Origin of the sequence: Flavobacterium sp. TAB 87 (genome assembly GCF_001529295.1) — a bacterium.
In the GTDB taxonomy this organism is placed as follows: Bacteria; Bacteroidota; Bacteroidia; order Flavobacteriales; family Flavobacteriaceae; genus Flavobacterium.
The window spans coordinates 865,071-980,413 of record NZ_LLWK01000038.1; the positions used below are offsets into that span (position 1 = coordinate 865,071).

Annotated in this window: 115 protein-coding genes and 1 tRNA gene (2 of these 116 cut by a window edge); 84 read left to right on the forward strand and 32 right to left on the reverse strand. The window is 34.8% G+C overall.

The window, feature by feature from the left end:
- Window positions 1–608: the end of a gliding motility-associated protein GldE gene (locus tag AP058_RS15805; protein ID WP_066313081.1), read on the forward strand. Its footprint begins 688 nt before the window's first position; only the last 608 of its 1,296 coding nucleotides appear in the window; the start codon falls outside the window, past its left edge; its stop codon occupies window positions 606–608.
- A complete protein-coding gene (gldD, locus tag AP058_RS15810; RefSeq protein ID WP_157492748.1) occupies window positions 608–1,177 on the forward strand; it encodes a gliding motility lipoprotein GldD in 570 nt (189 codons plus the stop codon). Before AP058_RS15805 ends, gldD begins: the two co-directional genes overlap by 1 nt.
- A gap of 51 nt (window positions 1,178–1,228) precedes the next feature.
- Here gldD and AP058_RS15815 read toward each other — a convergent pair whose 3' ends face one another.
- Window positions 1,229–1,606 (reverse strand): heavy-metal-associated domain-containing protein, encoded by a 378-nt coding sequence (locus tag AP058_RS15815; protein WP_066313084.1) that lies wholly within the window; start codon window positions 1,604–1,606, stop codon window positions 1,229–1,231.
- Window positions 1,607–1,708: 102 nt separating this feature from the next.
- Between AP058_RS15815 and AP058_RS15820 the strand changes: the two genes are divergently transcribed.
- Window positions 1,709–2,575 carry a DMT family transporter gene (locus AP058_RS15820; RefSeq protein ID WP_066313088.1) on the forward strand — a complete coding sequence of 289 codons (867 nt, stop codon included), beginning with the start codon at window positions 1,709–1,711 and terminating at the stop codon, window positions 2,573–2,575.
- 92 nt (window positions 2,576–2,667) lie between these two features.
- Here AP058_RS15820 and AP058_RS15825 read toward each other — a convergent pair whose 3' ends face one another.
- Window positions 2,668–4,716: a pitrilysin family protein gene (locus tag AP058_RS15825; protein ID WP_066313558.1), complete on the reverse strand. Its 2,049-nt coding sequence runs from the start codon at window positions 4,714–4,716 to the stop codon at window positions 2,668–2,670.
- 10 nt (window positions 4,717–4,726) lie between these two features.
- Entirely contained in the window at window positions 4,727–6,052 is a 1,326-nt protein-coding gene (locus AP058_RS15830) for a pitrilysin family protein (RefSeq protein ID WP_066313090.1), read from the reverse strand.
- 262 nt (window positions 6,053–6,314) lie between these two features.
- Between AP058_RS15830 and rplU the strand changes: the two genes are divergently transcribed.
- Together rplU and rpmA are read left to right on the forward strand one after the other, a co-directional pair.
- Window positions 6,315–6,749, forward strand: a complete 435-nt coding sequence (rplU, locus tag AP058_RS15835) for a 50S ribosomal protein L21 (protein ID WP_066313093.1) — start codon at window positions 6,315–6,317, stop codon at window positions 6,747–6,749.
- Window positions 6,750–6,773: 24 nt separating this feature from the next.
- Window positions 6,774–7,034 (forward strand): 50S ribosomal protein L27, encoded by a 261-nt coding sequence (gene rpmA / locus AP058_RS15840; RefSeq protein ID WP_066313094.1) that lies wholly within the window; start codon window positions 6,774–6,776, stop codon window positions 7,032–7,034.
- A 508-nt stretch (window positions 7,035–7,542) separates the two neighbouring features.
- Here the strand turns inward: rpmA and AP058_RS15845 are convergent.
- From AP058_RS15845 to AP058_RS15885, 9 genes are all read right to left on the reverse strand, one after another.
- On the reverse strand, window positions 7,543–9,678 hold the full coding sequence (locus AP058_RS15845; RefSeq protein ID WP_066313560.1) for a cation:proton antiporter: 2,136 nt from the start codon (window positions 9,676–9,678) through the stop codon (window positions 7,543–7,545).
- 586 nt (window positions 9,679–10,264) lie between these two features.
- A tRNA-Val gene (locus tag AP058_RS15850) sits at window positions 10,265–10,339 on the reverse strand.
- Between the two features lie 233 nt (window positions 10,340–10,572).
- Entirely contained in the window at window positions 10,573–11,799 is a 1,227-nt protein-coding gene (locus AP058_RS15855) for a folylpolyglutamate synthase/dihydrofolate synthase family protein (protein WP_066313096.1), read from the reverse strand.
- 58 nt (window positions 11,800–11,857) lie between these two features.
- Window positions 11,858–12,655 (reverse strand): energy transducer TonB, encoded by a 798-nt coding sequence (locus AP058_RS15860; protein WP_066313097.1) that lies wholly within the window; start codon window positions 12,653–12,655, stop codon window positions 11,858–11,860.
- A 30-nt stretch (window positions 12,656–12,685) separates the two neighbouring features.
- Complete coding sequence (locus AP058_RS15865; RefSeq protein WP_066313098.1) at window positions 12,686–13,078, reverse strand: biopolymer transporter ExbD; 393 nt, start codon at window positions 13,076–13,078, stop codon at window positions 12,686–12,688.
- Between the two features lie 2 nt (window positions 13,079–13,080).
- A complete protein-coding gene (locus tag AP058_RS15870) occupies window positions 13,081–13,785 on the reverse strand; it encodes a MotA/TolQ/ExbB proton channel family protein (RefSeq protein ID WP_066313104.1) in 705 nt (234 codons plus the stop codon).
- A 119-nt stretch (window positions 13,786–13,904) separates the two neighbouring features.
- On the reverse strand, window positions 13,905–15,131 hold the full coding sequence (locus AP058_RS15875; protein ID WP_066313111.1) for a Glu/Leu/Phe/Val dehydrogenase dimerization domain-containing protein: 1,227 nt from the start codon (window positions 15,129–15,131) through the stop codon (window positions 13,905–13,907).
- Window positions 15,132–15,274: 143 nt separating this feature from the next.
- On the reverse strand, window positions 15,275–15,862 hold the full coding sequence (locus AP058_RS15880) for a chalcone isomerase family protein (RefSeq protein WP_066313112.1): 588 nt from the start codon (window positions 15,860–15,862) through the stop codon (window positions 15,275–15,277).
- Window positions 15,863–16,014: 152 nt separating this feature from the next.
- Window positions 16,015–17,088: an anhydro-N-acetylmuramic acid kinase gene (locus AP058_RS15885; protein WP_066313113.1), complete on the reverse strand. Its 1,074-nt coding sequence runs from the start codon at window positions 17,086–17,088 to the stop codon at window positions 16,015–16,017.
- A gap of 177 nt (window positions 17,089–17,265) precedes the next feature.
- On the opposite strand from AP058_RS15885, the gene AP058_RS15890 reads away from it, so the two are divergent.
- The 4 genes from AP058_RS15890 (at window position 17,266) to AP058_RS15905 (ending at window position 21,008) form a co-directional block, all read left to right on the forward strand.
- Entirely contained in the window at window positions 17,266–18,408 is a 1,143-nt protein-coding gene (locus tag AP058_RS15890) for an acyl-CoA dehydrogenase family protein (RefSeq protein ID WP_066313114.1), read from the forward strand.
- A 193-nt stretch (window positions 18,409–18,601) separates the two neighbouring features.
- On the forward strand, window positions 18,602–19,600 hold the full coding sequence (locus AP058_RS15895; protein WP_066313118.1) for a M20/M25/M40 family metallo-hydrolase: 999 nt from the start codon (window positions 18,602–18,604) through the stop codon (window positions 19,598–19,600).
- A gap of 33 nt (window positions 19,601–19,633) precedes the next feature.
- Complete coding sequence (locus AP058_RS15900; protein WP_066313119.1) at window positions 19,634–20,311, forward strand: SDR family oxidoreductase; 678 nt, start codon at window positions 19,634–19,636, stop codon at window positions 20,309–20,311.
- 94 nt (window positions 20,312–20,405) lie between these two features.
- A complete protein-coding gene (locus tag AP058_RS15905) occupies window positions 20,406–21,008 on the forward strand; it encodes a SprT-like domain-containing protein (protein WP_066313123.1) in 603 nt (200 codons plus the stop codon).
- A gap of 288 nt (window positions 21,009–21,296) precedes the next feature.
- Here AP058_RS15905 and AP058_RS15910 read toward each other — a convergent pair whose 3' ends face one another.
- The 6 genes from AP058_RS15910 to gcvP form a co-directional block, all read right to left on the reverse strand.
- Window positions 21,297–22,058 (reverse strand): ABC transporter ATP-binding protein, encoded by a 762-nt coding sequence (locus AP058_RS15910; RefSeq protein ID WP_066313129.1) that lies wholly within the window; start codon window positions 22,056–22,058, stop codon window positions 21,297–21,299.
- The gene (locus AP058_RS15915) at window positions 22,055–22,804 is read right to left on the reverse strand and encodes an ABC transporter permease (RefSeq protein ID WP_066313133.1); all 750 of its coding nucleotides are present in this window, start codon (window positions 22,802–22,804) and stop codon (window positions 22,055–22,057) included. The genes AP058_RS15910 and AP058_RS15915 overlap by 4 nt, the downstream gene beginning before the upstream one ends.
- An 80-nt stretch (window positions 22,805–22,884) precedes the next feature.
- Window positions 22,885–23,733: a glycosyltransferase family 2 protein gene (locus AP058_RS15920; protein WP_066313135.1), complete on the reverse strand. Its 849-nt coding sequence runs from the start codon at window positions 23,731–23,733 to the stop codon at window positions 22,885–22,887.
- 74 nt (window positions 23,734–23,807) lie between these two features.
- Window positions 23,808–24,329 carry a methyltransferase gene (locus tag AP058_RS15925; RefSeq protein ID WP_066313136.1) on the reverse strand — a complete coding sequence of 174 codons (522 nt, stop codon included), beginning with the start codon at window positions 24,327–24,329 and terminating at the stop codon, window positions 23,808–23,810.
- Between the two features lie 213 nt (window positions 24,330–24,542).
- Window positions 24,543–25,601, reverse strand: coding sequence for a 3-oxoacyl-ACP synthase III family protein (locus AP058_RS15930; RefSeq protein ID WP_066313144.1), 1,059 nt, complete (start codon window positions 25,599–25,601; stop codon window positions 24,543–24,545).
- A 265-nt stretch (window positions 25,602–25,866) separates the two neighbouring features.
- A complete protein-coding gene (gcvP, locus tag AP058_RS15935) occupies window positions 25,867–28,716 on the reverse strand; it encodes an aminomethyl-transferring glycine dehydrogenase (RefSeq protein ID WP_066313146.1) in 2,850 nt (949 codons plus the stop codon).
- Window positions 28,717–28,851: 135 nt separating this feature from the next.
- Between gcvP and AP058_RS15940 the strand changes: the two genes are divergently transcribed.
- Window positions 28,852–29,685 (forward strand): hypothetical protein, encoded by an 834-nt coding sequence (locus AP058_RS15940; RefSeq protein ID WP_066313154.1) that lies wholly within the window; start codon window positions 28,852–28,854, stop codon window positions 29,683–29,685.
- A gap of 54 nt (window positions 29,686–29,739) precedes the next feature.
- On the opposite strand, the gene AP058_RS15945 is transcribed toward AP058_RS15940, so the two are convergent.
- Window positions 29,740–31,779: a M3 family metallopeptidase gene (locus tag AP058_RS15945; RefSeq protein WP_066313156.1), complete on the reverse strand. Its 2,040-nt coding sequence runs from the start codon at window positions 31,777–31,779 to the stop codon at window positions 29,740–29,742.
- A gap of 198 nt (window positions 31,780–31,977) precedes the next feature.
- Here AP058_RS15945 and AP058_RS15950 point away from each other — a divergent pair, with 198 nt between their 5' ends.
- Window positions 31,978–32,649, forward strand: a complete 672-nt coding sequence (locus AP058_RS15950) for a hypothetical protein (RefSeq protein WP_066313158.1) — start codon at window positions 31,978–31,980, stop codon at window positions 32,647–32,649.
- A gap of 139 nt (window positions 32,650–32,788) precedes the next feature.
- On the opposite strand, the gene purE is transcribed toward AP058_RS15950, so the two are convergent.
- The 5 genes from purE to AP058_RS15975 all read right to left on the reverse strand — a co-directional run bounded on the left by purE (window position 32,789) and on the right by AP058_RS15975 (window position 38,518).
- Window positions 32,789–33,274: a 5-(carboxyamino)imidazole ribonucleotide mutase gene (gene purE, locus AP058_RS15955; protein ID WP_066313162.1), complete on the reverse strand. Its 486-nt coding sequence runs from the start codon at window positions 33,272–33,274 to the stop codon at window positions 32,789–32,791.
- A gap of 83 nt (window positions 33,275–33,357) precedes the next feature.
- A complete protein-coding gene (locus tag AP058_RS15960; RefSeq protein WP_066313164.1) occupies window positions 33,358–34,518 on the reverse strand; it encodes a 5-(carboxyamino)imidazole ribonucleotide synthase in 1,161 nt (386 codons plus the stop codon).
- Window positions 34,519–34,572: 54 nt separating this feature from the next.
- The gene (locus tag AP058_RS15965) at window positions 34,573–35,124 is read right to left on the reverse strand and encodes a hypothetical protein (protein ID WP_066313166.1); all 552 of its coding nucleotides are present in this window, start codon (window positions 35,122–35,124) and stop codon (window positions 34,573–34,575) included.
- A 21-nt stretch (window positions 35,125–35,145) separates the two neighbouring features.
- Entirely contained in the window at window positions 35,146–37,236 is a 2,091-nt protein-coding gene (locus AP058_RS15970) for a TonB-dependent receptor (RefSeq protein ID WP_066313169.1), read from the reverse strand.
- A gap of 7 nt (window positions 37,237–37,243) precedes the next feature.
- Window positions 37,244–38,518: a sorbosone dehydrogenase family protein gene (locus AP058_RS15975; RefSeq protein ID WP_066313171.1), complete on the reverse strand. Its 1,275-nt coding sequence runs from the start codon at window positions 38,516–38,518 to the stop codon at window positions 37,244–37,246.
- Between the two features lie 182 nt (window positions 38,519–38,700).
- On the opposite strand from AP058_RS15975, the gene hpt reads away from it, so the two are divergent.
- The 10 genes from hpt to AP058_RS16025 all read left to right on the forward strand — a co-directional run bounded on the left by hpt (window position 38,701) and on the right by AP058_RS16025 (window position 49,364).
- Entirely contained in the window at window positions 38,701–39,231 is a 531-nt protein-coding gene (hpt, locus tag AP058_RS15980; RefSeq protein ID WP_066313172.1) for a hypoxanthine phosphoribosyltransferase, read from the forward strand.
- Window positions 39,232–39,336: 105 nt separating this feature from the next.
- A complete protein-coding gene (locus tag AP058_RS15985; protein WP_066313563.1) occupies window positions 39,337–39,909 on the forward strand; it encodes an adenylate kinase in 573 nt (190 codons plus the stop codon).
- 197 nt (window positions 39,910–40,106) lie between these two features.
- Complete coding sequence (locus AP058_RS15990; protein ID WP_082706677.1) at window positions 40,107–41,387, forward strand: hemolysin family protein; 1,281 nt, start codon at window positions 40,107–40,109, stop codon at window positions 41,385–41,387.
- 153 nt (window positions 41,388–41,540) lie between these two features.
- The gene (gene obgE, locus AP058_RS15995) at window positions 41,541–42,542 is read left to right on the forward strand and encodes a GTPase ObgE (protein WP_066313175.1); all 1,002 of its coding nucleotides are present in this window, start codon (window positions 41,541–41,543) and stop codon (window positions 42,540–42,542) included.
- 176 nt (window positions 42,543–42,718) lie between these two features.
- A complete protein-coding gene (locus AP058_RS16000) occupies window positions 42,719–44,863 on the forward strand; it encodes a S46 family peptidase (RefSeq protein WP_066313176.1) in 2,145 nt (714 codons plus the stop codon).
- A gap of 131 nt (window positions 44,864–44,994) precedes the next feature.
- Window positions 44,995–45,693 carry a lipopolysaccharide assembly protein LapB gene (locus tag AP058_RS16005; protein WP_066313179.1) on the forward strand — a complete coding sequence of 233 codons (699 nt, stop codon included), beginning with the start codon at window positions 44,995–44,997 and terminating at the stop codon, window positions 45,691–45,693.
- A gap of 23 nt (window positions 45,694–45,716) precedes the next feature.
- Window positions 45,717–47,072, forward strand: coding sequence for a UDP-N-acetylmuramate--L-alanine ligase (gene murC / locus AP058_RS16010; RefSeq protein WP_066313181.1), 1,356 nt, complete (start codon window positions 45,717–45,719; stop codon window positions 47,070–47,072).
- Window positions 47,073–47,200: 128 nt separating this feature from the next.
- Window positions 47,201–47,893 carry a DNA repair protein RadC gene (gene radC, locus AP058_RS16015; protein WP_066313182.1) on the forward strand — a complete coding sequence of 231 codons (693 nt, stop codon included), beginning with the start codon at window positions 47,201–47,203 and terminating at the stop codon, window positions 47,891–47,893.
- 2 nt (window positions 47,894–47,895) lie between these two features.
- Entirely contained in the window at window positions 47,896–48,582 is a 687-nt protein-coding gene (locus AP058_RS16020) for a YjjG family noncanonical pyrimidine nucleotidase (RefSeq protein ID WP_066313183.1), read from the forward strand.
- Window positions 48,583–48,584: 2 nt separating this feature from the next.
- The gene (locus tag AP058_RS16025; RefSeq protein WP_066313185.1) at window positions 48,585–49,364 is read left to right on the forward strand and encodes a hypothetical protein; all 780 of its coding nucleotides are present in this window, start codon (window positions 48,585–48,587) and stop codon (window positions 49,362–49,364) included.
- Window positions 49,365–49,372: 8 nt separating this feature from the next.
- On the opposite strand, the gene AP058_RS16030 is transcribed toward AP058_RS16025, so the two are convergent.
- Window positions 49,373–50,650 (reverse strand): replication-associated recombination protein A, encoded by a 1,278-nt coding sequence (locus tag AP058_RS16030; protein ID WP_066313191.1) that lies wholly within the window; start codon window positions 50,648–50,650, stop codon window positions 49,373–49,375.
- A 198-nt stretch (window positions 50,651–50,848) separates the two neighbouring features.
- Between AP058_RS16030 and AP058_RS16035 the strand changes: the two genes are divergently transcribed.
- On the forward strand, window positions 50,849–51,610 hold the full coding sequence (locus AP058_RS16035; RefSeq protein ID WP_066313194.1) for a rhomboid family intramembrane serine protease: 762 nt from the start codon (window positions 50,849–50,851) through the stop codon (window positions 51,608–51,610).
- Between the two features lie 152 nt (window positions 51,611–51,762).
- Here the strand turns inward: AP058_RS16035 and rlmB are convergent, their stop codons facing one another.
- The 6 genes from rlmB to AP058_RS16065 form a co-directional block, all read right to left on the reverse strand.
- A complete protein-coding gene (rlmB, locus tag AP058_RS16040) occupies window positions 51,763–52,497 on the reverse strand; it encodes a 23S rRNA (guanosine(2251)-2'-O)-methyltransferase RlmB (RefSeq protein ID WP_066313202.1) in 735 nt (244 codons plus the stop codon).
- Window positions 52,498–52,568: 71 nt separating this feature from the next.
- Window positions 52,569–54,005, reverse strand: a complete 1,437-nt coding sequence (locus AP058_RS16045) for a SusD/RagB family nutrient-binding outer membrane lipoprotein (RefSeq protein WP_066313204.1) — start codon at window positions 54,003–54,005, stop codon at window positions 52,569–52,571.
- A 14-nt stretch (window positions 54,006–54,019) separates the two neighbouring features.
- Window positions 54,020–57,208, reverse strand: coding sequence for a SusC/RagA family TonB-linked outer membrane protein (locus tag AP058_RS16050; protein ID WP_066313205.1), 3,189 nt, complete (start codon window positions 57,206–57,208; stop codon window positions 54,020–54,022).
- Between the two features lie 367 nt (window positions 57,209–57,575).
- Window positions 57,576–58,949, reverse strand: a complete 1,374-nt coding sequence (locus tag AP058_RS16055; RefSeq protein WP_066313206.1) for a SusD/RagB family nutrient-binding outer membrane lipoprotein — start codon at window positions 58,947–58,949, stop codon at window positions 57,576–57,578.
- A 16-nt stretch (window positions 58,950–58,965) separates the two neighbouring features.
- Window positions 58,966–62,016 carry a SusC/RagA family TonB-linked outer membrane protein gene (locus AP058_RS16060; RefSeq protein WP_066313208.1) on the reverse strand — a complete coding sequence of 1,017 codons (3,051 nt, stop codon included), beginning with the start codon at window positions 62,014–62,016 and terminating at the stop codon, window positions 58,966–58,968.
- A gap of 85 nt (window positions 62,017–62,101) precedes the next feature.
- The gene (locus AP058_RS16065; protein WP_066313570.1) at window positions 62,102–63,796 is read right to left on the reverse strand and encodes a hypothetical protein; all 1,695 of its coding nucleotides are present in this window, start codon (window positions 63,794–63,796) and stop codon (window positions 62,102–62,104) included.
- A 179-nt stretch (window positions 63,797–63,975) separates the two neighbouring features.
- Between AP058_RS16065 and rpsL the strand changes: the two genes are divergently transcribed.
- The 37 genes from rpsL (at window position 63,976) to ctlX (ending at window position 87,298) form a co-directional block, all read left to right on the forward strand.
- Complete coding sequence (rpsL, locus tag AP058_RS16070) at window positions 63,976–64,359, forward strand: 30S ribosomal protein S12 (RefSeq protein ID WP_066313210.1); 384 nt, start codon at window positions 63,976–63,978, stop codon at window positions 64,357–64,359.
- 71 nt (window positions 64,360–64,430) lie between these two features.
- The gene (rpsG, locus tag AP058_RS16075; RefSeq protein WP_007803600.1) at window positions 64,431–64,907 is read left to right on the forward strand and encodes a 30S ribosomal protein S7; all 477 of its coding nucleotides are present in this window, start codon (window positions 64,431–64,433) and stop codon (window positions 64,905–64,907) included.
- A 5-nt stretch (window positions 64,908–64,912) separates the two neighbouring features.
- Window positions 64,913–67,069 carry an elongation factor G gene (fusA, locus tag AP058_RS16080; RefSeq protein ID WP_066313217.1) on the forward strand — a complete coding sequence of 719 codons (2,157 nt, stop codon included), beginning with the start codon at window positions 64,913–64,915 and terminating at the stop codon, window positions 67,067–67,069.
- Between the two features lie 10 nt (window positions 67,070–67,079).
- On the forward strand, window positions 67,080–67,385 hold the full coding sequence (rpsJ, locus tag AP058_RS16085; RefSeq protein WP_007803605.1) for a 30S ribosomal protein S10: 306 nt from the start codon (window positions 67,080–67,082) through the stop codon (window positions 67,383–67,385).
- A 157-nt stretch (window positions 67,386–67,542) separates the two neighbouring features.
- Window positions 67,543–68,160, forward strand: a complete 618-nt coding sequence (rplC, locus tag AP058_RS16090; RefSeq protein ID WP_066313221.1) for a 50S ribosomal protein L3 — start codon at window positions 67,543–67,545, stop codon at window positions 68,158–68,160.
- Window positions 68,160–68,789 (forward strand): 50S ribosomal protein L4, encoded by a 630-nt coding sequence (gene rplD / locus AP058_RS16095; RefSeq protein ID WP_066313223.1) that lies wholly within the window; start codon window positions 68,160–68,162, stop codon window positions 68,787–68,789. Before rplC ends, rplD begins: the two co-directional genes overlap by 1 nt.
- A gap of 7 nt (window positions 68,790–68,796) precedes the next feature.
- Window positions 68,797–69,087, forward strand: a complete 291-nt coding sequence (gene rplW / locus AP058_RS16100) for a 50S ribosomal protein L23 (RefSeq protein ID WP_066313225.1) — start codon at window positions 68,797–68,799, stop codon at window positions 69,085–69,087.
- Window positions 69,088–69,096: 9 nt separating this feature from the next.
- Window positions 69,097–69,921, forward strand: a complete 825-nt coding sequence (gene rplB, locus AP058_RS16105; protein WP_066313226.1) for a 50S ribosomal protein L2 — start codon at window positions 69,097–69,099, stop codon at window positions 69,919–69,921.
- Window positions 69,922–69,927: 6 nt separating this feature from the next.
- Complete coding sequence (rpsS, locus tag AP058_RS16110; protein ID WP_007136562.1) at window positions 69,928–70,206, forward strand: 30S ribosomal protein S19; 279 nt, start codon at window positions 69,928–69,930, stop codon at window positions 70,204–70,206.
- Window positions 70,207–70,212: 6 nt separating this feature from the next.
- On the forward strand, window positions 70,213–70,626 hold the full coding sequence (rplV, locus tag AP058_RS16115; RefSeq protein WP_066313228.1) for a 50S ribosomal protein L22: 414 nt from the start codon (window positions 70,213–70,215) through the stop codon (window positions 70,624–70,626).
- Window positions 70,627–70,631: 5 nt separating this feature from the next.
- Window positions 70,632–71,381, forward strand: coding sequence for a 30S ribosomal protein S3 (rpsC, locus tag AP058_RS16120; protein ID WP_066313231.1), 750 nt, complete (start codon window positions 70,632–70,634; stop codon window positions 71,379–71,381).
- Between the two features lie 18 nt (window positions 71,382–71,399).
- A complete protein-coding gene (gene rplP, locus AP058_RS16125; RefSeq protein ID WP_066313233.1) occupies window positions 71,400–71,825 on the forward strand; it encodes a 50S ribosomal protein L16 in 426 nt (141 codons plus the stop codon).
- A gap of 13 nt (window positions 71,826–71,838) precedes the next feature.
- Entirely contained in the window at window positions 71,839–72,030 is a 192-nt protein-coding gene (rpmC, locus tag AP058_RS16130; RefSeq protein ID WP_007803639.1) for a 50S ribosomal protein L29, read from the forward strand.
- 17 nt (window positions 72,031–72,047) lie between these two features.
- A complete protein-coding gene (rpsQ, locus tag AP058_RS16135; RefSeq protein ID WP_026706247.1) occupies window positions 72,048–72,308 on the forward strand; it encodes a 30S ribosomal protein S17 in 261 nt (86 codons plus the stop codon).
- A gap of 2 nt (window positions 72,309–72,310) precedes the next feature.
- On the forward strand, window positions 72,311–72,679 hold the full coding sequence (rplN, locus tag AP058_RS16140; protein ID WP_066313234.1) for a 50S ribosomal protein L14: 369 nt from the start codon (window positions 72,311–72,313) through the stop codon (window positions 72,677–72,679).
- Between the two features lie 11 nt (window positions 72,680–72,690).
- Entirely contained in the window at window positions 72,691–73,005 is a 315-nt protein-coding gene (gene rplX, locus AP058_RS16145; protein WP_066313237.1) for a 50S ribosomal protein L24, read from the forward strand.
- 2 nt (window positions 73,006–73,007) lie between these two features.
- Window positions 73,008–73,559, forward strand: coding sequence for a 50S ribosomal protein L5 (rplE, locus tag AP058_RS16150; protein WP_066313239.1), 552 nt, complete (start codon window positions 73,008–73,010; stop codon window positions 73,557–73,559).
- A gap of 3 nt (window positions 73,560–73,562) precedes the next feature.
- The gene (gene rpsN, locus AP058_RS16155) at window positions 73,563–73,832 is read left to right on the forward strand and encodes a 30S ribosomal protein S14 (RefSeq protein ID WP_066313241.1); all 270 of its coding nucleotides are present in this window, start codon (window positions 73,563–73,565) and stop codon (window positions 73,830–73,832) included.
- 75 nt (window positions 73,833–73,907) lie between these two features.
- On the forward strand, window positions 73,908–74,306 hold the full coding sequence (rpsH, locus tag AP058_RS16160; RefSeq protein WP_066313243.1) for a 30S ribosomal protein S8: 399 nt from the start codon (window positions 73,908–73,910) through the stop codon (window positions 74,304–74,306).
- Window positions 74,307–74,324: 18 nt separating this feature from the next.
- Window positions 74,325–74,867: a 50S ribosomal protein L6 gene (rplF, locus tag AP058_RS16165; RefSeq protein ID WP_066313244.1), complete on the forward strand. Its 543-nt coding sequence runs from the start codon at window positions 74,325–74,327 to the stop codon at window positions 74,865–74,867.
- 11 nt (window positions 74,868–74,878) lie between these two features.
- Window positions 74,879–75,229, forward strand: coding sequence for a 50S ribosomal protein L18 (rplR, locus tag AP058_RS16170; RefSeq protein WP_066313247.1), 351 nt, complete (start codon window positions 74,879–74,881; stop codon window positions 75,227–75,229).
- A 3-nt stretch (window positions 75,230–75,232) separates the two neighbouring features.
- Window positions 75,233–75,757: a 30S ribosomal protein S5 gene (gene rpsE, locus AP058_RS16175; protein ID WP_157492750.1), complete on the forward strand. Its 525-nt coding sequence runs from the start codon at window positions 75,233–75,235 to the stop codon at window positions 75,755–75,757.
- Window positions 75,758–75,769: 12 nt separating this feature from the next.
- Window positions 75,770–75,952, forward strand: coding sequence for a 50S ribosomal protein L30 (gene rpmD, locus AP058_RS16180; RefSeq protein WP_026707002.1), 183 nt, complete (start codon window positions 75,770–75,772; stop codon window positions 75,950–75,952).
- Window positions 75,953–75,963: 11 nt separating this feature from the next.
- Complete coding sequence (gene rplO / locus AP058_RS16185; protein WP_066313251.1) at window positions 75,964–76,416, forward strand: 50S ribosomal protein L15; 453 nt, start codon at window positions 75,964–75,966, stop codon at window positions 76,414–76,416.
- Between the two features lie 13 nt (window positions 76,417–76,429).
- Complete coding sequence (gene secY / locus AP058_RS16190; protein WP_066313254.1) at window positions 76,430–77,776, forward strand: preprotein translocase subunit SecY; 1,347 nt, start codon at window positions 76,430–76,432, stop codon at window positions 77,774–77,776.
- 4 nt (window positions 77,777–77,780) lie between these two features.
- On the forward strand, window positions 77,781–77,996 hold the full coding sequence (gene infA, locus AP058_RS16195; protein WP_007136545.1) for a translation initiation factor IF-1: 216 nt from the start codon (window positions 77,781–77,783) through the stop codon (window positions 77,994–77,996).
- A gap of 12 nt (window positions 77,997–78,008) precedes the next feature.
- On the forward strand, window positions 78,009–78,125 hold the full coding sequence (gene rpmJ, locus AP058_RS16735) for a 50S ribosomal protein L36 (RefSeq protein WP_082706679.1): 117 nt from the start codon (window positions 78,009–78,011) through the stop codon (window positions 78,123–78,125).
- 2 nt (window positions 78,126–78,127) lie between these two features.
- Window positions 78,128–78,502, forward strand: coding sequence for a 30S ribosomal protein S13 (gene rpsM / locus AP058_RS16200; RefSeq protein WP_066313256.1), 375 nt, complete (start codon window positions 78,128–78,130; stop codon window positions 78,500–78,502).
- 8 nt (window positions 78,503–78,510) lie between these two features.
- Window positions 78,511–78,894 carry a 30S ribosomal protein S11 gene (rpsK, locus tag AP058_RS16205; RefSeq protein ID WP_024981527.1) on the forward strand — a complete coding sequence of 128 codons (384 nt, stop codon included), beginning with the start codon at window positions 78,511–78,513 and terminating at the stop codon, window positions 78,892–78,894.
- A gap of 91 nt (window positions 78,895–78,985) precedes the next feature.
- A complete protein-coding gene (gene rpsD, locus AP058_RS16210; protein WP_066313259.1) occupies window positions 78,986–79,591 on the forward strand; it encodes a 30S ribosomal protein S4 in 606 nt (201 codons plus the stop codon).
- A 21-nt stretch (window positions 79,592–79,612) separates the two neighbouring features.
- On the forward strand, window positions 79,613–80,605 hold the full coding sequence (locus AP058_RS16215) for a DNA-directed RNA polymerase subunit alpha (protein WP_026706997.1): 993 nt from the start codon (window positions 79,613–79,615) through the stop codon (window positions 80,603–80,605).
- Between the two features lie 63 nt (window positions 80,606–80,668).
- Window positions 80,669–81,163 carry a 50S ribosomal protein L17 gene (gene rplQ / locus AP058_RS16220; RefSeq protein ID WP_066313261.1) on the forward strand — a complete coding sequence of 165 codons (495 nt, stop codon included), beginning with the start codon at window positions 80,669–80,671 and terminating at the stop codon, window positions 81,161–81,163.
- 254 nt (window positions 81,164–81,417) lie between these two features.
- Entirely contained in the window at window positions 81,418–82,521 is a 1,104-nt protein-coding gene (gene carA / locus AP058_RS16225; protein ID WP_066313263.1) for a glutamine-hydrolyzing carbamoyl-phosphate synthase small subunit, read from the forward strand.
- A 116-nt stretch (window positions 82,522–82,637) separates the two neighbouring features.
- Window positions 82,638–83,930, forward strand: coding sequence for a phosphopyruvate hydratase (gene eno / locus AP058_RS16230; protein ID WP_066313266.1), 1,293 nt, complete (start codon window positions 82,638–82,640; stop codon window positions 83,928–83,930).
- A gap of 157 nt (window positions 83,931–84,087) precedes the next feature.
- Complete coding sequence (locus tag AP058_RS16235; protein WP_066313269.1) at window positions 84,088–85,365, forward strand: citrate synthase; 1,278 nt, start codon at window positions 84,088–84,090, stop codon at window positions 85,363–85,365.
- 70 nt (window positions 85,366–85,435) lie between these two features.
- Window positions 85,436–86,350, forward strand: coding sequence for a dimethylarginine dimethylaminohydrolase family protein (locus AP058_RS16240; protein WP_066313277.1), 915 nt, complete (start codon window positions 85,436–85,438; stop codon window positions 86,348–86,350).
- 12 nt (window positions 86,351–86,362) lie between these two features.
- Window positions 86,363–87,298: a citrulline utilization hydrolase CtlX gene (gene ctlX, locus AP058_RS16245; protein WP_066313283.1), complete on the forward strand. Its 936-nt coding sequence runs from the start codon at window positions 86,363–86,365 to the stop codon at window positions 87,296–87,298.
- Window positions 87,299–87,357: 59 nt separating this feature from the next.
- Here ctlX and AP058_RS16250 read toward each other — a convergent pair whose 3' ends face one another.
- A complete protein-coding gene (locus AP058_RS16250; RefSeq protein WP_066313286.1) occupies window positions 87,358–87,987 on the reverse strand; it encodes a MarC family NAAT transporter in 630 nt (209 codons plus the stop codon).
- A gap of 154 nt (window positions 87,988–88,141) precedes the next feature.
- Here AP058_RS16250 and AP058_RS16255 point away from each other — a divergent pair, with 154 nt between their 5' ends.
- The 25 genes from AP058_RS16255 to AP058_RS16375 form a co-directional block, all read left to right on the forward strand.
- On the forward strand, window positions 88,142–88,507 hold the full coding sequence (locus tag AP058_RS16255) for a CoA-binding protein (RefSeq protein WP_066313572.1): 366 nt from the start codon (window positions 88,142–88,144) through the stop codon (window positions 88,505–88,507).
- A gap of 175 nt (window positions 88,508–88,682) precedes the next feature.
- Window positions 88,683–89,303, forward strand: coding sequence for a recombination mediator RecR (gene recR, locus AP058_RS16260; protein WP_066313287.1), 621 nt, complete (start codon window positions 88,683–88,685; stop codon window positions 89,301–89,303).
- A gap of 72 nt (window positions 89,304–89,375) precedes the next feature.
- Entirely contained in the window at window positions 89,376–90,173 is a 798-nt protein-coding gene (locus AP058_RS16265; RefSeq protein ID WP_066313290.1) for a polysaccharide biosynthesis/export family protein, read from the forward strand.
- A 10-nt stretch (window positions 90,174–90,183) separates the two neighbouring features.
- The gene (locus AP058_RS16270; protein ID WP_066313292.1) at window positions 90,184–92,637 is read left to right on the forward strand and encodes a tyrosine-protein kinase; all 2,454 of its coding nucleotides are present in this window, start codon (window positions 90,184–90,186) and stop codon (window positions 92,635–92,637) included.
- 4 nt (window positions 92,638–92,641) lie between these two features.
- Window positions 92,642–93,625 (forward strand): SDR family oxidoreductase, encoded by a 984-nt coding sequence (locus AP058_RS16275; RefSeq protein ID WP_066313295.1) that lies wholly within the window; start codon window positions 92,642–92,644, stop codon window positions 93,623–93,625.
- Window positions 93,626–93,673: 48 nt separating this feature from the next.
- A complete protein-coding gene (locus AP058_RS16280; RefSeq protein ID WP_066313297.1) occupies window positions 93,674–95,068 on the forward strand; it encodes a UDP-glucose 6-dehydrogenase in 1,395 nt (464 codons plus the stop codon).
- Window positions 95,069–95,252: 184 nt separating this feature from the next.
- Window positions 95,253–95,717 (forward strand): UpxY family transcription antiterminator, encoded by a 465-nt coding sequence (locus AP058_RS16285; protein ID WP_066313300.1) that lies wholly within the window; start codon window positions 95,253–95,255, stop codon window positions 95,715–95,717.
- 272 nt (window positions 95,718–95,989) lie between these two features.
- Window positions 95,990–97,273 carry a nucleotide sugar dehydrogenase gene (locus tag AP058_RS16290; protein WP_066313302.1) on the forward strand — a complete coding sequence of 428 codons (1,284 nt, stop codon included), beginning with the start codon at window positions 95,990–95,992 and terminating at the stop codon, window positions 97,271–97,273.
- Between the two features lie 11 nt (window positions 97,274–97,284).
- The gene (locus AP058_RS16295; RefSeq protein ID WP_066313304.1) at window positions 97,285–97,710 is read left to right on the forward strand and encodes an adenylyltransferase/cytidyltransferase family protein; all 426 of its coding nucleotides are present in this window, start codon (window positions 97,285–97,287) and stop codon (window positions 97,708–97,710) included.
- On the forward strand, window positions 97,711–98,712 hold the full coding sequence (locus AP058_RS16300; RefSeq protein WP_066313306.1) for a mannose-1-phosphate guanylyltransferase: 1,002 nt from the start codon (window positions 97,711–97,713) through the stop codon (window positions 98,710–98,712).
- Window positions 98,713–99,762: a dTDP-glucose 4,6-dehydratase gene (rfbB, locus tag AP058_RS16305; RefSeq protein ID WP_066313313.1), complete on the forward strand. Its 1,050-nt coding sequence runs from the start codon at window positions 98,713–98,715 to the stop codon at window positions 99,760–99,762.
- Window positions 99,763–99,831: 69 nt separating this feature from the next.
- A complete protein-coding gene (locus tag AP058_RS16310) occupies window positions 99,832–102,249 on the forward strand; it encodes an SLBB domain-containing protein (RefSeq protein WP_066313315.1) in 2,418 nt (805 codons plus the stop codon).
- A gap of 168 nt (window positions 102,250–102,417) precedes the next feature.
- Entirely contained in the window at window positions 102,418–103,479 is a 1,062-nt protein-coding gene (locus AP058_RS16315) for a Wzz/FepE/Etk N-terminal domain-containing protein (RefSeq protein WP_066313317.1), read from the forward strand.
- Window positions 103,480–104,330: 851 nt separating this feature from the next.
- Window positions 104,331–105,281, forward strand: coding sequence for a GDP-L-fucose synthase (locus AP058_RS16320; protein WP_066313574.1), 951 nt, complete (start codon window positions 104,331–104,333; stop codon window positions 105,279–105,281).
- 66 nt (window positions 105,282–105,347) lie between these two features.
- Window positions 105,348–106,430 carry a GDP-mannose 4,6-dehydratase gene (gmd, locus tag AP058_RS16325; protein WP_066313319.1) on the forward strand — a complete coding sequence of 361 codons (1,083 nt, stop codon included), beginning with the start codon at window positions 105,348–105,350 and terminating at the stop codon, window positions 106,428–106,430.
- A 254-nt stretch (window positions 106,431–106,684) separates the two neighbouring features.
- Window positions 106,685–107,695: a UDP-N-acetylglucosamine 4,6-dehydratase (inverting) gene (pseB, locus tag AP058_RS16330; protein ID WP_066313320.1), complete on the forward strand. Its 1,011-nt coding sequence runs from the start codon at window positions 106,685–106,687 to the stop codon at window positions 107,693–107,695.
- Window positions 107,695–108,852, forward strand: a complete 1,158-nt coding sequence (gene pseC / locus AP058_RS16335) for a UDP-4-amino-4,6-dideoxy-N-acetyl-beta-L-altrosamine transaminase (protein WP_066313322.1) — start codon at window positions 107,695–107,697, stop codon at window positions 108,850–108,852. The genes pseB and pseC overlap by 1 nt, the downstream gene beginning before the upstream one ends.
- Complete coding sequence (locus AP058_RS16340) at window positions 108,836–109,678, forward strand: aldo/keto reductase (protein WP_066313323.1); 843 nt, start codon at window positions 108,836–108,838, stop codon at window positions 109,676–109,678. The genes pseC and AP058_RS16340 overlap by 17 nt, the downstream gene beginning before the upstream one ends.
- A gap of 2 nt (window positions 109,679–109,680) precedes the next feature.
- The gene (locus AP058_RS16345) at window positions 109,681–110,463 is read left to right on the forward strand and encodes an SDR family oxidoreductase (RefSeq protein WP_066313576.1); all 783 of its coding nucleotides are present in this window, start codon (window positions 109,681–109,683) and stop codon (window positions 110,461–110,463) included.
- Complete coding sequence (locus tag AP058_RS16350) at window positions 110,441–111,295, forward strand: cytidylyltransferase domain-containing protein (RefSeq protein WP_066313324.1); 855 nt, start codon at window positions 110,441–110,443, stop codon at window positions 111,293–111,295. Before AP058_RS16345 ends, AP058_RS16350 begins: the two co-directional genes overlap by 23 nt.
- The gene (locus AP058_RS17025; RefSeq protein WP_197413416.1) at window positions 111,282–112,274 is read left to right on the forward strand and encodes a GNAT family N-acetyltransferase; all 993 of its coding nucleotides are present in this window, start codon (window positions 111,282–111,284) and stop codon (window positions 112,272–112,274) included. The genes AP058_RS16350 and AP058_RS17025 overlap by 14 nt, the downstream gene beginning before the upstream one ends.
- Window positions 112,275–112,958 (forward strand): methionyl-tRNA formyltransferase, encoded by a 684-nt coding sequence (locus tag AP058_RS16360; RefSeq protein WP_066313327.1) that lies wholly within the window; start codon window positions 112,275–112,277, stop codon window positions 112,956–112,958.
- Entirely contained in the window at window positions 112,936–113,646 is a 711-nt protein-coding gene (locus AP058_RS16365; RefSeq protein WP_066313330.1) for a PIG-L deacetylase family protein, read from the forward strand. Before AP058_RS16360 ends, AP058_RS16365 begins: the two co-directional genes overlap by 23 nt.
- A 5-nt stretch (window positions 113,647–113,651) precedes the next feature.
- Entirely contained in the window at window positions 113,652–114,689 is a 1,038-nt protein-coding gene (gene pseI, locus AP058_RS16370) for a pseudaminic acid synthase (RefSeq protein WP_066313332.1), read from the forward strand.
- 288 nt (window positions 114,690–114,977) lie between these two features.
- Window positions 114,978–115,343, forward strand: partial view of a hypothetical protein gene (locus AP058_RS16375; protein ID WP_066313334.1) — the beginning only. Its footprint extends 624 nt past the window's final position; only the first 366 of its 990 coding nucleotides appear in the window; its start codon is at window positions 114,978–114,980; the stop codon falls past the right edge of the window.

Consider the following 115,343-nt stretch of genomic DNA (forward strand, 5'->3'; position numbering starts at 1 on the left):
ATATCGAAGAAACTTTTGGGGAGATTTATCATAAAATTATTGATAAAAGCTATTCGCGTATTCCAGTTTATAAAGATAATATCGATCAAATTGAAGGCGTATTGTTTGTCAAAGATTTATTGCCACATATTGATAAAAAAGATTTTGAATGGCAAACTTTAATTCGACCTCCCTTTTTTGTTCCTGAAAATAAAAAATTGGACAATTTGCTTAAAGATTTTCAGAGCATGAAAAGTCACTTGGCAATTGTAGTTGATGAATACGGAGGAACCTCAGGCTTAGTTTCTTTAGAAGATGTTATAGAAGAAATTGTTGGTGATATTAGCGATGAATTTGACGATGAAAGCATTAACTTTTCACAGATTGATGAGAAAAACTTTTTATTTGAAGGAAAAATAAACCTAAAAGATTTTTATCGAATTATAGATGTAAACGAAGATATTTTTGAGGATAAAAAAGGCGAAGCCGAAACTTTGGCTGGTTTTATTTTAGAAATTATTGGAAATTTTCCGAAGAAAGGTCAAAAAATCGCCTACGAGAACTGTCTCTTTACGATAGAAACAGTAGATAAAAAAAGAGTAAAACAAATTAAAGTAACGATTGACTAATGAAATTGATTAAAAACAGCTTTTTGATTCTTGCTTTTTTGGGATTAGTAACCACTGTTTCTAGTTGCAAAGATGATGTTTTGCCAAAACCAGCAAGTTATTTGCGACTGGATTATCCTGTTGCCAAATACGTTTCGTTTGAAAATCAATGTCCCTTTAGTTTTGAAATGAATAACGATGCTATTATTAAGGGTGAAAAAGATTGTGGTTTTGCAATTACGTATCCAAAGATGAAGGCGACTATTTATCTAACGTATAAGCCCGTTTCTGGAAATATAGACAAACTACTTCGCGATGCTCAAAAGCTTACCTTTGAGCACGTGATAAAAGCAGATGATATTTTAGAGCAACCTTATCTTAATCCAAGTAAAAAAGTGTATGGTATGTTTTACCAAGTGGATGGAAATGCGGCTACCAATTCGCAATTTTACGTAACTGATAGTACCAAACATTTTATAACAGGTTCGGTTTATTTTTACGCAAAGCCCAATTTCGATTCAATCATGCCTGCAGCAAGTTACATTCAAAACGACATGAAGCGTTTAATGGAAACTTTAAAGTGGAAGTAAAAAAAGATATCCGCATTCAGCGGATATTTTTATATAATAGAGTAACTCAAATTACGATTTTAAGTTTGAAACTTTATACGTTTTTCCATCTGCGCTTGCTTGAACTGCTTTGGTTAAGGTTTCTGGGTTTTGAAGATTTTTATCAAAACTTACGGTAGCGGTTTTGGTATCAAAATCAACTGTCGCTTCTTGAATTCCTTCCATTGCAACTAATTCTTTTTCTATAGTTCTGGCACAACCCACAGCGCAAGTCATTCCTTCGATTTCAAAACTAGCAGTTTGTAAGTTTTCGGGAGCTACTGCTTTTTTAATTGTTGCTATTTCTGAAGCTTGTTGGCTGTTAATTGCTTTTTCGCAATCATCTGTTTGTATCCAATAAACAAATAAAAATATTGCTGCTAAAACTAAAAAGGATTTCCTGTTTTTCATGATGTACTTCGTTTGATTTTTGATGTTACTCACTAGCAAAAATATGCAAAAATTAGAGCTAAATCACAAAAATTATTACACTTTTGCAGCAAATTAAATAGGATGAATGCGAAACAATTAAAATGGGTCTATCTTTTTATACTTTCCTTAATTTGGGGAAGCTCCTTTATATTAATTAAAAAAGGGTTAGTTGGTTTGTCGGCGTTGCAAGTTGGTTCACTACGAATTATTTTTGCAGCTTTATTTTTGCTTTTAATTGGATTTAGAAGTTTAGCTAAAATTCAACGCATACAGTGGAAATATATTGCTATTACTTCTGTGCTAGGTACTTTTTTGCCAGCTTATCTTTTTGCGATTGCCGAAACAGAGATCGATAGTTCGACTACAGGAATTTTAAATTCGCTTACGCCACTTATTACTTTAGTGCTTGGCGTATTAGTGTTTGGAATAATGGCACAACGACGACAAATAATAGGCGTTTTTATTGGCTTAATTGGTAGTGGTTTATTAGTTTTTAGCGGAGCAATGAATCATCCTGACCAAAATTACTACTACGCTTTATTGGTGTTAATTGCCTGTTTTTGCTATGCGTTAAATGTAAATTTAATTAAGAAATACTTATCTGATTTGAATTCATTGAGCATCACAACTGGAAATTTTACAATTTTGGTAGTGCCAGCTTCTATTGTTCTTTTAACCACAAATTTCAGCGAAGTTGTTGACGTGGCAGAAGTGCAACATTCGTTGTTTTTTATTTTAATACTTGGTATTGTGGGAACAGGAATTGCGAACATTATCTTTTTTAAATTGATACAAATGTCATCACCGGTTTTTGCTACTTCAGTAACCTATCTTATCCCAATTGTTGCTTGTTTTTGGGGATTCTTTGATGGAGAATTATTGTCGCCATACCAATTGCTTGGTGCTCTTGTCGTTTTAGTTGGTGTGTTTTTGTCTGCACGAAAATAATTGTGCGTTAGGATCTTTTCAATCATTTTCAGAAACAATACGAAATAAAAAAAGCTGTCAGAAGACAGCTTTTTTTGTACCATTGCACATGTTTATTTAAAATCGGCATCCGCCACATCTTCATTTACTTTTACTTCTTTCATTTTAATGTCTAATTCAAAACCAACATTCTGAATCATATTAAAAGGTAATTTAACGCCTTTGACTTCTTTGTAATCACCAAAATTGGTGGTTACGGGAACTTCTTTTCCACCTTGGTCAATCAATTTTGTTTCAGCAACTTTTAAACCAGTTGTAGTGCTGTAAAAATAAGTTGACTTTCCGTTCTGTATTACGTAAGCATCAGCATTGTTAACTGCTTCTATTCGGTCTACTTTTAAGTCTGTTCTTTTAGCAAGATTTAACTCTTCAAAAGGCTTAGCACTATTTTGCATGTCTTTTAAAACCGCACCTTCAAAATTCATGCGCTGTCCTTGTTGCATCACGTACGCTTCTTTTTCATTCACCACTTGCTTCATCACGTTCATTGTTCCCATATTCAATTCTACCATCGATTTTCCTTTTGCGTCAATTTTTGAGGTAAAATCTAATGGAGATGGCGCTTGCGGAATAGTAGTTGTTCCAAACATCGCAATCGTTTTTACTTTTGCAATGTTTTTTTCGCCACCAATAGCATTAATGTATTTTTCAAAAATACTTTTAGCTGTTACTCCTTGGGGTACTTCTTTAGTAGCTACCTTCTTTTCGGTAGGATTTGCATATTTGTCGTAATATTTAATCGGGATGTTTAGTTTTTCTAAACCTGGTAAAACCTCACTTCCTTTTCCAGCAATAACAATACGCATATTGTCCATCAAAAAGTATTTGTTGGCAACGCGCAAAATATCATCGGCTGTAACGGCATTGATGGTCTGAATGTATTTCTCGTAGAAATCTGCTGGTAAATCTTCTGTTTCAATGTTCAAGGCATAACGGGCAACTGTTTGTGGCTTTTCAACTTGCATTACAAATCGACCGATATAACCTGCTTTTACATTTTTAAGATTGGTTTCGTCAACTTTCTCTGTTCTAATTTTTTTAATTTCCTTCATGAATTCAACGACAGCGCTATCCGTTACTGCGTTTCTAACAGCCGACTTTGCGATGAATTTTGAATCGTATTTGCTACTTCCAATAGAAGAACTTGCGCCATAAGTCCACGCGTTGGCTTCTCTCAAGTTCATATTTAAGTAACTATTAAAATCTCCTCCTAAAATTTGATTCGCAATTACAATTGCAAAAAAGTCAGGATCGTTCATTTTTAATTTAACCGTGTTCACTACAGCAATTTCAGATTGAACCGCGTTAGGAACATCTACAAAGTTAATTTCTAGTTTTTCAACATTTGCTGGACTTGCATAAGTTTGAGTTGGAATAGTTGATTTTTTCCAAGTGCCAAAAAGTTTTTCTACTTCAACCTTTACATCTTTATATTTTACATCTCCAACTATAATTAAATAAGCGTTTTCTGGAGCAAAATAAGTCGCGTAATTATTTTGAACATCAGCAAGAGTAACATTGTTAATCGTTGCTGCAGAAATAAATTCGCCAAACGGATGATGTAAGCCGTAAGCCAATGCATCGGTTACTCTATTGGAGATTGCTGGAACACTTTTCTCGTCGGCTTTTAAGCTTTCGATAATTTTATTTTTTTCTTTATCAAATTCTTCTTGAGTGAATTTTGGTTGTAAAGTACCTTCAGCAAGTAGCTCTAAAACCCTTTTACTGTATTTTGATAAAGCATTGGCATTGGCTCCTTGCGAATTAAAGTTGATACTTGCTCCTAAAAAGTCGATCTCTTCGTTAAAAGTGTCTTTGTCAGTTTTTTGAGTTCCGTCGCCAATCATGGCGCTCGTTAATTCGGCAACTCCTTTTTTATTTCCTTCTACAAAAGGAGGATTGTCAATCGTTAAATTAAAAGTTACTCGCGGTAATTTGTGATTTTCAACAACCATGACTTTCATGCCATTTGCCATCGTAAAACTTTCTGGTTTTTTGATATTTACTTTTGGCGAAGGTCCTGGTTTAGGTTGTGTTCTGTCTTGTGCTTGCATCATTCCTGTAATAGTCAGTGCTAATATTAATAGTGTTATTTTTTTCATGTTTCGAAGCTTAGTTTTGTGTTTTTGCTGTTGCTGGTACATAATCTAAAACCAATCGTTGATTTGGATTCAAGTATTTTTGGGCTACTTCTCTTATTTCCTCTCTCGTAATCGAATGAATCATGTCAATTTCGGTATTGATCAAATTAACGTCACCGTACAAAAGGTAATAACTCGCTAAGTTTTCTGCAATTCCTTCCACACTAGAATTGGCGTTTACGTAATTGTTGTCGAATTTATTTTGTAATTTTTGAAAATCTTTTTCAGAAATTAAATCCGTTTGAATTTTTGCAATCTCGCCGTCAATTTCGCTCAAGAGTTCTTTTGAAGTCGTCTTTCCCATCGGAATTCCGTACAAAATATACATACTATAATCTTCTTGATTGTACCCGAAAGCTCCAATTTGTAACGCTTTTTTCTCTTGATCTACAATTTTTTTGTACAATTTAGAGCTTTTTCCATCACTTAAATACGAAGAGATAAGATCTAGAACTCTAGCATCTCTTGTTTTCATAGAAGGGGTACGGTAAGCAGTCACTAACATCGGAAGCTGTATGTTTGGATCTTCGTATGTAGCTGTAATAGTTTCGGTAATTGGCTTTTCTTCGTATGTTTTCTTAACTATGTTTTCGCCACGCGGAATTACGCCAAAGTATTTTTTGACCCATTCTTTAGTTTTTTTAGTGTCAAAATCTCCAGCGATTACTAAAACCGCATTATTAGGAGTATAAAATTTTTTATTAAAAGCTTTAAACTCTTCCAAGGTGGCAGCGTCTAAATGTTCCATCGAACCAATAGTGGTCCAGCGGTACGGGTGTACTTCGAACATTTTTTCTTTGACCACAGTAAAAATATTACCATACGGTCTATTGTCGTATCGAGATCTTTTTTCTTCTTTAACGACTTCATTTTGGGTATCGACACCAATTTGATTGATTACAGGATGTAAAAGACGTTCTGATTCCATCCATAATCCCAACTCTAGGTTGTTAGAAGGAAAAACTTCGTAATAGTACGTTCGGTCGTCTGAAGTATTGGCATTGTTAACTCCGCCATTTGCAGTTACAATTTTAAACCATTCTCCTCTTTGAATGTTTTTGGTTCCTTCGAATAATAAATGTTCAAAAAAATGAGCCACTCCAGTGCGATCTGGATTTTCATCTTTAGATCCCACATGATACATAACTGATGTAATAACTACGGGAGCTGATGGATCGTTGTGCAAAATAACATGCATTCCGTTATCTAAATCATATTCCTCAAAAGCAACCTTTTGAGCCGAAGCGATTCCGCCAAGTAGAAGTGATGCGCCTAAAACCATTATTGTTTTTTTCATAGAAGGTTAATAAAATTAGTTTTAACTTAATTAGTACTTAATAGTGCTTTAATGTTACCTCAAAAGTAGTTTTTTTTGTTTTGAAACTTAATTTTTCGGTGTTTTTTCCGATATTTTTAACATGTGTTTCGTAAAACAGTTTTAATGTAATGAGCTGTTTTTCATCGGTGTTGTAAGTTTTCTAATTATTTTGTAATTAGCGATTGTATCATAAATTTTTAATTGTATATTTGCAACCTTAAAATTATTAAAACAATTTGATATGTATGCAATCGTAGAGATAGCAGGGCAACAATTTAAAGTAAGCAAAGACTTAAAGGTTTATGTGAACCGTTTGATTGACAAAGAAGGAGATGCAATTTCATTTGCAAAAGTTCTTTTGTTAGATGATAACGGAACCATAACTTTAGGCGCCCCAGCTATAGAAGGTGCTTCTGTAGAAGCTAAAGTGTTACAACACTTAAAAGGTGATAAAGTAATTATTTTCAAAAAGAAAAGAAGAAAAGGTTACAAAAAGAAAAATGGACACCGTCAGTACTTGACGCAAATCCAAATTTCTGGTATTACCACTGGTGGAACTAAAAAAGCAGCTACAAAGAAAGAAGCAGCTGAACCAGTAGCTAAAGATGAAGCAGCTCCAGCTCCAAAGGCTAAAAAAGCAGCTCCAAAAGCTAAAAAAGAAGATACTAAAGAATAATAACAATATTAAAACTAAAACATCATGGCTCACAAGAAAGGTGTCGGTAGTTCGAAGAATGGTAGAGAATCAGAATCAAAACGCTTAGGTGTTAAGATTTTTGGTGGTCAAGCTGCTATTGCTGGGAACATCATCGTAAGACAAAGAGGTTCTAAACATAACCCAGGTGAAAACGTTTACATTAGTAAAGATCATACTTTACATGCAAGAGTTCCTGGTATTGTTAAGTTCCAAAAGAAAAGAGACAATAAATCATACGTTTCTATCCTTCCATTCGAAGCATAATAACTGCGATTATATTTTATAAAGCCCGTTCTGTAAAGTTCGGGCTTTTTTATTGTTAAATTTTTAACTAACCTGTGCTTTGATTTAAGGGAAAAAGTAGAAAGTTATTATCGTCGGAATAAAATAATTTAATGCTGTTCGAGAAATCGATTTGTTTCTCCGTTGCTGTGTCAAATCTGCTTTGAGCGACATTGTGCTTCTTAGTTGTGAATTGGCTTTAAAGCGCTTGCCAAGACCTGATGATCACTCGATTTGGTTACTAAAGTAATTTTTAAATTATTTTTTAAAAGAGATAGTGCTTTTTTTTTCAATTAAAACTGTATTGCTGCGTACTGCGCTTGTCTGACCGTTCAATATTAACGCTGATTCTGAAGTCATTTTGTTTTCTGACTAAACATTAAGATATGATTTCAGGAAAAATTAGAATGCAATTTTTAATTGGAACAACTGAATTACTTTTATATGAATGAATGATTCAGTTGATTTTACTGGTTTACTTTTTTTGAATTTACTTCTTAAAAATATTTCCAAATTCTTTTCCCAACTTTTGTATCGTCTCAATTCCTTTAGATAGCGGTTCTGAGGAAATATTTTCATATCGTTCTCGTATTAAATTACGATTAAATTGCTGGGGATACACTACAATTTTATTATTGAAAGGGAAGTGTTTTTCGAGTTTATTGGGTAAATTTTCTAATACTGATAGGTGAGAGGTTGCGCCTCTATGAGCCGAAATCAATACGAACAAATCGTCTTCTCGCACGTTTCTTGCTAGAATAAGAAAATCATCCCAGTCGCTAAACGGATTAAAAACGATTGATGCAGATAATTTTGCTGACTTTAGTACCTTGGCAATGGCTCTCTCAGTCGATTCGTTGCAAAACAGTTGAATTGATATGCTTAATTCTTGCGCTAAAATTGCGATTTTAGTTAACCAATGCTCGAAGCCATTTTCATGTTCGGCTAAAGGCGGAACGGCTATAATAATTCTTTTATGAGTTACTAAAGGTTTTTCAAGATCGCATACAAAAGTTGTCTTGTCTGTATTGCTCAAAACGCCTTCTACTTTGTCGCCAATTAATTTGTCGATAAATCCAATTTTTCTAGGCCATCCGAGAATAATAATGTCGGCCATAATTTCTCTAGAAATACGTGAAATACCACTTGTCGGGTTGTGATCAATGGTTGTAATTATGTTGACATTTGTTTCGGATGCAGAAGCTTGCTTTACAAATTCTTCGAGTTTATTTCTGGCTTTTAAAATATTTATTTCTGCTTCATCATTATTAGAAACAACCGAAAGAATTGAAATTGGATTTGGTGATTTTTTATCTTTGATGAAAATAGAAAATTCCAATAATTTTTCAATACTATCCACATTTGCTATTGGTAATAATACGTGCTCGTTGTGGCTAACTATTAAATCAGTATTATCATGTTCACTTTCAATTAGGATTTTTTTAGCTGCTTTTTCGGTAACAAACGAAGCTACAATACAGGTCACCAAAATAAGTATAATGGTTCCGTTTAATATATTCTCATCTAGAATTCCAGCTTTATAGCCTACTAAAATTACCGCAAGTGTTGCCGCGGCATGTGCGCTGCTTAAACCAAATATAAGTTGACGTTGTGCGGTTGAGTATTTAAAAATTTGCTGCGTAAACAATGCGGCAAACCATTTTCCAAATAAAGCGACAACAGTTAGGGTTGCGGCTACAATAAGTGCTACTGGACCACTTAAAATAACGCTAATATCAACAAGCATTCCTACGCTTATTAAGAAAAACGGAATGAATAAAGAGTTGCCGATAAACTCTATTCGGTTCATTAATGCAGAAGAATGAGGAATTAGTTTGTTTAAAGCTAGTCCAGCAACGAATGCTCCAATGATTGGTTCTACGCCGGCTACTTCTGCTAAAAACGCTGCAAAGAAAACTACGGCCAATACAAATATATAATGTGAGTGCTTTTCACTTTCAAGTTTTCGGAAAAACCATTTTGCAATTCTCGGAATGATGAGAAACATAATAGCTGAGAAAATGGCAAGTGAAACGGTTAACTTAATCCAAAAGGCTTGATTTAGGTTTCCTTGACTATTGCTCATTATCACTGCTAAGATGATTAATACAGCGGTGTCGGTTAAAATGGTACCTCCAACAGTGACGGCGACTGCTTGGTTTTTTGAGACACCGAGTTTACTAACTATCGGATAGGCTACAAGTGTATGTGTGGCAAACATGCTCGCGGTTAGTAAGCTTGCGTTAAAATCATATTCTAGAAAGTAAAAGCAAACCGGAAACCCTAATCCTAAAGGGACGATAAAGGTAAATAGTCCGAATAACAGGCTTTTATTTCGATTGGATTTAAATTCATTCATGTCAAGTTCAAGACCTGCAATAAACATGATGTACAATAATCCAATTGTTGAGAACAGATCAACTGCTGAGTTTTTTTCCAGAATGTTCAGTCCGTAAGGACCGATCACAACTCCCGAAATAATTAATCCTATAATGCCAGGAATATTTAGTCTTTTAAGTAGAATGGGAGATAAAAGAATAATGAAAAGTATTAATGAAAAAATTAGCACAGGATTATCAAGTGGTAATTTAAATTCGTGTAATAGGTGGCTAAAAAAGTCGGTCATATTATATGCTCTTTGTTCGTTTATTGTATTGTATTGTATTGTAAAAGATGCGCCACAAGCGGTGCTGAAATTAAAGCAAATTTGGTGCTTATTTAAACGTTGCATGTTTGTAGAATAATAAATTTGAATTACTATTTCGATCAGATCTTTTTTGAAAACGTAAATTTTATAAATTTGTCCCGTTAGGAATTAGTTTAAGTGTTTGATTTTAAGGGGATCAATATGCTGAAAGTGCTTTATTGTGGAGATAATTTTCTTTCTAGTTTTGTTAGTACTTTTTAAATTGTGCAAATAATTTACATATTGAAATTAGCAACTAAAGTAGTATTTTTTTTAGATCTATCAGCGGTTTTTTAAATTTTTAAAAAGACTTAAAATAAGGAGCTGAAAGCGCTGTTTGTAGGGGTCGTAGGGTTTTAAGCTTGCGAACTATAAGTGCTAAAATTTAATGAATTAGATAATAAAATTAAGCTTGCTGCCGTGGAGATTTTTATGCTAAAAATAGTTGAAGTGCTACAGGAGTAATTGCATTTTGTTTCAAAAAAAAAACCTCTAAAATCAAATGACTTTAGAGGTTGTAATTCTGTGGGCGATGAGGGGTTCGAACCCCCGACCCCCTCGGTGTAAACGAGGTGCTCTGAACCAGCTGAGCTAATCGCCCTATTTTACTAGGTTGCTATCATTTTGTGATTGCGAGTGCAAATATAAGGCAGTTTTATTGATATGCAAAACATTTTTAAATAAAAATTTAAATTATTTTTTAGTGCCTTGACAACTAGATTTTTACTCCTTTGTTTTTTATGCTTTTAATTGAATTTGATATTTAATCCTATGTTATGAAACAAGAACATAATAGTGTGGTTATGCTGTATTGAGTTTTTTGGATAAGCAGCATTACAAATTCGGTATTTCGGCAATTACAAAATTACTTCCTCCAATAAAAATGAAGTCAGCTGCCGAAGCCGCTTTAACGGCGCTTTGATAAGCAGCTGCAACTGATTCGTATGTTGCGCCCTTTAAACCATGAGAAAGAGCTTTGTTTTGAAGTGTTTCGGTGTCTAGCCCTCTAAAATTATTCGGTTTGCAAAAATAATACTGGGCTTCAGTTGGAAATAAAGGTAAAATGCTAGCCAAATCCTTATCGTTTACGACTCCTAAAACAATGTGAAGCTTTTTAAATTTTTGTTTCTTAACTTGATTCAGTACAATTTGCAACCCATTTTTATTGTGCGCAGTGTCACAAATAATTTTTGGCGAAGTGCCTAATTGCTGCCATCTTCCTAGAAGATGTGTGTTTTTTACAACTTTCAAAAGTCCGTTTCTTATTTGTTCTTCAGAAATAGTAAAACCGCTATATTGATTAAGTACCGCAATAGTTTGCTGAACCGTTTTTTTATTGTGTTGTTGATAATCGCCCAGCAAGTCTGAAGGAAATGCCTCTTCAACACGTTCTGAAGCAAAATAAATTTCGCTTTCTAATTCTTTCGCTCTAGCTAAAAAAACAGGTTTGGTTTCTGCAGTGTATTCGCCTATAACAACTGGAGTTTGGTATTTAATTATTCCTGCTTTTTCAGTAGCAACCGATTCTACTGTATTTCCTAAAAATTGAGTGTGATCTAAATCGATATTAGTAATTACTGAAATAAGTGGTTTAATGATATTAGTGGCGTCCAATCTGCCGCCCATTCCTACTTCAATAATGGCAATATCCACTTTCTCTGCAGCAAAATAATCAAAAGCCAAGCCTACTGACATTTCGAAAAAACTTAAGGATTCTTTCTCAAAAAACGACTGGTGTTTCTTTACAAATTCACAGACGAAATTTTCTGAAATATCATCGCCATTGATTTTAATGCGCTCTCTGAAGTCTTTTAAGTGGGGAGAAGTATAAAGTCCGACTTTGTAGCCGGCCTCTTGTAAAACAGAAGCAAGCATGTGCGAGGTAGATCCTTTTCCGTTGGTTCCTGCAACGTGAATGCATTTAAGCTTTTCTTGTGGATTGCCAAGATAATTGCACAATAGTACAATGTTGGTTAAATCTTCTTTGTAAGCACTTGCGCCTTGAGTTTGGTACATTGGAAGTTGATTGAACATCCAATGGGTAGTTTCTTGGTAATTCATGTAGTCTATAAATAATAAAAACCCAAAGATACTTGAGTTTTTATTATTTTAGTTATGATTATTCTCCCAATTTAAAATTGACAGTGATGAAGCCAACTTGCGTTTCGGGTGCATTAGAATCGGGTTGCCATTTGTATTTTTTAGCTGTGGCTATAGCCGGCTCAACCAAACATGGGTTGGTATTTGTGGTTCCCTTTGTGTATTTTGCTGCAATTACATTTCCGCTTCTATTTACTGTAATTTGAACGACCACAGTCCCGAATTCATTGCATTTTTGAACTTCTTTTCCTGTTGCGCTTAATTTTCTACCGTTTAATCCCCAGCCTCTTCCGCCTCCAGTTCCTCCACCAGAACCATAGTAACTGTTAGCATATGGATCACCGTTAGGATTTCCTTTGTCTCCAGCTAAATTGTCGTTGCCTTCGCCACCGCTTGCTTTTCCGTCAGATTTTGGTCCGTTTAGTAAACTCGATAAAGCATCAGAGGTACTTTTGGATGGTTTCGGGCTTTCGACAGCCTTCGGTTTAACTTCTTCTTTTGCCGTGCTTTTAGTTGGTTTTTCTTTTTTGGTCTCTTTCATAACCACTGCCTCTTCAATATCTTGCGACATAACTTCATCATCGCTGGCTGCTGCAGGTTGCGCGGTGGTAGGCTGTGGAGCAGATTGAATGGCTTCGGTTGGCTGAATGTCTCCCATGCCTACATCGGTGGTCCCAAAATTGATGGCTATTCCATTTTCCGGAGGTGGGTCCAAAGAGGTTAGTCCTAAAAAGAAAAACAGCAAAAACATAATTACAAACAAGACGCTTGTAATAGCAAATGATTTTCTTTCTTCTTCTGTTTCTAAATATTTCATAAGGAATACTTCTTGTGCTTTTGCACAGAATTATTTGGGTCTAACGGCTAAAACTACTTTAATCTGATTGCGGTTGGCGATATCTAAAACACTAACAGCTTTCTCTATCGGCACGCCTTCTTCGGCTCTTAAAATAATTGCTTTGGTTTTATCACTTCCAAAAATAGAAAGCAATTTTGGCTCTAAATCAGTTTCAGAGATTTTTTCTTTGTCAATATAAAATTGCAAATCTTTGTCGATACTTACCGCAATATTTTTATTGCTGTCGGTTTTTCCTTTTGCTTTTGGCAATACTAAATCTAAAGCATTAGTGGTAACCATTGTTGATGTAAGCATGAAAAATATCAATAGTAAGAATACAATATCAGTCATAGATGACATATTGAATTCGGGACTTACTTTATTTCTTCCTCTAAGGTTCATAGTTAAGATGGGTCATTTAATAGGTCTAGAAAATCAACAGCATTAGCTTCCATCATGTGAACAACTTTATCTGTTTTTACCACTAAGTGATTGTAACCAACATAAGCAATAATTCCGACAACTAATCCAACTACAGTTGTTGTCATTGCCGTGTAAATTCCTTCAGAAAGTGCGCCAACTTCAATTTGTCCGCCAGAACTTGCCATTTTGTGAAACGCAAGAATCATTCCGACAACCGTTCCAAGAAAACCAGTCATCGGTCCAGCTCCAGAAATAGTCGCTAGCATGCTTACGTTTTTTTCTAATTTGTAAATTTCAAGTTTTCCAGCATTTTCGATCGCAGTGTTAATGTCATCTAAAGGCTTACCAATACGAGAAATTCCTTTTTCAATTAAACGAGCAACTGGTGAAGTAGAGTGAGCACAAAGCATTTTAGCGTTATCGATGCGTCCGTTTCTAATATTTTCGCGAATTTGATTCATGAAATTACTGTCTATTTGTGTAGCTTTTTTGATAGCCATTAAGCGTTCAAAATACAAATATAGGGCAGCGAAAAACATTAAAAATAAAGCGAACATTATGATTTGACCTCCTATTCCTCCGCTAGTTAGGAGTTCGATAATAGATAGCGTTTTTTCAACAGGAACGGCGTCCGCCATAGTTTCTTGTGCAACAGATAAACTATCTGTTTGAAGCAGTATACTCATAAAAAATTTTCTTTGTTATTGAAACGCTAATATATTACAAAAATTGTTAGTTTTTATTCAAATATGGGAAAGTCCAAAGATGTTAAGAAAAAATTAGCGTTTCAATACAAAGGTTTTTTTTATACTAATTGTTTGAGTGCAATCTCGAATGCAGTTGCACTTATATTAGTTTTTGATGGATTCAAAGCATGTGCTTTTTCAATAGCCTTTCTGATGGTTTCAGAGGTGTCTTCAAAAATAGCTTCATCGGTCATCTCGACTTTTTTCTCCATGAAATAAGCAAAAACACGCGCCATACCACAATTTGAAATAAAATCGGGAATTAAGCTCACTTTATGATCAACTTCTTCCATTATTGGACCAAAGAAAATAGCCGTGTCTGAAAAAGGCACATTAGCACCACAAGACACCACTTCTAATCCGTTGGCAATTAAGCGCTCCATTTGGCTTTGCGTAACTAATCTTGAAGCGGCGCAAGGAGTGAAGATTTCTGCACCGATGGTCCAGATTTGTTCGTTAATTTCGTCAAAAGGAATCATGTTTTTGGCAACTAATTTATTGCCATCTTTTGCCAAATAGAATGTTCTGATTTCTTCGAAAGTAAACCCTTCTTTATTAATTATACCACCGTCTCTATCGATGATTCCGATAATTTTAACGCCCATAGCAGCAAGGTAAAATGCGGCAGCAGAACCGACATTTCCAAAACCTTGCACAATGGCTTTCTTGCCCTTAACATTCCCGCCGTAAATAGCGTAATAATGACGAACGGCTTGAACGACACCATAACCAGTAATCATATCTGCAATGGTGAGTTTCTTATTGACGTCTGGAGAAAAAGCGGGGTTTTCGATTACTTTGATAACGCCCTGACGCAACTGGCCGATTCTATTAATTTTGTCTGCTTCGGTCGGTTTAAAGTGACCATTAAAAACACCTTCTTGCGGATGCCAAATTCCACACTCTTCGGTCATTGGTATAACTTCGTGAATTTCATCAACATTCATGTCGCCACCTGTTCCGTAATAACTTTTCAGTAAAGGGTAAACGGCTTTATACCAGCGTTGCAAAACTCCTTTTTTTCGTGGATCAGTAGGGTCAAAGTTAATTCCAGATTTAGCACCTCCAATCGCAGGGCCAGATACCGAAAACTTAACTTCCATGGTTTTGGCCAAAGACAGTACTTCGTTCATGTCTAGGCCTTTTCTCATTCGAGTTCCACCGCCAGCAGCGCCACCTCTAAGCGAGTTTATTACGGTCCAACCTTCAGCTTCTGTTTCTGAGTCTTTCCAATTAAAAACTATCTCGGGTTCTTTATTTTCAAATTTCTTTAATAAATCTTTCATTTAATTGCGATTAGTTTAATTTTTGCAAATATAACGAATGTAATAATGTGAAATATTTATTTTAAAGTTAAAACGAAAAAAACCCGATAGAAAAATTTATTTTAAATTTTTCTATCGGGTTAAGTATAGATAAAACGTTGTTTTTACTTGTATCTGCCTAGTAAATCTTCTTTCAAGATTTTATCAACCGGGTCTTCTGATAGCCAAATTCCGAAGAATGCTTTTTTAAATTCAAAACCATCAATTTTACCTTCGTAACGATCATTTTTATAAATTAATAGAGCACTGTCCATTGGACTGTATATTAAATTAAAAGCATCTCCTTTTTTGGTTTCTTCTTTTCCAATAAGTCTTTCCAATTGCAGCAACTTATCAGTAAGCTTTACGAAGCCTTTAGGTCCAACCGATCTTTCAACTCCTTTTTCTAAGGCTTTAGATAATTTTTTTGAAGAGACTAATCCAGAAGTAACTTGAATTCTAATAGCCATTTCTGTATCACTGTCGATAATAAATGCAGCATCTTGAGACAATTGCGATAGGTACAATGCTTGAACGTACAGCTCAGTAAACATTTTTGAACGCTGACCTACGCCATTTAAAGACAATTCTCTACTTTTAAATTCTAATGTTCTTGGTACAATTACACCATTTACATTAAATTCTTTTTGTGCCATTACATTCGATAATGGTAAAATTAAAAGTAAGCTTAAAAGAGGTAATAATTTTTTCATATTTGTGTGGCTATTTATTTTTTTTGCAAAAGTAGCTGAAAATTATAGCTTTACGCGTTTTTTATACGGTCTTTTTGCTTGAAAATGGCCGCAAATGCATAATTATGAAAATGATATGGAATTAGTGAAAAAATATATTATCTCTAATATATTTAACCAATTTTATAAAAAATACTTCCAGAACTGTGGTCTTTTTTAGCTCCCGTAACACTTGATAAGCAATTATTCTCATTTAGCAGTCTTAAAATTCCTAATAAAGCAAAGATTAGCGCTTCTTTATATTCTAAAATTTTATTGTCAGGAATGACAATAGTCATCTTTGGTAGTGTTTCCTGTATTGCTTCTATTAAAAAATCGTTGTAAGCTCCACCACCAGTTATCAATATTTTTTGCTCAATTACTGGAAGCGCGTTTTTGGTTTGAATGGCAATGTGCTTCGTAAACGTGTGCATTTTATCTTCTATACTAATTGGGTACGATTCTAATAGGGGTAAAACAATTTGATTTACAAACTCGACACCCAAAGATTTGGGGAAAGAAAGTTGGTAGTAATCCAACTGATTGAGGTCTTCTAACAAATCAGTATTAAGTTGCCCTTTACGTGCAATCGCACCTTTGTCGTCGTAAGGTAAATTTAATTGATTGGCATAGAAATTTAATACTGTGTTAACCGGACTAATATCGAAAGCAATTCGCTTTTGATTCGCTTCGAAGGAAATATTCGAAAATCCACCTAAATTCATACAATAGTAGTACTCACTAAATAAAAGGCGGTCACCAATTGGTACTAGTGGAGCGCCTTGACCGCCCAATGCTACATCTTGTATTCTAAAATCGCAAACGACAGTTTCATTAATGAGTGTAGCAATTTTCGAAAGATTTCCAATTTGTAACGTAATTCCTTTTTCGGGTTGATGTAAAATTGTATGACCGTGTGAGCAAACGGCATCTAGATTTTTAATTTCGTTTTTTTGTATAAAAGTTAAAATACAATTTGCCAGTAAATCTGTGTAGTTTTCGTTCAGTTGCTCTAGTTCATCGTTCGAATAATTGACGGCAGTTTTTAACTGTTTCAGCCAGGCTGCGTTATAAGGAATTGTCTCCGCTTCTAAAATCGAAAATTTCCACTGTTCCTCTTTTTTAGACAAATGAATATGAGCCAAATCAATTCCGTCGAGCGATGTTCCAGACATAACTCCGATAACGTTATAGTAATTTTCCTTCATAGGTCAAAATTACAAATGATTATTGAAAAATTAATAATTAAAAAAGTATATTTGGAGACAAATTTTAGCTAATAGCCAAACAAATTTTAACAACGTATAATTATTTTTCATGTCAGTTAAAGCAGCTCAGTAAGTTGTTTTGGTGATTTTCGGATGAAGAATTTAATTTTTAATAGTATGGATTTTAATCTTACGGAAGAACATTTGATGATTCAAAAAGCAGCAAGAGATTTTGCTCAAAATGAATTGTTGCCAGGTGTTATAGAAAGAGACGATAAACAGATTTTCCCAACAGAACAAATAAAAAAAATGGGAGAATTAGGTTTTATGGGAATGATGGTGGACCCGAAATATGGCGGAAGTGGTTTAGATGCAATTTCGTATGTGATTGCAATGGAAGAAATTTCTAAGGTTGATGCTTCGGCGTCGGTAGTTATGTCTGTTAATAATTCGCTAGTTTGCTGGGGTCTTCAAGAATTTGGAACTGAAGAGCAAAAGGAAAAATATTTACCACAATTAGCATCAGGTCAAATTCACGGTGCTTTTTGTTTGAGTGAGCCAGAAGCCGGTAGTGATGCTACTTCGCAACAAACTTCAGCTATTGATATGGGCGATCATTATTTGGTAAACGGTACGAAAAACTGGATTACCAACGGAAACACGGCTTCGGTTTATTTGGTAATCGCACAAACGCATGCTGAGAAGAAACACAAAGGAATTAATGCTTTGATTATGACCAAAGACATGCCTGGTTTTTCAATTGGTCCAAAAGAACAAAAGATGGGAATTCGCGGTTCGGATACACACTCTTTAATGTTTACCGATGTAAAAGTACCTAAAGAGAATAGAATTGGTGAAGATGGTTTCGGATTTAAATTTGCGATGAAAACTTTGGCAGGTGGACGAATCGGAATCGCATCGCAAGCGTTAGGAATTGCATCTGGTGCTTACGAGTTGGCCTTGCAATATTCTAAAGTTCGTAAAGCTTTTGGAACCGAAATTTGCAACCACCAAGCTATTGCGTTTAAATTGGCGGACATGGCTGTTAACATTGAAGCTGCACGTCATTTGTGTATGAAAGCTGCTTGGGACAAAGACCAACATAATAATTATGACGTAAGTGGTGCTATGGCAAAATTATTTGCTTCGCAAGTTGCTATGGATACAACTGTTGAAGCAGTTCAAATTCATGGTGGAAATGGTTACGTTAGAGAATATCATGTAGAACGTATGATGCGAGATGCAAAGATTACTCAAATTTATGAAGGAACTTCAGAGATTCAAAAAATCGTAATCTCGAGAGCTGTTATCGCAGGATAATTTTTTTTAGAACTATATTAATTGCCCTTTCGATTTAATGTTCGGAAGGGTTTTTTATTTATTTTTTTCGTTTTTTCCTTAGCTTGTTCCAATTGTGTGAGATCAAAATCTTGTCGAACTTGGTTTTTATATAAATTTGAAATAGTTGTATATTGCAGCTATTTACTTTCGATATAACTTTACAAATAATAGTATGAGATATCTTTACCTATTAATTCCGTTTTTATTTATTAGCTGTAAAACAACTTCTCCGCAACAAAAGGCAGAGACAGAGATTACGAGCAAACCTTCAAAGTCATTAAAGCCAATTGAAGTTACCTATAAAGTAAATCCAGACGAAGTAAGTTCTTTTCTTAAAAAATTGGCATCGGATGAAATGGAAGGACGCGAAACTGGAGAAATCGGAATGGTAAAAGCAGCCGACTTTTTAATTGATTTTTTAAAGAAAAATAATGTAAAGCCTTATTTTAAGTATTACCAAGATACGCTAGTGCGATTTAAAGGACCTGCTTATAATGTGGTTGGATTTATAGAAGGCTCCGATCCAGAGTTGAAAAATGAATTTGTTCTTTTAAGCGCACACTATGATCATATTGGTGTAGAAAAAAATACGCCGAACGCCGATAAAATTAACAATGGTGCAAATGATGACGCTTCGGGAGTAACTGCTGTTGCTGAAATGGCAAAGTATTTTAGCGAAACTAAATCGAATAAACGCAGTGTTTTAATTGTGTTTTTTACTGGAGAAGAAAAAGGATTACTAGGCTCTAAGCATTTGGCTAAGAAATTATTTAATCAAAAATTTAATCTATACGCACAACTAAATGTTGAAATGATTGGAGTACCAATGAAAAGAGATTATTTAGCCTATATAACGGGTTTTGAATTATCGACTATGGCTAAAAAAATAAATGAATATACGGGAAAAAGCACTGTTGGGTTTTTACCAAAAGCAAATGAATATCAATTGTTTAAGCGATCGGATAATTATTCGTTTTACCAGCAATTTAAAGTGCCTTGCCAGTCGGTGAGTACTTTCGATTTTGAAAATTTTAAATATTACCATCATGTAAAAGATGAGTTTGAATTAATGGATACCGCACACTTGACTACTTTTATTCAAGACTTTTTACCAGCAGTCACTGCAATGACAACATCAGCGAAGAGAGAAATTAAAATGAATACAAAATAAATTGCTTTATAGCGATTTGCTTATTTTTACGAAATGAAAAATATTATTGTTACAGGAACAAGTAGAGGAATTGGTTACGAATTGGCTTTGCAATTTGCAAATGCAAACCATCAGGTTTTGGCTATTTCGCGTAAAGTTCCGAAACAGCTATTAGAACATCCTAATATTACTTGTTTGTCTGTTGATTTGGCTAATGAATCTGATTTAAATAAAGTAACAGATTTTTTGAAATCAACATGGAAAACGGTAGATGGATTAGTACACAATGCGGGCAGTATTGTTTGCAAACCATTTGAAGAATTGACACAGCTTGACTTTGAAAATGTTTTTAAAGTAAATGTTTTTGGTGTAGCCAATTTAACGCGTCTTGCTTTACCCTTTATGCAAAAAGGGAGTCATGTTGTTACCATCAGTTCTATTGGTGGTGTCCGCGGCAGTCTTAAATTTCCGGGTTTAGCAGCATACAGTGCGAGCAAAGGCGCTGTGATTACGTTGTCTGAATTATTGGCAGAAGAATACAAAGAGCAGGGTATTTCGTTTAATGTCTTGGCATTAGGAGCCGTTCAGACCGAAATGTTAGAGGAAGCTTTTCCAGGTTATCAGGCGCCTATTTCAGCAAAGGGGATAGCTGATTATATTTATGATTTTACCTTGAATGGTAATAAATATTACAATGGTAAAGTGCTGGAAGTATCAACTACAAATCCTTAATGTGAATTGCTTTTGGACAATCATTGCACCTTTAATTATTTTCTCAGCGAAAGACATTTAACTCATACTTTATAATTCACAATTAACTCAAATTTTGAACGATACTTTATCCAAATATTTACCTGAACATGCTGTGAAGCCTGTGTTCGATTTAATTGTAACGCATCGTGTTCATCTTAAAATTGTTAACGAAAGGCAAACGCGTCACGGTGATTATAGAAAAGGATTGAGTGGTAAACATGAAATTACAGTCAATTCGAGTTTAAATAAGTATAAATTTCTTATTACCCTGGTGCACGAAATTGGTCATTTAGTTGCTTTTGAAAAGTACGGGAGAAATATAAGACCGCACGGAAAGGAGTGGAAGCATACTTTTCAGCAATTGATGATTCCATATATTCGACCAGAAATTTTCCCAGGGCATTTGTTACCATTACTAGCGCGTCATTTTAAGAATCCAAGTGCAAGTAGTGACACGGACACCACTTTGTCGTTAGCCTTAAAACAATTTGATGCAGCAAATGATAAAAATTATATTTTTGAAATTCCTTATGGAACCGTATTTCGGATTCAAAACGGGAAAATTTTTAAAAAAATAGCGGTACGTACGAAACGATTTGAATGTTTAGAAATTAGTTCAGGCAAGACGTATCTTTTCAATCCGAATGCCGAGGTCGAGGTTTTGTCAAGTTACTAGATTCTAGTTGTTGGAAAATTTTTATTTGAACATTCGTCTGGTGTCGCAAGGATAATACTAGCATGAAGTGACCGGCAATTCAAATCGAGAATGTTTAGTAAATTTATAGCTGACAGTACTCTTGTTTTTTGACGAAGAAAGTGTTGGCCAAATTTTGCTCTTTTTACTTTGTGGCTTAAATAGTCATTTTGTATGTGAATATAAATGTATAGCAAAAGTAAAACCCCAATTTCCAGTGTAGTAAACAATTGGAATTTGGGGTTTTTTCTAGTAGAACTTCTATGAATTTTATCCTTTTAAATATGCTTCTCTAACTTTTCTAAATAAATTAGAAGAATAAACGAAGTCAACTACGGCTTCATTATCGGTAATAAAAATTTCTTCTTTGGTCCCTTGCCAAGCTTTCAAGCCATTTTTTAGGAATACAATATTATCACCAATCTCCATAACCGAGTTCATATCGTGGGTATTAATAACCGTCGTGATATCGTATTCTTCGGTAATTTCCTTAATTAAATTATCGATCAATGTAGAAGTATTTGGATCTAAACCAGAATTTGGCTCGTCGCAAAATAAATATTTAGGACGGTTCACAATTGCGCGCGCAATGGCAACTCTTTTTTGCATTCCACCCGAAATTTCGGAGGGTAGTTTTTTATGTGCGTCTACAAGATTTACTCTTTTAAGAACAAACTCTACTCGTTCTGCAATATCAGCACGATTCAGTTTTGTAAACATGCGTAACGGGAAAGCCACATTTTCTGCAACAGTCATCGAGTCGAATAATGCACTTCCTTGAAAAACCATTCCAATTTCAGTTCTCAAGTCTCGTTTTTCAGAGGCGTCTAAATTTGAGTAAATTCTGCCATCAAACTCTATCGTTCCAACTTCGGGATGATGAATTCCGAGTAGACTTTTTAATAAAACAGTTTTTCCAGAACCACTTTGTCCAATAATTAAGTTGGTTTTTCCTGTTTCAAAAACAGTCGAAATTCCTTTAAGAACCTTATTGTCGCCAAACGATTTTTCTATGTTTTTTACTTCTATCATGATCCTAGTAACAATTGAGTTAATATGTAATTGAAAAGAATAATCGAAACTGCTGTCCATACAAAGGCAACTGTACTTGCTTTACCAACTTCTAGCGCACCACCTTTCATATAATACCCGTGAAACGAAGGAATAGTTGCTAATAACATGGCAAATATCATGGTTTTAATAAATGCGTAGGCAATGTGAAACGGAATAAAATCCATTTGTGCTCCTTGAATAAAAGCTTCGCTGGTTGTAAATCCACCGTAGGCACTAGCTAACCATCCACCAAAAATTCCTAAAAACATTGCGATACCAATAACAAATGGATACAATAGCAATGCAATAATTTTTGGAAAAACTAAATAATTTACAGAATTTACTCCCATTACTTCCAAAGCATCAATCTGCTCAGTAACTCTCATGGTCCCAATACTTGATGTAATATAAGATCCCATTTTACCGGCCATAATTACCGAAATAAAGGTAGGTGCAAATTCTAATATAACCGATTGTCTCGTGGCAAAACCAATTAGATATTGAGGAATAAGTGGGTTAGTCAAGTTTAAAGCAGTTTGAATGGCAACAACTCCACCAATAAAGAAAGAGATGAAACATACAATTCCTAATGAATCAATAATTAAGTCATCGATTTCCTTAAATATCAAACGGCGCATTACCGGCCATTTGGTTTGCTTTATAAAGATTTCTTTGAGCATCAAAAAGTATCTTCCGACTTGTGATAAATAGCGAACGAGCATCATAATTTTACAAATATGGGCTAAGTTAAAAAGAACTTATGAGTTATGGCGTATGCGTACAGTTTTTTAGACTATTTTATGAATCAAATTAACTTTTGTTTCATTTTTTGTAATCTGTATTTTCGAACAAATTTCGCTTGCTCCTCGCTTACTAGCATCGTCTTGTTTTCGCGTTTTGCTTTCCAAAAACCTTTAATGTAATCGATAAATAACAAAGGTTTCCCTTTTCTTAGTGCTAATTTTAAAGAAGCAATAGAGGTAATTACAAAACCGTAACCTAAAGTGTAAAACGCTTCGCCTTGTTTGTACCGCGCGGCTTTATTGTAGCTCGCACCAGTTGGTTTGAGGTGTTTTACGTGCAAACTTTCATCGGTAACCACTTTCCAATTGTAGAATTTGCATAGCAATTCGTCTGCAGTGTCCCAACCCATTTGTGGTTTGAGACCGCCAATTTGCTTGAAGGCTTCTTTTCGGTATGCTTTTAAGGCACCGCGTATGTGATCTTTATCGGTAAGGTTTTCTAGAACCCAATCGTTGTTCTTCTTGATGTAACAAAATCCGCCAACCATACCAATAGTAGTATCTGATTTAAAATGCTTGATAATGGTTTCAAAATAATTAGAAGGGAAAATTAGGTCAGCATCTACTTTGACAATAATATCGTAGTGGTTATCAATGTTTTTTTCACCTTCTTGAAAAGCTTGAATGACTTTGCTTCCTGGTAAATGTATAGCAGCTGAAACCTTGTTCACTAAAGAAATAAATGGATATTTTTGACTGAATTGAGTTATAATTTGTGGGGTACTGTCGGTAGAACTGTCGTTGACTACAATTATTTTTGAAGGTAAAACGGTTTGCTCGACCAAGGATTGCAGTGTTTCAGCCATAAAGGCTTCTTCGTTGTATGCTGGAATTATTATATAATATTTCATTGGCAGAATTGTAAATTATAAATTATCAGTTGTTAATGGAAATCAGTATATATAATTTTCAATTTTTTAATAATTTAAATCCGCTCGGCATACACTATATAATACCTGTTGGTGAAATAGCGCAATAAGGGTCTGATTCCGATTTTTTTTACTGGATTGGTCCATTGTTGGCGGTCGATAATTTTCCAGCCTGTTTTTTCTAAAAGCCAGTCGAGTTGCCAGTCTTCAAATTCGTGGTAATGTCTGTCCCACATATCGGTTTTGCTTCGGTATGCCGGAGAAAACCACAAACGAAGTGGAATAGATATAATTAATTTATTTGCTTTAATCTGGTTTAGAACGACAAACGGGTTGAGTAAATGTTCGAAAATTTCTAAAGCAGTGACTACTGTTTCTTGAGATTGTTGTAATGAATTTTGATTGAAATCTAGATCTTCTCCCGTTGTGTTGGTAACAGCATATCCTGCTTCTTTCATGATTTTAGAAAAAGGATTTTCTACGCCAAGGTCTAAAATTGTTTCGGAAGGTTTGATGTGCTTTTGTAGAAATTCTAAGGTAAGTTTGAATCTTTTATTGGGAAATGTTTTTTCGTACATTGAGTTTTTTGTTTGAAACAAGATTGCAAATGTACAAAGATATCTGTTTATTTTTTTGATTTTTAGCCCAGATGGAAATGAAAAGCCCACGACAACAAAAAGATAGTTTTTTTTGGATTAAAAAAGCGACCAGCGGAAGCTCTTTTTGGGCTTTAAAAAAACATTTTTTTGTAACGTGGGCTTGCAATGAACAGCTGGATTAGCTGCAAATAGTTAATATCTGTACACAAATGCATTGATGTTCATGCCTGCACCAACAGATGCAAAAATTAGGACATCACCTTTGTTTATTTCGTGGTTTTCAATTTTTCCTTGAATTAATAAATCAAATAAGGTTGGAACGGTGGCTACACTACTATTTCCTAAATCATGAATGCTCATTGGCATTACGTCTTCGGGCACGGCTCTGTCGTATAGTTTGTAAAAACGATTGATGATCGCTTCGTCCATTTTTTCGTTGGCTTGGTGTATCAATATTTTTTTGACATCATCGATGCCTAAACCACTTTGATCCAGACAGCTCTTCATAGCCGTTGGAACGTTGTTTAATGCAAATTCGTAAATTTTACGACCGTGCATTTTGATGTATTTGGTGTCTGAAACTATTTCGGGATTGTATGATTTTCCGTAAAACAAATAATTAGCTTCATCCATGGCGTAGGTCGCATTTTCATACGATAACATTCCGCTTTCGTCATCAGAAGCTTCGATAATTGAGGCACCAGCACCATCGGAATAGATCATAGAATCGCGATCGTGATCATCGACTACTCTAGATAACGTTTCGGCACCAATAACCAAACAGCGTTTTGCCATGCCTGATTTAATGAAAGCGTTGGCTTGTAATACACCTTCTATCCAGCCTGGACAGCCAAAAAGAATGTCAAAAGCGACACATTTTGGATTGTGTATTTGTAATTTGTTTTTAACACGCGTTGCTAAACTTGGTAAGATATCGGTTTGTGAAGTGCCGAATTTTACGTCGCCAAAATTGTGTGCAAATATAATGTAATCTATAGTTTCAGGATCGATTTGTGCATTCTCTATGGCTCTTTGAGAAGCAAAAAAAGCTAAGTCTGATGAAGTGAGATGATCTTCGGCATAGCGACGATTTTCAATTCCGGTTATGCTTTTAAATTTCTTAATAACAACTTCATTATTGTAACCAAAAGGAGAGCCGTCTTCGTTTAAAAATGTATGATTATTAAAATCGGTATTGCTTACGCTTTTCTCTGGAATATAGCTACCTATTCCTGTTATTTTTATGTTCATTGGTGTATATCTTTCTCAAAATTTAAGCTAAAGTAAATATTATAAATTAAATCACATCATAATTTTTAGTATGCATGCATATAATTATGGTAAAATTATATTTTAGATAAAATTCTGAATTATTGCTATAAATTTAGCTAATTTACTGAATCTAATTATATGATTTTTATCATATTCCGATTTACTTCTGTTGAAATTCGGTAAAATTGTTATAAAAAAATGCCTCGCAAAAACGAGGCATTTAAAGTATAGGATTTTGTTACTTTTAGCTTTCCATATAGGCCTCGATTGGAGCACAGCTGCAAATTAAATTACGATCTCCGTAAGCATCATCGGCTCTTCGAACAGAAGGCCAGAATTTGTTTTCGGCAATGTACTCTAAAGGAAAAGCGGCTTGTTCTCTCGTGTACGGAAATTCCCAATTCTCAACCGTTAGCATCGCTAAAGTATGTGGAGAATTTTTCAAAACATTATTTTTGTCATCGATGTTTGCGGCTTCGATTTCTTTTCTGATAGCAATCATAGCGTCACAAAAACGATCTAATTCTTCTAAATTTTCACTTTCTGTTGGTTCGATCATTAAAGTTCCAGCAACTGGAAATGAAACTGTTGGCGCATGAAAACCATAATCCATTAAACGTTTTGCAATATCGGTAACTTCGATTCCTTTTTGTTTAAAAGGACGGCATTCTAGAATCATTTCATGAGCAGCACGACCCATTTCTCCACTGTATAACGTTTCGTAATGTTCGCTCAATTTTTCTTTGATGTAATTCGCGTTCAAAATAGCATGTTCTGTAGAACTTTTTAATCCTTCTGCACCTAACATGCAGATGTATCCGTAAGAAATTAAACAAACCAATGCAGAACCCCAAGGCGCAGCCGAAATAGCGGTTATTGCTTTTTCGCCTCCTGTTGCAATCACCGGATTAGTTGGTAAAAAAGGAACTAGTTGTGGAGCTACACAAATTGGCCCTACTCCAGGACCTCCGCCACCGTGAGGAATAGCGAAAGTTTTGTGTAAATTTAAGTGACAAACGTCTGCACCAATTGTAGCAGGATTGGTCAATCCAACTTGCGCATTCATATTGGCACCATCCATGTACACTTGACCACCGTTATCGTGAATCAATTGGGTGATTTCTTTAATAGCGCTTTCGTAAACACCGTGAGTTGAAGGATAGGTAACCATGATACAAGACAAATTGTCTTTGTGTAAAATAGCTTTTTCACGTAAATCATCTACATCAATATTTCCGTTTTCTAATGTTTTAGTAACGACTACTTTCATTCCAGCCATGGCTGCAGAAGCAGGATTGGTTCCGTGTGCTGATGATGGAATTAAAGCAATATTTCTGTGGTGATCGCCACGAGATTGGTGGTAGGCACGAATAACCATTAATCCAGCATATTCTCCTTGCGCTCCTGAATTAGGTTGTAATGTAGTTCCTGCGAAACCAGTAATTACATTTAATTGCTGCTCTAGTTTACGCAACATTTCTTGGTATCCTTGTGCTTGTTCTAGTGGAGCAAATGGATGAATGTTATTCCAATTGGCATTACTTAAAGGTAACATCTCTGAAGCAGCATTCAATTTCATCGTACAAGAACCCAATGAAATCATCGAATGGTTCAATGCTAAATCTTTGCGCTCTAGCATTTTGATGTAACGCATTAAAGCCGTTTCCGAATGGTATTTATTGAAAACTTCGTGCGTTAAAAACGTTGAAGTTCTACTTAAATTTTCAGGATAATGATTAGCAGTTGTAAAAGAGTCAATTTTTGCAGCGTCTTTTCCGATAGCTGTAGCAAAAATAGAAATGATTTTATTTATTTCATTAATTCCAACAGTTTCATTTAAAGAGATCGCGATGTTTTTTGCATCGATATAGTAAAAGTTTACTTCGCGTTCTTCCGCAACTGCTTTTACTTTATCACTATCCGCTTGTACCACGATTGTATCAAAAAAGGCTGTATTGGTTTGTTGAACGCCCAATTTCGCCAACTCATTTGTTAGTGTTGCTGCTGCCGCGTGCACTTTGTCTGCAATGTATCGTAAACCTTTTGGTCCATGATAGACAGCGTACATTCCTGCCATAACAGAGAGTAAAACTTGAGCCGTACAGATATTTGAAGTTGCTTTATCGCGTTTAATATGTTGCTCGCGCGTTTGCAATGCCATACGCAAAGCACGGTTGCCATTGGTGTCAATTGATACACCAATAATACGACCTGGCATACTTCTTTTATATTCGTCTTTTGTCGCAAAATAAGCAGCGTGTGGCCCACCGTAACCTAACGGAATTCCGAAACGTTGCGTCGTCCCCACAACAACTGCCGCGCCCATTTCTCCTGGTGGCGTTAATTTTGCTAAACTTAAAATATCAGCTGCAACAGCTACTTTAATTTCTTGTGCAGTAGCTTTTGCTATAAAAGCACTATAATCGTTTACTTGACCGTATTTTCCTGGATACTGTAAAATAGCTCCAAAAAATTCAGTCGAGAAATCAAAGGTCTCATGGTTTCCAATTACTAATTCCACACCAATTGGAGTGGCACGAGTTTGTAAAACAGATAGAGTTTGAGGTAAAATTTCTTCTGAAACGAAGAATTTATTAGTGTTGTTCTTCTTTTGGTCTCTCGTTCTAACATCAAACAACAATGCCATAGCTTCAGCAGCAGCAGTTGCTTCATCTAATAAAGAAGCATTTGCAATTTCCATTCCTGTCAACTCAATAACAGTAGTTTGAAAGTTTAAAATTGCTTCTAAACGACCTTGAGCTATCTCTGCTTGATACGGTGTATAAGCAGTGTACCATCCTGGATTTTCGAAAATATTGCGTTGAATTACAGCCGGAACAATAGCTTGATTATAACCCAAACCAATATATGACTGAAAAACCTTATTTTTGTTTCCTAACTGCTGAATGTGATTTGCAAATTCGTATTCGGTCATTGCAGGTTCAAGATCCAGTGGAGCTTTTAGACGAATATCGTCTGGGAGAGTTTCATATACGAGTTGATCAATTGATTCTACTCCAATGGTTTTCAACATGTGTTGAAGGTCGGTATCTCTTGGACCGATGTGTCTTAAAGCAAATGCATCTGTTTTCATATGGAACTAAAAGTGTTGTTTTTTTGTCGCGCAAAATTAAGTATTATTAATAATTTAATACCAAATAAGACTCTTAAATTTTGTGAATTTTACAATTAAAGGGTTGATTTGTTAGTAATTGATTAGATTTATCTTATGAAAATAGGCTCTGCGCTTTTAAATTTTTATATTAACGGCAGTATTCACGTGGCTTTGTCGTGTTACGCTTTAATGCATTTAACGTTTCACATGTTTCAAATTCCGGCAGATGAAAGCAGCGCATTATTTGTCTTCTTTGGTACAATAGTCGGCTATAATTTTGTAAAATACGATGCCTTAGTACGAGTGCAACGTATTGCGATGCGTATTCAGTTAAAATTTATCGCTGCACTGAGTCTTTTTGCTTTTGTAATGGTGGGTTATTATTTTTTTCAACTGCAACGAATCACTCAAGTTCTTTCGATAATAATTTTAGCATTTACCCTGTTGTACACTTTGCCTTTTTTTCCGAATAAAAAAAATGCGCGCAATTGGGCAGGAGTAAAAATTTATATTGTTTCCTTATGCTGGGTCGGCGCTACTGTAGTGTTACCAGTAATAAATGCCGAAATCCCCATCACAACTGACTTTTTCTTGAAATGCTTACAGCGGTTTATATTGGTTTTTGTTTTGATTTTGATTTTCGAAATTATTGATGTCGAAAATGATGATCCTCATTTGCAAACCGTTCCACAGCAAATTGGTGTGAAACGCACAAAAATATTAGGATTATTGTTGTTGCTGCCTTTTTATTGCTTCGAATTTTTAAAGATTAATTTTGATAAAAACCAGCTCATTGTCAATTTGATTATGGTGAGCGTGCTATCGCTTTTTATAATTTACGCCAAAGCCAATCGTTCCAGATATTACAGTTCATTTTTTGTAGAAGCTGTGCCAATTTTTTGGTGGCTTTTAGTGGTTTTTTTTGATTTACGGATGATACAATTATAAAAAAAACCGAAGTAGAAATACTTCGGTTTTTAAAATATATAATGATTGATACTCCTATAAAAGTCCCGCTCTTTTCAACAATGCATCTGGACTTGGTTCTTGTCCTCTAAAACGTTTGTACAATTCCATCGGCAATTCGGTTCCACCTTTAGACAGAATGTTGTCTTTGAATTTTGTTGCCACTTCTTTATTGAAAATTCCTTTCTCTTGAAAATAGGCAAAAGCATCGGCATCCAAGACCTCAGCCCATTTGTAACTGTAATATCCCGAAGAATATCCGCCTTGAAAAATATGCGAAAATGAAACCGACATACAATTTTCGGCTACATCAGGATATAAAGTAGTGCCTTCAAATGTTGCTTTTTCAAACGCTTTGATGTCGTTTATTGCAGTGGGGTTGTTGCTGTGAAATGCCATGTCTAAAAGTCCAAAACTAATTTGTCTCAAAGTTGCCATGCCTTCTTGAAAACTCGCACTTTCTTTGATTTTTTCTACATATTCTTGCGGAATAATTTCGCCCGTTTCATAATGTTTGGCGAACAATGCCAAAGCTTCAGGTTCGTAACACCAGTTTTCCATTACTTGACTTGGCAATTCGACAAAGTCCCAATAAACGGAGGTTCCAGACAAACTTGGATAGTTTGTGTTAGCCAACATTCCGTGCAATCCGTGACCAAATTCATGGAACAAAGTAGTTACTTCATTAAATGTCAAAAGCGAAGGTTTGGTTTCTGTGGGTTTGGTAAAATTACAAACGTTAGAAATATGCGGGCGCTCATTTACACCATCTTTAATGGATTGTGATTTAAAAGAAGTCATCCAAGCACCATTTCGCTTGCCTTTTCTTGGAAAGAAATCCGCGTAAAATATGGAAACCAGTTCGCCAAATTCATCTTTGACTTCATAAATCATCACTTCTTCGTGGTATTTATCAATGTCAAAAACCTCGGTAAAAGTCAATCCGAATAATTTTCCAGCGATGGTAAAAGCACCATTTAAAACATTTTCTAATTGAAAATAAGGTTTTAACTTTTCATCGTCTAAATTGAATAATTTTTGCTTCAATTTCTCAGAATAATAAGCGCCATCCCATTTCTCCAATTGGTCAATACCGTCTAACTCTTTCGCGAAAGCGGTTAATTCTGCAAACTCTTTTTGAGCAGCAGGCCTTGCTTTGGCTAATAAATCATTTAAAAACGATTTTACTTTATCTGGGTTTTGCGCCATTCGTTCTTCCAAAACAAAATGAGAATGGGTTTCATAGCCTAATAAATTGGCTCTTTCAAAACGAAGTTTAGCAATTTTTAAAGTGATTGCTTTGTTGTCGAATTCGTTGTCTTGAAAAGCTTTCTTACCAGCAGCAATGGCCATTTCTTTGCGCAATTCGCGATTGTCGGCATACGTTACAAACGGAATGTAACTTGGGTAATCCAACGTAAAAATCCAACCTTCCTTATTTGTCATCCCAATACTTTGGGATCCTAATGTTTTTGCAGCTTCGATTGTTCCTTCTGGTAAACCTGCCAAATCGCTTTCGTTTGTAATGTGCAATTGATAATTGTTGGTTTCGGCCAATACATTTTCGCCAAAAGTCAGTTTTAATTTGGCCAATTCGGTATCAATTTCACGCAATTTTGATTTTTTATCTTCCGAAAGTAAAGCGCCATTTCTAGAAAAACTTTTGAATTTTTTATCCAATAAAGTGGCTTGTTCAGCAGATAAATTCAAACTGTATTTTTGCTCGTAAACTGTTTTTATTCTCTTAAATAAATCTTCGTTTAAAGTAATGTCATTGCTGAACTCTGTTAGTAAAGGCGAAACTTCTTGGGCGATTTTTTGCATTTCGTCACTCGTTTCCGCCGAATTCATATTGAAGAATATAGACGACAATCGGTCCAAGGCATTTCCTGAAAAATCCAAAGCCTCAATTGTATTTTCAAAAGTTGGAGTTGCTGCATTGTTAATTATAGCATCTATTTCAGCTTTTGCGGCAGCGATATTTGCTATAAAAGCGGGTTTGTAATCGTCCATTTTAATTTGAGAAAATGGCGCTGTATCGTATTTGGTGTTGAATTTCTGAGTAAGTAGTGTCATTGTGGAGTTGTTAATTATGATTTTATGAAACCTAATTTTTCGAATGGTAAATATAACGATTTATAAAAACAAGAATGCCTTCGGCTGTTTTGATTACTGTTAAACTTGACAAAAGGCTGTGTGGCAGTGGGCAATAAAAAGGTATCTTGTAGGTTAGCTTCTGCTTCAAGAAGTTCATAAGCAAATAATATAGTAAAGATGAATTATAAAATAGAAATAAAGCGCGTTGATACGGTTGATGAATTGGAAGGATATTGGTCTAATGATGATTTGATTCAATTGTTAGAAAAGTTCAATTATCCAGATGGCGCAACCGCAGATAAAAGTAGTTTGTTTGAGTTATTACAAATGGCGATTTCTGACTACGAGCCAAGTGAGGCCGCAGAAATTGCACTTGCCCACAAATTGTCTGAAGAACTCAATGAAGGACAAATTCAGCAAATTGCACACAACATGTTGATCGATAAAGTGTGTGAAGAATATCCTGAAATCCCTTTGCAGGGGCGATTGTATCATGTCAATCAGTTGCTTTTTAAGGCCTATAATGGAACGTTTCCTAATGCTAAAGCTTCGGTTGTTTATTTTTCAATGACAGCAGAAGAAGCGGATGCAGCAAAGATATTAACAAGAGAGAATGTGTTGAAATTATTGAATACTGGTTTGTCGGATCGAAATTTAATCAAGCGATTATTTGACGACCAAATGACACAGAATATTCCGTTTCCAGAAGCAGAAGGAATTATTTGGGAATTAATTACAGAAGACAATGTTAATTATACTTTGGTAACTTCTGAAAACTGGATTAATAGAGAGGATTTTACCGATTTTCAATTTGAAAGTGAGCTGGAAGAAATAGCGGAAGAGGCATAAATACTTTGCTTGAATATTTTAGATGAAAAAGGCTTCCAGTTCATAGGAAGCCTTTTTATTTGTCTGTTTTTTTGAACACGGATTTCACGCATTAGCACAAATTAATTTTCTAAAATTTGTCTGGTTTATGGTGTGATTATTATTTTTTCAAACTTTCAGAAGCTTTGATTACGGCTTCTTTCAGTTCTAATTTATAAGCAATTATGCGGTCTAAAACTTCTTTATTGCTGCTTCCAATAATTTGCGCCGCTAAAATTCCAGCATTTTTAGCACCATTTAGTGCAACAGTTGCAACAGGAACGCCGCCTGGCATTTGCAAAATAGACAAAACAGAATCCCAACCGTCAATTGAATTGCTTGATTTTACAGGAACTCCAATTATAGGAAGAGGAGACATCGAAGCTACCATTCCTGGTAAGTGTGCCGCTCCGCCAGCTCCCGCAATAATTACTGAAATTCCGCGGGTGTGTGCGTTTTGACTGAAATCAAATAATTTCTCGGGCGTTCTGTGCGCTGAAACGATATCTACTTCAGTTTCGATATTAAATTGTTTCAAGATGTCTATGGCTTCTTGCATGACTGGCATGTCTGAGATGCTTCCCATTACTATGGCTACTTTGCTCATTTTTTTTATTTTGATTGTGGGATTGAAGAAATTAAAAAAATAGTTTGATAATTTTTTAATCTTTCATTCTTTAAATTTTTTAATTATTTCGAAATCACTCGAATCGTGTTCTTCACATCTTCAGCAATTCGTCTGGCTTCAGCCATATTTTCGTTCACGATCGTTACATGTCCCATTTTTCTGAAAGGACGGGTTTGTTTTTTACCGTAAATATGTGGTGTTACTCCATTCCAACCTAAAATAGTTTCGATATTTTCATAAACAACATCTCCAGAAAATCCTCCTTCACCTACCAAGTTTACCATAATCCCAGCTACTTTACTTTCAGAATTTCCTAAAGGTAAATCTAAAATAGCACGCAAATGATTTTCGAATTGTGAAGTAAAACTTCCTTCAATACTATAATGACCAGAATTGTGTGGGCGAGGAGCAACCTCATTCACGATAATTTCGTCATCAACAGTTTGAAACATTTCTACTGCCAAAAGTCCAACATGATTGAATTTTTCGGAAACATTTAATGCAATTGCTCTTGCTTTTTCAGCCACCACTGCATCAATACGGGCAGGACAAATTACATACTCCACTTGATTTGCTTCTGGGTGAAACTCCATTTCAACCACAGGATACGTTTTTATTGCTCCTGATGGATTGCGACAAACAATCACAGCCAATTCGTTTTTAAACGGAATCATTTGTTCTACAATACATTCTACGTTAGGAAGACTGTCTAAATCAGCGATTTGGCGAATCACTTTTACACCATTTCCATCGTATCCAAATTCGGTACATTTCCACACAAAAGGCAATGCAATTGCTTCTTGTGGCTTACTCATTTCTAACTTCAAATTTTCTAAATTAGAAAATCTTTGATATGCCGCTGTTGGAATATTATGTTCGGTATAAAAATCTTTTTGAGTGCCTTTATTCTGAATTTTCCTCAATGTTTTAGGAGAAGGATATACTTTTAAGCCTTCGCTTTCTAGTTTTTCTAACGCTTCCAAGTTGACCAATTCAATTTCAAAAGTCAAAACATCAACTTGTTTTCCGAAATTATAAACAGTGTCGAAATCCATCAAATCACCTTTGAAGAATTTATTGCAAGCAATTTTACTTGGAGCTTCATCGCTTGGGTCCAAAATGTAAGTTTGTATGTCGAACTTTCGAGTGTCAAACAAGAGCATTTTTCCTAATTGTCCGCCGCCTAAAATGCCTAATTTAAAATCAGAAGAAAAGTAATTCATCGTTGTGTGTTTGTGATTGGCAAAGATACTTTATAATGCGTAAATACTAAAACGCTATTTTATTTTCTTCAAAACTTCTCTTGCCACTGCTTGATAAGCATAAGAATGAGCCGCATAATCTTTAGTCAGTATGATTTGCAATTCAGGATGAATCCAATCGCAGTAATTTCCTAAAATATACAAAGTACGCATGCAATAGGCTTTGGTGGCTACTTTAATGTCGTTTATAAGCCAGTCAAAAGAAGTTTCAATACAGTCTTGTAGATTTTCTTCAGAAAGAAAAATGCCGTTCTCTGCTTTTTTATAATGTGCTTGTATCAAAAGCTGTGTCACCTTTGCAATGGGCCGAATCGAACTTTCGTTTTTTAAAACTTTCAAATGAGAGCAGAAAAAATTCAGCTGCGGTTGCAACCAAATTAATTTTTCATAAGCGACAAATTCTAAAATATAGCAGGCTTTGTGGTTGTTTCTGTCGGTCGGAGAAAAACAAATTTCAACCAATTCTTCAAAATAATGTTTGTTTTCAAGAACTTCCTGCGCATATTTTAAGCGACTTTCTCTGTACGCAGTAACAAGGTCTAATTTTCGTTGTAATTCAGACTGCATTATTTAGTTGATTTTGATCGTCTAAAATAAGTAATTTAAAGCAACGGAACCATAATAATTTACAGGCAAACCAGGATAGTAATATCGCGGCAACGCCTTTCCGAAAGCAACAGCATTAGGCAGAATTAAAGTTGCGTACTTTTCGTTGGTTGCGTTATTTACGCCCACGGCTAAGTGCGCATTCCACTTTGGAAGGATTTCGAAGCGATAACCTGTTTTGAAATTAATTAAATGATACGAATTAGCATATACTGAATTCGCGTCATTTAACGGAATGTCATCAATGTACTGAAAATCGCCACTCAGGTAAATGCCTAAAGTGGTATTAATGAGCACACCAACATTCGCTTTGCTAGCAGGAACTCCAGTTAATTTATTTCCAGAAAAATCAGTTCCATTGTCATCGAATTCTTTAAATTTATAGTTCCCTACTGAAGCAGATACATGCGATTGAATGTCCAAAAAGGAATTTATTTTCCAATTGTACTTGGCTAATATTTCGACACCTTCGTGCAATGTTTTGCCCGCATTGGCACCAACATATTGATCATCGCCTACACGTTTGGCAACTAATAAATCTTTAATTTCCATGCGATACAAACTAACCTCTGTGTACACTTTTCTACTAAAAAAGTAAAATTTTCCGCCCAGCTCCAAATTATAGCCATTCTCGGGTTTGATGTCTGGATTGATAGTGCCAGTACTGCTGAGCGTTTCTTCGGTTGCCGGTAATGAAAAACCGCGGCTTGCCGATAAATAAATGGTTCGTTCGTCAGTTGGCTTGAATAACAATGACAATTGTGGCGAAAAAATACCGCCGTAACTGTATTTTTCAGTTGATTTTAAATTGTAATTTTCTATTTCAAATTGTGTCGCATTGTAATTTATTCCTGCTTGTACTTCAAATTGCTCAGCAACTAAAGTTCTAATTTGCGAAAACACATTGTGAAACTGCCTTTTTTGACCTGTTTCGGTAAATAAATTGCCTTGTAAACTGCCTTGATTGTTATTTTGCTTGTATAAGTTTTCGAAAGTATTGCCTTTATAAGTATCTTGAAAATATTCGATGCCTGTTATAAAATGATTGGTAACATTTTTAATCTTAAACTTACCTGAAAATTGTGTTCGTGCACCACTTGCAAACGTATATTGGTTTAAAATGTCAAAAGGTCTGGCTTCGTTGTTGTCTTTGTAATTGACGAAAATTGAAGTTGAATTTTGTAAATTGTCGTTGAGTTGAAAATCATAAGCCAATCCTGCCAATGTCGATTTGTATTCTTTGTATCCTTTGGAAGCAACCCAAGTAGCTGCTCCAGATTTTGGATTATTTTCGAACAAATCTTTGCTAATTGAACTCGGAATGAAAGCTTTTAAATAAGTATAATTTGAAAAATAAGTCAGTTTGCTATTTGCTTTTTTTAGCAACTCGCCGGCTAAGGTTATTCCTTCTCTATTGTAGGCGCTGTTTTCTCGCCAACCGTCTGTTTCTAGCTTATGGTAGCTTAAATTTACGCTAGCATTTTCTTTGTTTAAATTATAGTTCACCGTATTTTTCACTAAACTATTGGAACCAACAACGGTGTTGATGCTGGCGCTTTGACCAATGGTAGTTAACAACTTCGGCGAAATTAAAATTGCTCCGCCTAAACCAGCGCCATAAACGCTAGACAATGGTCCCTTAATTATTTCAATTTGGCTTAAAGTTTCCAAATTTATATCATCAATAACCGTTTCGCTATTACCAGAAGTCAACGGAATACTTCCATAAAAAGCCCTGATTTTATTGGTTCCATAAGGTGTTCTAGCGCCAATACCTCGAATTGAAATTCGGCTTGTCGTAAAATTTGCCGATTGCATGAACACGCCAGGAATGATATTTAGCACCGTACTAATATCTGTGCTGTTATTTTGTATTAAATCGGCTTGAGATAAAATTCCGATAGATGCCGATGCATTTTGTAATTTAGTATTAATGTGCAGCGGACTGATAATTACTTCTTGTAGCTTTTTAGTTCTGAGCGTGTCAATTGTTTTGCTTTCTTTATTTTGAGCACTTATATTTACAAAACACAAGAGCAAAAAATTAAGAAAGCAGTATTTCTTTGCAATCATAAATCGTCTATTTATTTGCTGTTACTTTCCAGATAACATTCCCAGTATCGTCATTTACCAATAGCGAGCCGTCATTCATAACGGTAACCGCAACAGGACGACCGTAAACTTCTGCTTTGGATTGATCAGCTATAAAACCAGTCAAAAAATCTTCGGGCTTACCAGACGGCTTTCCGTCAGCAAACGGAACAAATACTACTTTATATCCTGCTATATTCGCGCGATTCCAAGAGCCGTGTTGGCCTACAAAAATTCCGTTTTTGTATTTTGAAGGAAAAGCATCTTTGTTGTAAAAAGTCAAGCCTAGCGAAGCAGTATGTGCGCCAACAGAAACATCAGGAACAATCGCTTTTGCAGCTAAATCTTTGCCTTCGCCCTTCAATCTAGGATCCAAAATATTTCCGTAATACGAATATGGCCATCCATAAAACCCATCTCTTTTTACGCTAGTAATATAATCGGGTACCAAGTTGTCTCCCAATTCGTCTCTTTCATTAACTGCTGTCCAAAGTTCTCCGTTAACTGGATTAAAATCCATTCCCACCGGGTTTCTTAAGCCAGCGGCATAAATTTTTTCATCCGTTCCATCAGGATTAATTTCTAAAATATTGGCGCGGCGAATTTCTTCTTTCATGCCATTTTCGCCAACATTACTGCCTGATCCAACCGATATGTAAATTTTTGTCCCTTCGGTATTGGCAATTATATTTCTTGTCCAGTGGTTGTTGTAACCTCCCGCAGGAAGATCAAGAATTTTTTCGCCTTTAGTTTCTAATTTTAGGGCATTATTTATATACGGATAACGGTACAAGCCATCGGTGTTTGCAATGTAAAAAAAGTCTTTCAGCACTAACATGCCAAATGGTTTGTTGAGGTTCGAAATAAAAACATTTCGCGTTTCAAATGTTCCATCTTTGTTGGCGTCTCTAAAGACCGTGATCTGGTTTTTTGAAGTTCTCGTTCCGCTTTCCACTACAAAAATATCAGCATTAGGCGCAATGTAGGTCCAACGCGGGTTTTCTAATCCGTCAGCAAATTTAGTAACCATAAAACCTTCAGGTGCTTGCGGCAGTTTGCCTTCTGGCCAATTGACCATTCGGCTGCCTTTTGCAACAGATTCTGTGGCATAGGGCGGCGGCAATACCAAGTCGCCAACCGCTGTTTTTACTGTGACTTCTGGCTGCTGTGCCAACTTTTCTTTGGTTGCTTCTTTTACTTGTCCGTTGCAGGCCGTCAAAAGAAATATTAGGGATGTAGAAAATACTTTGATTATGGTTTTCATTTCAATTTCAGATTAAATTTATAGCACAACAATTTACCTAATTTAAAAGAATTTTATAGGAAATATTTATAAAAATTAAGTGATATTTAACTTTTTCAAAATAATAAATCAGCCTTATATTTTCACGTTTAGTTTTATTTGTAATTCTGTATCTTTGCAGCTTATTTAAAAAGTAAGAATTAATGATCCAACTTCACGATAAACAATTTGTTCCGTTTATTTCTGCTAAGGAAATCGAAATTGCAATTGCAAAAATGGTGGTAAAAGTAGAAGCAGATACAGCTAATGAAACTCCAATTTTCATCGGAGTACTTAATGGCTCTTTTATGGTGGTTGCTGATTTTGTGAAAAAGTACAGTTATCCGTGCGAAGTTTCTTTTGTGAAATTAAACTCATACGAAGGGACTGAGACGACCAATGAAGTGAAAGAACTTATTGGGATTAACGAAGATTTAACTGGGCGAACAGTAGTGATTTTAGAAGATATCATTGACACTGGAAACACATTGGTGACATTAAAAGAAATGTTTGCCAATCAAAACTTGAAAAGCTTGAAAATTGCCACTCTTTTTTTTAAACCCGAAGCGTACAAAAAAGACATTACAATAGATTATGTTGGAATTAGAATTCCAAATAAATTTATTGTTGGCTACGGTTTAGACTACGATGGTTTGGGGCGCAACTTGCCCGAAGTGTATCAGGTTCAAGAGTAAAAAGAATTAACTGAAACTATAAATACATAACTACACAACTAGAAATATTTTAGAAAGAGAAATACAACCTTTCATTTTTAAATGTTTCAACTTTTAAATTACATTATGATCAACATTGTTTTATTTGGAAAACCTGGAGCAGGAAAAGGAACTCAAGCTGAATTTTTAAAAGGAAAATACAATCTAACACATCTTTCAACCGGAGATATTTTTAGATATAATATTAAAAATGAAACCGAATTAGGGAAATTAGCCAAAACCTATATGGATAAAGGCGATTTAGTTCCAGATGAAGTAACGATCCAGATGTTGCAAAGTGAGGTAGAAAGTAATCAAGATTCAGCAGGATTTTTATTTGATGGTTTTCCAAGAACAATTGCGCAAGCAAAAGCACTAGATGCTTTTTTAGTTTCTAAAGGAGAAAAAATCACGGCAACCGTTGCATTAGAAGCTAATGATGAAATTTTAGTAGCGCGTTTGTTAGAAAGAGGAAAAACTAGCGGAAGGCCAGACGATCAAGACGAAGAAAAAATTCGCAACAGATACCAAGAATACAACGAGAAGACAGCTCCTTTGATGGGGTATTATAAAGAGCAAAATAAATTTCACGCCGTAAACGGAATCGGTTCTGTCGCAGAAATTACTGAGCGTTTAGGCGCTGTGATTGATAGTTTGTAATTCAAATAAATAGAAACAGTTTGAGGTTTAATCACCATACAATTCAAACTGCACAAAATAATTTTCCACTAAGAAATTGAGGCGATTGACGTTCAATGAAACTTAATTGCTTGGTGGTTTTTTTTAAATTAAAAAGGGTTTGTTGGCTAACAAATCTTTTGTTGTTTAACGTAAAGTGTAACTCTTTTTCAAAATATATGGCACTACTTATTATTTTCTTATTGATTCTACTCAATGGCTTTTTTTCGATGTCAGAAATTGCATTGATTTCTGCTCGTAAAAGTAGATTAGAGACTTCAGCAAAAAAAGGAAATAAAAGTGCTAAAATTGCATTAGAGCTTGCCAATTCGCCAAATAAATTTTTATCGACTGTTCAAATCGGAATTACGTTAATCGGAATTTTAACCGGGATTTACAGTGGAGATAAAATTACTGCCGATGTGCAGGTTTTTATTGGAGAATTTGCTGTATTGCGTCCGTATGCAGATTCTATTGGTGTGGGAATTGTCGTGGTTGTTTTAACTTTTTTCTCGTTGGTTTTGGGAGAGTTGCTACCGAAACGAATTGGATTAAATTTTCCGGAAACCATTGCAAAAACATCCGCGATGCCAATGAAATTTGTTTCGATAATTACAGCGCCATTTATTTGGTTATTGACCCATTCGACTGATTTTTTACTGAACGTTTTGCAAATTAAACCTTCAGCAGACGGCAAGATAACCGAAGAGGAAATTAAGGCCATTATAAAAGAAGGAACAGAAGGTGGAGAAGTACAAGAAATCGAACAAGACATTGTAGAACGCGTTTTTCATATCGGTGATCGAAAAGTGAATTCGTTAATGACACATCGCAAATCGGTAGACATGCTAGTTTTAGATTGGGATGCGGCCGCAGTAAAAAAAGCAGTTTTAGAAGATTTACATACTACTTATCCCGTTTACAAAGACAATTTTGACGATATCGTTGGTATTGTTACACTTAAAAATATTTTTGCAACTATTGAAAAAGAAGATTTTAGTTTGGCTAAAATTATGACCACGCCTTCTTTCATTATGGAACATACTACTGCATACAGAGCGTTAGAGAGTTTTAAATTAACTGGAGTACATCATGCTTTAGTAGCAGATGAGTATGGCATTTTTCAAGGAATAATTACGCTGAATGATATATTGGAAGCGTTAGTTGGTAATGTATCAGATTTTTATAAAGAAGAATTTCAGTTAGTAGAAAGAGAAGATGGCACTTGGTTGGTTGATGGACATTATTCGTTGCATGATTTTTTAACCTATTTTGAGTTGGATGATTTAATAAACGATTATGATGTTACAACGGTCAGCGGAATGATAATGACAGAGTTATCAAGAATACCGAAACAAGGCGATAAGTTAAATTGGAATAATTTTCAATTGGAAATTATCGATATGGATGGTATTAAAATTGACAAAGTTTTGATTAAAAGAAGAAAAGAAAAAGAATAGAAATAGTTTTTATATTTAGAGGAGAATCTACAATTTCTCGGAATTCTAGATTTTAAAAGCTAAGGTTGACAACAAGAATAGAAGACTAAAAGTAAGAAGAAAAGCAGCTAAGGGCTGATTTGCTTTTTATTTCAGTCAAAATAAAAAAAAGTTATGACAGAAGGGAATTTTGTAGATTACGTAAAAATATTTGTTTCTTCGGGAAAAGGAGGAAAAGGTTCTACACATTTACATAGAGAGAAATTTATTGAGAAAGGTGGTCCAGATGGTGGAGATGGTGGACGTGGTGGGCACGTAACTTTAATTGGAAATAAAGGACTTTGGACATTATTTCACTTAAAATTTGCGCGCCATATTAAAGCAGGGAATGGTGGAGATGGAAGTGGTGACCGAAGTACAGGTGCCGATGGAGAGGATAAATTTATCGAAGTACCATTAGGAACCGTTGTTAAGGATAAAGAAACTGGAGAAATTCTTTTTGAAATTACGGAAGATGGCGAACGTCAAATTTTGTCAAGAGGAGGAAAAGGTGGATTAGGAAACTGGCATTTTAGAAGTTCAACAAACCAAACGCCAAGATATGCACAACCGGGTTTACCTGGAATAGAGATGGATATTATTTTGGAATTGAAAGTACTGGCCGATGTAGGTTTAGTAGGTTTTCCTAATGCTGGAAAATCAACTTTGCTTTCAGTATTAACATCTGCAAAACCAAAAATTGCTGATTATCCGTTTACGACTTTAAAACCTAATTTAGGAATTGTAGCCTACCGCGATTATCAATCGTTTGTAATTGCCGATATTCCAGGAATTATTGAAGGTGCTGCCGAAGGAAAAGGATTGGGTCATTATTTCTTACGTCATATCGAAAGAAATTCTACCTTACTGTTTTTAGTTCCTGCAGACGCCAAAGATATTAAAACAGAATATGATATTTTGGTGAATGAATTGACCAAGTACAATCCTGAAATGTTAGACAAAGAACGTTTGTTGGTAATCTCTAAATGCGACATGCTCGACGATGAGTTGCAAGTAGAGCTAAAAGCAGAACTAGATGAACAATTAAAAGGAGTTCCTTTTATGTTTATTTCATCTGTGGCTCAGCAAGGTCTGACCGAATTAAAAGATAGACTTTGGAAAATGCTTAACGACTAAGCTGGTTTTTAATCAAAATACAGGCGTTCTAGAGATAGAGCGCCTTTTTTTAAGGTTTAAATTGCTAGTATCGTAAAAAAATATGCTTTTTATAGCTGTTTTCTACACATTTATGATTTTCAAGTGGATGTAATTTCGAAAATGACTTATCTTCGCAAAACTAATTCAATTATTATATGAAAAAAATAATCTTATTTGTATCGATGTGCCTAATGGCATTTCCTGTAAGGGCCGATGAAGGAATGTGGTTCTTAATGTTTCTAGATAGACTCAACCATAGAGATATGGAAAAAATGGGTTTGCAACTGACTGCTGAAGAAATTTACAGCATTAACAATCACAGTTTAAAAGATGCAATTGTGCAGTTTAACGGTGGTTGTACAGCAGAAATGGTCTCTAAAAGTGGTCTTGTTTTAACGAATCACCATTGTGGATACGATGCCATTGCAGAACTTTCTAGCGCTGAACAAAATTATCTAAAAGATGGGTTTTGGGCTAAAAGTCGTGCCGAAGAAATGAAGCCAAAATCACTATACGTTCGTTTCTTTGTTCGTATGGATGATGTTTCAAAACGAATTTTATCAAAAGTGAATGATAAAATGAGTGAAACCGATCGCAACAAAGCAATTCAGCAAGAAATGGCTTTGATCGAAAAAGAGAACAGTGAGAACGGAAAATATGTAGTGTCTGTTCGACCTTTCTTTCAAGGAAATGAATATTACTATTTTGTCTACCAAGATTATAAAGATGTACGTTTAGTAGGAACGCCACCAGAAAGTATTGGAAAATTTGGAGGAGATACGGATAACTGGGAATGGCCACGTCAAACGGGAGATTTCTCTATGTTTAGAGTGTATGCTGATAAGGACGGAAATCCGGCAGAATATTCTAAAGATAATGTGCCTTTGCAGCCTAAACACCACTTACCTGTAAGTTTAAAAGGTGTTAAAGAAAATGATTTTGCCATGATTTTGGGCTATCCAGGAAGAACCAATCGTTGGATGCCAGCGGGGGGAATTGAGCAAAATGTAAAGTATGCTTATCCTGCTTGGGTTGAAGGTGCAAAAACTGGAATGGACCAAATGAAAAAGTATATGGACAAAGATGCAACGGTTCGTTTGCAATATGCGTCAAAATATGCTTCTACAGCCAATTACTGGAAAAACCGTCAAGGTATGATTGATGCGTTGACGAAAGCAGGAACAGCCGCTACAAAAGCAGAACAAGAAGATAAGTTCTACGAATGGGCAATGAAGCCAGCGAATAAAGAAAAGTACGAAAACGTAATTCCGACTATTAATGAGTATTACAGAATAACAAATGTAAAAGCAGCTCACGATAGTTATTTAATGCAACTTTTACGTACGTCAAGTTATGCAACGGGACCAGCCAATTTAGGAAACTCTTTGATTGCTTACTACAAAGAAAACGATGCTAAAAAAGCAGAAATGCTACCTAAGATTACTGCATTAATCGATAATATTTATGGAGAGTTTTATGCACCGCTTGAAAAAGATGTGTTGGCTGCTCAATTAAATCTATATGCTTCTAAAGGTACTGAATACGGTTTGCCAGCGCAAATTGCTAAGATGAAAGCAGAGAATAACGGTAACTTTACAGCTGATGTTGCAAAAGCAACGGAAGTAAGTTATTTTACATCTAAAGAAAAAGTGCTTGCGTTTATGGCAGATCCTAAACCATTGGCAATTATACACGATCCTTTGTATATTATTTCTAACGATTTATTGACAAAATACCGTGCTGAGAGTGATTACCAAGCCATATCTGATGATGGATTTGCAATTGCTTACCGCAAATTAGTAGAAGGTTTAAAAGAATCAAAATTAAACACGATTCAATATCCAGATGCTAACTCTACTTTACGATTATCTTACGGAAAAGTACGCGCCTTGCCTGAAGACAAACGCAATGACGTTAAAATCAACAATTATACAACCATGGAAAGTATGGTTAAAAAGTATAAAGCTGGTGATGCTGAATTTGATTTGCCAAAAAGATTGTTGCAATTAAATAAAAAGAAAGATTTTGGTCAATATGCCGACAAAGAAGGGTATATGCCAGTTAACTTTTTAACCGACAATGATATTACAGGAGGAAACTCAGGTTCACCGGTGATTAATGGCAAAGGAGAATTAGTTGGTATTGCATTTGATGGAAATATCGAAGCAATGGCTGGAGATGTTATTTTTGATCCAAACTTGCAAAGAACAATTAACGTTGATATTCGTTATGTGCTTTGGGTGATTGATAAGTACGCTGGAGCTAAAAATATTATTGACGAATTGACTATAGTGAAATAGTTTAATTTTGACTGTAAAGATTTAAACCACCATGACCTTGTTATGGTGGTTTTTTTTTGTACAAAACAGTATGAAATACAATTATTTCCCAAAAGTAAATGCAGCACAATTTATTTACTTATTTTTGAGCTATGAAGCAACTTGTAATATTCTTTGTTTTGGTAACCAATTGTATGTGGGCTCAATCTGATTTTGAAAAGGGAGAAAAGCTTTTTCAGAAGAAACAATATGCGCCAGCGAGAACTGCGTTTGAAAGTGTCGTAAAAACTACTCCAAATAATTTAAAAGCAATTGAATATTTAGGAGATATTGCGGGGGCAGAAAAAAAATGGGATACCGCATTAGTATACTATAAAAAGTTAAAACTGACTAAGCCATCAGAAGCTGACTATTTTTATAAATACGGTGGAGCTCTCGGTATGAAAGCACTAACTGTTAATAAATTTAAAGCGTTAGGAATGATTGATGAAGTGAAAGGATCATTTGAAAAGTCGATTCAGTTAGATTCTAAACACATTCCTGCACGTTGGGCATTAATCGAATTGTATCTGCAATTACCTGCAATGGTTGGCGGAAGCGAATCTAAGGCAGTCGCATATTCGGATCAATTGCAAAGAATTTCTGCAGTCGATGGTTATTTGTCGCAAGGCCGAATTGATGAATATTTTAAAAGATATAAAATGGCAGAAGAGCAGTATAAAAAAGCTGTTACTGTTGGAGGAACAAAAATTTGCTATCAAAAATTAGCCGATTTATATCAAAATAAAATGGAGCAACCAGATAAAGCCAAGATCGTTTTAGAAGAATACAAAAAGAAAACATCAAATTAATTGACGAATAATTCGAATACAATATGAAGACACATTTTATTGCCATTGGCGGAAGTGCGATGCATAATTTAGCTTTGGCGCTACACAATAAAGGATATAAAGTTACGGGCAGTGACGATGCTATTTTTGAACCATCAAAATCACGCTTAGAAAAAAAAGGAATTTTACCTGAAGAAATGGGTTGGTTTCCTGATAAAATTACCGCTGATTTGGATGCGATCATTTTAGGAATGCATGCCAAAGCTGATAATCCAGAACTACTGAAAGCGCAAGAATTAGGTCTAAAGATATATTCATATCCTGAATTCTTATATGAACAATCCAAAAATAAAACGCGTGTTGTTATTGGAGGTTCGCACGGCAAAACAACTATTACTTCTATGATTTTGCATGTCATGCATTATCATGCTATTGAAGTCGATTATATGGTTGGTGCACAATTAGAAGGTTTTGATACGATGGTGCATCTTACAGAAGAAAATGATTTTATTGTTTTAGAAGGTGATGAGTATTTGTCTTCACCGATTGATCGAAGACCAAAATTCCACCTATACCAACCTAATATTGCTTTAATTTCGGGTATTGCTTGGGATCATATTAATGTTTTTCCAACCTACGAAAACTACGTCGAGCAATTCGAAATTTTTATTGAAAAGATTTCCCGTGGAGGAATATTAATTTATAATGAAAATGATAGAGAAGTAAAACGTGTGGCCGAAGCCGCTACAAACCCAATTCGTAAATTACCCTATTCAACGCCCAATTATAAAGTTGAAAATGGAAAAACGTTATTAGAGACGCCCGAAGGTTTAATGCCAATTGAAGTATTTGGTGCGCATAATCTAAATAATTTGGCAGGAGCAAAGTGGATCTGTCAAAATATGGGTGTTGATGAAGCCGATTTTTACGAGGCCATTGCTAGTTTTAAAGGCGCTTCAAAAAGATTAGAGAAAGTTGCAGAAGGAGAAGGTAAGGTCGCCTATAAAGACTTTGCACATTCACCAAGTAAAGTAGCTGCGACCACAAAAGCAGTAAAAGAACAATATCCAGATCGAACACTTATTGCGTGTTTAGAACTGCATACCTATAGTAGTTTAAATGCGGAATTTTTGAAAGAGTATGAAGGTGCTTTGGAATTTGCAGATACCGCAGTGGTTTTTTACTCGCCAGATGCAGTAAAAATAAAACAATTAGAAGAAGTGACTTACGAGCAGATCGCGAATGCTTTCAATAGAAAAGACCTCGTTATTTACACAAATCCAATTGAATTTAAAGACTATCTTTTTAATCTAAATCTAGAAAATTCGGCATTATTACTAATGAGTTCAGGTAATTATGGTGGACTTAATTTTGATGAAGTGAAACGTTTAATAGAATAATTTTAGAATAATGAGATTAGAAGCCAATTAGCAATCGTTAATTGGCTTTTTTATTTCTGCTCACTTCAGATTTTATTGAAAGATTTTTCTTGTATATTAGTAAGTTTTAATTGTAATTTTTCAAGAATATGGAACAAACAAATTTTCCCATTACACACTGGTCAGAAGATGATAGGCCTCGAGAGAAATTAATGTTGAAAGGGAAAAGTGCGTTAAGCGATGCCGAGCTAATTGCTATTTTGATTGGATCTGGAAGTCGAAATGAATCGGCGGTCGATCTCAGTAAAAGAATTTTAGCAAGTGTAGCTAATAACTTGAATGCTCTAGGAAAAGTATCTTTATCGCAATTAATTAGTTTTAAAGGAATAGGAGAGGCAAAGGCGATTACAATTATTGCTGCACTAGAGTTAGGACGCAGAAGAAGAGCGGAGGAGGCTGTAGAACTTAGCAAAATCACATCGAGCAAAGTTGTTTTTGAGATTATGCAACCAATAATAGGCGAGTTACCTCACGAGGAATTTTGGATTTTATATTTGAATAATTCCAATAAAGTGCTTTCTAAAGCGCAGCAAAGCAAAGGCGGTATTACAGGAACGATGGTCGATGTTCGTTTGGTTTTTAAAGCAGCACTCGAATTAGGGGCAACCGCAATAATTTTGTGTCACAATCATCCATCTGGTGCTTTAGTTCCGAGTGAAGCAGACAAGCACATTACAAAAAAATTAAAGTTGGCTGGTGAGAGTTTAGATGTTAAAGTTTTAGATCATCTTATCGTTACTGAAACAAAATATTATAGTTTTGTAGATGAAGGAATATTTTAAAAATGAAAAATACTATAACAGATGTCTTTTTTGACTTAGATCATACACTTTGGGATTTTGACAAAAACTCAGAGCTCGCTTTTGATATGATTTTTAAAGAAGCACATCCCACTGTTTCAACGACCGCTTTTATCGAAAAATATGTACCTATCAATCAAGCGTGTTGGCAATTGTATCAAAACGATAAAATTACACATCACGAATTGCGGTACAATAGACTCAAGCATTCTTTTGATGCCATAAATTATAGTATGTCAGATGAACAAATTCATCAGATGGCAAAGGATTATATTGAATATTTACCACTGTACAATCATCTCTTCGACGGAACGATAGAAATATTAGAATACCTGCAGTCAATGTATACCTTGCATATTATTACAAATGGTTTTGCGGAAGTACAATACAAGAAAATGACAAGCTCAGCAATCATACAGTATTTTAAAACAATTACTAATTCTGAAATGGCAGGTGTTAAGAAACCCAATCCAATTATTTTTGACTATGCGGTCTCTTCGGCGAAAGCCAATAAAGAAACATCGTTGATGATTGGAGATTCATTAGAAGCCGACGTTCTTGGCGCTATAAATGCAGGAATGCAAGCTATTTTTTTTAACGAAAAAAGCATACAAGTAAATCAAGATATTAAACAAATAAATCATTTATTAGAACTTAAAAACTATTTATAATTATGAAAACCAAATTCCTCTTTGCGTTTGTTTTATTTTCAACTTATTGTTTTTCGCAATCAATCAATGATTATAAAGCCGTTATTGTGCCTCTAAAATTTGATTTTATTAAAACGGATAATCAATATCGTTTGGCTACGTTGACTAAATTTAATCTTGAAAAAGCGGGTTTCACTGCTTTTTACGCTAACGAAGTGTTACCGCAAGAATATACGGCGCAACGTTGCGATTTATTAAATGTAAATGTCGTTCGTGATAATGCTTTTTTAATAACTAAGTTATACGTAGAATTTAAAGATTGCTATGGTAAAGTAGTGTATACTTCTGAAATTGGAAAAAGTAAAACCAAAGAATATGAACCGGCTTACAAAGAAGCTTTAGATGGCGCTTTCGTTTCTGTAAATGCATTAAATTACGCGTACAATGGTACGGTAAACAAGAGTGAAGTTGGAAAAAAGCAAACAACTGTGCAAGCCACAGCAATTGCAGCAACTGCTGTAACGACTGCAAAAGCGGTTGAAAGTTCAGTTCCTATGAGTACGATTAACTCCAATACAAATAGTGTTGATGTTTTATATGCGCAGCCCACGGAAACGGGCTATCAACTTATTGATAAAACGCCAAAAGTGGTCATGAAGTTAATGAAAACATCGCAACCTGACTCATTTATTGCAATTAAAGATGGCGTTCAAGGCTCACTAATAAGTAAAAACAACCAATGGTTTTTTGAATATTATAAAGATGATAAATTGGTTTCAGAGCCAATTTCAGTAAAATTTTAGTAGATCAACTAATACTTGTACTTTCCTTTCCAACGGTTCTTTAAAAATTCACGGTTGCTATTCTCTCTAGAATTGTTGCCGGGATTATAAAGAACCGTTTCTTTTATAGCATCGGGTAAAAATTCTTGTTCAGCAAAATTATTAGCATAATCATGCGAGTATTTGTAAGTGTCTCCATATCCTAAATCTTTCATTAATTTGGTTGGCGCATTTCTCAAATGAATGGGAACGGCTAAGTCTCCTGTTTGTTTTACCAATTGCTGTGCGGTGCCAATTGCTACATACGAAGCATTGCTTTTTGGGGAAGTAGCCAAGTAAATGGCACATTGACTTAGAATGATGCGACTTTCGGGATAGCCAATAATGGCTACTGCTTGAAATGTACTATTGGCCATTATAAAAGCCGTTGGGTTGGCATTTCCGATATCTTCGCTTGATAAGATCAACATTCTACGCGCAATAAATTTTACATCTTCACCACCTTCTATCATGCGCGCTAACCAATATACAGCCCCATTAGGGTCACTTCCACGGATGGATTTAATAAAAGCCGAAACAATATCATAATGTTGTTCGCCGGTTTTATCGTACAGTACGGTGTTTTGCTGTACTAATTCAAATACCCGATCGTTGGTAATTACCACTGTGTCTTCAGAAGAAGCGTTGATGACCAACTCAAAAATATTAAGTAATTTTCTACCATCTCCGCCAGACAAGCGAAGTAAGGCCTCTGTTTCTTTTAACTCAATTTTTTTAGAAGCTAATTCTTTGTCAGTTTTTATCGCACGATGCAACAAAGCTTCCAAATCAGACTTGCTAAACGCATTTAAAATATATACTTGACAGCGTGATAATAGTGCAGGAATCACTTCAAAACTTGGGTTTTCGGTCGTTGCTCCAATCAAAGTGATCCAGCCTTTTTCTACCGCAGCCAAAAGCGAATCTTGTTGTGATTTGCTAAAGCGGTGAATTTCATCTATAAATAAAATCGGATTTTTAGTTGTAAATAATCCGCCACTTTGTTTGGCTTTTTCAATGACATCACGAATGTCTTTTACACCCGAATTAATGGCACTCAAAATATAAAAGGGTCGTTTGGACTCTTGAGCAATAATCTGCGCTAAAGTCGTTTTTCCAGTTCCGGGTGGTCCCCAAAAAATTAAAGACGGAATTATTCCTTTGGCAATTTGCTGAGTCAAAGATCCGTTTGGTCCAACTAAATGTGATTGGCTAATGTATTCTTCTAAAGTTTGAGGTCGAATTCGTTCTGCAAGTGGTGCTTCCATCATACAAAACTACTATTTTTTTGGAGCATTTTCCAGCTGTCCATTGTATCTTTTTTAGTCTTCGAAAAAGAAGACCAAAAAAGGATGCCATTTCCATCTGGGCTAGTCAGTTTTCAAAATCAGGTTATCTGCTGTCAATACGTCGCATTTCTTTTTTGGACTTGTTTTTGTTATCTTGATGACACATTTGTTTGTATTATGAACGACGATCAATTTAAGTTTTCCAATTCAGTTATTGCCTTACCACTTTTTTTTGTGCTCGTACTTTGGGTAGTGTACTGGTTGCAAATTCGATTCGATTTTGATTTTTTCGATAACGGAATTTATCCAAGAACGTTGTCTGGTTTTCAAGGTGTTTTGTTTAGTCCGTTTATTCACTCCGACTTAAACCATTTATACAATAACTCGATTCCGCTTCTGGTCTTGCTCGCGGCCCTTCGTTATTTTTATCCCAAACAAACTTTTTCGGTTGTTGTCTTTGGTATTTTACTATCAGGAGCTTTAACATGGTTAATTGGTAGAAATAGTTACCACATTGGTGCCAGTGGATTAATTTATGTGTTGGTAAGTTTTATTTTTTTTAAAGGAATTCAAACGCGCTATTACCGATTGGTTGCCTTATCATTATCGGTTATCGTGCTGTATGGAGGAATGATTTGGTATGTTTTTCCGGAAATAGACAATTCTATTTCTTGGGAAGGTCATCTTTCTGGCTTTGTTGTAGGCTTGGCGCTGTCGTTGCTTTATGAGTTGCCTGAATATAAAAAAGCAGTCGTTTACGAATGGCAAAAGCCAGATTTCAATCCAGAGGCAGATGTTTTTATGCGTCAGTTTGATGAAGACGGTAATTTTGCCAATCTACCAAGTCCAGAAGAAGATCTAAGAGTGGAGGAGAAGCCCAAAACCTATTTTGTTTCCAATTACCAAACTAATTACGAAATAACTAAAAAAAAGTTATAGTCTCTATTTCAATCAATAAAAAAGCACGAACTTATAGTTCGTGCTTTTTGCTAATTTATTTTTAAGAATTATTTTTCACAAATTTTTATTCGTGATAATTTTCATTTTAAATACACATTTATTGCAATTATGAAATGAAAGAATTGATCCTATTATTTTCTTTGTCTAACTGCTTCATATAAAAATGCACCACAAGCAACAGAAACATTTAGAGAACCTATTGTTCCAAACATTGGTAATTTTGCTTTTTCATCTACAATTTTAAGTACCGAAGGATTGATTCCACGATCTTCAGACCCCATTATAATGGCAACTCCTTCAGTTAAATCAATGTCGTAAATACTGTCTTCCGTTCTTTCAGTAGCTGCAACAGTTTTTATTCCAGAACCCTGTAAATAAAAAACAGCATCTTTAATATGTTCTACTTTACAGATAGGAACATTAAATACGGCTCCAGCTGATGTTTTTACCGTATCACCATTTACAGGTGCAGAACCCGTTTTTTGAACGATAATTCCATTTACCCCAGTACATTCGGCCGTTCTAATAATAGCACCAAAATTACGCGCGTCAGAAAGTTGATCTAGTATAAGGAAAAGAGGTTTTTTATTTGCTTCTAAAGTAGATTCTACTAAGTCTTCTAAACTTATAAATCCGATTGGTGAAATAGTCGCTACTGCACCTTGATGGTTATTTGGAGTTAAACGATTTAGTTTTTCTACAGGAACATAAGAAAAATTAACGCTTGCGCGTTTCATCACTTTCATTAAGTCTTTCATCAATTCGCCAGAAGCTTCTTTCTGAATGAATACTTTATCTACGTCTTTTCCAGCCTGAATTGCTTCAATGATCGCTCTGATTCCAAATATTTGATGTTCTTTTTCCATGGTGCAAATATATAAAAAAAACCACCAGCTTTTAACTGGTGGTTTTTAAATTGTTTAATGATAGAAGTCAATTATCTAGTACCTCCAGCCCACCAAACTTTTTCCTTGTATACATAAGAACCGTCCCCATATATCTCTTTAACATTAGAATTCGAAGAAACGTCAGATTGACCGTACGCGAATCTTAAGGGAAAAGAATCAGGCTTTGGATTAACCATAGGGATAAAGTTTTCATTACCCATTGCTTTTAATCGTCTAATGTCATTGTAAGATTCGATACCTTCGTTTTCGTAGAAAGAAATATGTTTTTCAATCATGATTTTTTTCAATAATGCTTCGCCATTCAAAGTCCCTATAGAAGCGGTATAAGCATCTGCTTGCGCACCTGTAAATGTTACTGCTTGTTTTTTAGTGTAAGCAGCTTTTATTGCAGCATTTAATGTTGTTTGAGCTTCAGCTAATCCTAATCGTGCTTGAGCTTCAGCTTTCAAAAATAACAATTCATGATAGCTTAACATGTAAATAGGATTTTTTTCACTCATAAGAGCTGAGATGGAATAAATTCCTTGTCCCTCTACATCTGCTTTTGAGTTGTCAAAAGTCACAACTTGACCAGCGCTATTTTTGGTAAAAAATGAATTAGTACGAACGTCGGCAGTTCCGTTCGCTACCATTGTATCATAAAAGCTTTTGGCTACAGATAATGCGCCTCTATTCAATTCAAATCTTGCGAAAGGATTTGGTACACCAGCATTTACAAGTTTGAATTCGTTATCAGCATTAGTAAAAGATGCATTGACAAAATTAATTACACCTTGGTAATCTGCTTTTCTTAACGATAATCTCATAGTATATCTTGCTAATAAGCCATTCGCTGCTTTGATCCATTTAGCTGAATCTCCACCATAAATTACATCTTGGGCTCCTAAAGTTCCGTAAGTTGTAGTCTTGTTTAAATTGGCAATACCATCATTTAATCTTTTAAAGATGTCTGCGTAAATCGCTTCTTGTTTGTCTACTTTTGGCTGAAAAATAACTCCAGGTTGTCCAGCTTCGCTATAAGGAACATCTCCGAAAAGATCCGTTAGAACAGCTAAATTGTAAGCAAGTAAAATTTGAGCAACACCTAAGGTTTGATAATTTCCTTTTTCCGTACCTGTTGAGCATTTGTCAATAATAATATTTAACGTTCTCAATTGCTGGTAACTATTATCCCATCCATTGTTGTAAGTTGAGGATAATTGCGGATCAGATCTTCTAATTTGTGCATTATACATTTGGTTGTGGTTACCTGCACTTAACTCAGAGTATACGCCAGCGTAAAAAGAGGCATCAGAACCAGTGACAGTAAAGCCAGAATTAACCATTACATCCGTAATTACTAAACGGGTAGCCATATCTGTTGGATTGTTCACATTCTTATTTATGTCATCCATCTTGTCTTCAGAACAAGATTGACATAAGAATAAAGCTATTACAGCTGTTATTGTTATTGTTATATTCTTCATTTGATTTTTTTTAATTAAAATGTAAAGTTCATTCCAAAACCAATGCTCTTAGTTTGTGGCATTGACCATTGTTCAAATCCACCTGAGAAATTGTTGTTTCCTTGTGTTGCCTCTGGATCAAGATTAGGCATTTTAGACCATAATAAAATATTTCTTGCAAAAATTGAAGCTCTAAGATCTACTGTGTTATTCAATAGTTTAGGAAATTGGTACCCTAAAGTAACTTCTCTTAGTTTTACAAAACTTGCATCAAAAACTGCAGATTCTGCGATTCCATTCAATTCTCCTTGTAATGCTTGTTGTCCGTTTGGATCGGAAGCACCACCTAAAACGATATCATTAACTGTACCATCTTCTTTAACACCAGGAAACACAAATTCTGATGTTCTATCGGCTGTTCTTCCATCTACACCGTAAAAGTTCATCAAGTTATTTGAACCGCTATACATTTTCCCACCATTTTTCCAATCAACCACAGCTCCTAGTGAAACTTTTTTGTATGTTAATTGAGTTGAACCTCCTAAAGTAAATTTTGGTGCAACTTCACCTAAAACTTTTAATTCACCGTCTGCTGTAGGGAGACCGTCCGCATCTACAATAATGTTGTTTTTATCATCTCTAGCATAACCAGTACCGTATATAACAGGGAAACGATCGCCAACGCTAGCTCTAATTTGAGGGGTAGTAAATCCACCTAGAAAGATATTGTCCACACCGTCTTTTAACGAAATTACCTTTGTATCTATCTGAGAAAAGTTTACATTAAAGGTCCAGTTAAAATCTGCAGTACGTATCGGATTAACGCTTAAGGTTAATTCGTGTACATCATTGCGCATTTCTCCACCATTTGTTACCAGTTCTGCTGCCCCTGTCGAACCAGCTAGAGGAACATTGAAGATTTGATCTGTTGAATTTTGGTTAGAATAAGTATAGTCAACGCCAACTCTATTATTAAAAAACTTTAAGTCAACGCCAAGCTCGTATGATTTAGTGTTTTGAGGTTTTAAATTTGCATCATAAATTACATTATTTGGAATAAATGAACTTACACCACCCAAAGGATATTGTACTGGATTACCAGACCAGAAACCACCACTATAGTTAGCAGTTGAATAATAATTTCCTAAATAGTTTCCAGCTTGTCCAACTTGAGCAATAGATCCTCTAAGCTTAGCATACGAAAGAAATGATTTATCTTTCAATCCTTCTAGCTCTGTTACAACGAAACCTAAAGACGCTGAAGGATAAACGAAGTCTCGATTTCCTCTTGGCATATTAGATGCAATATCTTTACGAATAGTGGCGCTTAGGAAAAGCATGTTTCTAAAAGATAATTCAGCATTACTGAAAAAACCTACGGTACGTGTTTGTCTGCGATATTCCTCAGCTGTTACTGTTCTTGCATTTGTTATTGTAGGAAAACCTCCAAAATTAAAAGCAGTTCCAACTTCATCATAGTTTTTAGTATTTTGATGATTGTACTCATTTCCAGCCAAAACATTTAAGTTAAGATCGTCAGTGAGGTTTAAGTTGTAATTTAACGTAAAAAGAGAGTTAATTACATCATTAGTGGTTCCGTATAGATTAGCACTACTACTTTTTCCAGATAAATCTAGTTTGCTACCAAATTCAAAAATGTCTCTATAATTAGTTGTCCATGAATCTACTCCTGCTTGGTATTTTACAGTAAGTTTCTGAGTTCCATCTTCGCTTATTACTGGATTATACTGAATATAAGCATTTCCATACACACGATTAGTTTTTTCGCTAAATTCATTGTGCTTTGATGCCCAATAAGGGTTGTTAAATACACTTGGTCTGTAGTAGATTTGATCATAAGGATTTGATGGGTTTTCATAACCAATTCCTTTTAGGTCGTAACTTCTCGGAGCAGCAAATATTCCTACTATTGCACCATCATTTGCAGATGTACTCTTCGTTATTTTCGTTTCAACATAATTAAATGAGAATCCAGTTTTCCACTGATCGTTTAATTTAGTATCTACTGCAGCTTTAGCAGTATATCTACTCATACCTGTTTCAGGAATAATACCCTCTTGTTTTGAAGTACCTATACCGAATGAATAGTTAGTTTTCTCTGTTGCCTGAGAAATATTTAACGAGTTGTTTATTGTTATACCTGTTTTAAAAAAATCGTCAATATTGTTATATGATCCAGGATTTACCCACGGATCTAGTCCTGCTTTTGCTCTTTGAGGCACATAATATTTGCCTGGTCTTAGAAGACCACCATTTCTTACGTTGGCAATATTTCCTCCGTAAAGCGGATCATTTGGCAATTCAGAGATTTTTGGACCCCAACTTTGTGAAGAGTTAGGATTGAATAACCCACCAGAACCTTGCGCATATTCATTTTGGGTGTCAGGTTTCTTTGAAATTGTCTCAAAACTTGTCGAAGTATTAAAAGTAATCACTGGTTTTCCGCTATGAGCTAAGTTTTTACCGCTTTTTGTAGTGATTATGATTACCCCATTTGTTGCTCTCAGACCATATAATGCAGATGCTGCCTGTCCTTTCAAAACGTTAATTGATTCAATTTCGTTTGGGTCAATATCAACAGCTCTGTTGGCTATATCAGATCCTGTAACACCATTTCCAGTACTAAAATCAGGAGTTGATGCAACCGGCATTCCATCTATCACATATAAAGGTGTATTGTTCCCTGTGAATGAACGAGCTCCACGAATTATGATTTGTGAAGAGGCTCCAGGAGCACCACTTGATGGAGTTATTGCAACACCAGCTAGTTTCCCTTGTAACGCTCCAGTAAGACTATTGTTACTAGCTCTAGTAAGATCGGCTGCTTTTACTTCTTGTGTTGCATATGCAATGGCACGAGCACTTTTCTTGACACCTAAGGCAGTAACAACTACGCTTTCAAGTTCCATAGCGTCAGAGGCTAGTTTCACATTTAGTGTAGGAGATGAAGCAGTAATTTCTTTGGTTTTCATACCAATGTAAGTAAATGCCAAAACTTGGCTTTGGGTTGCTTTAATGGAATATTTTCCATCAAAATCTGATTGTGTCCCAGTTTGAGTTCCTTTAACTAGCACGCTTACGCCTGGTAAAGGCATTCCTGTGTCGTCAGAAACAATTCCTGAAACAACTCTTTCTTGCGCAAAAGTAATTTGCGCCATTAGTGCGAAAAGTAGCACTAAAAGTCCGTTGAACTTTAGTTTCATTTTTAAATTTTTTGAATTAGTCTCGCAAACTTCTTAATAATTTGTTATTTTTCCTAATTTCGTTAGGTTTTTAACATGGTTCTTTGCGTTATTTTTATTTTGAAGTAAACATCATATTTATTTACTTTTTAACAAATATCTTTTTATTGAATTTTTCGGAGAACGCAACTAGTTATAACAGAGCATTTTGTTAAATTTTTTAATTAGAAATTAGGTAGATGGTAGTTTAAACTATTTTTTTGAATTAGCGATGACGTAAATATTATGACTTGTTGAGAAAACCATTACTATATTTCTAATGTGGCGTTTTATAAAAAAAAAACCACCAGCTTTTAACTGGTGGTTTTAGTATTATAGTTCGAGACGATTATTTATCCCACCATAAAGGACTAGTTACGTTACTTACTACAGTAGCGTTACTATTGTACTGTCTTTCTTCAACAGGAGTTGGAAGTCTAACTGGAATAACTTTTGTATTCGAAGACTGGTTAGGTACCAAGGAAGGGAATCCAGTTCTTCGGTAGTCGTTAAATGGCTCCATTGTTAAGAAAAGTGCGATATATTTTTGTTGCATAATAGTAGCTAAATTAACAGTAGCAGTAGCAGCTGTTAAAAAGGCTGGTGTGACATCTGTTCCTGTAATTTTTAAAACTGAAGCAGTAACAGCTTGCTCTAATGATGACTTAGCATTTTGACCCAGTCTAAATTTAGCTTCAGCTTCAATAAACTTAGCTTCTGAATACGATACAATTCCTATTGCTGAAGTTGGAGCTGCATAAGCAGAGCCAATATAAGAAGTTGTTGTGGTGCTTTGATTGTCTGCAGCATTACCAACATAATTACCAGCACCATTTTTAGCGATAGAAAATGCTAATCTTGGATCGCTACTAGTAGTAAGGTAGTCAACAAAATATTTACCGGTTTTTAAATAGTTTGTACGATCTTCGTTGAAAGCATACCATTGGTTAAGACCATTTGCAGTGCCGGGAAAAAATGTATTTGCGTCATCATCGTTAGAGCTTATACCTGACATTGTGATGTAGTCTAACGCTTTTTGAGCTGCATTTGTATCCACTTGAGAGAGTCTTAAGGCATATCTTGCTTTTAAAACGTAAGCAATTTTAATCCACTTTTGCGTATCACCACCAAAAATAAAATCTTCATCACCTGGAACTGATGTATTGCTTGCTGCAGGTTTCTTTAGATTAAGTATAGCTGCATCTAAAATTGACTGTAATCGCTGATAGATTTCTTCTTGAGTATTATATTTTGGTGCTTTGATGCCTTCTTCTGCTCTAAATGCTTCGTCGTAAGGAACATCGCCCCACATGTCAGTAGCATATCCTAGGTTTAACGCAGTTAGCACTTGTCCAATTCCATTATAGTGTGGGTAATTTTCAGCAAAATCGCGTGACAAAATATGTCCGCTAATTAATGTTGTTCCAAAAATAGCGTTCCATTCGTTAGTTACATCATTTTCTGTAATTACATACTCTGCTATTGGCCCCATCTGTCCAACATCTGTTCCAGCCAACTGTTGTGTGAAAATGTTAGCATTTCGAATTAAGCCACTTGTATGTGTGGCAAAAGTCGAAACTTCCATAGCAGACAAAAGTAAAGATGGAGTTGTAGTTGTCGGTGAATTTGGATTTTCGTTAAAATTATCTAATTCTGTTTGACAGCTTGCAAGTAGTCCAATGCCAAGCACTGCTACAAGCATACTTTTTATATGTTTTTTCATTTTTATATATTTTAGTTTAAAAGCCTACTTTTAGGCTCATGATGAATGATTTGCTACCTGGGTTGTTAAAGTAATCTAGTCCGTTGATTCTTGAACCAGCGCCAGTTAAGCTAGTTTCTGGGTCAACACCTTTGTAATTTGTGTCCAAAAATAAGTTTCTTCCTGTAAATGCTATTTGTGCATTATTAATTGCTGGAAATCTTTTAACATTGAAATCGTAGCTCAAGGTAACATCACGTAATCTAACCCAATTAACATCAGTAACTGCTTCTTCTGCAGCTCCTCCACCATCTCCCAAATATTTTCTAAAATAGTCTTTTGCACTTATAGCAATATCATTAGGACTTCCATCTGCTTTAACGCCTTCAATAATGTAGGTACGCTCTCTATCGGCAGATTGTTCTGAAATACCGAAGTTATGTAACCTCGCTAATGTTCCGTTATAAACTGCTCCGCCACGCCTAACATCTATAAATGCAGACAATGTAATACCTTTGTAAGCAAATGTATTTCTAAATCCACCGGTCCAGTTTGGAGCAGAGTTTCCTAAGTTACCAGTTTCATCTGCAATAACAGCTAGACCGTTAGAACCTATTATTTTTTGACCATTATCGTCGCGTGCCCATTTTGTGCCGTAGAAGCTACCTAGTGGCTGACCTTTAACCGCATAGTATCCGATTGACGCAAAAGCTGATTCAACAGAAACCTCTGTTAATCCTCCAGAAATATCGATAACCTTGTTCTCGTTTTTAGCCCAATTTAAATTAATGTTCCACTGAAACGGATTCGATTTTTGAAAAATATCGTAGCCAAGTTCAACTTCAATACCTTTATTTACTAATTCTGCAGCATTTCTATAATCTGTTCCAAATCCAGATGATTGTGGTAGAGGAACATTAATCAATAGATCTTTAGAAGTTTTATGGTACAAACTAATATCTGCGGACAACCTATTGTCAATAAATTTTGTACTCAAACCAAGATCATGACCCAATACTCTTTCGGGCTTTAGGTTTTGATTTCCTAATGTACCTGAAACAGTCATTCCGTTTATTCCATCGTATGGAAAACTTAAGCCGTCGGTAAAACCGTCTGTCATAAATGGCTGAGAATAGGTACTAATTGTAGCATAAGCTCTTGGTGCAATACCTACTTCACCGTAACCATAACTTAGCTTTACATAATTGTTAAGATCAAATGTGTTAGAAGCTATCCAAGCTGCTGTTCCAGAAGGAAATATAGCACTGTTTACGTTTGTTCCATAAGTGGAAGACCACTCTTTACGAACAGTACCCGCTAGAAAAATTTGATCCTTGATATCAAATTCTACCTGAGCAAATACAGCTCTTGATATCGTATTAGCTTCATAATTGGAGGCATAAAGTTCTGTAGCGTTGCTTAAATTGTACAGTCCTCGTACAGCAAGATCTCTACCTCTAGAATATAAACTAAGATACTGAGATGAACGTAAATTAAGACCAGCAGTATAGTTGATTTGTAGCCATTCTGTTTTAAGTGGTATCAAACCAGTTGCTAATAAATCTCCGTAAAATTCTTTATTGTTGATACTGTTAAATGAAACCTCGCCAATTCCTCCTGCATTGTTCGCAGATACTGCAAATATTTGCTTGCGTGCGTCAGAATAGGCATCAATACCACCTTTTGCAGTTAGAGCCAACCACTGAGCATGCTTGTATGTAAGGTAAATGTTTCCTAAGACACGGTTAACATCACTTGTTGCAGGATTTTCATTTACAGTGAAATACGGGTTATCATAAGAGCTAAAGTAGTTTTTATTATTTCCTTCTTCATCAATGTAATCTCTTAAATCGTAGTTTGGGACAGATCTAAGCAAACTTAACATGACACCAGATACGTTACTTCCGTTTTGAACCAAAGTATTCGTTGTGCGTGTATATTGCATACTAGCTCCAGCTTTCCAACTGTCACTTAAGTTTAAGTCTCCAACGAGTCTAATTGTATTGCGTTTTAATCCTGTTTCCGGTACCATTCCTGTTTGAGACAAGTTTCCGTAAGAAGTTCTAAATGTCGCTTTCTCATTACCGCCATAGAAAGCAATATTATTATTGTGTGTAATACCTTCTTGAAAAAAATTTCCGACGTTGTCATATACAGGTATTCCTAAAGCAGCAGCAGTAGGACCCCAACTTTGAGGAGTACTTGGTGCTATCGCAGTAGCAGTTGCACTGGTGCCCTGAACGTATTTTGATTGTCTTGCAGGTAATTGACTTACTTTGTCAATAGCTAAAGATGTGCTAAAGTCAATTCCTAAGCCTCTTTGTGCTCTACCTTTTTTTGTTGTGTAAATAACTACTCCATTTCCTGCTCTTGCGCCATACAAAGCAGCGGCAGCTGGTCCTTTCAGAATTGTTACACTTTCAATATCGTTTGGATTGATGTCCAAAGCTCTGTTAGAGTTGTTAATACCAGATAAGTTTGCGTTAAACGGATTGTCACCTGCAGATGTTTGATCAGTACTATTATCAATTGGTATTCCATCGACTACAATTAGAGGATCAGTTGATCCTGTAATTGTGTTTAGGCCTCTTATAATAATTTTACTAGAGGCGCCTGGAGTTCCACCAGAACCTACAATTTGCACACCAGCAGCTTTTCCTGCTAATGCTTGAATAAGATTTTGTTCACCCGATTTCGTAATTTCGTCTCCGCTTACTTTTGATACTGCGTATCCAAGTTTTTTCTCGTCTTTTTTAATTCCAAGAGCTGTCACGACAACTCCTTCAAGCTCTACTGAGTCATCTTTTAGACTTATATTTAAATTAGTTGAATTGGCCATTATTTCCTGGCTTTTCATCCCAATATAGCTAAATATTAAGACTTGACTTGACGATGCTTTAATGGCAAATTTTCCATCAAAGTCAGTTTGTGTTCCGGTTTTAGTCCCTTTTATTAATACACTCACGCCTGGTAAGGGCATTCCTGAATTATCGGAAACGTTTCCTGATACAACTCTTTCTTGCGCAAAAGTGATTTGCGTCAAAAGTGCTAATAGTAGCACTAAGAATCCATTGAACTTTAGTTTCATATTTAAATATTTTGAATTAGTTGAATCAAAATTCTTAATTTTCTGTTAATTAACCTAATTTTTAGAAAGCTTTTTTTTTATTAACTCAAAATTTAACATTATAACAGATGTTTAAGATTGTGTTAGATAATTCAATTTTCTCGTTGCTGCTGCTGCCATTCGCTAAAGATATTTTTACGATATTACTTTTAGTTTTTAAATTAATTTCGATGCCAAAACTTTTTAGAGTTTTTTGATTTCCTTTACTCATATTTACGGTTTTATCTACGTAAACACCGAAGTCTAGTACTGAATTCAGGTAAAGGTTTGAGTTTACAATATATAAATATTCCGTAGTTATGTATGATACATAGTTTGCTTGAATACTGTTTTCTGAAAATCCTCTTATGGATTTTACACCCCCAAAGCGATAGAGTTCATTTGTTAAATAATTGTTACTTATTAACAAATAATTTAAATTTCTAAGTCCAAAGTAGTTTTTGGGATTAATTGTAAAAGTGTACGAAAAATCAGTTTTAAAGTTTTTTTGCGTACTTTTTGATTTGTTTGTTGTCCTGACGCCGTAGCCAACGTCTAAGTCTAGACTCGTATTGTTGTTTAAAAAGGAATCGTTATCTCTTTGCTTGATGTACGTATAATTTAACGAATTGAATTTGCTTTGATAGTCCTTGATTATGCTCGAGTTTATGTTTTGTATGTTGCTCGACTGCGTTGTTTGATGCTGTAGTTTTATTTTGGAATCGAGATTTATAATATAACCTACAGTTGCGGCTATTTTAGTGTTTTGAAAGGTGCTGTCTTGTGTAAAAATGTTCAATACTCCTTTGATGAGAAATGGAGTTCCGAAAACAAAAGGAATTTCCAATTGAGTGTCAAAAGTTTTCCGTTCTTTTCCATCGTTTTTCCAATACAGTGAAAACTCCTCTCCGGCGTGCATGATGTTCTCCAATTGAATATCCAAGTAGCCATTCAAGCGGAGTTTTTTATTTTCGTCTGTGTTAAATCCAATGTAACCATCGAAGTTGCTTGAATTTTTTTTTTCTAGGTAGGTGTATATTAGGGTTGAATCTTTTTTGAATAAAGCTTCTGGATGTTTTGTACTTGTGACGAAGCTTATTGCACTAAGTGTTTTGTTTATTTTTTCAATATTTTTTTTGGTATAATCTCTTCCGACAAATTTCTTAGATATAAATTTTTGGTACGCTTTAGGGAGTGTATTTGATTTTTTTGGATCTGAAAAATTGTAGGTTATAGCATTTATAATTCTTGTCTGTTCTGATTTAATTATCAATTCGGCTATGAGATAATTTTTTCTCTGCTGTATATTCTCTAGTTTAATTTTTGTAAATGGTTTTCCCAGAGCGGCCAACTCGTTGTACTTTAATTGCAAATATTGATCAATTTTTGGATACGGAACAAGTACAGTGTCGTTGATGCCTTTAGGAAACAATAATTTTATTTCCTCTTTATTTCGGACAATGTATATGTGTATATTTTTTATTTGATTATTAAGGTTGATTTTGTAATATAAAGTGTCTTTGTTCGAGGTGGGATTTAATGAGATCTCATTGTTTATGTAGCCAAGTTGAAGTAATTTGTTCGTTAATACTGTAATTTCTTGTGTTGCCGTTTGCGCGTTGAATTGAATTTTACTGTATTGTAATGAGTCAATGATTTTAGTTTCTTCCGCTGTTTTACCAGAAACAGTTAAAAAGATGCTTTGAGCTGAAATCGGAGCAGTCAGCAGGAATATAATTAAGGTTTTGAGGATTGTTTTCAAGTTCCATTTTAATTTCAATAAAAGTAGTATTTTTTTTATTTCTATTGAAATAAATAGGAATATCAAATAATTGTATTGAAAATTAATGTTTTAACGTTTGTCAAGTAAAAAATATTTTCTACATTTGCAACCCCGTAAAAAGCGGGAATTAAATATCATAATAATTTTTAGTATTAATTATGCCAACAATTCAACAATTAGTAAGAACAGGAAGAACTCAGATGACTAAGAAGAGTAAATCGGTTGCTTTAGATTCTTGTCCTCAAAGAAGAGGGGTTTGTACGCGTGTTTACACTACTACACCAAAAAAACCAAACTCTGCAATGCGTAAAGTAGCGCGTGTACGTTTGACAAATGGTAATGAAGTGAATGCTTACATCCCTGGAGAAGGACACAATCTACAAGAGCACTCGATAGTATTAGTTAGGGGTGGAAGGGTAAAAGATTTACCAGGAGTTAGATATCACATCGTTCGTGGTGCGCTTGATACATCAGGTGTAGCAGGAAGAACGCAAAGGAGATCTAAGTATGGTGCAAAACGCCCAAAAGAAGTAAAAAAGTAATTTAAAGTTTGCATCATAGATACACGATATATTGTGAGTTTATAGGTGTTTAATTTTGTTAAAACAAAGACATGAGAAAAAGAGCGGCAAAGAAAAGACCACTTTTACCAGACCCAAGGTTTAATGACCAATTAGTTACACGTTTCGTGAATAACTTAATGTGGGACGGTAAGAAATCTACAGCTTTTAAAGTATTTTATGATGCAATTGACATTATAGAGTCTAAAAAGCAAGATTCAGAAAAATCATCTTTGGAAATTTGGAAAGATGCACTTACAAACGTTATGCCTCACGTAGAAGTACGTAGCCGTAGAGTTGGTGGAGCTACATTTCAAATTCCAATGCAAATTAGACCAGATCGTAAGATTTCTATGGCAATGAAGTGGTTGATACTTTATTCTAGAAGAAGAAACGAAAAATCTATGGCACAACGTTTAGCGTCTGAGTGTTTAGCTGCGGCTAAAGAAGAAGGAGCTGCGGTTAAGAAAAGAATGGATACTCACAAAATGGCAGAAGCTAACAAAGCTTTCTCTCACTTTAGATTTTAATCGAGATGGCTAGAGATTTAAAATATACAAGAAACATTGGAATTGCGGCTCACATTGATGCAGGTAAAACTACAACAACAGAGCGTATTCTTTTCTATACAGGAAAAAACCACAAACTAGGTGAGACTCACGAAGGTTCTGCAACAATGGACTGGATGGCTCAAGAGCAGGAAAGAGGTATTACAATTACTTCTGCTGCGACGACTTGTGAATGGAATTTCCCTTCAAAACAAGGTAAAGCGTTACCGGAATCTATTCCGTATCACTTTAACATTATCGATACACCAGGACACGTTGACTTTACAGTTGAAGTGAATCGTTCGTTGCGTGTACTTGATGGTTTAGTTTTCTTGTTTAGTGCAGTTGATGGTGTAGAACCTCAATCTGAAACTAACTGGAGGCTTGCAGATCAGTACCGTGTGCCGCGTATGGGATTCGTTAACAAAATGGACCGTCAAGGATCTAACTTTTTAGCTGTTTGTCAGCAAGTTAGAGATATGTTGAAGTCTAATGCAGTTGCGATTACTTTGCCTATTGGTGATGAGCAAGATTTTAGAGGAGTTGTGGATTTAGTGAAAAATCAAGCTATTGTATGGCATGATGAAAACCATGGTGCAACTTACGACATTGTTGCTATTCCTGAAGATATGATCGAAGAGGTAAAACAATACCGTTCGGCATTAATCGAAGCAGTAGCAGATTACGATGAAAATCTTTTGGATAAGTACATGGAAGATGAAACTTCTATTACTGAAGAAGAAATCAACAATGCTTTAAGAGCAGCTACTATTGATATGGCGATTATCCCAATGCTTTGTGGATCGTCGTTTAAAAATAAGGGAGTTCAGTTTTTATTAGATGCAGTTTGTAAATACTTGCCATCTCCAATGGAGAAAGAAGGTATTTGGGGAATTCATCCTGATGATGCTGAATTGCTAGAAGAAGATCAAACGAAAATTTTACGTAAACCATCGGTTACTGAGCCATTCGCTGCTTTAGCTTTTAAAATTGCTACTGACCCTTTCGTAGGTCGTTTAGCGTTTTTTCGTGCTTATTCAGGACGTTTGGATGCAGGTTCTTATATCTTGAACACTCGTTCAGGAAACAAAGAGCGTATTTCTCGTATTTACCAAATGCATGCTAATAAGCAAAACCCAATCGATTATATCGAGGCTGGTGATATTGGTGCGGCAGTTGGATTTAAGGACATTAAGACTGGAGATACAATGTGTGATGAAAAGCATCCAATTATTCTTGAGTCAATGAAGTTTCCTGCGCCAGTTATTGGTGTTGCAATTGAGCCTAAAACTAAGGTCGATGTAGATAAAATGGGTATGGCTTTGGCTAAATTAGCTGAAGAAGATCCTACGTTTACAGTTAGAACTGATGAGGCTTCAGGGCAAACAATTATATCAGGTATGGGTGAGCTTCACTTAGATGTGCTTATTGATCGTATGAGACGTGAGTTTAAAGTTGAAGTAAATCAAGGTGAGCCTCAAGTTGAATACAAAGAAGCATTTACAAGAGCGGCACAACATAGAGAGACGTACAAGAAACAATCTGGAGGTCGTGGTAAATTCGGTGATATCGTATTTACATTAGAACCTGCTGATGAAGTAGATGGTAAAGCTCCAGTTGGATTGCAATTTGTTAATGCGGTAAAAGGTGGTAACGTTCCTAAAGAATATATCCCATCTGTTGAAAAAGGTTTTAGAGAAGCTATGAAAACGGGTCCTTTAGCTGGATACCAAGTAGATAGTTTGAAAGTAACTTTAACAGACGGATCTTTTCACCCTGTCGATTCAGATGCATTGTCTTTTGAATTAGCTGCAAGAATGGGATACAGAGAAGTGGCTAAGGCTGCAGGTGCTGTTATTCTTGAGCCTATCATGAAGATGGAAGTTATTACACCAGAAGAAAACATGGGAGATATCGTAGGTGATATCAACCGTCGTAGAGGTCAGGTTAATGACATGGGTGACAGAAATGGTGCGAAAACAATTAAAGCAGATGTGCCTTTATCTGAAATGTTTGGTTATGTAACTACATTGCGAACATTGTCATCAGGTAGAGCTACTTCTACAATGGAGTTTTCTCACTACGCAGAAACACCTTCAAATATTTCGGAAGCTGTAATTAAAAAAGCAAAAGGAAACGCTTAATCTTAAGAAAATGAGTCAAAAAATCAGAATAAAACTAAAGTCTTACGATCATATGTTGGTTGATAAATCAGCAGAGAAGATTGTAAAAACGGTAAAAACTACCGGTGCGGTTGTAACTGGACCAATTCCATTGCCAACTCACAAAAAACTGTTCACTGTTTTGCGTTCACCTCACGTAAACAAAAAAGCAAGAGAGCAGTTTGAAGTAATGTCATACAAGAGATTAATTGACATTTATTCATCTTCATCTAAAACTATCGATGCTTTAATGAAACTTGAATTGCCAAGTGGAGTTGAAGTTGAAATTAAAGTTTAAGTAAATTTAAGAGTAAAAAAAGGACGCTGCTTTTAACTAAAAAATATTTTTTTGTTTTGTGTGTAAATAAGTTATACTTTTGCACCACTAAAAAAAAATAGGATTTGGCTAAAAGCTGCGTTCTATATTTATATTTAATAATTAATAATTAATATTTATGTCTGGGTTAATTGGTAAAAAAATCGGCATGACTAGTATTTTCGACGAGAACGGGAAAAATATTCCTTGTACAGTAATCGAAGCTGGTCCTTGTGTTGTTACCCAAGTCAGAACCAAAGGTGTTGACGGGTACGAAGCGTTGCAACTTGGTTTCGATGACAAAAACGAGAAACATTCCACTAAAGCGGCTGTAGGTCACTTTAAAAAAGCTGGAACTGTAGCTAAGAAAAAAGTCATTGAATTCAAGAATTTTGCGACAGAACAAAAATTAGGAGATCTTGTAGATGTTACTATGTTTGTTGAAGGAGAATTTGTAGATATACAAGGTGTGTCTAAAGGTAAAGGTTTTCAGGGGGTTGTAAAGCGTCACGGTTTTGGTGGTGTTGGTCAAGCAACTCACGGTCAACATAACCGTTTAAGAGCACCAGGTTCTGTAGGGGCTTCATCTTATCCATCTAGAGTATTCAAAGGAATGCGTATGGCTGGACGTATGGGAGGAGTAAATGTAAACGTTCAAAACCTTAGAGTTTTAAAAGTAGTTACTGAAAAGAATCTACTTCTTGTTAAAGGATGCGTTCCTGGACATAATAACTCTTATGTAATCATTCACAAGTAATGGAAGTAAAAGTATTAGATTTCAACGGAAAAGATACTGGCAGAAAAGTTCAACTTTCTGATTCAGTATTCGCAATTGAGCCAAATAATCACGCAGTATACCTTGATGTTAAACAATATTTAGCAAATCAAAGACAAGGAACGCACAAAGCTAAAGAAAGAGCTGAAGTTGCTGGTAGTACACGTAAGATTAAAAAGCAAAAAGGAACTGGTACTGCTCGTGCGGGTAGTATTAAAAATCCATTGTTTAAAGGTGGTGGAACAATTTTCGGACCAAGACCAAGAAGCTATTCATTCAAATTGAATAAAGGCGTAAAGAGATTGGCAAGAAAATCAGCTTTCTCAATTAAAGCAAAAGAGGCGAATATCATCGTTCTTGAAGACTTTAATTTTGATGCACCAAATACTAAAAACTTCATTAACGTTTTGAAGGCTTTAGGTTTAGAGAATAAAAAATCGCTATTTGTGTTGGGAGAGTCAAATAAAAATGTATATTTGTCCTCACGCAATTTAAAGGCGTCTAATGTTGTAAGTAGTTCAGAATTAAGCACTTATGCAATATTAAATGCTAATAACTTAGTGCTTTTAGAGGGTTCTTTAGAAGGAATTGAAGAAAATTTAAGCAAATAATAGGAATATGAGTATTATTATTAGACCTATAGTAACAGAAAAAGTAACCAAAGAAAGTGAAGTTTTGAATCGCTTCGGGTTTGTTGTTGATAGAAAAGCGAACAAAATACAAATTAAGAAAGCTATTGAAGCTGCTTATGGAGTAACTATTTTGAGTGTGAATACTATTAATGTAAGACCAGATAGATCGACAAAATACACTAAAAGTGGTTTGATCAGTGGAAAGACGAATGCAATTAAGAAAGCAATTGTTCAAGTACAAGCAGGAGAAACAATTGATTTTTACAACAATATCTAAGATAGAAAAATGTCAGTAAGAAAATTAAAACCTATTACCCCAGGTCAGCGATTTAGAGTTGTGAATGGTTATGACGCCATTACAACTGATAAGCCGGAACGCTCTTTGATAGCGCCGATAAAAAACTCTGGAGGTAGAAATAGTCAAGGAAAGATGACCATGCGTTATACGGGTGGTGGTCACAAGCAGAGATATCGTATTATTGATTTCAAAAGAACTAAGGAAGGAATTCCTGCAACCGTGAAGTCTATTGAATACGATCCAAATCGTACTGCTTTTATCGCTTTGTTGGCGTATGCTGATGGAGAGAAAACATATGTTATCGCTCAAAACGGTTTAAAAGTTGGTCAGAAATTAGTTTCTGGTCCAGAAGCACAACCTGAGATTGGTAATACATTGCCTTTAAGTAGAATCCCTTTAGGAACTGTTATCTCATGTATTGAGTTGCGTCCAGGTCAAGGAGCAGTTATTGCTCGTTCGGCAGGTACATTTGCTCAGTTGATGGCAAGAGATGGTAAATACGCTACGCTTAAAATGCCGTCGGGTGAAACAAGATTGATCTTGTTAACTTGTGCTGCTACAATTGGAGCGGTTTCTAATTCAGATCACCAATTAGTAGTATCTGGTAAAGCAGGTAGAACTAGATGGTTAGGAAGAAGACCTAGAACAAGACCTGTTGCAATGAACCCTGTTGATCACCCAATGGGTGGTGGAGAAGGACGTTCTTCTGGTGGACATCCACGTTCAAGAAATGGAATACCAGCAAAAGGTTATAGAACTCGTTCTAAGAAAAACCCGAGTAACAAGTATATCGTAGAACGTAGAAAGAAATAATAAGATATGGCACGTTCATTAAAAAAAGGACCTTTTGTTCATTATAAGTTAGACAAGAAAGTTCAAGAAAACATTGCAGGTGGAAATAAGGGAGTAGTAAAGACTTGGTCTCGTGCTTCTATGATTACTCCAGACTTTGTTGGGCAAACTATCGCAGTTCATAACGGTCGTCAATTTGTACCTGTTTACGTTACAGAAAACATGGTAGGACACAAATTAGGAGAATTTTCACCAACTAGATCTTTTAGAGGTCATGCTGGAGCAAAAAATAAAGGTAAAAAATAAGAAGCAATGGGAGTTCGTAAAAGAGAAACAGCAGATGCGAGAAAAGAGGCTAATAAGTCTATTGCTTTCGCAAAATTGAATAACTGCCCTACTTCACCTAGAAAAATGCGCTTAGTAGCGGACTTGGTAAGAGGTCAGAAGGTAGAAAGAGCACTTAACATCTTAAGATTTAGTTCAAAAGAAGCTTCAAGAAAATTAGAGAAACTAGTATTATCTGCAATCAACAACTGGGAGCAGAAAAATAGTGAAGGTAATTTAGAAGAAGCTGGATTATTTATTAAGGAGATCAGAGTAGATGGTGGAATGATGTTGAAAAGACTTCGTCCAGCTCCACAAGGTCGTGCACACAGAATAAGAAAACGTTCTAATCACGTAACAATCGTGCTTGGAGCTATCAATAACGTACAAAGCAATTCTTAAGCAGCATGGGACAAAAGACAAATCCAATTGGAAATAGACTTGGTATCATCAGAGGATGGGACTCAAACTGGTATGGTGGAAATGATTACGGTGATAAATTAGCCGAAGATCACAAAATCAGAAAGTATATCCATGCTCGTTTATCAAAAGCTAGTGTATCAAAAGTAATCATCGAGAGAACTCTTAAACTTGTAACCGTTACTATCACTACTGCTAGACCTGGTATTATTATTGGAAAAGGTGGACAAGAGGTAGACAAGTTAAAAGAAGAGCTTAAGAAGATTACTGACAAAGAGGTTCAAATCAACATCTTTGAAATCAAAAGACCTGAGTTAGATGCTTATCTAGTTGCGACTAGCATCGCTCGTCAAATCGAAAGCCGTATTTCTTACAGACGTGCAATCAAAATGGCTATTGCTGCTTCTATGCGTATGAACGCGGAAGGTATCAAAGTTTTGATTTCTGGTCGTTTGAATGGTGCTGAGATGGCACGTTCTGAAGGATTCAAAGAAGGTAGAATTCCTCTATCAACTTTCAGAGCTGATATTGATTATGCACTTGCTGAGGCGCATACTACTTATGGTAGAATGGGAATCAAGGTGTGGATCATGAAAGGTGAAGTTTATGGAAAGAGAGATCTTTCTCCGCTTGCTGGAATGGACAAAAAACAATCTGGTGGTGGTAAAGGTGGAGATGCTAGAGGCAAATCTAACTTTAATAAAGGTGGAAAACCAGACGCTCGTAAACGAAAGTAATTTTTAAACTAAAGAAAAATGTTACAGCCTAAAAGAACAAAATACCGTAAGGTACAAAAAGGTAAAATGAAAGGGAACTCTAATAGAGGGCATGAACTTTCTAATGGAATGTTTGGAATTAAATCGGTACATGAAGATGGAATGTTCTTAACCTCTCGTCAAATCGAAGCTGCGCGTATTGCTGCAACTCGTTTTATGAAAAGAGAAGGACAATTATGGATCAAAATATTTCCAGACAAACCTATCACTAAGAAACCTCTTGAGGTACGTATGGGTAAAGGTAAAGGTGCAGTTGAGTATTGGGCTGCCGTTGTTAAACCCGGAAGAATTATGTTTGAAGTTGGAGGAGTACCTTTGTCAGTTGCAAAAGAGGCGTTACGTCTTGCAGCTCAAAAGCTTCCAGTAAAAACTAAGTTCGTAGTTGCTAGAGATTTCGAAGCATAATTTATATTATATTATGAAACAATCAGAAATAAAAGATCTTTCTGCAGCGGAGTTGCAAGAAAAACTTAGTCAAACTAAGAAGATATATGCTGACCTAAAAATGGCCCATGCTATTTCTCCAATTGAGAATCCGCTTCAAATTAGAAGTGTAAGACGAACAGTTGCAAGATTGGCTACAGAGCTAACTAAAAGAGAGTTACAATAATTGTATTCTGCTGAAAGATGGAAGAAAAAAGAAATTTAAGAAAAGAAAGAATTGGTGTGGTTACGTCTAACAAAATGGATAAATCTATTGTTGTTGCACAAGTAACTAAAGTAAAACACCCATTATACGGTAAGTTCGTGTTGAAAACAAAGAAATTTGTAGCACATGACGAAACAAACGACTGTAACATTGGAGATACTGTGAGAATTAGCGAAACGCGTCCTTTAAGTAAATCAAAATGTTGGAGATTAGTTGAAATCCTAGAAAGAGCTAAATAATTATGGTACAACAAGAATCAAGACTTAAAGTAGCAGATAACACGGGAGCAAAGGAAGTTTTAACTATCCGTGTTTTAGGAGGTACCAAAAGAAGGTATGCTTCTGTTGGTGATAAGATTGTAGTTTCTATCAAAGATGCAACTCCGAACGGGAACGTAAAAAAAGGAGCTGTTTCAACTGCAGTTGTTGTACGTACCAAAAAAGAAGTGAGAAGAGCCGATGGTTCTTATATCCGTTTCGATGACAATGCATGTGTTCTTTTGAATGCTGCAGGGGAAATGAGAGGAACTCGTGTTTTTGGTCCGGTAGCAAGAGAACTTCGTGAAAGACAATTCATGAAAATTGTATCATTAGCACCAGAAGTGCTTTAATTCGTTTTAAGATGATAAAGCTAAAAATAAAATCAGGAGACATTGTAAGAGTAATTGCTGGAGACCATAAAGGTTCTGAAGGTAAAGTTTTACGTGTGTACCGTGAAAAAAACAAAGCGATAGTTGAAGGTGTAAACATGGTTTCGAAACATACAAAACCAAGTGCAAAAAGCCCTCAAGGTGGTATCGTTAAGAAAGAAGCTTCTATACAAATTTCAAATATCTCTTTAATTGACCCTAAGTCAAAAGAGACTACAAGAGTTGGAATTAGAGTAGAAGGAGATAAGAAAGTAAGATTTTCAAAAAAATCTAATCAAGTACTATAGTAATGGCATATATACCTAGACTAAAAGAAGAATATAAGAGTAGAGTTATCTCTGCTCTTAAAGAGGAATTCGGTTACACAAACGTGATGCAAGTTCCAAAGCTTGAAAAAATCGTTTTGAGTAAAGGAGTTGGTGCAGCTGTATCTGATAAAAAACTGATTGACTATGCAGTTGATGAGTTAACAAAGATCACTGGACAAAGAGCGGTCTCTACTATCTCAAAGAAAGACGTTGCGTCTTTTAAATTGAGAAAAGGGATGCCGATTGGAGCAAAAGTTACTTTGCGTGGAGAAAGAATGTATGAGTTTTTAGATAGACTTATTACTTCAGCTTTACCACGTGTAAGAGATTTTGGTGGTATTAAAGCTACTGGATTTGATGGTAGAGGTAACTACAACCTTGGAGTTTTAGAGCAAATCATTTTCCCAGAAATTGATATTGATAAAGTTAACAAAATTTCAGGAATGGATATTACTTTTGTTACTACTGCTCAAACAGACAAAGAAGCAAAGTCGTTATTGACTGAATTAGGTTTACCTTTTAAAAAGAATTAAGACATGGCTAAAGAATCAATGAAAGCCCGCGAGGTGAAGAGAGAAAAAACGGTAGCGAAGTTTGCTGAGAAAAGAAAAGCTTTGAAAGAAGCTGGAGATTTCGAAGGTTTACAAAAATTACCAAAAAATGCTTCACCAGTTCGTTTACACAATCGTTGTAAATTAACGGGTAGACCAAGAGGTTATATGCGTCAGTTTGGTCTTTCGCGTGTAACTTTCCGTGAAATGGCTAACAACGGTTTAATACCAGGAGTTAAAAAAGCCAGCTGGTAGAATAAGAATTATAAATTGGTCTAAGGTTCGGTAGAAATAGTTTTTACCGAAAACCAAGATCGTAAATTAATACAAATGTATACAGATCCAATTGCAGATTATTTGACGAGAGTTCGTAACGCTGTGGCTGCAAACCACAAAGTTGTTGAAATTCCGGCATCTAATCTAAAAAAAGAAATAACTAAGATCTTATTTGATCAAGGTTATATTTTAAGTTACAAATTTGAAGACAACGCTGTTCAGGGTTCAATCAAAATCGCTTTAAAGTACGATAAAGATACTAAAGAGCCAGTAATTAAAGATATCCAAAGAATTAGTAAACCAGGTTTGCGTAAGTATGCAGGTGCTACTAAATTACCTCGTATCCTTAACGGATTAGGTATTGCTATTGTTTCTACGTCAAAAGGTTTGATGACTGGAAAACAAGCTAAGCAATTACATGTTGGTGGTGAAGTAATTTGTTACGTATACTAATCATAAAGACTATATAAGATGTCAAGAATAGGTAAAAATCCAATTGTAATCCCTGCTGGAGTAACTGTAGAAGTTAAGGAAGGTATCATTACAGTAAAAGGAAAATTGGGTCAACTGACACAGGAGTTTTCGGACAGTACTGTAGTAGTTGAAGGTGATCAAGTGCAAGTAAGCAGATCATCTGATCATAAAGACCAAAGAGCAAAACACGGACTTTACAGATCATTAATCAATAACATGATTATTGGTGTAAACGAAGGGTTCACTAAATCGTTAGAATTGGTTGGAGTTGGATATAGAGCTTCAAATCAAGGTCAAAAGTTAGATTTAGCTCTTGGATATTCTCACAATATTATTTTAGAGATTGCTCAAGAGGTAACTTTAGAAACAATATCTGAAAAAGGTAAAAACCCTATCGTAAAACTAACATCTTACGATAAACAACTTTTAGGTCAAGTAGCTGCGAAAATTAGAGGTTTCCGTAAGCCAGAACCGTACAAAGGTAAAGGGGTTAAGTTTGTGGGTGAAGTATTAAGAAGAAAAGCAGGTAAATCAGCTTAAAAAATAAGATTATGTCATTAACAAAATCTGATAGAAGACAGAGAATTAAATTCAGAATTAGAAAAACGATTAGCGGTTCTGCTGCTAAACCAAGACTATCTGTATTTAGAAGTAATAAAGAAATTTACGCACAACTTATTGATGATGTAAATGGAATTACTATATTAGCTGCCTCTTCAAGAGAAAAAGAAATTGGAAAAGGTACGAATGTTGAAATTGCAGCTGCTGTTGGAAAACTAGTTGCAGAAAAAGCATTAAAAGCTGGGGTTGAAACGGTAACTTTCGATAGAGGAGGATACTTATACCACGGTCGTATTAAATCATTAGCAGACGGCGCAAGAGCAGCTGGACTTAAATTCTAATATATTATGTCTAAATACAAAAATGTAGAATTGGTAAAACCTAGCGGTCTTGAACTTAAAGATCGTCTGGTAAGTGTGAATCGTGTTACTAAAGTTACAAAAGGGGGTAGAGCTTTCGGTTTTTCTGCTATTGTAGTTGTAGGTGATGAAAACGGTGTTGTTGGACATGGATTAGGAAAATCTAAAGATGTTTCTGAAGCAATTGCGAAAGCAGTAGAAGATGCTAAGAAAAATTTAGTTAGAATTCCTTTGAATGGACATTCAGTTCCTCACGAACAAAAAGGTAAATTTAGTGGAGCGCGTGTATTTTTAATTCCTGCGTCTCACGGTACAGGAGTTATTGCTGGTGGATCTGTTCGTGCAGTTCTTGAATCAGTAGGGATACACGACGTATTGTCTAAATCTCAAGGATCATCAAATCCTCATAACGTAGTAAAAGCAACTTTTGATGCTTTGTTACAAATGAGAAGTGCTTACACTGTTGCAAAACAAAGAGGCGTTTCTTTAGAAAAAGTTTTTAAAGGTTAATTCAAGGAAATTATGGCTAAATTATTAGTAAAACAAGTTAGAAGTAAAATCAACTGTCCACTTGATCAAAAAAGAGGATTAGAAGCTTTAGGTCTACGCAAAATGGGTCAGGTTGTAGAACATGATTCAAACCCTGCAATCCTTGGGATGATAAACAAAGTTAAACACTTAGTTTCTGTAGAAGAAGCTAAATAACAAATACTGGTATGAATTTAAGTAACTTACAACCAGCTGAAGGATCTACACACAATCAAAATAAGAGGTTAGGTAGAGGAGAAGGTTCTGGAAAAGGTGGTACTTCTGCAAGAGGACACAAAGGAGCAAAATCTCGTTCTGGTTATTCTAAAAAGATTGGATTTGAAGGAGGGCAAATGCCACTTCAAAGACGTGTGCCTAAGTTTGGTTTCACAAACATCAATCGTAAAGAATACGAGGGTGTCAATTTGGACACGCTTCAATTATTAGTAGACAATGGTGTGATTACAGATGCTGTCAACATGACAGATTATGTATCAAATCGTCTAGCTACCAAAAATGAGATCGTTAAGATTTTAGGTAGAGGAGAGTTGAAAGCAAAATTAAAAGTAACTGCTCACAAATTTACTGCTACTGCAAAAGCTGCTATTGAAGCTGCTGGTGGAGAAGCTGTAACAATATAATTTTTCTATTAGGATGAAGAAATTTATTGAATCGATAAGTAATGTTTGGAAAATCGAAGAACTAAGGAATAGAATCCTAATTACTTTAGGGTTGCTTTTAGTATATCGTTTTGGTGCACACGTTACGCTTCCTGGAATTGATGCAACGCAATTGACCGGTTTAGCGGGACAAACAAAAAATGGTTTAGGGTCTATCCTAGACATGTTTACCGGAGGAGCATTCTCTAAAGCATCTGTTTTTGCTTTAGGAATTATGCCTTATATTTCTGCGTCTATTGTAGTTCAGTTAATGGGGATTGCGATTCCATATTTGCAAAAACTTCAAAGTGATGGAGAAAGTGGTAGAAAAAAAATCAACCAAATTACTCGTTGGTTAACAATAGGTATTACATTGGTTCAAGGACCAACTTACATCTATAACTTATACAGAACATTGCCTAGTAGTGCTTTTCTACTAGGTTTTAATTCTTTCGAATTTTTGTTCTCTGCTGTAGTGATCTTAGTTACTGGCACAATATTTGCTATGTGGTTAGGAGAAAAAATTACAGACAAAGGTATTGGTAATGGTATTTCATTGTTGATTATGGTAGGTATTTTAGCTCGCTTTCCGCAGGCTTTTATACAAGAGTTTACTACCAGAGTTACCAATAACAATGGAGGGCCGATGTTGTTAGTTATAGAAATTATTATTTGGTTATTGGTAATCATTGCTTGTGTCATGTTAATTATGGCAGTACGTAAGATTCCAGTTCAGTACGCTCGTCGTACTACATCTGGAAGTTACGAACAAGATTCAATGGGTGGTAATAGACAGTGGATTCCACTTAAGCTTAATGCTTCAGGTGTAATGCCTATTATTTTTGCGCAAGCAATTATGTTTATTCCTGCAGCTGTAGCTGGATTATCTACATCAGATGCGTCACAATCTGTTGTTGGAGCTTTTAGTGATATGTTCGGATTTTGGTATAATTTAGTTTTTGCATTGCTTATTATTGTATTTACTTTCTTTTATACTGCTATAACCGTTCCTACCAATAAAATGTCTGATGACTTAAAGAGAAGTGGTGGTTTTATTCCTGGGATTCGTCCAGGTGTAGAAACTTCTGATTTTTTAGATAAAGTGATGTCTTTAATAACTTTCCCAGGATCTTTATTTCTTGCTTTAATAGCTGTGTTTCCAGCCATTGTTGTAAGTTTTATGGATGTACAACAATCTTGGGCAATGTTTTTTGGTGGTACTTCATTGATCATTATGGTTGGTGTGGCAATAGATACCATCCAACAGGTTAATTCATATTTGTTGAATAAGCATTATGATGGTTTAATGAAAACTGGTAAAAACAGAAAGGCGGTAGCTTAATTTTATGGCAAAACAATCAGCAATAGAACAAGACGGATCAATAATTGAAGCATTATCAAATGCTATGTTCCGTGTAGAATTAGAAAATGGACATATTGTAATTGCTCATATCTCTGGTAAAATGCGTATGCATTACATCAAATTATTACCTGGTGATAAGGTGAAACTAGAAATGAGTCCATACGATCTGTCAAAAGCAAGAATTACTTATAGATATTAAAGGATATTCACAATGAAAGTTAGAGCATCAGTAAAAAAGAGAAGTCCCGAGTGCGTTATCGTGCGTAGAAAAGGGATATTGTACGTAATAAACAAAAAGAATCCTAGATTTAAACAAAGACAAGGATAATTATGGCAAGAATAGCAGGGGTAGATATCCCAAAAAACAAGAGAGGTGTTATTGCACTTACCTATATCTTTGGATTAGGAAAAAGTAGAGCAATTGAGATTTTAGAAAAAGCTCAAGTAAGCCAAGATAAAAAAGTTCAAGATTGGAATGATGACGAGATCGGAGCAATTCGTGAAGCTGTTGGAACTTTCAAAATTGAAGGAGAATTACGTTCTGAAGTTTCTTTGAACATCAAACGTTTAATGGATATTGGTTGTTATAGAGGTATCCGTCATAGATCAGGTCTTCCATTAAGAGGGCAAAGAACTAAAAACAACTCTAGAACAAGAAAAGGTAAAAGAAAAACTGTTGCTAACAAGAAAAAAGCAACTAAATAATAAGTAATATGGCTAAAGCAACTGCAAAAAAGCGTAAAGTTATCGTTGAATCAACGGGTGAGGCTCATATTTCTGCCACTTTCAACAATATTATCATTTCTTTGACTAATAAGAAAGGTGAAGTTATTTCATGGTCTTCAGCTGGTAAAATGGGCTTTAGAGGTTCTAAAAAGAACACTCCATACGCGGCTCAAATGGCAGCAGAAGATTGTAGTAAAGTAGCACTTGAAGCAGGATTGAAAAAAGTTAAGGTTTATGTTAAAGGACCAGGAAACGGACGTGAGTCTGCTATTCGTTCTTTACATAACGGTGGAATTGAAGTAACAGAAATCATTGACGTTACTCCTATGCCTCACAACGGATGTCGTCCTCCTAAAAGACGTAGAGTATAATATTAATAATTTAAGTATAACCAAGGTAGAACTTACGATTATCGAAGGATATGACCTGAATTCATAATCTCTACCTTAATTAATTTTTGAAATGGCAAGATATACTGGTCCTAAAACTAGAATTGCTCGTAAATTTGGCGAAGCAATCTTCGGAGATGACAAATCTTTCGAAAGAAGAAATTACCCACCTGGACAACACGGGATGGCTAAAAAAAGAGGTAAAAAATCTGAGTATGCAATCCAGTTGATGGAAAAGCAAAAAGCTAAATATTCTTATGGAATTTTAGAAAAACAATTCAGAGGTTTATTTAAAAAAGCAGCAGCTACTAAAGGTGTTACTGGTGAAGTTTTGTTACAATTATGTGAAGCAAGATTAGATAATGTTGTTTTTAGAATGGGTATCGCTCCTTCTAGAAGAGGTGCTAGACAATTAGTATCTCATAGACACATTACTGTAAATGGAGAAGTGGTGAACATTCCTTCGTACCACTTGAAACCTAGTGACAAAGTTGCAGTTCGTGAAAAATCTAAATCTTTAGATGCTATCGAGCGTTCTTTATCTAATTCAAGTCATGTTTATGAGTGGATTACTTGGAACTCTGATCTTAAAGAAGGAACTTTTGTTTCTGTGCCTGCAAGACTTCAGATCCCAGAAAATATTAAAGAACAATTAATCGTAGAGTTGTACAACAAATAATAATTGACTTAGTCGAAATTTATGGCAATATTTAATTTTCAAAAGCCCGATAAAGTTATCATGATCGATTCAACCGATTTTGAAGGTAAATTCGAATTTAGACCTTTAGAACCTGGTTATGGATTGACTGTTGGTAATGCACTTAGAAGAGTTTTGCTTTCAGCATTAGAAGGTTATGCAATTACATCCGTTCGTATAGAAGGTGTAGATCATGAGTTTTCTACTATCTCAGGTGTTGTTGAAGATGTTACCGAAATTATCCTTAATCTTAAACAAGTTCGTTTTAAACGTCAAATTGAAGATATCGATAACGAAGCAGTTACTATTTCTGTTTCTGGTAAAGATCAACTAACAGCAGGAGATTTTCAAAAATTTATTTCAGGTTTCCAAGTTTTGAATCCCGAGCTGGTTATCTGTAATTTAGATAGTAAAATCAAACTGAATTTCGATTTAACAATTGAGAAAGGTAGAGGATACGTTCCTGCTGAAGAAAACAAAAAACAGAATGCTGCAATTGGAACTATATTTACAGATTCAATTTTTACGCCAGTAAAAAATGTAAAATATGCTATCGAAAACTTCCGTGTAGAGCAAAAGACAGATTACGAAAAATTAGTTTTTGAAATTAAAACTGATGGCTCGATCAATCCTAAAGATGCTCTTACTGAAGCTGCAAAAGTTTTAATTCACCACTTCATGTTATTCTCTGATGAAAGAATTACACTCGAGGCTGACGAAATTGCACAAACAGAATCATATGATGAAGAGTCATTGCATATGAGACAATTGCTTAAAACTAAGCTTGTTGATATGGATTTATCTGTTAGAGCATTAAATTGCTTGAAAGCGGCTGAAGTTGATACACTTGGTGATTTAGTATCGTTCAATAAAAATGACCTAATGAAATTCCGTAATTTTGGTAAAAAATCTTTAACAGAACTAGATGAACTAGTAGCTGTTAAGAATTTAACTTTCGGAATGGATCTAGCGAAATACAAATTAGATAAAGAATAAATTACTTCATATTTTGATCTCCAAAATGGATAGCATCAAGATGAAAGTATAAAAAAACACGTCATGAGACACGGAAAAAAATTCAACCACTTAAGCAGACAGACTGGACATAGGAAAGCTATGTTAGCTAATATGGCTTGTTCTCTTATTGAGCACAAACGTATTAATACTACTGTTGCTAAAGCGAAAGCGCTTAAACAATTCGTTGAGCCTTTAATCACAAAATCAAAAGATGATACGACTCATAATCGTCGTATTGTTTTTGCATACTTACGTAGCAAATATGCTGTAACTGACTTGTTCAGGGATGTAGCTGCTAAAGTAGGAGATCGTCCGGGTGGATACACTCGTATTATTAAAGTTGGTAATCGTTTAGGAGATAACGCTGATATGGCGATGATCGAATTGGTAGATTTTAACGAGCTTTATAACGGTGGTAAAAAAGAAGTTAAAAAAGCAAAAAGCCGTCGTGGTGGTAAAGCAAAAAAAGCGGATGATTCTACTGAAGATTCTCCAGTTGCTGAGTCAGACAAAACGTCAACTGATGCTGCTGAATAATTATGAAAATAATAATTCAATAAAAATTAAGGATAAGCTATTTATAGTTTATCCTTTTTTTTTTTTGATGTTTTCATTTCTATTTATATTTTTATAACTTTTTGCAGCTAAGAGGTTTTATTTTTATAATTGAATTTTTGAAAAATGTTTGCAACCACTCGATTAATCGAGTAAATTTGCAAAATAGTTGAAGACGGCAAGTAAATTCGATTTTTGTCGAGTACAATTACTAAAAAAACAACACAAATTAACAGATGAAATATACAACAAGACATAAGGCGATCCTTTTATTAAGTGATGGTACGATCTTTCATGGTAAATCTATTGGGATAAGCGGTACTACGTTTGGCGAAGTTTGTTTTAATACTGGGATGACTGGTTATCAAGAGATATTTACAGATCCTTCGTATTTCGGACAGCTTATGGTGGCTACCAATGCGCACATTGGTAATTACGGAGTGAACGACTCAGAAGTTGAATCTGCTTCTATTAAAATTTCCGGTCTAATTTGTAAAAACTTTAGTTTTAATTATTCTAGAGAAGATGCTTCTGGAAGTTTAGAAGATTATTTCATAAAAGAAAACTTAATTTGCATCTCGGATGTAGATACACGCGCACTGGTGAGTTACATAAGAGATAATGGGGCCATGAACGCTGTGATTTGTACAGATGATACATCTATTGAAGAGTTGAAAATAGCACTTCAAAATGTTCCAAATATGGAAGGCTTAGAGTTGGCTTCAAAAGTGTCTACAAAAGAGCCATATTTTTACGGAGATAAAAATGCTAAGTATAAAATTTCTGCTTTAGATTTAGGAATTAAAACGAATATTTTGCGTAATCTTGCGAAGAGAGATTGCTACGTTAAAGTATTTCCATATGATGCAACCTATGCCGATTTAGCAGAATTTAATCCAGATGGATTTTTCTTATCCAATGGTCCTGGTGATCCCGATCCCCTTTTTGGCGCAATCGAATTGGCTAAACAGATTTTAGCTGAGGATAAACCACTATTTGGTATTTGTCTAGGACACCAAGTTATCGCTCTAGCGAATGGAGTTTCAACTTATAAAATGTTTAATGGACACCGTGGAATTAATCACCCAGTTAAAAATGTAGTAACAGGAAAAGGAGAAATTACCTCACAGAACCATGGTTTTGCGGTTAACAAAGAAGAGCTTGAAGCAAATTCTGACTTAGAGATCACTCATTTGCATTTAAATGATGGTACAGTTGCTGGAATGAGAATGAAAAACAAGAATTGTTTTTCTGTACAATATCATCCTGAAGCAAGTCCTGGACCACACGATTCTTCTTATTTGTTTGATCAATTTATTGAGAACATTAATAAAAAGTAACGCTACATCGTTTTAGTTAATAAGTAAAGATTTTTTATTGAGTAAGTGTTCAAATGATATGAAATATTTTTATAATTTCGAAAAAGATTTATAATTTAATAAAAATAAAATAAATAATGAGTATTATAATTAAAATTCACGCAAGACAAATTTTTGATTCTAGAGGTAATCCTACAATTGAAGTTGATGTAATTACAGAAAATGGTGTTTTAGGTAGAGCCGCTGTTCCTTCGGGAGCTTCAACAGGAGAACATGAGGCTGTTGAGTTACGTGATGGTGGTAAAGCCTTCTTAGGAAAAGGAGTTTTGAACGCTGTGAAAAATGTTAATACTCTTATTGCTGAAGAGTTAGTTGGGGTTTCGGTTTTCGAGCAAAATACAATCGATCAGTTGATGATTGATTTAGATGGTACTCCAAATAAATCTAAATTGGGTGCTAATGCAATTTTAGGAGTTTCGATGGCTGCTGCAAAAGCGGCTGCAAACGAATTAGGATTGCCTTTGTATCGTTATATTGGTGGAGTTTCTGCTAATACGTTACCAGTTCCAATGATGAACATCATCAACGGTGGGTCGCACTCTGATGCGCCGATCGCTTTTCAAGAATTTATGATTTTTCCTGTAAAAGCAACTTCTTTTACGCATGCAATGCAAATGGGAACTGAGATTTTCCATAGTTTGAAAAAAGTATTACATGACAGAGGTTTAAGTACAGCTGTTGGTGATGAAGGTGGTTTTGCTCCAAACTTGCCAGGTGGTACTGAAGATGCTTTGGATACAATTAAATTAGCGGTTGAAAATGCTGGATATACTTTTGGTGAAGAGATTATGATTGCTTTAGACTGTGCAGCTGCAGAGTTTTATGTAAATGGTAAATATGATTATTCTAAGTTTGAAGGTGAAACTGGAAAAGTAAGATCATCAGCGGAACAAGTAGAGTATTTGGCTGAATTAGTGGATAAATACCCAATTATTTCAGTTGAAGATGGTATGGATGAAAATGACTGGGACGGTTGGAAATTATTGACTGAGAAAATTGGTGATAAAGTACAATTAGTTGGTGATGATTTATTTGTAACTAATGTAGAGCGTTTGTCTACTGGTATCGAAAAAGGAATTGCTAATTCTATTCTTATTAAAGTAAACCAAATCGGAACTTTAACTGAGACGATTGCAGCGGTTAATATGGCTAAAAACGCAGGCTATACTACTGTAATGTCACATCGTTCTGGTGAAACCGAAGACAATACAATTGCTGACTTAGCGGTTGCATTGAATTGTGGTCAAATCAAGACTGGATCAGCGTCTCGTTCTGATCGTATGGCAAAATACAATCAATTGTTAAGAATTGAAGAAGAATTAGGTTCTACGGCTTATTTTCCTGGTTTAAATGCCTTTAAAATAAAGTAATTCTTTTACACATATATTTACAGACCACTCTTTGATTAAAAAGAGTGGTTTTTTTTTGGTTTTTTTATAAATTCATATACCGATTATCTTTTTATTTAATCTTAAATTCCTTAGATTTGGTAAATTATTATTTATAGAATTATTTCCAAATTATATTATGTCAAAAATAGCTACATTAGAATTAGATGGTAAGAAAATTGAGCTTCCGATCGTCACTGGAACCGAAAATGAGTCTGCTATCGATATTAACAAATTACGTGATTTAACGGGAGTAATAACGCTTGATCCCGGGTACAAAAATTCAGGTTCGTGTAAAAGCGAAATTACCTTTTTAGATGGTGAAGAAGGAATTTTACGATACAGAGGATATTCGATAGAACAATTGGCAGAAAGTGCTCATTTCTTAGAAGTGTCTTTTCTTTTGATATTTGGTGAATTACCGACAACAGCAGAATTAGAAAAATTTGAAAATGATATTAAAAAGCATTCGTTGGTAAACGAAGAAATGAAAAGTATCATAGATGGCTTTCCTAAAACGGCTCACCCTATGGGAGTTTTAGCTTCTTTAACAAGTGCTTTAACAGCTTTCAATCCTAAGTCAGTAAATGCTGAGAATGAAAAGGAAATGTATGAAGCAGTTTGTAAGACTATCGCAAAATTTTTAGTTATTGCAACGTGGACATATAGAAAAACAATGGGTTATCCACTAAATTACTATGACAACACGCAAGGGTATGTAGAGAATTTTATGCAGATGATGTTTAGATTGCCAACACAGCCTTACCAGCCTAGCAAAACAGTGATCAGTGCATTAGATAAATTATTCATTCTTCATGCAGATCACGAGCAAAATTGTTCTACATCAACAGTACGCATGGTAGGTTCTTCTCATGCTGGTTTATTTGCGTCTATTTCTGCGGGTGTATCTGCACTTTGGGGACCACTGCACGGTGGAGCAAATCAAGCAGTTTTAGAAATGCTTGAAGAAATACACAGAGACGGCGGAGATACAGAAAAGTTTATGTCAAAAGCAAAAGACAAAAGCGATCCATTCCGTTTAATGGGATTTGGACATAGAGTGTATAAAAACTTTGATCCAAGAGCTAGAATTATAAAAAAGGCTGCTGATGAAGTGTTAGAAACTTTAGGAGTAGATGATCCTATTTTAGAAATTGCAAAAAAATTAGAAGCTGCAGCTTTAGATGACGAATATTTTAAATCGAGAAATTTATATCCAAACGTAGATTTTTACTCAGGAATTATTTACAGAGCATTAGGTATTCCTACCGATATGTTTACGGTAATGTTTGCTATTGGTAGACTTCCAGGTTGGATTGCGCAGTGGAAAGAAATGCGTGAGAATAAAGAGCCAATAGGTCGTCCGAGACAAATTTATACAGGACACCCACTTCGCGAATATAAAGCGAACAAATAATAAATCATTTGAAAAGCTTCACGTAACTGTGAAGCTTTTTTTTATCTTTGCTTAACAAAAAGCAAAAAAAATGTTACAAATTAATATACATAACGAAACATCAAGATTAAGGGCTGTGGTTTTAGGAACTGCCGAAAGTAATGGTCCGACACCTGCAATTGATGAAGCTTATGATCCTAAATCACTGGAACATATAAAAGCAGGAACATATCCTGTGGAAAAAGACATGCTTAAAGAGATTAATGCGATTGACGCTGTTTTTCAAAAATATGATGTCAAGGTATATCGTCCGAATTTAATTGAAAATTGCAATCAAATTTTTACTCGTGATATCGGTTTTGTGATTGGAGACACTTTTGTAAAATCAAATATTTTGCCCGATCGTGAACTAGAATTGGAGGCAATTCAATACGTATTAGATGAAATGAATCCTTTAAAAGTTGTTCGTCCGCCAGAAGAAGTTCATATAGAAGGTGGAGATGTGATGCTTTGGAACGACTATATTTTTGTTGGTACTTATAAAGGTGGAGACTACAAAGATTATATTACAGCGAGAACCAATCTACAAGGAGTCGCTTATCTAAAAGAAACTTTCCCTAATAAAATTGTAAAGGAGTTTGACTTGGTTAAGTCAAAAATAGAGGCTCGTGACAATGCCTTGCATTTAGATTGTTGTTTTCAACCTGTCGGAAAAAATAAAGGAATAATTTATAAAAATGGTTTCAGAGAAGAAGCAGATTACGAGTTTTTAGTTGGTCTTTTCGGAAAAGAAAATTTATTTCATATTGAAAGAGAGGAAATGTATCATATGTTTTCTAATGTTTTTTCTATTGATGACAATGTGGTCGTTTCAGAAAGAAATTTTACCAGATTAAACAATTGGCTACGAGATAATGGATTTATTGTGGAAGAAGTTCCATACGCAGAGATTGCCAAACAAGAAGGGCTTTTACGTTGTTCTACTTTGCCTTTAATTAGAGATTAAATTATATTAAATATGAAACAAACTACTAATTCTATTTTGATGATTCGTCCTGTTGCTTTTCGTATGAACGAGCAAACAGCGGTAAATAATTACTACCAAAAAGTGCTAGATGGACTTTTACCTACTACAGTAAACGCTAAAGCGCAACAAGAATTTGATGCTTTTGTTGAGAAGTTAAAAGCCGTTGGAGTTGATGTTACGGTTGTTGACGACACGTTAGATACAGATACTCCAGACAGTATTTTTCCAAACAATTGGATTTCTTTCCACGAAAATGGAGATGTTGCCTTGTACCCGATGTTTGCAGAGAATCGCAGATTTGAACGTCGTGAAGATATTTTAGACATTCTAGAAGAAAAAGGTTTTGTGATTACTAATATTATGGATTACACTTCTGCAGAAGAAGATGGATTTTTCTTAGAAGGTACAGGAAGTCTCCTTTTAGACAGGGCTAATGGCAAAGCATATTGTGCATTGTCGCCAAGAGCCGATGAGGAATTGTTTATCGAGTTTTGCGAAGATTTTGATAAAGCACCAATCATTTTTGAAGCTTTTCAAACAGTTGGTAAGCAACGGGAGTTAATTTACCACACGAACGTAATGATGTGTTTAGGAGAAACTTTTGCCGTTATTTGCGCCGATTGTATTGATGATAAAAAGGAGCGAAAAATGGTGTTGGATAGTCTTAGAGTAGATAAAAAAGAAATTATCTTAATCACAGAGGAGCAAGTGAATAGTTTTGCAGGAAACATGCTTGAAGTTCGCGGTGCAGCTGATAAAAAATATGTAGTAATGAGTACGTCGGCGCATCAAAGTTTGACTCCGAAACAAATTAGTCAATTAGAGAATCATGCTGAGATTTTAAGCTCAAGTTTAGATACAATTGAAGCTTGTGGAGGTGGAAGTGCCCGTTGCATGATGGCAGAAATTTTTCTTCCTAAAAAATAAAACTTTTAATATTCACTAAAAAAAGGGATGAAGCGTAGTGTGTTTTCATCCCTTTCTCTTTACATCAAATTCCCTTTGATTATATTAATAATCGAGCTTACGATATATTGAACTCCAATTGCGATAACAATAAAGCCGATGATTCTCGAGATTGCTACAATTCCAGACGCTCCTAAAAACCGAGCTAAGTAATGTGCACTTCTTAAAATTAAAAATATTAAAAATGCAGTGGTTAAAATTGCTAAAACTGCAACAATTATATCAGAAGTTGAATGGTGCTCTTGGTAAAATGCTATTAGTAAAGAAATTGATCCTGGACCTGCTAACATGGGTATGGCTAAAGGAGTTAATGCAATATCGTTTCTTTTTTGGGCATCATTTTCTACTTTTTTATTGATGCCTCTTCTTTTATTCATTTGACCAGATAACAATGAAAAACCAGAATTTGCAATCACCAATCCACCAGCAATACGAAGTGCATCGATACTAATTCCAAAAAAAGTGAGCACATATTGTCCGATAAAAAAGGAAACAATCAAAATAATAAAAACATTAATCGCTGTCCACAATGAAATTCTAGAGCGCTCTGCCTTGGAGTCGTCTTGGGTAAGTCCGACAAAAATAGGAACGGTACCGATTGGGTTAATTACAGAGAACAGCGCAGCAATTAAATAAATGAATAAATCCATGAAGTTTTGTTTGTTTGGTCAAAAATACTATTAATAATGTAATTTTTGAATGCCTAATGTTACTATTGTGTTTATTTTTTTAGTTTAAATATAAGTTTTCTACCTACGAATGACCAACTTATTTTTGTTTACTTTTGTGTTATATATTAAAAACATGAAAAGTAAAAGAACTTTAGTGCTTGGAGCGAGCACAAAAACAGATAGATACGCTTATAAAGCAATTACGATGCTTGTGGAAAAAGGACATCCAGTGTTAGCAATTGGCCAAAGAGCTGGTGAAGTAGCAGGAATAAAAATTCACACCAAAGCAATTCCAGTAAAAAGTGTCGATACGATAACACTCTATCTTAATCCAATGCGTCAGCGTGATTACTACAATTATATTATAGAAGCCCAGCCCAAACGAGTAATCTTTAATCCAGGTACCGAAAATCCAGAGTTTTATCAATTATTAGAGCTTAATAATATTAAAGCTGAAGTTGCTTGTACGTTGGTTTTATTGAGTACCAATCAGTATTAAGTTTTTAATTTGTAGCTAATCCAGCTATACGCTATATCTTTTGTGTTGGTCCAATAAAATATTGGCTCAACACAAAAGGATGTCGCTGCTATCTGGGCTAAAATAGTGTAGTATTGCAATCACGTACTTGTTTTAAAATTGCAAGTTTTCTAATAAAAAACAGTATTTCTTTAGTATGGAATTCTCATCAAAATTAATTGAAAAAGCCGTAAATGAGATGTCACAATTGCCAGGCATTGGCAAGCGTACGGCATTGCGTTTGGTTTTGCATTTGTTGAAACAGCCCAAAGAACAAAGTGCATTTTTAGCCGAAGCGTTAAATACGATGCGAAACGATATTCGTTTTTGTGAATCGTGTCATAATATTTCAGATACCGATTTGTGTGAAATATGTGCTAATACTTCCCGAAATCACCAAACTATTTGTGTAGTCGAAGACATTCGTGACGTTATGGCTATTGAAAACACTGGTCAATACAAAGGCATATATCATGTGCTTGGCGGTAAAATATCTCCTATTGAAGGCGTTGGACCAAGTCAATTACACATTGGTTCCTTGGTTGATAAAGTAAAATCAGGAAAAGTGGTCGAAATAATCTTTGCTTTGAGTTCGACTATGGAAGGAGATACGACTAATTTTTACATCTACAAACAAATCGCAGAGATTTCCATTATTATTTCGACTATTGCCAGAGGTATTGCAGTTGGTGATGAACTAGAGTATGCAGACGAAGTTACTTTGGGTCGCAGTATTTTGCATCGTGTGCCTTTTGAGAAAAGTTTTAAAAGTAATTAATTTAGTCTTTTAAAATTCGATAGTATTCAAATAAAAAACGAAATCCTATATTTGCGTTTCAAAACTTAAAAAATGACTAAAAACAGTCTTTGTCTCTTGCTTTTATTGAGCGTCTTTGTAACGTCATGCATCCCGTTAAATGATCTTGTGTATTTGCAAGATAAAGATACAAAGGGAATTGAAAGAGCAGTTTCCGCGGTAGAATCTAAACCGTACCGCTTGCAAACTAATGATGTTATTAGTATCAACATAAAAGCGATTGATCCAAAGCTGGTTTCTATTTTTAATACTACAAATAGTGAAAGTGGATCCGCACAAGGTCGTTCAGAAACCGCTTTGTATTTTGATGGATTTACAGTTGACGATCATGGAAATATTCGTATTCCAGTTTTAGGTGAAATAAATGTTCTCGGGTTTACATTAGAGGAGGTGCGCTTAAAAATTGAGAATACCCTTTTAGATACTTATTTTAAAGCAGAAGCGAATATATTTGTTACGGTAAAATTAGCAGGATTTCGCTATACGATTAATGGCGAAGTAGGTAGTACTGGAACTAAAGTTTTATACAAGGATAATGTAAATGTTCTGGAAGCTATTGCTAATGCTGGAGATATTACAATAACAGGGAATCGAAAAGCAGTAACAATTATCAGACAGTTACCAACCGGTATCGAAATGCATACTATTGATTTAACGGATATTAATGTAATTCATTCGCCGTATTATCATTTACAACCGAACGATTACATTTACGTTAAACCATTAAAACAAAAAACTTGGGGAACTGGTAAAACCGGTATAGAGTCAATAGGTACAATAATTACTATTTTGTCTCTGGCTACGACAACGTATGTTCTCTTAAAAATATAACTCAAAACGAATGTTAGATATAAAAGATTTTTCAATTTTTGACAATCAGCCTAGTTTTGATTTTAAAGGCCTACTTCTTAAAATTTTAGGATACTGGAAGTGGTTTGTAATTTGTATTGCCCTTGGACTTATTATTGCGTATCAAATCAATATTCGTAAGGAGAAGATTTATGCCATGCAAACCATGATTTCGATTAAAGAAGAAAGTAATCCATTCTTTACTTCTAATACAAGTTTAGTTTTTAATTGGGGCGGAACTTCAGATCAAGTGAGTAGTACTTCTACTATTTTACAATCGAGATCTCATAATGAGCTAGTTGTAGATAAATTGCAGTTTTACATTGACTATCTTTCTCAAGGAAAATATAAGATGGTTGATGCTTATGGATCAGTTCCGTTTTCTATTTCGATAGATAAAATCAAAGGACAACTCGTCAATCAAGTGATCGGAATTAAATTTATAAATGCGTCTGAATATGAAATTCGAATTCCGTTTGAAGCCAATTCTGTTTCGCTAGTTAATTATACTGATAATTCGTATAGTAATACCGCAGTTGCAGTCGGTGATTTTGTTAAGAGATACAAAGTCGGTGACCGCGTTTCCCTGCCATTTTTAGATTGGAAATTACAAATCAATGATAAGCCTGGTTTTTATACAGGCAATGAATATTATGTGCGTTTAAATGATTTTGACGGCACGGTTTCTCGTTATCGAAACATTAATGTAAATGTTGATGCAAAGGCTGGTTCTATTTTGACATTGAGCCTTCAGGGAACGAATAAAGCGCGAATGGTGGAATATTTGAATGCCACTGTAAAAATGTTGATTAAAAATCAGTTGGATTCTAAAAACCAATTCGCAACCAATACGATTAGCTTTATTGATAGCACCTTAGTGGCTATGGAAAAGCAGCTAAAAACTACAGGCAACGAATTAAAAACATTCCGAAAGGATAAAAATATTTTCGACATCGAAGAAGGAGGCGCTAAATTCTCTGATAAGATGTTGGATTTTGATGTAGAACGAGATCAGATTACGCGAAAGGTTGCCTATTACAACTCCCTTAAATCGTATTTAAAAAACAGTGTTGATTATTCTAAGTTACCGGCTCCGTCAGTGGCTGGAATTGAAGACCCTAATATTGCTGCCAATGTTTCTAAATTAATTGCGCTTTCAACACAGCGTTCAGAAATGGCTTACGCAGTAAAGAGTGACAAGATATTTAAAGATTTTGACAATCAAATGGCGGCGGTTAAAAATGTACTTTTAGAAAATATTAATTCTGCAAAATCCTCGTTACAATATGACTTGGCGTTAATCAATGGTAAAATTGGTCAAGCGGAGAGTACTATAAAAAGACTGCCAGATGAACAACAAGAACTTCTAAAAATTAAAAGGAAATACGATTTAAGCGATAATATCTATAATACTTTTTTGCAAAAAAGGAGTGAGGCTGATATCGTTAAAGCGGCGAATCTTTCCGATATTCACTTTATAGATCCTGCAAAAGATATTGGCGGAGGTCTGATTGGTCCAAAAACATCTGTAAATTATGTGTTGGCTATTTTCTTAGGAATTTTGATTCCTTTACTTTTTGTGTTTATTATATTTTTTATTAATAATTCGATTCAGAACACCGAAGACATAAATAAATTAACTCAAATCCCATTAATTGGGGTCATTGGATTAAATGAAGAAAAAACAACATTAGCTGTTTTTGAAAAGCCGAAATCGGCGATGTCTGAATCATTTCGTGCGATACGTTCGTCGCTGCAATTTTTATATAAAAAGAAGCAGTTGGATGGTGCTAAGACATTAATGATAACGTCGTCTGTGAGTGGAGAAGGTAAAACATTTTGTTCTATTAATATAGCAACTGTTTTCGCCTTGAGCGAAAAGAAAACGGTTATTTTAGGTTTAGACTTAAGAAAACCAAGACTTGCGGAAGAGTTTGGAATAGAAAATAAAGATGGTATTGTTAATTATTTAATTAAGCAAAAGTCACTTCAAGAAATAACTAACAAAACCGTTATTCCGCATTTAGATGTTATCTTATCTGGCCCTGTTCCGCCAAATCCTTCAGAACTCATTATTAGTGAAGGAATGAATGAGTTAATGGAAGAGTTGAAAAAAAAGTACGATTATATTATTTTAGATACGCCACCTGTTGGTTTAGTTTCAGATTCTTTAGAATTAGTGCAATTTGCAGATACAACTATTTATGTGGTGAGACAGAATTATACTAAAAAGGATATGATTATGTTATTAAATACTAGAATACGACGCGGTGAACTTGAAAATGTTAGTATACTACTAAATGGGTTTGAGAACAAAGCAAAATATGGTTCAGCATATGGTTCGGCATATGGATACGGTTACGGTACTTATGGTTATTCATATAACGATAATCAAGAAGTCAAAAGCACCATTGCCGACCGTTTAAAAAAAATATTTAAAAAGTAGAGAAATGCAAGATCAAACAAGTTTTACCGTATTAATAACTGGTGGTGCCGGATTTATAGGTTCTAATCTATGTGAATATTTTTTAAATTTGGGTAACAAAGTAGTTTGTCTCGATAATTTTTCTACGGGCCATCGACACAATATCCTTCCTTTTTTAGACAATAAAAATTTTGCATTAATTGAAGGTGATATTCGAAATCTTGAAGACTGTAATACAGCAGTAAAGGGAGTCGATTATGTTTTGCATGAAGCTGCGTTGGGTTCAGTTCCGCGCTCGATTAATGATCCAATTACAACTAATGATGTTAATGTTTCCGGTTTTTTGAATATGCTAGTTGCATCAAGAGATGCGAAAGTCAAGCGATTTATATACGCTGCGAGTTCTTCGACTTATGGAGATTCAAAAGAATTACCTAAAGTAGAAGACGTGATAGGAAAGCCACTTTCTCCGTATGCAATTACAAAGTACGTGAATGAATTATACGCTGATATCTTCAGTAAAACTTACGGATTGGAAACCATTGGATTGCGTTATTTTAATGTATTTGGTAGAAGACAAGATCCTGAGGGTGCTTATGCCGCAGTTATTCCTAAATTTGTCAAACAATTAATGAATTTGGAAAGTCCTTTAATTAATGGTGATGGAAATTACTCTCGTGATTTTACTTACATTGACAATGTGATTCAGATGAATGCGTTGGCAATTAAGGCGACTGATTCAGAAGTTATAAATACTGTTTACAATACGGCTTACGGAGAACGCAATACGCTTAATGATTTGGTTCGCACCTTAAAACAAATTTTATCAGCATACGATTCGAAAATTGCTGCTGTTGAAATTTTGTATCAGTCGAACCGAGCAGGAGATATACCTCACAGCTTAGCAAGCATCGACAAAGCGAAAAATAATTTAGGATATGATCCAAAATTTTCATTAGAACAAGGCTTGCAAGAAGCCATTCAGTGGTACTGGGAAAATTTAAAATAACGATCCTACTGATAAAAGTAGAAAAGAATTGCATTTAAATTGATATAGATGAATATTAAAAAAATATGCTGTATTGGAGCAGGTTACGTAGGAGGGCCAACCATGACAGTCATTGCTCAAAAATGCCCGCACATTGAAGTTACTGTTGTTGATTTGAATGCGGAGCGTATTTTAGCATGGAATGATGAAAATGTGGAAAATATTCCAATTTACGAACCGGGATTGTCTTCGATTGTAGCAGAAGCTAGAGGGCGCAACTTATTCTTTTCTACTGATGTTGAGAAGGCAATTGATGAAGCAGATATTATTTTTATTTCGGTAAATACGCCTACAAAAACGTACGGAAAAGGAAAAAATATGGCAGCTGATTTAAAATACATTGAATTGTGTGCCCGACAGATTGCTAAGGTAGCTAAAAGTGATAAAATTGTTGTAGAAAAATCTACTTTGCCTGTGCGAACTGCAGAAGCTATAAAAAGTATTTTAGATCATACTGGAAATGGCGTACAATTTCAAATCTTGTCCAATCCAGAATTTTTAGCGGAAGGAACTGCAGTGGAAGATTTGCTGCATCCAGATCGTATTTTAATTGGTGGCGATACAACGCCAGAAGGTCAAGAGGCCATTGCGGCTTTGGTGGCTGTTTATGCGAATTGGGTAGATCGTGACAAGATTTTAACTACGAATGTATGGTCTTCGGAATTGTCAAAGCTAACCGCTAATGCTTTTTTAGCGCAACGCATTTCATCTATAAATGCTATGTCAGAACTGTGTGAAAAAACAGGTGCGGATGTCAATGAAGTTGCGAGAGCGATTGGAATGGATAGTCGAATTGGAAACAAGTTTTTGAAAGCTTCTGTTGGCTTTGGAGGTTCCTGCTTTCAGAAAGACATTTTAAATTTAGTGTATATAGCCAAATCCTATGGCTTGCATGAAGTAGCTGATTATTGGGAGCAGGTTATCATTATGAATGATCATCAAAAAAGACGCTTTTCAAATAAAATTGTTCAAACACTGTATAACACGGTTGCTGATAAAAAAATTGCTTTTTTAGGGTGGGCATTTAAGAAAGATACGAATGATACGAGAGAATCGGCGGCAATTTACGTAGCCGATGCTCTAATCAATGAGCAGGCAAAAATTGCGGTTTTTGATCCGAAAGTCTCTGAAAGTAAAGTGCTAAGTGATTTGAATTACTTACAATCACGCAGTTCAGATGAAAATAAGGATGCGATTAGTTCTTTAGATTCAGCTTACAGTGCATGTAAAAATGCGCATGCTGTTGCTGTACTGACAGAATGGGACGAGTTTAAAGAATATGATTGGACAAAAATATATGAGAGTATGCAAAAACCAGCTTTTATTTTCGATGGTCGTAATATTTTAGATAAACAAAGTCTAGAAAAAATTGGTTTTGTATACTGTGGAATTGGAGTATTGTAATGCAACCTCTCGACTGTTTTCTCTGTGACACTGTCGTTTATGGTGCATCTCGACTGCGCTCGATGTGACACTTTGGTATATGTGGTGTGCCTCGATTGCTTTCAATGTGATAGTTTGGTTTGTCTGGTCGAGCGCAGTCGAGGCCTTTCTAGAATTAAGTAAATGCCTTAAAAATATATAGTAAATGAATTGGTATGTAGTCTATACAAAGCCGAAGTGGGAAAAGAAGGTGGCAGAACAACTCAATCAATTAGGTGTAACCTGCTATTGTCCGTTACTTACACAAGTCAGGCAATGGGCTGACAGAAAGAAAAAAGTTGTTGTTCCGTTGTTTAATTCGTATGTCTTTGTGCAACTGGAAGAAGCGCAAAGGAATGCTGTTTTTGGAGCTTCGGGTGTTGTGCGCTATTTATTTTGGTTGGGCAAGCCCGCTATTGTTAAAGATGAAGAAATAGCTATTATTAAAAAAAGTTTGGAATCGACTGTTATTTCGGAAATACTGGTAGAATCTTATAAAAAAGGAGATCGAATAACAGTTGAAGCAGGCGTTTTTAAAAATCAAGTTGGCGTTGTGCAAGAAGTTTCGAATACGGAGTGTGTTTTGATTTTGGAATCATTAGGTTGTGTGTTGCGCATTAAATACAAGTAATATCTTATACTATCGCTCAAATTTTAGTTGAATTTTACTCACTAAATCTAGTGATATTTTAGTATAGTGGTGTTGTTCTGATCGCTGATCGTTAGAAAGTTGAGAATTTAAGTACATTTATTTATAAGTAACGGGTCATTCCTGTTCGTTTTCCTGTTGAATTTACGGACTTAATATGTTATATTTGCGGAAATTTAGTTTTCGGAACTCTCGTTATTTATGTGACTGAGGGTAGCGAAGCTGTGCAAAAAATCATTTGATTTTATACTAAAATGCTTAAAAAAAAGAAAATAGCTGTAATTGGTTTAGGTTATGTAGGTTTGCCTCTGGCTCGTCTATTTGCTACTCAATACGCTGTTGTTGGTTTTGATATCAATCAAGAACGAATTAAAGAATTGGAATCCGGTTTTGATGCTACTTTGGAAGTGGAAAATAGTGCATTACAATCGGTTTTAAAAATTGAGAATTCATTAGTGAATGGCTTGTTTTGTAGTTCAGATGTCAATGAAATTAAAGATTGTTCAGTTTACATTGTTACTGTTCCAACTCCTGTAGATAAAAACAACAGACCCGATCTAACTCCGCTGTATAAAGCCAGCGAAACTGTTGGGGCTGTTTTGAAAAAAGGAGATATAGTCGTTTATGAATCGACCGTATATCCTGGCGTTACTGAAGACGAATGTGTTCCGGTTTTGGAGCGGGTTTCTACACTCCAATTTAACGTTGATTTTTTTGCGGGTTATTCACCTGAACGTATCAATCCGGGAGACAAAGAGCATACTGTTGATAAGATATTAAAAGTAACATCGGGTTCGACACCTGAAATAGGGGAAGAAGTGGATGCCTTGTATCGTTCTGTAATTACAGCGGGGACCCATTTGGCTCCAACGATTAAAGTAGCTGAGGCTGCCAAAGTTATAGAAAACTCACAACGTGACATCAATATTGCTTTTGTAAATGAGTTAGCAAAAATATTCAATTTAATGGATATTGATACGCAAGCTGTATTGGAAGCAGCTGGTACAAAATGGAACTTTTTACCTTTTAAGCCCGGTTTAGTTGGTGGTCATTGTATTGGTGTTGATCCTTATTATCTTGCGCAACGCGCACAAGAATTTGGGTACCATCCTGAAATAATATTGGCAGGGAGACGTTTAAACGATAGCATGGGACAGTATGTGGCTTCTAGTGTAGTGAAATTGATGATTAAAAAAGGCATTAATGTTACTCATTCTAAGTTGTTGCTAATGGGAATAACATTTAAGGAAAATTGTCCTGATGTTCGCAACACTAAAATTGTAGATGTTGTTCGCGCTTTCGAAGAATATGGTATCGCAGTAACCGTTTTTGATCCTCTTGCAAATCCTGCTCAAGTTGAAAAAGAATACGGAATTTCAATTTGTACTGAAAAACCTTCTTCAAAATTTGAAGCTATTGTTTTAGGAGTAGCTCATAACGAATTCTTGCAGATGGATTTAAATTTATTCCGCAGCTCAAAAAGCATTTTATACGATGTGAAAGGGGTTTTAGTTGCTGATGTGGATGGTAGATTATAATTAATAGTATTATGAAGATTGGTATAACTTTTAGTGCTTTCGATTTGTTGCATGCAGGTCATATAAAAATGTTGGAAGAAGCCAGAAGGCAGTGTGATCATCTTATTGTAGGCTTGCAGACCGATCCAACTTTAGATCGTCCTGAGAAGAATGCGCCATCTCAAACTGTTGTGGAGCGTTATATTCAATTGAAAGGCTGTAAATTTGTTGATGAAATTGTACCTTATGCTACCGAACAAGATTTGGAAGATATTTTACGTTCCTTTAAGATAGATGTTCGAATTATAGGTGTTGAATATCAGGATCAGAATTTTACGGGACGTTCTTATTGTGAGGAAAAAGGGATCGAATTGTTTTTTAATGTTAGAGATCATCGTTTTTCAAGTAGTAGTTTGCGAAAAGAAGTTGCGGATAAGCAACTGAAAAAAAGAGTTTAGATGAAAAGTTCAATTGTACATGTTTTATTAACGGGCGGGATCGGTAGTCGCTTGTGGCCCTTGTCTCGAAAAAGTCAACCGAAACAATATTTAGAATTGTTTAATGGCGAATCCTTATTCGAGAAAACAATTATTCGCAATCGAAATTTTGCAGACCGTTTGTTGGTGGTTGGCAATGTCGATAATTGTCATTTGAGTAAAAATATACTAGAAAATAAAAATATAGCTTACGTTAATATTGTCGAATCGACTCCTAGAAATACAGCAGCAGCAATCGCTTTTGCCGCCTTTGCAGTCGATTCAGAAGATGTGTTATTAGTAACACCTTCTGATCATATTATCGAAAATGAAGAAGCGTACGAAGTCGCATTGAAAGAAGCAATTGATAAAGCAGAACAAGGCTACATCGTTACTTTCGGTGTGCAGCCGACCAAGCCGGAGACTGGCTATGGCTACATCGAATTTAAAAATGACACGGTACTTTCTTTTCGTGAAAAGCCGAATGCAGTTACTGCTAAGCAGTTTATTGCTACAGGTAATTTTTTATGGAACAGTGGAATGTTTTGTTTTAAAGCGGGTGTTTTTTTAGAAGAACTACAAAAATACCAGCCTGATGTATATGAAAAAGCAAAATTAGTTTGGGATAATAATAAAGAGGGCAATTTAGATTTAGATTTGTCTCTTAATATTCCTTCCATTAGTGTAGATTATGCGGTTATGGAGCGTAGTAAAAAAATCAAGGTAGTTCCGGCTGCTTTTGAATGGTCGGATTTGGGTTCGTTTGAGTCAGTTTATGATTACTTGTTAAGCACCGGAGAGATCGTTGATGCTAATGGCAATATGACTATTGGCTGCGGACTGCCCACTCATTTTTTAGGACTCAAAAATGTTATCTTTGTGCACACTCCGACAGCTAATTTAATACTACAAAAAGAGCATTCTCAGGATGTTAAAGATATTTACAATCAATTGGAAAAAGAGGAATCAAAATTATTAGACTAAATGAAAAAGATATTAATTACTGGTGGAGCGGGTTTTATTGGGTCTCATGTGGTGAGACGATTTGTTACTAAATATCCTGACTATCAAATTTATAATTTAGATGCGTTAACGTACGCAGGTAATTTAGAAAATATAAAGGATATTGAAGCTGCCCCTAATTATACTTTTATAAAAGGAGATATTGTCGATGCCGATTTTATCAATTCTCTATTTGCTACTCATAATTTTGATGGAGTTTTACATTTGGCTGCTGAATCTCATGTCGATCGTTCGATTACTGATCCACTAGCATTTGTACGTACTAATGTTATTGGTACCATGAATTTACTTAATGCGGCTAAGAATCAATGGAAAAATGATTTTACGGATAAGCGATTTTATCATATTAGTACGGATGAGGTTTATGGCTCCTTAGGAGCAGAAGGTTTGTTTACAGAAACAACGGCTTACGATCCAAATTCTCCTTACTCGGCTTCCAAGGCGAGTTCTGACCATTTTGTTCGTGCCTACGGTGAAACCTATGGCTTGCCTTATGTACTTACAAATTGCTCTAATAATTATGGATCGTACCATTTTCCAGAGAAATTAATTCCGCTTTTTATTAATAATATTATTCATAACCAACCGCTTCCAGTATATGGCGATGGAAATTATACCCGTGATTGGCTTTTTGTTGAAGATCATGCTGTGGCTATTGATTTGGTTTTTCACGAAGGTAAGAATCACGAAACCTATAATATTGGTGGTTTCAACGAATGGAAGAACATCGACTTAGTAAAGTTGCTGTGTCAGCTTATGGATCAGAAGTTAGGGAGAACGGAAGGGACCTCTGCAAAATTGATTACGTATGTAAAAGACCGTCCGGGGCATGATTTGCGCTATGCAATCGATGCTTCTAAAATTAATACAGAATTGGGTTGGAAGCCGTCTGTGACATTTGAAGAAGGATTGGAGCTTACCATTAGTTGGTATTTAGATAATCCCGAATGGTTGGATAATATTACCTCTGGCGCTTATCAGTCGTATTATAGAGATCAATATTCCGTTTAATACTACAGTTACTGTTGGTAAATAGTACGCTGGCAATTCTTTTGCTTTTACGTTTTAAGGTTTAGTTTTATGAAAAAAATAGTTTGGTTTTTTGTCTTTTCCGTTTCTTTTTTAGTCTCATCTGCGGCTTTTGCGCAGGACATTTTAAAAGGAAAAGATTTGAGTACGGTTCAAGTTGATTACATGTCTGACGCTGATGTACTAAAGGTTAAAAGTCAGTTAGACGCTAATAAGATGAGTATTGAGCAAGCTGAAGGTCTCGTGATTGGAAAAGGAATGCCTCCGAGTGAATTTGCTAAGTTGAAACAACGAGTGAAGCAGTTGGAGACGAAGAATGTCGCGGTGCCAACTCTTCAAGTAGCAAACAAGAAGAACGATTTTGGGCGTGAACAAGAAAAAATAAATAACAATAAAGTTAAAGATTCTACTAATGCGTTAGTATTTGGATCGGAATTGTTTGATATTCCTACTTTGAATTTTGAGCCCGATTTGAAACTGGCTACTCCAGTAAATTATGTTTTAGGGCCAGGGGACGAGTTGCAAATTAGTGTGTATGGCGTTCAGCAATTTAGTGAAAGTGCTACTGTAAGTCTAGAAGGGAAAGTTAGTATTCAATACGTAGGTGAATTGGCTGTATCCGGAATGACTATTGAAGCTGCGACTCAAAAAATAAAAAATTCAATCGCCCGTGTTTACAGTACGGTTGGTTCAGGTCAATCACAAGTTAGTGTTACTTTGAGTGGTATACGAACCATACGCGTTACTTTAATTGGTAGCAAACAGCCCGGAAATTATTCGGTTTCGTCCTTAGCTACCGTGTACAATGCGTTGTTTTTGGGAGGTGGGCCAAGCAAAAATGGAAGCTATCGAAATATTGAATTGATTCGAAATAACAAAGTGTATAAAAACATAGACATCTATCGTTTTTTGACGAAAGGAGATCAGTCTGATAATATTAGTTTAAAAGATAATGATGTCATTCGAATTCCGAGTTACAGTGCGCGTGTTACTGTAGAAGGGGAAGTGAAGCGAGCAGGTATTTTTGAAATGAAAAAAGGCGAAACTCTTTCGGATTTATTACTATTTGCATCTGGTTTTACGGACTTGGCTTATACTGCTTCAGTCAATGTATTACAGAAGACCGGTAAAGAGTTTAAAGTGCAAGATATTAAAGCTACTGAATTTGGTATGTACCAGCCACAGTCTGGTGATGTATTTCGCGTTTCTAAAATTTTAAATCGTTTTGAAAATCGAATTACTATAGAAGGTGCTGTTTTTAGACCTAATATTTATTCCTTTTACGAGGGCATGCGTATTTCTGATTTAATTAAGCAAGCAGAGGGATTGAAAGAAGATGCTTATAGTAAACGAGTTCGTATTATTCGATTGAAATCGGATTTGACTACTGAAATCATCAATGCCAATTTGGAGAAAGCCTTGTCGGGAGATTTGGTTTCAGATATCGCTTTGCACAGAGAGGACATCGTCACGGTATATTCGATTTTAGATTTTAGAGAGGAATATGAAGTCACTATTGACGGAGAAGTTAAAAATCCAGGTACGTATCCCTATTTCGAAAATTTAACCCTCAATGATTTAGTTGCGCAAGTGGGCGGATTTACTGGAACTGCATCCAAAAGAGTAGAGGTTGCTCGTTTAGTAAAGTCAGAAGTGGTCGATAGTAGTACGAAACGCATCGAACTCATTAATTTGGAAATCTCAGCTCAAAATAATGAACAATTAAAAAACTTTGTTTTAGAACCGTTCGATGTTATTAACATTCGAAGAATTGTTACTTACGAAAAGCCAGAATTAGTTGTTGTTTCGGGTGCTGTTTTATATCCAGGAAAATATGCTTTAGCAATAAAAAAAGAAACCGTTTACAGTGTGATTCAAAGAGCGGGTGGTTTGAACGCTGTTGCAAATGCTGAAGGAATGAAGATTAAAAGACCGATTAAGCAAGATCAAATCGATCAATTGGAAAGTGTAGATTTAAGGTTAGATTCAAAAGATTCGACCACTACTAAATTGTCTAAAAAATTAAAAGAAGAATTGAAATTTGCCACTATTCCTGTCAATTGGGATAAAATTGCTAAAGATCAATCTCATTATTCAAACGTTACGTTGTTTCCGGGCGATGAAATTATTATTGCAGAGATGAATGAAGGGGTTAAAGTTACGGGGAACGTTCTGTTGACTTCGGAAATTCCTTATCGTAAAGGTAAAGGGTTTCGCTATTATCTGGATGCTGTTGGTGGTGAAAATGCGAAAGGTTGGAAAAAGAAAGCTTATATCATTTATCCGAATGGAAAAGCTGATGTGACGAGCTCTTTTTTATTTTTCAGAAATTATCCCAAAGTGGAACCCGATTCTCAAATCGTTGTTCCTGAAAAACCAGAAACTACAAAGATGAGCACTGGGGAATGGGTCAGTATTGGTAGTGTGATTACTAGCTTGGCTTTGTTGATTGTTACGGCTTTTAGGTAAGTGTAGAGTGAATTGTGAATAGTGAGAAGTGTATAGTGAGTAGGGAGAGGTTAGAAGTGAATAGTTATTAGTGAATAGAAGGGTTTAGTATTTATTAACGCACGCTTTTAGTTTTTGATGACTTTCAGAATGAAAGTAAATAATGAAAATAGATAGTTTCAATAATATATGAATGAACAAAATCCAAACGACGAAATATCGTTACAGGAATTACTAGCAAAAGGAAAGGAATGGTTTAATTATCTCCTTTCGCAATGGAAAATAATAGTCTTTGCTGGGATTATAGGTGCGGCTTTAGGGCTAACTTATTCTTTTATTAAAAAACCAGTTTATACAGCAACCTTGTCTTTTGCCTTAGAAGATGAAAAATCGGGAGGGTTGGGTGGTGCCTTGGGATTGGCAAGTTCCTTCGGTATTGATTTGGGCAGCGGTGGAGGGAGTATTTTTACAGGCTCTAATTTGACGGAATTGTTCAAGTCGCGATCGATGGTAGAGCAGACTTTATTGACCGCCGTAGTACATAATGGTAAAGTTATTTCGTTAGCGGAGATGTACATTCAGGAAAACAAGTGGAGAGAAAGTTGGAATAAGGATCCAAATTTCAAAAATATTGAGTTTTTACCTAAAGCAGATCGAAAGAACTACACCAGAACTCAAGATAGTATTTTAGGAGTGATGTATAGTCTTTTGTCTACAAACAGTTTACGTGTCGGGCAAAAAGATAAAAAGGTTGCGATCATTTCGATTGATGTGTCTTCTTCAAGTGAATTATTCGCTAAATATTTTACTGAAGGCTTAGTTAAAAACGTATCTGATTTTTATATTAATACTAAGAGTAAAAAGTCGCGTGAGAACATGGCAATTTTACAAAAACAAACTGATTCAATTCGGCGGGAGCTAAATGGTGCCATAACTGGAGTTGCTTTAGCTAACGATAATAATTTTATGCTAAATCCAGCGCTAAACGTTCGTCGCACCCCATCTGCGCGCAGACAGGTAGATGTGCAAGCTAATACGGCGATCTTGACCGAATTGGTAAAACAATCGGAGATGGCTAAGGTAACTTTGCGAAAGGAAACTCCGTTATTTCAGGTGATAGATAAACCTATTTTGCCCTTGAAGAAAGAAAGACTTGCAAAGTCTAAGGGGATTTTAGTAGGTAGTTTTTTAGTCGGATTTTTAGTAGTCATTGGTTTGATTATTAGTAGAGTTTTAAAGCAATTTGTTTGATAATAGAATAGTTCGCACTAGTCACAGCTGTTTTCCGTGCGTTTGATTTATTATATGAAGTTTAGATATAGATGTTGAACGGGGAAAATAGAAGGTATCATATGATTCGGATTGCAAACGAATCTTTACATCGATATGCCTAAAAACATTCCTACTCAAAAGGTCGAAGAACTTTTAGTTTAGTACTCGTGCTCTCTAGTTTTTGTGGATATAAATATAGCTTTTATAATTGAACAAAACTTGGAATATATTTTGCATATTTTTTAAATTGATATGCGGGTTTTAATGATTATACTAAGAATATTAGTTTTAGAGGCAGGTTCATTATTTGGTATTGTTACTAATATTTTCCAAAGAGAATTGATAGACTTGAAAATAAATAAAATCAATAGGTATTTTTGGTTATTATAGTTATTGATAGTGGGGGGAAAGCATATGAAAATTTATCAGATTTATAACGCAGAATAGCAATAATAAGAAATTGTATTCGCAAATGTATTTAATTAAAATATTTTTTCTATCGAATAAGCACTATTTTTTCTATAGTTTTATGTACATATTATATGACTTTTGGTGAAAAATATTAATTTTTTGTTTCATCATTAAATAATATTGTAAGTCGTCATAGTAACATTTAGATAATTAGTAAGTTAGAATATGTAAAAACATCATTTCAAATACTTTTGGTCTAAAGTAATAGACTTTTTTTTAGAGAATTTATTGTAAAATTAGATGTGATTGCACTATTTACATAATTTCATAAATTTTTGAAGTAAAGGAAATAGTTAAAGTATTAAACTTCAAGTTAAATATTCAATAACAAATTAGAAATAGTATTAATGAAAGTAATGATGGAAAAAGATACAAAAGTTTATATTGCAGGTCATAATGGAATGGTTGGAAGCGCCATTTGGAGAACATTAGAGGCTAAAGGTTATACAAATTTAATTGGAGCATCGAGTTCTGAATTAGACTTGAGAAATCAACTAGCGGTACAAGATTTTTTTTCAACTGAAAAGCCAAAAGTAATTATTGATGCAGCCGCTAAAGTTGGAGGCATATTAGCGAATAATAATTTCCCATATGAATTTCTTATGGAAAACATGTTAATTCAAAATAATTTAATAAATACTTCATTGCAATTGGGAATAGAGAAATTTATATTTCTAGGAAGCTCTTGTATCTATCCTAAGTTTGCACCGCAACCTTTAAGAGAAGATTATTTGCTAACAGATTCTTTGGAACCGACTAACGAGTGGTATGCCATTGCAAAAATTACAGGTGTAAAAGCTTGTCAAGCAATCCGAAAACAATTTAACAAAGATTATGTTAGTTTGATGCCTACTAATCTATACGGAATTAATGATAATTTTGATTTGAATACCTCGCATGTGTTACCTGCAATGATGCGAAAATTTCATGAGGCAAAATTGAATAATCACTCTCCCGTTACTTTGTGGGGCAGTGGAACTCCCATGCGTGAGTTTTTATTTGTTGATGATATGGCAGCGGCTGTTGTTTTTGCATTAGAGAATAAACTCCCCGAATATTTATATAATGTTGGTACAGGGGAGGATTTGACAATTAAGGAATTAGCAGAAACAATTCAGAAAATCATCGGACACCAAGGTAAAATTATTTGGGATAGCACGAAGCCAGATGGCACACCAAGAAAATTAATGGATATTTCTAAAATGCACGAATTGGGTTGGAAACATAAAGTGAACTTAGAAAACGGAATTCAAAAGACTTATAATTGGTTTTTGCAGAACGAAGGAAAATATAAGGAAGTTAAGATATAGAGGAAGTAATTAAGAATAGTCCTTATTTCCATAAAAAAATTTTAAATATCTCCTAATTCAAAACATATGAACACACAAAAAATAGCTTTAGTTACTGGAATTACTGGTCAAGATGGGTCTTATTTGGCAGAATTATTACTAGAAAAGGGATATGAAGTACATGGGATTAAACGAAGAGCATCTTCTTTTAATACGCAACGTATAGACCATATTTATCAAGATCAGCATGAAGCGCATGTCAATTTTAAATTGCATTATGGTGATTTGACCGATTCCACCAATATTATACGAATAATTCAGGAAGTACAACCCGACGAAATTTATAATTTAGGTGCAATGTCTCATGTTAAGGTATCCTTTGATTCTCCAGAATACGTTGCAAATGTAGACGGAATAGGTACCTTAAGAATCCTAGAAGCGGTACGAATACTAGGTTTAGAAAAAAAGACTAGAATATATCAAGCTTCTACATCAGAATTGTACGGAGGTTTGGCTGAAAATAAAAATGCTAAAGGGTTCTATGATGAAAACTCTCCATTTTATCCAAGATCACCTTATGGAGTAGCAAAGATTTATGGATTTTGGATTACAAAAAATTACCGCGAGGCTTATAATATGTACGCTTGTAACGGTATTCTTTTTAATCATGAATCTCCGAGACGTGGCGAAACTTTTGTAACTCGTAAAATTACGATGGCAACTGCAGCTATTGCTAAAGGAAAACAAGACTGTTTGTATCTTGGAAACTTAAATTCACAAAGAGATTGGGGTCATGCAAAAGATTATGTTGAAGCCATGTGGAGAATTTTACAACAAGATGTAGCTGAAGATTATGTAATTGCAACTGGTGTAACAACTTATATTAGAGATTTCGTAACAATGGCTTTTGCTGAAATTGGTGTCGAATTAACTTTTGAGGGCGAAAATGAAAGTGAAATTGCTAAAATAGCAGTTTGTAATAATCCTTTGTATCAATTAGAAATTGGTAAAGTGGTTGTTCGTGTTGATCCAGAATATTACCGTCCTACAGAAGTTGATTTGCTAATCGGTGATCCTACCAAATCTAAAACTCAATTGGGTTGGAAACCACAATATGATTTAGCAGGATTAGTTAAAGAAATGGTTGCAAGTGATTTAAAATTATTTTAAAAACTTGATACCATTACAATAGCCTAATTTTTTGATCAAATGAATAAAAAAAATTATTGATATTTTAATTTTTTTGAAATATTTAATTGTTTTTAAAAATCTAAGTAAAGTTAACTTTTAGTGACAAGTAACTTAAGTTATAATGATATCCGATTTACTTCATATAAACATAACTAAATAAAAATCTAAAAATTAATAAAGATTTAGTTAGATATACAGAAAACAAACAATTTAAATTTTAACAAATAATAAACATGTTAAATAACAAAACAATTCTCATTACAGGTGGTACTGGATCTTTAGGGAAAGCGTTAACAACACATATATTTGCAACTTATCCTTCCGTGAAGAAGTTAATTATTCTTTCTAGAGACGAGCAGAAGCAATTTCAAATGGCTCAAGAATTCCCTACTAACAAATATCCTCAAATCCGTTTTCTCTTAGGAGATGTTAGAGACGAGCAGAGGCTGATAAGAGCTTTTCAAGGCGTAGATTATGTAATTCATGCTGCCGCTATGAAGCACGTTCATTTAGCTGAATATAATCCCGACGAATGTATAAAGACAAATATAGGTGGTGCGCAAAATGTAATTCATGCAGCTATGCAAACTAGCGTACAAAATGTAGTCGCCTTATCAACTGATAAGGCATGTGCACCAATTAATTTGTATGGAGCAACTAAACTTACTTCTGATAAATTATTTGTTGCTGCCAATAATATTAAAGGATCTAATCCTATAAAATTTTCAGTTGTACGCTACGGGAATGTTATGGGCTCTAATGGCTCTGTAATTCCTTTCTTTTTAAATAAAAAGAAAGAAGGAAAATTACCAATTACTGATGTTTCGATGACCCGTTTCAATATTTCGCTTCAAGGAGGCGTAGATATGGTTATGCATGCTATTGAACATGCTTGGGGAGGAGAAATATTTATACCAAAAATACCGTCATATAAAATTACTGATGTCGCTGAAGCTGTAGCTCCTGACTGTTCTTTAGATGTAGTAGGAATTAGACCAGGTGAAAAAATTCACGAAGAAATGATTACTGCTTCTGATTCATTTTACACCTATGATTTAGGTAAGTATTATACTATTTTGCCTTCTGTTCCTAATTTTAAATTAAACGACTATTTAGATCATTTTAACGCAAAATTAGTACAGCAAGGATTTAATTATAATTCGGGAACCAATGATGATTGGGAAACAGTCGAGTCTTTGAGAGATTTAATTAAAGAACATGTGGACGCTAATTTTGAAGTGTAATGGTAAATAAAATTATTCCTTACGGACGACAAGATATCACTCAAGATGATATTAATGCTGTAATAGAAACGTTGCAATCTGATTTTTTAACTCAAGGGCCTAAAATTAAGGAGTTTGAAGAAAAATTTGCTCAATATGTAGGCGCGACATATGCAGTAGCAGTTAATAATGCCACAGCAGGACTTCATATTGGAGTTATGGCACTTGGTTTAAAAGAAGGTGAAAGAGTAATTACTACTCCTATTACTTTTGCTGCATCTGCTAATTGCGTGCGATTTGTTGGAGGGGAAGTTTGGTTTGCAGATATTGATCGAGAAACTTATTTATTATCTCTTGAAAAAACAAAGGAACTTATTGAAAGTAAACCGAGAGGTTTTTTTAAAGGAATTATTCCTGTCGATTTTGCTGGCTTGCCAGTAGATTTAGAAGCTTTTAGAGAATTAGCAAATGAACATGGATTGTGGCTATTAGAAGATGCTTGCCATGCACCAGGTGGTTGGTTTTTAGATTCTAAAAAGGAGAAGCAATTTTGTGGAAATGGTGTATATGCAGATGCCGCTGTTTTTTCATTTCATCCAGTTAAACACATTGCTTGTGGAGAAGGAGGAATGGTAACCACTAATTCTGAATATGTTTATAAAAAGTTATTGCTTTTGCGTTCTCACGGAATCACAAAAGAAAATATGTCTGAGAATCATGGTGGTTGGTTCTACGAAATGCAAACTTTAGGGTTTAATTACAGACTTACTGATTTTCAAGCTGCTTTGGGGATTTCACAATTATCAAGAAACGAGCAAGGTGTTGCAAGAAGAAATGAAATTGCAAAGCAATATAAAGATGCTTTTGATAGTAAAATTAAATTTCAGGCCTTAAACGATAATAGTTTAAATGCACATCATTTATTTGTGATAGAAGTTGAAGACAGAAAAGGATTATATGATTATTTACATAAAAATAATATATATGCTCAAATTCATTATATCCCTGTACATCAATTGACTTATTATAAAGGTATTGGTTATAATGATTCAGATTTAAAATACGCAGAGAATTATTATTCGAAGTGTATCAGTTTACCTATGTATCCGACATTAAGTAACGAAGAACAGGAATTTGTTATTTCATCAGTATTTGAATTCTATGACGGAAATATCTAAAATAGGACTTGGGTCGGTTCAATTCGGGTTATCTTATGGGATTTCAAATACAACTGGACAAACTTCAGAGGAAGAAGTATCTAAAATTTTTAAACTAGCTTTTAAAAATGGTATAACTATTATAGATACCGCTTCATGTTATGGTAATTCTGAAAGCGTTATTGGAAAAAATGGTGGTAATAAATTTGATATTGTTACAAAGTTTATGCCTTCTACACAGGCTATCTCTGTTATAGATCAATTCGAGCAAAGTCTTATGTGTTTAGGTATTAATCAATTATATGGTTATTTAGCACATCGCCCATTAGAGTTGATTTCTAATAAAAATGATTGGAATGAAATACAAGTTCTTAAAAAAACAAAAAGAATAAAAAAAGTAGGATTTTCATTAAACGACCCGAAAGAATATTATCAACTGATAGAAGCTGAAATTTTCCCCGATATTATACAAGTTCCTTTTAATTATTTTGATTCTCGTTTTAAAGAAATTTTGATAGAGTTAAAAGAAAATGGTTGTGAAATTCATACCCGCTCCACTTTTATGCAGGGCTTGTTTTTTATGAATAAAAATAATCTTTCTGATTTTTTTAAACCATTATTTACTGAATTAGATTATATTCAAAGTATAGGTAACAATGAATTGAGCTCTTCTTTGTTAAAATATGTTTTAAAACAACCTTTTATAGATAAAGTTATTTTAGGAATTGAAAATGCTAATCAATTGGAAGAGAATATTAAAGGTTTATCATTTGCATTAGATTTAAAACCGATGTCAAAACGTTTTTCAGACGAGTTATTAATGCCTATGTATTGGCCAAAAATATAGTTATGGTTTATACTTTTGATTTAAAGAATAAAATAATTTTGATTACAGGTGGTTATGGGTATTTAGGTAAAGCTATTACTGAAAGTCTGTTGTTTCATAAAGCTACCGTTTATGTTTTAGGGAGAGATGAAGTAAAATTTGACATAGCCTTTGAGAATAATGAGTTCCAATCTCAACTTTTTTTTGTCAACTGTGATGTATCGGATTCGGATTCTATTTCTTTTGCTTTTAAAAAAGTTTTTGAAAAAGAAGGTAAAATCGATGTAATCATTAATAACGCATTTTATAGTAAAGGACAATCTCCTGAATTGATGACAGATAATGAGTGGGAAATCGGAATTGATGGAACATTGAATAGTGTATTTAAAAGTATTAGAAATATTATCCCCTATTTTAAAGAATCTAATGGAGGTAAAATAATTAATGTTTCTTCGATGTATGGTATTGTAGCTCCTCAATTTGATGTTTATAATGATTTCCCAGAGTTTTTAAATCCCCCACATTATGGGGCCGCAAAAGCTGGGGTTATTCAAATGACTAAATATTATGCTTCCTATTTAGGGAAATATAATATCAAAGTAAATGCAGTAACTCCTGGACCGTTTCCTTCGAATAGTGTTCAAAAAGTAACAGGTTTTATAAAGGCTTTAGAGTCCAAAACTTGTTTAAATACAGTTGGGAAACCTGAAGATTTAGCAGGTGCTTTTGTTTTTTTAGCTTCTAATGCTTCCAATTATATAACCGGTCAAAATATTATAGTCGATGGTGGATGGACTTCAAAATAAGAAAATAGCCTTTATTATTCAGGCTCGAATGCAGTCTACTCGATTACCGGGCAAAATCTTGTTACCTATGCCATTAGGTAGTGATTTTTGCTTGTTAGACCAAATTATTATAAGTTTAAAATCATCAAAAAGAGATGCGAGTATTTATATAGCTACTTCTGAAAATGTAGAAAATGATGTACTAGAAAAAACAGCAATTGTTAATGAAGTTAACTATTTCAGAGGTTCAGAAAATGATGTGTTAAGTCGTTTTATTTCTATTATTGAGCAGAATTTTATTGATATTGTGGTTCGATTGACAGCTGATAATCCTGTAGTTGATGTAAGTTTATTAGACGAAACTATTGATTTTCATATTAAGAATAAAAAGGACTATACAAATACGGTTGGATTGCCTTTAGGTATGAATTTTGAAGTTATTGATGCTAATGCTTTACTGTCCTTAAAAAATAAAAATCTTACGAGCCAAGATAAAGAACATGTGACCTTGTATCTTAAAAATTCGAGCGAGTTTACTTGCGAGTCATTCAAAATTGGATTGCAAGACAAGTATAATAATGTTCGCGTTACTATTGATTATCCTTCTGATTATTTAGTAGTGTCGAGTCTTTTCTCATTGTATTTGATGACCAAAATTCCTTTAGGATTAAGAATGATTGAGTATGTTGTTGATAGATTTCCTTTCTTGTTTGAGTGCAATCAGTCTAATATTCAAAAAGATAACTGTAAAACATTAGAAGAAGAAATTGATGTTGCTATTCCTATTTTAGAAAAATTAGAATTAACTAGGCTTGTGAATGTTTTTAAATCTAAAATTCATGAAGGAATATAAAATATTAAATAGACAGCGATTTGCTGATGGAATTTACTCTATTGTGTCATTAAGGTTTGAGGATCGGATGCTTATAATGAAGTGGCGGAATGAGCAAATATATCATTTGAGACAGAATGAGCTACTTACTTTAAAAGATCAAAATGATTATTTTGCGACAGTAGTCGCAAAACTTTTTGAACAAAATGAACCAAATCAAATTTTATTTTCTTTTTTAGAAAATGATGTCTGTATTGGCTATGGTGGTTTAGTTCATATCAACTGGACTGATAAAAATGCGGAGATTTCTTTTGTTATGAATACCAGTTTAGAAAAAGATTTTTTTCAATTTCATTGGAAAAATTATCTGAGACTAATTGAGAAAGTTGCTTTCCAAGAATTAAAGTTTCATAAAATTTTCACTTATGCTTTTGATCTCAGACCGAATTTATATAGAGCTTTAGAATCTGTAGGCTTCTCTAAAGAGGCAGTTTTAAAAGAGCATTGTTTTTTTGATGGCGAATATCACGATGTAATCATTCATTCTAAAAAAAAGAATGATAGTATAGAATTATGCTTGGCAACATTTGATGATGCACAATTATTATTTGATTGGGCAAACGACAAGCTTGTACGGCATAACTCGTTAAGCACGAAACCTATATTATTGGATACTCATCTAAAATGGTTAAGTCATAAATTGAATTCTGAATCCAAAATTTATTTATTGCGTTTTAATAAAACTTCAGTTGGGCAAATTAGATTTGATTTTATAGATGATTTTTGGTTTATTGATTATTCTATAGATGAAAAATATAGAGGTAAAGGTTTTGGAAAGATTCTAATTGAGTTAGGTATGCTAAACTTCAGACAAGGAGATACTTTTAAAGCTGTTGTCAAAAAAGAAAATATATCTTCTTTAAGAATTTTTCAGAAATTAGGTTTTGAAGGTCTTGAGGCAGATTCGGATATTATTACTTTTGTAAAAAAAATAAATTAAGTGAACCGATTTATAGTATTATCTGAGAAGAAATGGCATGAAGAAGTATTTTTTAATCTAAAGAAAGAATTTTCTGAAGCCAAGTGGATTCATATTTGTAAAAAAGAAGATTTTAATTATGAGAATTTATTATCGATAAATCCTGTAAAGATATTCATACCACATTGGTCATATATTATCCCTAGCGAAATTTATGATAATTTTGATTGCATTGTTTTCCACATGACTGACTTGCCTTATGGTAGAGGAGGTAGTCCTCTGCAAAATCTAATTGTAAGAGGTCATAAATCGACTAAGATATCTGCTCTAAAGGTTCAGAAAGGTATTGATACAGGCGATATTTATATAAAGGATGATTTGAGTTTAATAGGTACTGCACAAGATATTTTTAAGAGATCTTCTGACGTGGTATATGTAATGATTGAAAAAATTATAAAAAATAATATCATTCCGATTCCACAGGTTGGTGAAGTTGTTGAATTTAAAAGAAGAAAACCTGAAGAGAGTAATTTAGAATTCTTAGAATCGTTAGAAAATGTTTTTGATTATATCCGAATGTTAGATGCTGATGGTTATCCTAATGCTTTTCTGGAAACAGAATTTTTGAAATTTGAATTTTTTAATGCGGAATTAGATAATAAACAAAAAAGTATAGAAGCTCATGTTAGAATCTCTAAGAAATAAAAAAATATTAATTGTAGTTGCCCACCCTGATGACGAATTATTAGGCTTAGGTGCTACAATGAATAAATTAGTAAATGAATACAATGTTAAAACTCATGTAATTATTTTAGGTGAGGGGATAACTTCACGATCAGATTCAAGAGATTTGATTAAATGGGAGGAACAATTACTAACTCATAAGATGAATATTGATAATGCACGAAAGGCTATTGGATATCATTCTGTTAAAGCATATGATTTTCCAGACAATAGGTTTGATTCTGTTGCGTTGTTAGATATTGTTAAAGTAATTGAAAAGGAAAAAAACAGTTTTATACCAGATATTATTTTTACACACCATGGAGGTGATTTAAATATTGATCACCAAAGAACTTTTGAGGCTGTCATGACTGCATGCCGACCGATGTCTCATGAAACTGTAAAAACCATAATAACATTTGAAACACCATCTGGAACAGAATGGCGTGCTAACACAGATCCTCGTCACTTTTTGCCTAATTTTTTTGTAAAAGTAAGTTCTGATAATTTAGAAGCAAAAATAAAAGGAATGGAAAGCTATGAATTTGAAAGTAGAACTTTTCCTCATCCTAGATCTCCTGAAGCACTAAGAATTCAAGCACAACGTTGGGGCATAGCTGTGGGAATGAGCTACGTAGAAGCATTTAATATTGTTAGATCAATAAATTAATAATTATGAAAATTGGAAATTTTGAACTTAGTAAAAATTCAGAAGTATTTATAATTGCTGAATTATCAGCCAATCACAATGGTAGTATTGAGGTAGCTAAAGAAACAATTAGAGCTGCGAAAAGAGCTGGTGCAAATTGTATTAAGTTACAAACTTACACTGCAGATACTATGACAATTGAGAGCGATAAGGAGGATTTTATTATTAAGGGAACCATTTGGGAAGGCTGTAATTTGCATAAATTATATCAAGACGCTTATACCCCATGGGAATGGCATGAAGAATTATTTAAAGTAGCAAAAGAAGAGGGGTTAATCTGTTTCTCATCACCTTTTGATAAAACAGCAGTAGACTTCTTAGAAACGCTTAATGTTCCAGCCTATAAAATTGCTTCTTTTGAAATTACTGATATTCCTTTGATCGAATATGTGGCATCTAAGGGTAAGCCTGTAATTTTGTCAACAGGAATTGCTACTACAGAAGATATTGAGTTGGCATTGGATGCCTGCAAAAGAATGGGGAATAATGATATTGCTTTGTTAAAATGCACTTCTAGTTATCCTGCACCTATTGACGAGGCTAATATGTGTATGGTAAAAGATTTAGCAAAACGATATAATGTAATAAGTGGTTTGTCTGATCATACTATGGGAGCAACAGTCCCTGTTGTTGCCACTTGTTTTGGCGCCAAAATTATAGAGAAACATTTTATTTTAGACCACTCTATAGGAGGTCCTGATGCTTCTTTTTCTATGGATGAAACTGAGTTTACAGCTATGGTATTAGCCGTGCGTGAAGCAGAGAAAGCAATTGGAGTTGTTGATTATACCTTGACAGATAAACAAATTAAAGGAAAAGATTTTTCGAGATCTTTATATGTTGTGGAAGATATAAAAGCAGGAGATATTATTACAAAAGAAAATGTTCGTTCTATAAGACCTGGATTTGGTATGCATCCTAAATATTATCATGAGATATTGGGAAAAAAAGCTATAACTGATATTGAAAGAGCAGTGGCCTTAAAAATGGACTTTATGAAGTAGAATCTTTATTCAAACTTTGTTAAGTTTGAAGTGCGATAGAAAAAGTTATAAAGTTTTTTTTAAATAAATTAATGTGTTTGATTATAATATATAATAAATTTTTTAGTAAAACACTTAGTGTATTAATAGCTTTTAGTATAATATATATAATAGAAGTTCATATATTAATTAGTAATATCTATCATTTGTATAAAACAATAAAGAATAATTATAGCTATGTACCTGAAATATTTTTGTTTACCATTTGTGATCTTCCTATTGTCTTGTACAGATCAGGATGATCTCCCTATGCCTAAAGTTTTTGATAAAAATTTTGATAAATTAGTTGTTACAAAAAGGATAACTTGTATTGACAAAAGACATAGAGCTTTTACTGATTTGGTTTATTTCGATAATAGATGGCTTTTAACCTATAGAGAATCAAATGAACATATCTTTGGTGAGGATGGTGTTGCAAAAATATTATCAAGTTTAAATGCTGATGATTGGGAATTGGTTAAATTATATAAATACCAAGGTTTTGATTTTAGAGATCCAAAATTTGCAATTAAAGATAATAAATTGCTTTTTTATACACACGGCTCGACATATTTGGAGGCATATAGGTCAGCACCTAAAGAGTATAAAGATTTTAGAGCTAAATATACAGGAGAT

Coding starts and splice junctions, on each gene's coding strand:
- gldD (WP_157492748.1), top strand. CDS start 608: ATGAAATTGATTAAAAACAGCTTTTTGATTCTTGCTTTTTTGGGATTA.
- AP058_RS15815 (WP_066313084.1), bottom strand. CDS start 1,606: ATGAAAAACAGGAAATCCTTTTTAGTTTTAGCAGCAATATTTTTATTT.
- AP058_RS15820 (WP_066313088.1), top strand. CDS start 1,709: ATGAATGCGAAACAATTAAAATGGGTCTATCTTTTTATACTTTCCTTA.
- AP058_RS15825 (WP_066313558.1), bottom strand. CDS start 4,716: ATGAAAAAAATAACACTATTAATATTAGCACTGACTATTACAGGAATG.
- AP058_RS15830 (WP_066313090.1), bottom strand. CDS start 6,052: ATGAAAAAAACAATAATGGTTTTAGGCGCATCACTTCTACTTGGCGGA.
- rplU (WP_066313093.1), top strand. CDS start 6,315: ATGTATGCAATCGTAGAGATAGCAGGGCAACAATTTAAAGTAAGCAAA.
- rpmA (WP_066313094.1), top strand. CDS start 6,774: ATGGCTCACAAGAAAGGTGTCGGTAGTTCGAAGAATGGTAGAGAATCA.
- AP058_RS15845 (WP_066313560.1), bottom strand. CDS start 9,678: ATGACCGACTTTTTTAGCCACCTATTACACGAATTTAAATTACCACTT.
- AP058_RS15855 (WP_066313096.1), bottom strand. CDS start 11,799: ATGAATTACCAAGAAACTACCCATTGGATGTTCAATCAACTTCCAATG.
- AP058_RS15860 (WP_066313097.1), bottom strand. CDS start 12,655: ATGAAATATTTAGAAACAGAAGAAGAAAGAAAATCATTTGCTATTACA.
- AP058_RS15865 (WP_066313098.1), bottom strand. CDS start 13,078: ATGAACCTTAGAGGAAGAAATAAAGTAAGTCCCGAATTCAATATGTCA.
- AP058_RS15870 (WP_066313104.1), bottom strand. CDS start 13,785: ATGAGTATACTGCTTCAAACAGATAGTTTATCTGTTGCACAAGAAACT.
- AP058_RS15875 (WP_066313111.1), bottom strand. CDS start 15,131: ATGAAAGATTTATTAAAGAAATTTGAAAATAAAGAACCCGAGATAGTT.
- AP058_RS15880 (WP_066313112.1), bottom strand. CDS start 15,862: ATGAAAAAATTATTACCTCTTTTAAGCTTACTTTTAATTTTACCATTA.
- AP058_RS15885 (WP_066313113.1), bottom strand. CDS start 17,088: ATGAAGGAAAATTACTATAACGTTATCGGAGTTATGTCTGGAACATCG.
- AP058_RS15890 (WP_066313114.1), top strand. CDS start 17,266: ATGGATTTTAATCTTACGGAAGAACATTTGATGATTCAAAAAGCAGCA.
- AP058_RS15895 (WP_066313118.1), top strand. CDS start 18,602: ATGAGATATCTTTACCTATTAATTCCGTTTTTATTTATTAGCTGTAAA.
- AP058_RS15900 (WP_066313119.1), top strand. CDS start 19,634: ATGAAAAATATTATTGTTACAGGAACAAGTAGAGGAATTGGTTACGAA.
- AP058_RS15910 (WP_066313129.1), bottom strand. CDS start 22,058: ATGATAGAAGTAAAAAACATAGAAAAATCGTTTGGCGACAATAAGGTT.
- AP058_RS15915 (WP_066313133.1), bottom strand. CDS start 22,804: ATGATGCTCGTTCGCTATTTATCACAAGTCGGAAGATACTTTTTGATG.
- AP058_RS15920 (WP_066313135.1), bottom strand. CDS start 23,733: ATGAAATATTATATAATAATTCCAGCATACAACGAAGAAGCCTTTATG.
- AP058_RS15925 (WP_066313136.1), bottom strand. CDS start 24,329: ATGTACGAAAAAACATTTCCCAATAAAAGATTCAAACTTACCTTAGAA.
- AP058_RS15930 (WP_066313144.1), bottom strand. CDS start 25,601: ATGAACATAAAAATAACAGGAATAGGTAGCTATATTCCAGAGAAAAGC.
- gcvP (WP_066313146.1), bottom strand. CDS start 28,716: ATGAAAACAGATGCATTTGCTTTAAGACACATCGGTCCAAGAGATACC.
- AP058_RS15940 (WP_066313154.1), top strand. CDS start 28,852: ATGAAAATAGGCTCTGCGCTTTTAAATTTTTATATTAACGGCAGTATT.
- AP058_RS15945 (WP_066313156.1), bottom strand. CDS start 31,779: ATGACACTACTTACTCAGAAATTCAACACCAAATACGATACAGCGCCA.
- AP058_RS15950 (WP_066313158.1), top strand. CDS start 31,978: ATGAATTATAAAATAGAAATAAAGCGCGTTGATACGGTTGATGAATTG.
- purE (WP_066313162.1), bottom strand. CDS start 33,274: ATGAGCAAAGTAGCCATAGTAATGGGAAGCATCTCAGACATGCCAGTC.
- AP058_RS15960 (WP_066313164.1), bottom strand. CDS start 34,518: ATGAATTACTTTTCTTCTGATTTTAAATTAGGCATTTTAGGCGGCGGA.
- AP058_RS15965 (WP_066313166.1), bottom strand. CDS start 35,124: ATGCAGTCTGAATTACAACGAAAATTAGACCTTGTTACTGCGTACAGA.
- AP058_RS15970 (WP_066313169.1), bottom strand. CDS start 37,236: ATGATTGCAAAGAAATACTGCTTTCTTAATTTTTTGCTCTTGTGTTTT.
- AP058_RS15975 (WP_066313171.1), bottom strand. CDS start 38,518: ATGAAAACCATAATCAAAGTATTTTCTACATCCCTAATATTTCTTTTG.
- hpt (WP_066313172.1), top strand. CDS start 38,701: ATGATCCAACTTCACGATAAACAATTTGTTCCGTTTATTTCTGCTAAG.
- AP058_RS15985 (WP_066313563.1), top strand. CDS start 39,337: ATGATCAACATTGTTTTATTTGGAAAACCTGGAGCAGGAAAAGGAACT.
- AP058_RS15990 (WP_082706677.1), top strand. CDS start 40,107: ATGGCACTACTTATTATTTTCTTATTGATTCTACTCAATGGCTTTTTT.
- obgE (WP_066313175.1), top strand. CDS start 41,541: ATGACAGAAGGGAATTTTGTAGATTACGTAAAAATATTTGTTTCTTCG.
- AP058_RS16000 (WP_066313176.1), top strand. CDS start 42,719: ATGAAAAAAATAATCTTATTTGTATCGATGTGCCTAATGGCATTTCCT.
- AP058_RS16005 (WP_066313179.1), top strand. CDS start 44,995: ATGAAGCAACTTGTAATATTCTTTGTTTTGGTAACCAATTGTATGTGG.
- murC (WP_066313181.1), top strand. CDS start 45,717: ATGAAGACACATTTTATTGCCATTGGCGGAAGTGCGATGCATAATTTA.
- radC (WP_066313182.1), top strand. CDS start 47,201: ATGGAACAAACAAATTTTCCCATTACACACTGGTCAGAAGATGATAGG.
- AP058_RS16020 (WP_066313183.1), top strand. CDS start 47,896: ATGAAAAATACTATAACAGATGTCTTTTTTGACTTAGATCATACACTT.
- AP058_RS16025 (WP_066313185.1), top strand. CDS start 48,585: ATGAAAACCAAATTCCTCTTTGCGTTTGTTTTATTTTCAACTTATTGT.
- AP058_RS16030 (WP_066313191.1), bottom strand. CDS start 50,650: ATGGAAGCACCACTTGCAGAACGAATTCGACCTCAAACTTTAGAAGAA.
- AP058_RS16035 (WP_066313194.1), top strand. CDS start 50,849: ATGAACGACGATCAATTTAAGTTTTCCAATTCAGTTATTGCCTTACCA.
- rlmB (WP_066313202.1), bottom strand. CDS start 52,497: ATGGAAAAAGAACATCAAATATTTGGAATCAGAGCGATCATTGAAGCA.
- AP058_RS16045 (WP_066313204.1), bottom strand. CDS start 54,005: ATGAAGAATATAACAATAACAATAACAGCTGTAATAGCTTTATTCTTA.
- AP058_RS16050 (WP_066313205.1), bottom strand. CDS start 57,208: ATGAAACTAAAGTTCAACGGACTTTTAGTGCTACTTTTCGCACTAATG.
- AP058_RS16055 (WP_066313206.1), bottom strand. CDS start 58,949: ATGAAAAAACATATAAAAAGTATGCTTGTAGCAGTGCTTGGCATTGGA.
- AP058_RS16060 (WP_066313208.1), bottom strand. CDS start 62,016: ATGAAACTAAAGTTCAATGGATTCTTAGTGCTACTATTAGCACTTTTG.
- rpsL (WP_066313210.1), top strand. CDS start 63,976: ATGCCAACAATTCAACAATTAGTAAGAACAGGAAGAACTCAGATGACT.
- rpsG (WP_007803600.1), top strand. CDS start 64,431: ATGAGAAAAAGAGCGGCAAAGAAAAGACCACTTTTACCAGACCCAAGG.
- fusA (WP_066313217.1), top strand. CDS start 64,913: ATGGCTAGAGATTTAAAATATACAAGAAACATTGGAATTGCGGCTCAC.
- rpsJ (WP_007803605.1), top strand. CDS start 67,080: ATGAGTCAAAAAATCAGAATAAAACTAAAGTCTTACGATCATATGTTG.
- rplC (WP_066313221.1), top strand. CDS start 67,543: ATGTCTGGGTTAATTGGTAAAAAAATCGGCATGACTAGTATTTTCGAC.
- rplD (WP_066313223.1), top strand. CDS start 68,160: ATGGAAGTAAAAGTATTAGATTTCAACGGAAAAGATACTGGCAGAAAA.
- rplW (WP_066313225.1), top strand. CDS start 68,797: ATGAGTATTATTATTAGACCTATAGTAACAGAAAAAGTAACCAAAGAA.
- rplB (WP_066313226.1), top strand. CDS start 69,097: ATGTCAGTAAGAAAATTAAAACCTATTACCCCAGGTCAGCGATTTAGA.
- rpsS (WP_007136562.1), top strand. CDS start 69,928: ATGGCACGTTCATTAAAAAAAGGACCTTTTGTTCATTATAAGTTAGAC.
- rplV (WP_066313228.1), top strand. CDS start 70,213: ATGGGAGTTCGTAAAAGAGAAACAGCAGATGCGAGAAAAGAGGCTAAT.
- rpsC (WP_066313231.1), top strand. CDS start 70,632: ATGGGACAAAAGACAAATCCAATTGGAAATAGACTTGGTATCATCAGA.
- rplP (WP_066313233.1), top strand. CDS start 71,400: ATGTTACAGCCTAAAAGAACAAAATACCGTAAGGTACAAAAAGGTAAA.
- rpmC (WP_007803639.1), top strand. CDS start 71,839: ATGAAACAATCAGAAATAAAAGATCTTTCTGCAGCGGAGTTGCAAGAA.
- rpsQ (WP_026706247.1), top strand. CDS start 72,048: ATGGAAGAAAAAAGAAATTTAAGAAAAGAAAGAATTGGTGTGGTTACG.
- rplN (WP_066313234.1), top strand. CDS start 72,311: ATGGTACAACAAGAATCAAGACTTAAAGTAGCAGATAACACGGGAGCA.
- rplX (WP_066313237.1), top strand. CDS start 72,691: ATGATAAAGCTAAAAATAAAATCAGGAGACATTGTAAGAGTAATTGCT.
- rplE (WP_066313239.1), top strand. CDS start 73,008: ATGGCATATATACCTAGACTAAAAGAAGAATATAAGAGTAGAGTTATC.
- rpsN (WP_066313241.1), top strand. CDS start 73,563: ATGGCTAAAGAATCAATGAAAGCCCGCGAGGTGAAGAGAGAAAAAACG.
- rpsH (WP_066313243.1), top strand. CDS start 73,908: ATGTATACAGATCCAATTGCAGATTATTTGACGAGAGTTCGTAACGCT.
- rplF (WP_066313244.1), top strand. CDS start 74,325: ATGTCAAGAATAGGTAAAAATCCAATTGTAATCCCTGCTGGAGTAACT.
- rplR (WP_066313247.1), top strand. CDS start 74,879: ATGTCATTAACAAAATCTGATAGAAGACAGAGAATTAAATTCAGAATT.
- rpmD (WP_026707002.1), top strand. CDS start 75,770: ATGGCTAAATTATTAGTAAAACAAGTTAGAAGTAAAATCAACTGTCCA.
- rplO (WP_066313251.1), top strand. CDS start 75,964: ATGAATTTAAGTAACTTACAACCAGCTGAAGGATCTACACACAATCAA.
- secY (WP_066313254.1), top strand. CDS start 76,430: ATGAAGAAATTTATTGAATCGATAAGTAATGTTTGGAAAATCGAAGAA.
- infA (WP_007136545.1), top strand. CDS start 77,781: ATGGCAAAACAATCAGCAATAGAACAAGACGGATCAATAATTGAAGCA.
- rpmJ (WP_082706679.1), top strand. CDS start 78,009: ATGAAAGTTAGAGCATCAGTAAAAAAGAGAAGTCCCGAGTGCGTTATC.
- rpsM (WP_066313256.1), top strand. CDS start 78,128: ATGGCAAGAATAGCAGGGGTAGATATCCCAAAAAACAAGAGAGGTGTT.
- rpsK (WP_024981527.1), top strand. CDS start 78,511: ATGGCTAAAGCAACTGCAAAAAAGCGTAAAGTTATCGTTGAATCAACG.
- rpsD (WP_066313259.1), top strand. CDS start 78,986: ATGGCAAGATATACTGGTCCTAAAACTAGAATTGCTCGTAAATTTGGC.
- AP058_RS16215 (WP_026706997.1), top strand. CDS start 79,613: ATGGCAATATTTAATTTTCAAAAGCCCGATAAAGTTATCATGATCGAT.
- rplQ (WP_066313261.1), top strand. CDS start 80,669: ATGAGACACGGAAAAAAATTCAACCACTTAAGCAGACAGACTGGACAT.
- carA (WP_066313263.1), top strand. CDS start 81,418: ATGAAATATACAACAAGACATAAGGCGATCCTTTTATTAAGTGATGGT.
- eno (WP_066313266.1), top strand. CDS start 82,638: ATGAGTATTATAATTAAAATTCACGCAAGACAAATTTTTGATTCTAGA.
- AP058_RS16235 (WP_066313269.1), top strand. CDS start 84,088: ATGTCAAAAATAGCTACATTAGAATTAGATGGTAAGAAAATTGAGCTT.
- AP058_RS16240 (WP_066313277.1), top strand. CDS start 85,436: ATGTTACAAATTAATATACATAACGAAACATCAAGATTAAGGGCTGTG.
- ctlX (WP_066313283.1), top strand. CDS start 86,363: ATGAAACAAACTACTAATTCTATTTTGATGATTCGTCCTGTTGCTTTT.
- AP058_RS16250 (WP_066313286.1), bottom strand. CDS start 87,987: ATGGATTTATTCATTTATTTAATTGCTGCGCTGTTCTCTGTAATTAAC.
- AP058_RS16255 (WP_066313572.1), top strand. CDS start 88,142: ATGAAAAGTAAAAGAACTTTAGTGCTTGGAGCGAGCACAAAAACAGAT.
- recR (WP_066313287.1), top strand. CDS start 88,683: ATGGAATTCTCATCAAAATTAATTGAAAAAGCCGTAAATGAGATGTCA.
- AP058_RS16265 (WP_066313290.1), top strand. CDS start 89,376: ATGACTAAAAACAGTCTTTGTCTCTTGCTTTTATTGAGCGTCTTTGTA.
- AP058_RS16270 (WP_066313292.1), top strand. CDS start 90,184: ATGTTAGATATAAAAGATTTTTCAATTTTTGACAATCAGCCTAGTTTT.
- AP058_RS16275 (WP_066313295.1), top strand. CDS start 92,642: ATGCAAGATCAAACAAGTTTTACCGTATTAATAACTGGTGGTGCCGGA.
- AP058_RS16280 (WP_066313297.1), top strand. CDS start 93,674: ATGAATATTAAAAAAATATGCTGTATTGGAGCAGGTTACGTAGGAGGG.
- AP058_RS16285 (WP_066313300.1), top strand. CDS start 95,253: ATGAATTGGTATGTAGTCTATACAAAGCCGAAGTGGGAAAAGAAGGTG.
- AP058_RS16290 (WP_066313302.1), top strand. CDS start 95,990: ATGCTTAAAAAAAAGAAAATAGCTGTAATTGGTTTAGGTTATGTAGGT.
- AP058_RS16295 (WP_066313304.1), top strand. CDS start 97,285: ATGAAGATTGGTATAACTTTTAGTGCTTTCGATTTGTTGCATGCAGGT.
- AP058_RS16300 (WP_066313306.1), top strand. CDS start 97,711: ATGAAAAGTTCAATTGTACATGTTTTATTAACGGGCGGGATCGGTAGT.
- rfbB (WP_066313313.1), top strand. CDS start 98,713: ATGAAAAAGATATTAATTACTGGTGGAGCGGGTTTTATTGGGTCTCAT.
- AP058_RS16310 (WP_066313315.1), top strand. CDS start 99,832: ATGAAAAAAATAGTTTGGTTTTTTGTCTTTTCCGTTTCTTTTTTAGTC.
- AP058_RS16315 (WP_066313317.1), top strand. CDS start 102,418: ATGAATGAACAAAATCCAAACGACGAAATATCGTTACAGGAATTACTA.
- AP058_RS16320 (WP_066313574.1), top strand. CDS start 104,331: ATGGAAAAAGATACAAAAGTTTATATTGCAGGTCATAATGGAATGGTT.
- gmd (WP_066313319.1), top strand. CDS start 105,348: ATGAACACACAAAAAATAGCTTTAGTTACTGGAATTACTGGTCAAGAT.
- pseB (WP_066313320.1), top strand. CDS start 106,685: ATGTTAAATAACAAAACAATTCTCATTACAGGTGGTACTGGATCTTTA.
- pseC (WP_066313322.1), top strand. CDS start 107,695: ATGGTAAATAAAATTATTCCTTACGGACGACAAGATATCACTCAAGAT.
- AP058_RS16340 (WP_066313323.1), top strand. CDS start 108,836: ATGACGGAAATATCTAAAATAGGACTTGGGTCGGTTCAATTCGGGTTA.
- AP058_RS16345 (WP_066313576.1), top strand. CDS start 109,681: ATGGTTTATACTTTTGATTTAAAGAATAAAATAATTTTGATTACAGGT.
- AP058_RS16350 (WP_066313324.1), top strand. CDS start 110,441: ATGGTGGATGGACTTCAAAATAAGAAAATAGCCTTTATTATTCAGGCT.
- AP058_RS17025 (WP_197413416.1), top strand. CDS start 111,282: ATGAAGGAATATAAAATATTAAATAGACAGCGATTTGCTGATGGAATT.
- AP058_RS16365 (WP_066313330.1), top strand. CDS start 112,936: ATGTTAGAATCTCTAAGAAATAAAAAAATATTAATTGTAGTTGCCCAC.
- pseI (WP_066313332.1), top strand. CDS start 113,652: ATGAAAATTGGAAATTTTGAACTTAGTAAAAATTCAGAAGTATTTATA.